Raw genomic sequence first — 113638 nt, forward strand, 5'->3', positions numbered from 1 at the left:
GGACGCGCCGGTCCGCGAGATCCACGACCGTCAGTCGTCGATCTTCGCCGCCGCGGGTGCGGTCGTCGCCGAGGACGCGCCGTCGATTCCCGACGCCGAGTGGGTGTTCCGCACCCTGCGGGCGTGGCGGTTCAAGATCGACCTCGGTGACCGCGCCGACGCCACCCCCGAACTGCTGAAGCCGTCGCTGCTCGACAACATCCGGCAGGCGGACCGGCTCTCCGCAGACGACATCGCGAAAGCCATGGTGGCCCAGGCGGAGATCCAGGCTCGCGCCGTCGAATTCTTCTCCCGCCACGACGTCTTGGTGATGCCCGTGTCCCAGGTGCTGCCGTTCGACGCCGAACTCGAGTACCCGGCGGCGGTCGACGGCCGCCGCTGCGACGACTACCTCGACTGGATGACGTCGGCGCTGACCGTGACGGTGCTGGGGTGCCCCGCGATCTCCGTCCCCGCCGGGTTCAGCGCCGAGGGTCTGCCGGTCGGCGTGCAGATCGTCGCCGCCCCGGGCAACGACCTGTTCCTGCTCGACGTTGCCCGGGCCTACGAGCAGCTCGGCCCGGTCGGAGCCGTTCGCCCGCACCTGCTCGAGACGGCAGCAGCGTCCATCCCGTCGTGAAGTCGTCGTCGCCGACCCGGTGGACGTGGATGAGGTTGGTGGATCCGACGGTGTGCGGGGGAGAGCCGGCCGCTCGGGAGAGTGGCCTGGCCGCAGGTGTCGGCGACCTCGACCACGGCCGTGTCGGGAGTCAGCCGAGGATCCGGATGAGAGAGGCGGCGGAGATGACCGTGGTGACACCGCCGAGCCGGGTCGAGATCTGGGCGAAGGGCATGAGGTTCATGCGTTGGGACGCAGACAGGATCGCAACGTCGCCGGTTCCGCCGAGGCCGCTGTGGCAGACGGTCACCAGGGACGCGTCGACCGGGTACATGCCGATCGCCTTGCCCACGTAGAACCCGACGAGCACCATCGAGAGCACCACGGCGGTGCAGGTGATCACGTATCCGATGGAGACGACATCGATGACATCGGCCAGCGGGACGTAGAGCATCCCGAGACCGATCATGACGGGGTAGATGAAGTATCCGGAGATGATCTTGTAGACGCCCCGGGCGCTGTCCTCGACGCTCTGCGGGAAGACGTTGAACAGCTTGCAGATCACCGAGATGAGGATGACGAGAACCGGTGCCGGCAGGTGGACGAAATGCTCGAGCAAGGTGCCCAGGACGAACAGACTGCAGATCGTCAGCACACCCATCGCGTAGTTGGGTGATGTGCTCGATTCGCGTTCGGCGGCCTCGTCCGAGGGGGCGAGCAGGTCGTCGGTGTCGCCGGTCTTGACCAGCTGGCCTCCGCCGTCGAGGTGGGGTTTGCGGTCACCGATCCGGCGTAGGACGCCGGCGCTGATGATGGCGACGATGTTGCCGATGATCGCGGCGGGGATGAGCTGCGAGATGTAGGTGGACGATTCGCCGCCCATCGCCGAGGCGTACGCCGCCGAGAGCGGGATGACTCCCTCGCCGATTCCGCCGCCGAGGATGGGGACGACGATGAAGAACAGCGCGCGGTGGAAGTCGTAGCCGAAGAGCATCGCAACGCCGATGCCGACCGAGATGGCGACGGCGGTGCCGACGAACAGCGGCGGGAAGATCTTGACGAGGCCGCCGATCATGACCTTGCGGCTCATGCCCAGGATGCTGCCGACCACCAGTGTGCAGATGACGAAATAGAGGAAGTTGGCTTCTTTCATCAATGAGTGCACGGCGTCGAGTGTGTTGTCGTTGAAGACCCCGAAGTAGACCAGGATGGACGGGGTCATCAGGCAGACGAGTGCGCCACCGCCGATCTTGGAGATGATCGGAAGTCGATTACCCAACGGTCCGAGCAGCATTCCCAATCCGACGATCACCGCGAGACCGCCGATCATGTTCTTGGGAATGGAGTTGAACAGGCCGGCGACCATCACAACGGCGGTCAGTGCGATGGGAATGATCAGCGGCACGCCGTCGAGCTTGGCTCGGCGGAAGGGTGAAGCAATCTCTGGTCGAGTCTCGATGCTCATGGGTTTTCCCCTCGGGGGGTGTGGCGGCCTCGCAAGCCGCAGGTGGAGGGAGCGGAGGTGGTCACGCTCGATGGGTGCGCAGGGCGCGGCCGGCGGGAATGCGTCAGGAACGGACCAGTCGGAGGCTGGTGTTGGTCTCGAACTGCCGGGTGACCGCTTCACCGAGCGAGACGGTGGTGGCGGAGCCGCCCATGTCGGGTGTGAGCGTGTTACCGCCGACCGCGAGGACGTCCTCGACAGCGGTCATGACGGCGGCGGCGGCCTCGGTCTCGCCGAGGTGCTCGAGCATCATGCTTGCGCTCCAGATCTGCCCGATCGGGTTGGCGATTCCCTTGCCCGCGATGTCGGGGGCCGACCCGTGGACCGGCTCGAACAGGCTCGGGAACTTGCGCTCGGGGTTGATGTTTCCGCTCGGGGCCACGCCGATGGTGCCGGTGCAGGCCGGGCCGAGGTCGGAGAGGATGTCCCCGAACAGGTTGCTGGCTACGACGACGTCGAACCAGTCCGGGTGCAGGACGAAGTTCGCGGTGAGGATGTCGATGTGGTACTTGTCCACCGCGACGTCCGCGAAGTTCTGGGCCATCGCTTCGACGCGCTGGTCCCAGTACGGCATCGAGATGGAGATGCCGTTGCTCTTCGTCGCGGAGGTCAGATGCTTCTTCGGCCGGGACTGGGCGAGATCGAAGGCGTACTTCAGGATTCGGTCCACACCGGTTCGCGTCATGACCGTTTCCTGGATGACGGTTTCGCGGTCGGTGCCTTCGAAGATCTTGCCGCCGATGCTCGAGTATTCGCCCTCGGTGTTTTCCCGCACGACGTAGAAGTCGACGTCACCGGGTTCGCGTCCGGCGAGCGGGCTGGTGATGCCGGGGAGGAGTTTGACCGGGCGCAGGCTCACGTACTGGTCGAAGTGGCGGCGGAACTGCAGCAGGCTTCCCCACAGGCTGATGTGGTCGGGGACGACGTCCGGCCAGCCGACGGCGCCGAAGAAGATCGAGTCGAAGCGGCTGAGCTGATCGAACCAGCCGTCGGGCAGCATCGTGCCCGTCGTGGTGTAGTAGTCGGCGCTCGCGTAGTCGAACTGCTCGTAGTCGAGTTGGAAGTCGAACGCCGACGCCGCGGCGTCGAGGACCCGCAGACCCTCGGGGACGACCTCCGTGCCGATTCCGTCGCCGGGAATGACTGCTATCCGATGCGTTGCGCCCATGATGCGTGTGCTCCTTACTGGGGTGAGAAAGTCTGGCACGCGGCGTATTCCGCGGAAAGCGGAGTGACCGGACTGCGCGATGCCAACTACTGTGGGACTGATCACAGCCTATTGGGCAACAATCGGATAGAAAAGCGGTGAATACGCAAGACAGTTTTTCCTCGAGGGAAAGAATGGACCTATGACAAGTGATGCATCGGCCGAGGACGTACTGTTCTTCGACGTCGTCGCGCGGTCGTCGAGCCTGACCGAAGCGGCCCGCGAGTTCGGCGTGTCGGTCTCGTCGGTGAGTAAGAGGCTGAGTCGGATCGAGAAGCGGCTAGGGGTCCGGTTGATCCAGCGAACGACTCGCCGGCTCACGCTCACCTCGGAGGGTGAGCGCTACGCGGCGGGGGCGGCGGTCATCGCCGCAGAAGTGACCGAACTCGAGGAATCGATCTCCGAGCAGCACGCCGAACTCGTCGGCCGCGTGCGGGTGCATGCCACTTTGGGCCTGGGCCGAGCGCACATAGCGCCGCTGGTCGGACAGTTCCTCGACGAGCATCCTCGTGTGCAGATCGAACTCGACCTCTCGCCGCTCCCGCTCAACATCGCCGGGACCACGTTCGACGTCGGCATCCGTGTCGGGTCGTTGCAGGACTCGAGGTTGACCGCCAAACGCCTGAGCCGGAACCGCCGCGTGGTGTGTGCCGCTCCGGGCTATCTCGAACGGCATGGAACGCCCACACAGCCCAAAGACCTCGAACACCACAACTGCATCGTGTTGCGTGAGAACGAAGGCGACTACGCACTGTGGCGGTTCGGGCCGGCGAACGACGAGATCGCCATTCGAGTGGCCGGAAACCTTCTGTGCAACGACGGGGACGTCACCACGCGCTGGTGCGTGGAAGGACACGGCTTGATCATGCGTTCCCTGTGGCACGTGGCTCCGCTTCTTCGTGAGGGGGCACTCGTGCAGGTGTTGTCCGACTTCCCCACGCCCTCCGCCGACATCAACGCGCTGTACTCCGCCACGTCGCACGTGCCCCGTCGTATCCGCGCTCTCGTCGACCATCTCGCCGCCGGACTGAGCGACCGGATCGAGCCGAGTCAGGAGTAGGTCTGGCCGATTTCGCGCCCGATGTGGCTGATCTCGATTCCGGACAGGTGCGCTGCGCGGGCGGAGTCGATCGTCGCGACGTCGGGAAGGGTTCGCCCGCACGCCCGCAGGGTCGTCCCGAGGTGTCGGAAAAGGTGAACCCGAGGGCGGCGAGCATCCCGAGAGGACGTTGCCTGCTCGTGATGCCCGCCGAGGCGAGTCCGGCCGAGAGATGTTCCGCGACATCGGCCGCGGAGAGCGAGCCCTGGAATTTGTCCGGGACAACCAGAACCCTCATCGGCCTTCCTCTCTCGTGTGCAGTGCGACTGCGGTTATCGCTGTGCGGAGTGCGCGGGCGCCGCCGCGGGATCGAGCCGTTCGTGGTCGATGCGTTCCGGTCGTGGTTCCTGTTCAAGCACCTCCAGGTCGAAGTCGTTCTCGACCTCACCCTCGGGTGCGGGAAGGACCTCGCCGGCGAAGACGCGGCGGGCGCGGTCGACGTCGAGTTCGTGGTTCCATTTGGCGACGAACAGGGTGGCGACGGCGTTGCCGATGAAGTTCACCAGGGCGCGGCATTCGGACATGAACTTGTCGATGCCGAAGATGAGCATGATGCCGGCCGCGGGGATGGTGCCGAGGGTGCTCAACGTGGCTGTCAGGGCGATGAATCCGCCGCCGGCGACACCTGCGGCGCCCTTCGAGGTCAGCAGCATGACCCCGAGCAGGCCGAGTTGCTGAGGGATCGACAGGTCGGTGTTGGTGGCCTGGGCGATGTACAGCGCGGCGAGGGAGAGATAGATGGCGGCGCCGTCGAGGTTGAAACTGTAGCCGGTGGGCACGACGAGACCCACTGTGGGCTTCTTGACTCCGGCGTACTCCAGTTTGCGCATCAAACCGGGCAGCGCGGGCTCGGCGGTGGAGGTGCCGAGAATGAGCAGCAGTTCTTCCTTGAAGAAGCCGAGCATGCGGAAGATGTTGAGCCGCAAATACGCCATGACGGATCCGAGGACCACGACGACGAAGAACGCGGAGGTGGCGTAGAACAGCAGGATCAGGCTGCCGAGGCTGGTGAGGGTGGAGACACCGTACTTGCCGATGGCGAAGGCCATGGCGCCGAACGCGCCGAGCGGTGCGAGTTTCATGATGAAACTCAGGACCTTGAACACCACTGCGGTGAGGCGTTCGACGGCGTCCCGGATCGGCGCGGCGATCTGTCCCACCGCGTTGATGGCCACACCGAAGATGACGGCGAGGAAGATGACCTGCAGGATGTCGCCCTCGACGAACGGTCCGAACACGCTGTCCGGGACCAGGTGGGTGATGAACTCCCACCACTCCTTCTCCTCGCCGGCCTTGATGAGTTTGCCGGCGGATTCGGTGGTTTCGAGGGCGGATGCGTCGGCATTCACCCCGTCCCCGAGGCGGAAGAGGTTGATCGCGACGAGTCCGGTCAGCAGCGCGAGGATCGTTCCGACCTGGAAGTAGGTCAGCGCCTTGATTCCGGTCAGCCCGACCTTCTTCAGATCCGCGACACTCGCGATCCCGCCGACGATCGTCAGGAACACGATCGGGCAGATCAGCATCTTCATCGCCGTGATGAAGGTGGTGCCGATCGGCTCCATCGCCTCGCCGGTGTCGGGCCAGAGCCACCCGACGAGGATGCCGAGCACGATCGCGATCAGGACCCAGAAGTACAGTTGCCTGTACCAGGGTTTCTTCACCGTCGCCGGCGGGTAACTCGCTGCGCTGCTGAGTGTTTCCATGACATTCACCTCGGGTGAGAGTGTTCAGGTATGAAGACGGGGTGGCCGAGAGTTACCGACCGTTCGAGCAGTGACGACCCGACCCGGCAGATCATGCCGAGTCGGGCCGGCGGTGTGTGGGTCGGTCAGGCAGGGGTCAGTGCGGTCTGCAGGGCGTGCACGATCGCTTCGGTGACGGCCGCGGTGTCCGACGAGCCGCCGATGTCGCGGGTCAGTGCGCCGCTCGCGGTGGCGGCCTCGATGGCGGCTTCGACGCGGCGGGCCTCGTCGTGCAGGCCGAAGTGGTCGAGCATCAGGGCGGCGCTGGCGATCGCGCCGATCGGGTTGCTGATGCCCTGGCCCGCGATGTCGGGGGCGGAACCGTGGACGGGTTCGAACATGCTGGGGAAGCGGCGCTCCGGGTTGAGGTTCGCGCTCGCCGCAACCCCGAGGCTTCCCGCGAGCGCGGAGCCGAGGTCGGAGAGGATGTCGGCGTTGAGGTTCGACGCCACCACCACGGACAGGTCCTCCGGGTGCAGGATGAACTTCGCGCTCATCGCGTCGACGAGGACGCTTTCGGTCGCGACGTCCGGGTAGTCGAGGGAAACGCGCTTGAAGACGTCGTCCCACAGGACCATGCCGTACTGCTGGGCGTTGGACTTGGTGACGCTGGAGACCTTCTTCACCGTGCGGGTGCGGGCCAGGTCGAACGCGAAGCGCATGATGCGCTCGCATCCCTTCTCGGTGAACAGCGCGGTCTGCAGGGCGACCTCGTTGCCCGGTCCGCGGCCGCTGAGGTTACGTCCGCCGAGGCCGGCGTATTCGCCTTCGCTGTTCTCCCGGACGACGACCCAGTCGAGTTCGGTGTCGTCCGCCTTGCGGAGCGGGGACTGCACGCCGGGGAGGAACTTCACCGGTCGCACGTTCGCCCACTGGTCGAAGTTCTGGGTGATGTTGAGCCGCAGCCCCCAGAGGCTGATGTGATCGGGGACGTTCTCCCAGCCGACCGCACCGAAGTAGATGGCGTCGAAGGCCTTCAGGGTGTCGAGGCCGTCGTCGGCCATCATCTTCCCGGTCTGCTCGTAGTACCCGCAGCCCCAGGGGAACTCTTCCCATTCGAAGGCGAAACGCCCACCGGACTGTTCTGCGAGGACGTCGAGCACGCGCCGTCCGGCAGCGACGACCTCCTTGCCGACGCCGTCGGCGGGGATCGATGCAATCTTGAACGTCTGCGGTGCCATGTCGTTGCCTCCATCGTGTTGTGCTCGTCACAGTGTGTGATGCATCCATTAACCCGTCACACTCGCGTAGCGTCCATGACCAAGAAGTGATTCGCCTTATAGGTTTCACCTAATCGGCGAGTGTTCCCGCAGGTAGAGTGAGTGGCTCGGACAGCGGTTCGGCGCGAGGTGAACGGAAACGAGGTGAGCCGGTGGACGCGCGGCAGTTGCGGTACTTCCTGGCGGTGGTCGATCAGGGTGGCATCAACCGCGCGGCGGAAACACTGCTGATCGCGCAGCCGTCGCTCTCGCAGTCGATATCCGCGCTCGAACGGGAACTGGGGGTGCCGCTCTTCCACCGCGTCGGACGCAGGCTGGTACTCAGCGACGCCGGCGAAACACTCGTCGGCCCGGCCCGTGTGGTGCTGCGCGACCTCGAGGACGCGAAGGCGTCCGTCGATGCGCTGAAGGGGCTGCGTGCCGGCCGCGTCGACCTGATCACGATGCCGTCACCCGGGATCGAACCCCTCACCACGATCCTCACCAGTTTCAGCCGCACCTATCCGTCGGTCACCGTCAACGCCCAGGCGGCGTTCACACCCGAGGAGGTTCTGCACGCCGTGCGCACCGGCGTCTGCGAGGTCGGGATCCTCGGTTCCCCCGCCGCGGTGCGTGCCCCCGAACTCGACGTCGTCGCGCTGGAAAGCCAGCCGCTGATCCTCATCTCCGGGCCGGGCGCCGAAACGCCGGAGCGCCCGGAGATTCGGAGATCGGAACTGTCCGGATTCCGGTTGATCGTGTCGCAGCGGGGGTCGTTGATGCGGACCCTCGTCGACGAGGTGCTCGCCAGCGGCGTCGCGGCCACCATCGTCGCCGAGGTCGCGCACCGCACGTCGATCCTGCCGATGGTGCTCAGCGGATTCGGCCAGGCCGTCATGCCGTCGTCCTGGGCGCCGTCGGCCCGGCAGGCGGGCGCCACCGTGCACCGCATCGTCCCCGAGTCCTACCTCCACGTCGCCGCCGTCTGCCGGCAGAGCCACCTCACGCCACCCGCGCGGACGCTCATGGACGAGGCGCGACAGTACGCGGAGCGAACACCCTCTGCGTGGGAAGTGCCCGCGACGGAGCGCACTCGTGATGGATACTGAAAGGGGACGCCCGGAAATGGCGAGGTGGTGGCGATGGCACTCCACGAGAGGGACTCGGCAGAATCTGCGGATCCTGCGAGCGGGCGCCGGCGTTGGCTGGCCCGGGCCGCCTACCTGGCGATCTTCGCCTCGGTTGCAGTGCTGCTGGTGTTCGCCGGATTGCACACCCTGACGCTGCTGATCGTGGCCGTCGGCGCTGCGGTGGTGGAGGTCGCGGCGCTGTTCTGGTTCCTCACGAGCCGCGGCGCGCTCCGCTGGGTATCGCTGGTCGTGCTCATTCTGACTCCGATCGTCGTGCTCTGGCTTCTGGTCAGCGCCCGTCTGTTGTGGGTGGTGTTGCTCGCCGCGGCGCTCGCCGCGCTCGCCGTCGTGTGCGCCCGCGCCGCCCTCGGCCGGGATCGCTCGGACTGGGTGATGCCCGAGCATCCGGCCGTGCCGCCGAAACGCGCCTTCCTGGTGATGAATCCGCACTCGGGTGGCGGGAAGGTCGGGAAGTTCGATCTGAAGAAACGAGCCGAGGCACTCGGCGCCGAGGTGGCCCTGCTCGAAGGACCGGGGACGGTGGACGTCGAAGCACTGGCCAGGGACGCGGTGGCACGCGGCGCCGACCTGCTCGGCGTGGCCGGCGGCGACGGCACACAGGCGCTGGTCGCCGGCATCGCCGCCGAGCACGACCTCCCGTTCCTGGTGATCAGCGCGGGCACCCGCAACCACTTCGCGTTGGATCTCGGATTGGACCGTGAGGATCCGTCCCGCTGCCTCGACGCGCTGACGGACGGGATCGAACTGCGCATCGACCTCGGCAAGGTCGGCGAACGAACCTTCGTCAACAATGCCTCGTTCGGCGCCTACGCCGAGGTGGTACAGAGCCCCGCCTATCGGGACGACAAGACCGGCACGACCCTGCGGATGCTTCCCGATCTGATCGAGGGGCAGCGCGGGGCACGCCTCCTCGCCCGGTTAGGGGACAGGAAGGTCGAGGGACCCCAGGCCGTTCTGGTGAGCAACGGGCCGTACGAGATCTACGATCTGGCCGGTCTCGGACGCCGCCCGCGACTCGACCGCGGCACCCTCGGCGTGGTGACGATCTCGGTGAGCAGCACCCGGCAGGCCGTGGCTCTGCTTCGTCGTGCGCGCCAGGAGGGGCTGATCCAGCATTCCGGTCGCGAGGTCGTCATCACCGCAGACGCGCCCTCGATTCCCGCCGGGATCGACGGCGAAGCCCTCGTGATCCCGACGCCCGTACGGTGCACCGTCACTCCCGGGGCGCTGCGGGTACGGGTTCCACGCAACCGTCCCGGTGTCCGCCCGCCGACCCGGCCGGTGGACTGGGTACGGCTCCGCCGACTGGCATTCGGGGGCTCGAATTCTGCGTGACCCGGTACCGGTCGGCGGCGGCCGTCAGTAACCCGCGTCGAAGTCGAACTCGTTGATCAGGGCGGCGTCACCCGACAGGTAGCGTCCGAGATTCTCGACGAACAGATCGGCGATCTTCCCGTTCTCCGACGGCACGTTGGATGCGCTGTGCGGGCTGAGGATGACGTTGTCGGCCGTCCACAGCGGCGAGTCCTCCCGCAGCGGTTCGGTGGACGTGACGTCCAGGACCGCCCCGCCGAGGCGCCCTGCCGACAGTGCTTCCGCGAGGGCGTCTTCGTCGATGATCGGCCCCCGGCCGAGGTTGACGACCAGTGCGCCCTCGGGGAGGGCGGCGAGTTCCAGCTGTCCGATCAGGCCGCGCGTGTGCTCGGTGAGGGCACAGGAGATCACGAGAATGTCTGCGGTGGGCAGATGCTCGGCGATCCGGTCGGTGGTGGTCATGACGTCGAAGGGTCCGCCGGCGGGTCGCGGCGTGCGGGCGACGCCGGTGGCGGTGACGGCGAAGCAGCGGAGCAGTTCCGCTGTGCGCGAGCCGATCTTGCCTGCGCCCACGATCAGCGCGTGACGTCCCGCGAGTTCTGTCGTCGCCTGTTTGCGCCACGTCCGGTCGCGCCGGTCGGCGATGAGCCGGGGGAGTCCGCGCGCGAAATGCAGAATGCCGGCGAGCGCGAACTCCGCCAGGGGATCGGCGTGGACGCCCGCGGCGGTCGTCACCGTCAGTGGGGCGTGCGACAGCCCGAATTTCTCGATGAGCTGTCCGGCGCCCGCGGACGTCGCCTGAATCCAGTGCAGATTCGGCGACTGTTCGAGCGTGCGTTCGGGGTGGCGCCAGTCGAAATCGAACATGATGTCGGCGGTCCGCAGCATCGACGTCCACCGGTCGTGCTCGCCGGCCGTCAGTTCGCGCGGCACCCCGACGTGATCGCTGTGCCACCGGGGCCGGGGGAGCAGTTCGGGGGCGTACGACACCCGGATCCGCGGGTCGCTGCCTGCGATCCTGTCGACCAGGTCCTGCTCGAGATACGACGCGATGAGCACGTCGACGCACGGGTCGGGCACGGTGTCTCCTTCAGTGCGGACGGTCGGACGTCGCTGCGTTCGGCTCGACCTCCGGTGCGGCGGCGGATTTCGGCATCGCCGCCGCGGCGACGACGAGCACGACGGCCGCGCCGAGAGCGGCCAGGAACACCAGGTGCAGGGCGCCGGCCAGATCGACCGGCGCCGGGTGGTCGTCGCCGCCCAGCCGCGCATTGACGAGGGCGCCGAACAGGGCGACCCCCACGGCGCTGCCGATGGACCGGGCGAACATGTTGGTCGACGTGACGACGCCGCGCTCCGACCAGTCGACGCTCGACTGCGCGGCGATGAGGGTGGGGCTCGCGACGAGACCCATGCCGCCGCCGATGACGAAGCAGCAGATCGCCACCTGCCACACCGCCGACTCGATGGACAGGGCCAGGGTGAGTGCGGTGCCCGCGACGACCAGCAGGCTGCCCGCGGTGGCCGTGACACGGAAGCCGAAGCGCAGGTACACCCGACCGGACTGCGATGCGGCGATCGGCCAGCCGATGGTCAGGGTGGCCAGCGCGAACCCGGCCACGAGTGCGCCCGTCCCGAGCACGCCCTGGGTGAACGTGGGGACGTAGGTGGTCAGGCCGAGGACGATGGCCCCGACCAGCAGGGAGACGAGATTGCTGGCCGCGAGAACCCTGCGGGTGAACACCCACAGCGGCAGGACCGGTTCGGCGGCGCGTCGTTCCACGAGGACGAACGCGATGAGGAACACGAATCCCGCGGCGAAGATTCCGAGGCTGACCGGTGAACTCCACGCCCAGGCCTGGCCGCCTTCCAGGAGTCCCAGGATGAGCAGCGTCGCCCCGACGGCCAGGATGCCGGCGCCTGCGTAGTCGACGGACCGCTGGGTGCGCACCCGCTTCTCGTCGAAGTTGCGGATCAGCATCACGGCCGCGAGCAGACACAGGGGAATGTTGACGAAGAAGATCCACCGCCACGACAGGTACTCGGAGAACAGGCCGCCGAGGGTCGGGCCGACCACCGCCGACATGCCCCACACGCTGGCGAGGTAGCCCTGGGCCTTGGCGCGTTCGGCGAGGGTGTAGATGTCTCCGGCGATGGTCATGCTCATCGGCTGAACCGCTCCGGCGCCGAGTCCCTGCACCGCGCGGAACGCGATGAGCGCGGGCATGCTCCACGCGATCCCGCACAGCACCGAGCCGACGCCGAACAGGGCAATGCCGAGGAGCATCACCGGTTTCCGGCCGAAGATGTCCGCCAGTTTGCCGTAGATCGGCACCGACACGGCCTGGGTGAGCAGGTAGATCGAGAACAGCCACGGGAACTGCGTGAACCCGCCGAGATCCCCGACGATGGTGAACACCGCGGTCGAGATGATGGTCGCGTCGAGCGCGACCAGTGACGTCGTGAGCATCAGCGACACGAGAATCGGTCCGCGTTCCGAACGGAATCCGACGTCCACCTGGGCCGTGTCCGTCGCCATTAGCCACCTTTCCCGTTACCGCGCTCACAAGAGTTCCTGAACAACGGTAACGACACCGGGCGGCGATGTGTTCCACGGCCGTGCCCGCGGGGCGGCTACGCGGTGGCGGAGGATCCGCGGAACGCCGCGCGGTAGGAGTGGGGGCTCGTCCCGACGACGCGCTTGAACCGCTCGCGGAACGCGGTCGGCGAACCGAACCCCACCTGCACGGCGATGCGGTCGACGGAGTGCGAGGTGGTCTCGAGCAGATACTGCGCCTGATGGATCCGGATGCGGTGGAGCCACTGCAACGGTGTGGTGCCGGTCTGCTCGCGGAACCTCCGGTTCAGGGTGCGGGCGCTCATCCCGGCCCGCCGGGCAAGTTCGTCGAGCGTCAGGTCTTCGCGGCTGTTCTCGTGCATCCACCGGAGCAGCGGGTCCAGGCTGGACAGTTCCGCGGACGGGGGACGGTCGTGGACGATGAACTGCGCCTGCCCGCCTTCGCGTTCCAGCGGCATCACCGACAGCCGGGCGGCGTCGGCGGCGACGGCGGATCCGTGATCGGAGCGGATCATGTGCAGGCACAGGTCGAGGCCCGCCGCCGCACCGGCCGACGTCAGGAACTGGCCGTTGTCGACGTAGAGCACGGCCGGGTCCACGTCGACGAGGGGGTGGCGCGCGGCGAGGAGGTCGGCCGCCGCCCAGTGCGTCGTCGCCCGGCGGCCGTCGAGCAGTCCGGTCGCCGCCAGGGTGAACGCTCCCACGCAGATCGACGCGATCCGGGTGCCGCTGCCGGCGGCCCGGCGCAGCGCCTCGAGCACGCCGGACGGAAGTGGGGCGGTCGGGTCGGCCAGTCCCGGCAGGATGATCGTGTCTGCCGTGTCCAGGGCGCGCAGATCCCAGGGCGCGCGGAGCGTGAACGCGCCGGCGTCCACATCCCCGTCCGGTGCGCACACCTTCACCCGGTAGGCGGCGCGTCCGTCCGGCAACCGGGTGCGGCCGAACACCTCGACCGGGGTGGCGAGGTCGAACGCGATCACCCCGTCGAGCGCCAGAACCGCCACGGTGTGCATGGCTACAACCTACGCAGTCGACGAGTTCTCGCCAACCGCATGTGAAGCGTGGGAAATTCAGGGCACGGCCCGTCGTAATCGCGAGATGTCGGCTGGCGAAAATCCGTTGCATCATGGCAGAAATGCCAGTTCTCCGGGATCGGCCGGCTGGCTAGCGTCATCACGGCCCCGGCATTCGGCCGGGGGCACGCCATGAAAGGTCCCACCGATGCATGTCCAGATCGCGCTGTTCGACGGCTTCGACCCGCTCGACGTCATCGCTCCCTTCGAGGTGCTCCACGCGGGTGGGCTGTTCGCCGCAGGCGCGGTGACCGTCGCATTGGCGTCGGTCGAGGGTGCACGCGACGTTCCCAGCGGAACGGGGTCGCTGAGCCTGCGCGCCACCGAGGTGCTCGACACGTCCCGGGCCGATGTGATCCTCGTGCCGGGCGCGTCGGGGCGCGTGGAGGAGCGCACCGAGGGCGACGACACCATCCCGAAAATTCTCGGGCGGACCCTCGAGACACGGCTCCCCGACGTGCTGCGGGAGGCCTGCACCGACCCGGAACTGATCGTCGCCACCGTCTGCGGCGGATCGCTGGTGCTCGCGATGGCCGGCTTGATCGAGGGCCGCCACGCCGTCACCCATCATCTGGGGATGGATCTGCTCGACGCCACCGGGGTGGTCGTCGTCGACGCCCGGGTCGTCGACGACGGCGACCTCGTCACCGCGGCCGGCGTCACCTCCGGGCTCGACCTCGGCCTGTATCTGCTCGAGCGGGAGCTGGGACCGCGCATCGCGCACGCCGTCGAGCAGATGTTCGCCCACGAACGCCGCGGCACCGTCTGGCGGCCCCGCGGGTTCGAACCCACCACCATCTGAGGAGCACAGCCATGTCTGTCGAAGGCACCTGGAACGTCGTGATCGCCACCCCCATCGGGAAGCAACGGGTCGAGCTGACCTTCTTCACCGAGGACGGCGAACTCCGCGGGATCGCCCGCGGCGACGCCGAAGAGGTGCCGCTCACCGATCCCGTCCTCGACGGGAACCGGCTCACCTGGACGCAGTCCATCACCAAGCCGCTGCGACTGCACCTGAAGTTCGACGTGCTCGTCGAGGACGACGAGATGACGGGGAAGTCGACCGCGGGGCGTCTCCCCAGCTCGAAGGTCAGCGGCCGGCGGTCGGTGCCCGACCGATAGGCTGGATCACCGTGCGCCCCTCACTCGATTCATACGCCCATCTGGCCGGTGGCAAGGTCCGCGACCTCTACACGATCGACGACGAGCACCTCCTGTTGGTCGCGAGCGACCGGATCTCCGCCTACGACCACGTCCTCAGCACCCCGATCCCGGACAAGGGGCGGGTGCTCACCGCGATGAGCGTCTTCTTCTTCGGCGTCCTCGGCGGCAACAACCACCTGGCCGGTGAACCCGACGACAGCCGGATCCCCGAAGAGGTCCTCGGCCGCGCGCTGGTGGTCCGGAAGCTGAAGATGGTTCCCGTCGAGTGCGTCGCCCGCGGGTACCTCACCGGATCCGGGCTGATCGACTACAACGAGACCGGCGCGGTGTGCGGAGTCGCACTGCCCGAGGGGCTGGTGGAGGCGAGTCAGCTTCCCGACCCGATCTTCACGCCCGCCAGCAAGGCCGAGCTGGGCGAGCACGACGAGAACATCAGCTTCGAGGCCGTGGTCGACAAGGTGGGTCAGGATCTGGCCGTGAAGCTGCGCGACGACACCCTCGACGTCTACGGCCGGGCGTCCAACTTCGCCGCCGACCGGGGCATCATCCTCGCCGACACCAAACTCGAATTCGGACTGGACCCGAAGGGCAACCTGATTCTCGCAGACGAGGTCCTCACCCCCGACTCGTCCCGGTACTGGCCGGCCGACGGCTACGAGGCCGGGAAGGTGCAGCCGAGCTTCGACAAGCAGTTCGTCCGCAACTGGCTCACCGGACCCGAATCGGGCTGGGACCGGGCATCAGACACTCCGCCGCCGCCGCTGCCCGCGGAGATCGTGGAGGCGACCCGTGAGCGGTACATCGAGGCGTACGAGCGGATCTCGGGTCTGTCGTTCGCGGACTGGGTGGGCTGAGACATGACCTCCGAAGGCGCGAAACTCACCCCGCCGGTCGCGAAGAAGGTCGCCACCGAACGCGTCCACCACGGTCACACATTCGTCGACGAGTACGAGTGGCTGCGGGCCAAGGAAGACGCCGAGGTCGTCGCGTACCTCGAGTCCGAGAACGCGTACACCGAGCAGCAGACCGCGCATCTCGCGCCGTTGCGGGACCAGATCTTCCAGGAGATCAAGTCCCGCACGCAGGAAACCGACATGTCGGTTCCCACCCGGATGGGCGACTGGTGGTACTACGCCCGCACCATCGAGGGCAAGCAGTACGGCGTCCAGTGCCGGGCCCCGATCGCGGGCGCCGACGACTGGACCCCGCCGGAACTGGCCCCGGGCGTCGAACTGCCCGGTGAGCAGGTTCTGCTCGACGGCAACGCCGAGGCCGAGGGCCACGACTTCTTCTCCGTCGGCGCCTTCTCCCTCAGCCACGACGGCACGCTCCTCGCGTACTCGGTCGACGTGGTCGGCGACGAGCGCTACACGCTGCGCTTCAAGAACCTCGAGACCGGGGAACTGCTGCCCGACGAGATCCCCGACACCGCGCCCGGCGTCACCTGGGCGATCGACCACAGTCACGTCTTCTATCTCACCGTCGACGACTCCTGGCGCCCCGATACCGTGTGGCGGCACAAGCTCGGCACCGACCGCGCGCAGGACGTCACCGTGTTCCACGAGCCGGACGAACGGTTCTGGGTGTCGGTCGGGTCCACCCGCAGCGAGAAGTACCTCGTGATCTGGGTGGGGTCGAAGATCACCAGCGAAGGCTGGGTGCTCGAATCGGAGAATCCGGAGGGCGAGTTCCGGGTGGTGCTGCCGCGGCGCGAGGGCGTCGAGTACGGCGTCGAACACGCCGTCGTCGCCGGCGAAGACCGCTTCCTGATCATGCACAACGACGTCGTCGACGGTGAGAAGGCCGAGAACTTCGTGCTCGCCGAGGCGCCGGTGTCCGACCCGACGTCGCTGACCATCCTCATTCCGCACCGCTCCGACGTGCGGTTGGAGGAGGTCGACGCGTTCGCCGATCACCTGGTGCTCGGGTACCGCAGGGAAGCGTTGACCCGGCTGGCCATCTGGCCGCTCGGCGAGGGCGGCTACGGCGAGTTCACCGAAATCGCATTCGACGAGGAACTCTTCAGCGTCGGGCTCGGGGCCAACCCGGAATGGCGGCAGCCGACATTGCGGATGGCGTTCACGTCGTTCATCACGCCCGGTCAGGTCTACGACTACGTGCTGTCGACGGGTGAACTCGCCCTGCGCAAGTCGCAACCCGTGCTCGGCGATTTCGACGCCGGCAACTACGAGCAGCAACGCGACTGGGCCGTCGCCGAGGACGGGACGCGCATCCCGCTCTCGATCGTCCGGCGGAAGACGAACGGCACCGACGACCCCGCCCCCACGCTCCTCTACGGGTACGGCTCGTACGAGGCCAGCATGGATCCCGCGTTCTCGGTCGCCCGGCTGTCGCTGCTCGATCGCGGCGTGGTGTTCGTGGTCGCGCACGTGCGCGGCGGCGGCGAGATGGGCAGGCACTGGTACGAGACCGGCAAGACGCTCACGAAGAAGAACACCTTCACCGATTTCGTCGCGAGCGCACGGCATTTGATCGACACCGGACGCACCACGCCGCAGCAGTTGGTCGCCGACGGCGGCAGCGCGGGCGGCCTGCTGATGGGTGCGGTGGCCAACCTGGCTCCCGAACTGTTCGCCGGCATCCTCGCCAACGTCCCCTTCGTGGACCCGCTGACGTCGATCCTCGACCCCTCGCTGCCGCTGACCGTCATCGAATGGGACGAGTGGGGCAACCCGCTGGAGAATGCCGAGGTCTACGAATACATGCGCTCGTACAGTCCGTACGAGAACGTCGAGGCCAAGGACTACCCGGCGATCCTCGCGATCACCAGCATCAACGACACCAGGGTGCTCTACGTCGAACCGGCGAAGTGGGTCGCCAAACTGCGCGCCACCAAGACGGGCGACTCGCCGCTGCTACTCAAGACGGAGATGAGCGCCGGGCACGGCGGCGTCAGCGGACGTTACGAGAAGTGGAAGGAAGTAGCGTTCGAATTCGCCTGGGTGCTCGACACGATCGGCAAGGTCTGATCAGATCTGGTCGCTCTGACCCTGCTCGACCACCCAGGCGGCGATCTGGGCGCGAGAGCTGAACCCGAGCTTGACGAGTATGTGCTCGACGTGGCCCTGCGCGGTGCGTTGCGAGATGACCAGAGTGGTCGCGATCGCCTTGTTGGTGAGTCCCTCTGCGACGAGTTCGGCGACCTGCCGCTCGCGTCGGCTCAGGGAAGGATTGTCGCTGTGTGACTGCGCGATCGGTCGTGGCCGCTCGTTCAAGGCGAACGCGACGGCGTCCCCGAAGCTGAGGCTCGATCCATGCCGGAAGGCGGTGTCGAATGCCTTTCCGCCCAGGTCACGGCGGGTTCGACGTTCGCGCTCGTCCTGGTGGCCTGCGAGCTGCGGAAAGACCTCTGCCGGGCTGCCCACACCCTGCCACAGCGCTTCGGCGGCACCCATGAGGGTCGCGGCGCGTTCCGGTGAGTGATCGTCGGCGGCGATCCAGGCCAGGATCTGCATGCACCACGCGGAGTTGATGCGGTCGTCCGCCCGACGTGTCTGGCGCAATCCGTCCTGCAGGAAATCGTTGGCCCGTTCGTGCTCGCCGCGTTGCCACATTGCCAGCGCCGCGGTCCACAGCGACCACCCGCGGTACACCGACTCGCCGTGTGCTTCGGTGATCTCCTGAATCTTCCGCTGGTAATCGACAGCTCGGGTCACGTCTCCGAGGTGCGCGCTCGCCAGGCCGAGTCCGAGGAGTGCCCAAATTTCTTGGAGTGAATCGCCTTCCGTGTGGAAGACTTCCCGAGCGCTCTCGAAGCACGCGAGCGCGTACGCGAGGTCGTCACCACGGAACAGGGATATGAATCCCTCGGCAGACGTGACGAGCGCCCGCATCGACGTGTCCCCGGACCGGTCGGCGAGGACTCGTCCCTCCTCCACGAACGCACGAGCAACCTCGAGATCCCCCTGAGCCCCGGCCAGCATACCGGCGGCGTGCAAGGCGGTGATCCTCTCGGCGGTGTCTGCCGTAGGCGCCGGAGTCAGCGCACGATCGAACCAGTGCCTACCTTCGTTCAGCAGACCGAACGAGCGCCAGAACAGATACAGGGCGTTGGCGATACGAAGGGCGGACTCGTTCTCGGTGGGCTGCCGCACGGAGAATTCGAGTGCCTCACGAAGATTCGGTTGTTCACGATTCAGCCGGGCAACCCACTCCAGCTGTCTCGGGCCGATCCATCCGGATCGAGCGTCCGACGCCAGACGCTCGAACCAGTCGCGGTGCTTTCGTCTCACGCTGTCGTATTCACCTGATTCGCGCAGTCTTTCCAGGCCGTAGTCGCGAAGTGTGTCGAGTAATCGAAAGCGGACGACATCACCGGCCTCTTCCCGTATCAGGATCGATTTGTCGACCAGCGACGCGACCACGTCGAGCACGTCGTCCGGGGCGAGATCGCCCGCGCAGATTCCTTCAGCCGAATCCAGCTCGAACCCACCGGCGAAGACCGCCAGCCGACCCCACAGTGCCCGTTCGTCCGGGGTGCACAGGTCATAACTCCAATCGACGCACAGACGTAGCGTTTGCTGGCGAGAGGGAGCGCCTCGGGTGCTCGAGGTGAGCAACGTGTACCGGTCGGTGAGCCGGTCGAGGATCTGTTGCGCAGTCATCGCCCGCAGCCGAGCTGTCGCCAACTCGATCGGCAGCGGCAGTCCGTCCAGACGCTCACAGATTCTGGCAATCGTCGAGCCGTTGTCGTCGGTGATGGCGAAGCCGGGTAAAGCCCTGGAAGCGCGTTCAGCGAAGAGGGCAACGGAGTCGTAACGGGCGAGCCCCGCGGGAGGGGACGGTCGACTCGAATCCGGAAACGGCAGCGGCGGGACCCGGAGGGTGGCCTCGCCGTCGATGCCGAGTGGCTCGCGGCTGGTCGCGAGGATCCGGAGCTTCGGGCACGTCTTCAGGAGTGACTCGGCCAGCGCCGCGACGGCATCCACCAGGTGCTCGCAGTTGTCCAGCACCAGCAGTAAGGGTCCGCGATGAATTAACTTCGTTTTCGAGTGTGGTGAGGCTATCGTTGTGCTGTGGCGGATGCGGTGGACACTCTGGGGCGGCGTTTCGAGGCGATGCGTGCGCATTTGACGGAGCGGCAGCGCCGGTTGTGGCTGGGGACCGAGGCGGCACAACTCGGCCCCGGCGGGGTGGCCATCGTGGCCGCCGCGACGGGCGTGGCCGCCGACACCGTGCGCCGGGGACGCACCGAAGCCGAATCGATATCCGATGTGCCGGTAGAACGTTCACGTAAACCCGGCGGCGGACGTAAACGCGCCGAAACGCACGAGCCCGAGATCGTGGCCGCGCTCGAGGCGCTGATCGATCCCGACACGCGAGGGGACCCGGAGTCGCCGCTGCGATGGACCTGTAAATCCACCCGCACACTCGCGCGCGCTTTGACCGAGAAGGGTTTTCAGGTCAGCGATTTCGTGGTCCGACGGCTACTGAAGGAACTCGGCTACAGTCTGCAGGCCAACGCCAAGACCGCCGAGGGTGGCCAGCACCCCGACCGCGATGCCCAGTTCCACTATCTACACGATCGGACCGAGGAGCACATGGCCTCATCGGATCCGGTAATCAGCGTGGACACCAAGAAGAAAGAGTTGGTCGGGCCTTACAAGAACGGTGGACGGGAATGGTCCCCGGCCGGGCTGCCCGAGAACGTCAAGGTCCACGACTTCATCGATCCCGCCCTCGGCAAAGCCAACCCGTACGGCGTCTACGACGTCGCCGCCGACGCCGGATGGGTCTCGGTGGGCACCGACCACGACACCGCGGCGTTCGCGGTGTCCACCATCGGCCGCTGGTGGGACGCGGTCGGGACCGACGCCTATCCGCAGGCCGGCCGACTGCTGATCTGCGCCGACGGCGGCGGATCGAATGGATACCGCACCCGGCAATGGAAGACCGAACTGGCCGCCCTCGCTTCGCGCACCGGGCTGACTATCACCGTCTGCCACCTGCCCCCGGGCACCAGCAAATGGAACAAGATCGAACACCGCTTGTTCTCCCACATCTCAATGAACTGGCGCGGACGCCCCCTGACCAGTCACGAAGTCATCGTCGAGACCATCGCCGCCACGACCACCCGCACCGGGTTATCCGTGCGCGCCGAACTCGACACCACCGAATACCCCACCGGCATCAAGATCCCCGACCGCGACATGGCATCCCTGGCCGACACCGGAATCCTCACCCGCCACGACTTCCACGGCGAATGGAACTACACCCTCCACCCACACCCCGACACGCCCGAACCCGACTAACTTATTTCATCGCGGACCCTAACTGCTGATCGTGAAGATGCCTCTGCAGGATCGACGAAGTTCCCGATGCCGACTGTTCCCGCACGCCGAGCGCGCTCGCAACGGCTTCTTCGACCAGTTCCGGAGCCTGCAGTTCACCGAACCCCACAAGCCACACTCCGTTGGCGAACGCGCGGCGAGCGTCGTCGGCGACCCGGAGCGCGAGTCGAGTCTTGCCTACACCGCCGATACCGGTCAGCGTCACCAGTCTCGACACGGACAGCAACCGTTTCGTCTCCGCCGCTTCACGGCGCCGACCGACGAAGCTGGTCAGCTCACACGGCACATTTCCCAACTTGCGTTGTGCGGCGGACATGACAACTGTCGCTTTCCTCTCACGGGATCTTCGAGTAACCGTACTCGCTCACCGGGATGTGCCGAGTCGAGACTGTGCGAGTAGTTTCGCCGCTCACCAGGCACTATGCTGACGCTACGGTGTGATCAGCCGATCCGGAAGTCGAGGCCGGCGATGGTCGAGTTCGATCCGCTAGCGACTCAGCGGGATGCTGCCGTGGATATCGCGGCCGAACTGGAGGCCGAGGGGTTCGACAATGCCCGGGTAGTGGGGCGAGGCGGGTTCGGCACGGTGTACCGGCTCGACCAGCGCAACCTGAACCGCGTCGTCGCGATCAAGGTCCTGCAGTCGGACGTCGATCGCGACAACCGCGAGCGCTTCCTTCGCGAGCAGCAGGCCATGGGGGCGTTGTCCGGGCATCCGAACATCGTCGCCATCCTCCACAGCGGGGTCACAAAATCCGGGCATCCCTACCTCGTGATGCCGTACCACGCGAGAGGTTCGCTCGATGCGCGGATTCGAGGTGAGGGGCCCCTCGACTGGCGAGCAGCGGTCAGCATCGCAGTCAGACTGGCGGGTGCTCTCGAAGTTGCCCACCGGTTCGGCATTCTCCACCGTGACATCAAACCGTCCAACATCCTGCTCACCGATTACGACGAGCCGGCGCTGACCGATTTCGGGATCGCGCGGATCGAGGGTGGGTTCGAGACGTCCGAAAGCATCATCACCGCCTCACCTGCGTTCACTGCTCCCGAGTTGCTCCAGGGGCAGGCGCCCACCGCTGCATCGGACGTCTACTCGCTCGGAGCGACACTGTTCTGCCTCCTCACCGGCCACGCCGCATTCGAACGCCGATCCGGCGAAAGTGTGGTTGCCCAATTCCTTCGCATTGTGCGCCAACCGGTCCCGGACCTGCGATACGACGACATTCCGGATGATCTCTGCGCTGCGATCGAGCACGCGATGGAGCAGGATCCGGCCGACCGCCCCGGAACCGCTGTCGAATTCGGCAACGAGCTCCGCCTCGTCCAGAGCAGGCACTCGCTCACCATCGACGACATGGCTCTGCCGGGTGAGCAGGGGAGCAGAGCAGAGCGCCCGCCACGGTCGACTCCGCCCACGCCGCGTACCAAGTACCGGCCGCCGACCGCCGTCCACCCGTTGGTCGACCGCAGCCGGTTGGTCGGGATTCTTCGCGCGGGCCAGGGGCGACGACTGACGGTGATCCACGGTCCCGCAGGATTCGGCAAGACCACGTTGGCCGCCCAATGGCGAAACCAGTTGATTGCGGAAGGAATCGCGGTCGCGTGGCTCGCGATCGACCACGACGACAACAACGTGGACTGGTTCCTCGCCCACCTGATCGAGGCGATCAGGCAGGTCCGGTCGAACGTCGCCGAAGAGTTGGTGCGAGTGCTGGAAGAACACGGTGACGATGTCGAACGGTTCGTCCTCGCGTCGTTGATCGACGAGATACACGAGGGGGGCGAGCGTCTGGCAATCGTGATCGATGACTGGCATCGAGTGACGGACACCGCCTCCGTTGCCGCAGTGGAATACCTGATCGACAACGGCTGCCACCATCTGCAGCTCATCGTGACGAGCAGGAACAAGTCCGGGCTCCCGATGAGTCGGGCCCGAGTTCGCGACGAGTTGGTCGAAATCGACTTCCATGACTTGAGATTCGATATCAGGGAGTCGACCGAGTTTCTCGTGGAGTCGAGAGGGCTGGCGCTCGGGAACGCACAGGTCGCCTCGATTGTGGGATCGACCGATGGATGGGTGGCCGCGCTTCAACTGGTGTCGCTCTCGTTACGCGGCCGTGGCGACCCAGCGACATTCATCGAGAAGCTGTCGGGGCGGCACCGCGCGCTCGGGGAATATCTCGTGGCGAATGTCCTGGATTCGCTCGAGCCGAAGACCGTGAACTTCCTACTGTCGATCTGTCTGCCCGAACGAATGTGCGGGGATCTCGCGTCGTCGCTCGTCCACAGCGACGATGGTCGCGCGATGTTGGAGGAGGTCGAGAGCAGGGACCTGTTCCTGTACCGGGTCGACGACGAGGGGGACTGGTACCGATTCAGTAGTGTCTTCGCGGAGTTTCTCCGTGCCCGGCTCGAACGGGACCGACCCGATCGGGTGAAAGGTCTTCACACGATCGCCTTCCGCTGGTTCGCCGGCCACGAATTGCTCAGCGAGGCGGTCGATCACGCCCTTGCCGCCGCCCAGGTCGACGAAGCGGTCGAACTCGTGGAGACCCATGGAATGTCCCTGGTCTCGCACGGACAGCTGGCCACGCTCCTCGGCCTGGTCGCGAAGCTTCCGCCGACCGCGGTCCTGGAACGCCCGCGATTGCAGATTGCCCTCGCTTGGGCCAACGTTTCCCTGCACCACTCCGAGGATGCGGAGTCGGCGTTGAATCGTGCCGAGTACTTACGCGCACAGAAATCGATTCCCATGCCTGACGACGACCCGGAGCTGGAATCCGATCTCGTCCGTGCGCTCCTCGACGTCACCGCCGATCGCGTCGACAGGGTGGACGAACTCGTGGCGGGTTGTCTGGCCGAGCCGGACACAATGAGTCCGTGGTGCGTATCGGTGGCGGCGAATCTGGCCTCTTTCGCGGGGATGTGCCGGTTCGAATTCGATGCGGCTCGAAATATCCAGGATTGGGCCGCCAGGTATCACGAACAATCCAGCGGCCCGTTCAGTGCGGTGTACGGATACTGCTACGCGGGCTTGGCCGCCAATGAGCAGTTGGATGTCGTGGCTGCCGAGGAAACCTATCGAAAGGCTGTGCAGGTTGCGCGTGAATCGATGGGGATCCACTCCCACGCTGCACGCATGGCCAGTGCCCTCCTCGGCGACATGATGTACGAGCAGAACAACCTCGACGAAGCCGAACGGCTTCTCGACGAGAGCCGGGCGCTCGGTTCGGAGATCGGTTTGGTCGACTTCATGATCGCGATCTATGCGACCGGGGCGCGCGTCAAAGTCCTGGCGGGTGACAGGGAATCTGCGACAACACTGTTGAACGAGGGCGACAGGATTGCGCAGGTAATGGCACTGCCGCGATTGGCGGCGCGGATCGACGACGAGAGGATCCGGTTCGGGCTCGTCGTGCCATCCGGCGTACGACAACCACGACGAGGCCTGGAGACGGGCGCGCCACCCTCGCCGGGGGCGATGGATCAGGCGCCTGCCAACGGTATCGAAACAATCACGGTGCAGCTGAGGGAGTCCGGCGCCATCCGGCGACTACTCGCCGAACGGTCGCCGGGTCAGGCCGGCTCTGCGTGCACCAGGGCTCACGACCTGGTGCACGCAGTTGCGGCTCAGAATCGACCGCGGGCGTTGTTGCACGCGAGACTTCTGCTGACCGCCTGCCTGTCTGCATCGGGCAGAAAGGCCGAAGCCATGGAAGAGCTCGTCCCCCTTGCTGCGACATGCGCCGAGTTGAATCTCATTCGACTCGTGTGTGATGCCGGACCGTCGGTTGTCGCGGTTGCCTCCGGACTTCGGGAGGAGCAACTAGCCGGCCGATGGCGGGCGGAATGGCCGGCTGTTCCGCGCGGGTTCCTGAACGCTGTCGTCACCGCCACGTGATGCGGGCCGGGGCGAACTACAGTTGCGGCGGCGTCCACAGCACGGGATCGTCCGATGGCGCCATCTTTGCGAGGATCACCTCGTCGAAGACGTTGGCAGTACCCCACTGATCCTGCTCCTCGAGGCTGGTGCCCCACACCTTCGGAGTCCAGCCGTGCTCTTCGTCGATGACTTGAAGGGCAGTCGTGTACTCCATGACGAAGCCACTCGACGGCTCCTGGAAATACGAGTACGTGTTGTCACCGGCGCCGTGGCGGCCGGGGCCCCACAGGGGCTGGTGTCCGGCCCGCATCATGCGGCCGGTGCCGCGCATGAACTCGTCGATTCCGTACAGTTCGAACGAGACGTGGTTCAGGCTGGTGTTCTTCGACTGGGCGAAGGCGATGATGTGGTGCCAGCGCCCGGTGCGCATGAAGCAGAAGAAGTCCTGGAGCCAGTCCGAGATCTTGAAGCCGAGGACCTCGCCGTACCATCTGATCGTCTTCTGCAGGTTGGCGGTGTTGAATACGACGTGGCTGATGAACTTCGGACGGGACTCTCCGGCTTCGACTTCGCGGAAGATTCGCTGGTCGATCTCGGCGGCGAGTTCGATGGCGCGCCCGTCGCAGTCGAAGAAGATGCATGAGTAGCCGCCGCCGAAGTCGCTGCGATCACCGGGTTCGCGGATGATCCGGGCTCCGCTGTCGGCGACCCGCTTGGCGAGGAAGTCGACGCCGGCGCGGTCGGTCACATCGAACGTGGTCAGTTCGATTCCGGCGACATCGTTTTCGCGGAGCTTGATGGCGTAGTTGTCGGCGCATCCGGTTCCGAAGTAGGCCTTGCCGTCATCTTTCGTGACGAGGTCGAGTTGCCACAGGTCGCGGTAGAAGTTGGTTGCGGTGGCGAGTTCTTCGACGGCGATGGTGACCGAGCGGACGTGGGTGATGGGATGGACTGAGGGAAAGGACATGTCTTCTCCTGGAGCTGAACTGGGAAATGAGCGGCGTCGTCACCAGTTGGTGGCGATGTACTTCGCTTCCATGAACTCGAGCAGACCCTCATGCGCGCCCTCGCGGCCGAGTCCGCTCTGCTTGACGCCGCCGAACGGTGCTGCGGGGTCGGACACCAAACCCCGATTGACGGCGACCATGCCGGCCTCCAACCGGCTCGCCACGGACAGAGCGCGCTGCAGATTGCCGCTGTAGACATAGGCCGCGAGCCCGAGGTCGGTGCTGTTGGCCGCGGCGACAGCCTCGTCGTCGGTGTCGAACGCGATCAACGATGCGACCGGTCCGAAGATCTCCTCGCGCACGATCGCAGATTGCGGGTCGACACCCACCAGGACGGTGGGAGAGTAGAAGGAGCCCCTCGAGATCGGCCGCTGGCCGCCGGTCAGCACCGACGCACCGTCGGCGACGGCGGCGTCGACGAGCTGCTCCACCTTGTCGACTGCCTTGTCGTTGATCAGTGGTCCGCACTCCGAACGCTCATTGGTGCCGGCGCCGACGCGCAGTGTGCCCATCCGTTGTCCGAGGAGCCCGGCCACGTCGTTGATGATCGACCTGTGAACGTAGATGCGGTTGGCCGCGGTGCACGCCTGGCCGCCGTTCCGCATTTTGGCGATCATGAGGCCGGTGACGGCCTCGTCGATGTCGGCATCCTCGAGAATGAGGAACGGCGCGTTGCCCCCGAGTTCCATGGCCGTCTTGAGAATCGAATCCGACGATTCGCGCAGCAGCGTGCGCCCGACTTCGGTGGAGCCGGTGAACGACAACGCCCGTACGCGTGAGTCGTGGAGCATGGCGGAGACGACCTGACCCGCGCGTGAGGTGGTCACCACATTGATCACGCCGTCCGGAACGCCTGCCTCACGGCAGATCTGGGCGATGAGCAGGCTGGTGAGAGGAGTCTCGGTCGCGGGTTTGAGTACTACGGTGCAACCGGCAGCGAGGGCGGGCGCGATCTTGCGTGTCGCCATCGCGGCCGGAAAGTTCCATGGGGTGACGAGCACGGCGACGCCGATCGGCTCGTACTCGACCAATATGCGGTTGGCACCGTTCGGAGAGGTGCTGAGTTGTCCCACCGCGCGGACCGCTTCCTCCGAGTACCACCGGAAGAATTCGGCCGCGTATGCGGTTTCGGCCCGCGAATCGGCGAGCGTCTTCCCGTTTTCGGTGGAGATCAGTTCGGCGATGCGCTCGGCGCGGTCGGTCATCAGTTCCCAGCACCGGCGGAGTATTTCCGCGCGTTCGCGCGGACTGGTGGCGCGCCAGGCGGGCAGCGCAGCCGCTGCGGCGCCGACCGCGTCCAGTCCGTCCTCGACGGTGCCGTCGGGAACCGTGGCGATCAGCGCACCGGTGGACGGATTCAGGACGTCGATCGACTCCCGGGTGCGTTCGATCGGGTGTGCGCCGATGACCAACTCCCGGGGCAGGGTGGCGGAGTTGAGCGACATGAAATTTCCTTCTTTTCTGGGTCCGGCCAGAGTCCGGTGGCTGTCGTGGGATGGATCGACGAGAATCAGGCCGGGTTGCGGCCCACCAGGAATTCCTCGTCGAGCGAGGTGGTGACGTCGAGGCCGGCCGCGACCGCCCCGGCCCGCAACTGCTTCATCTGCCCGTCGTTGATGCGCGCCTGAGGGGCTCGCAGCGGACCACCGTTGAATCCGTTGAGCCACCCCTGGTACTTCCACAGGTACCGCGGCACCATCGCGGTCCCTGCGAGTGCCTGCCCGACCACCACCGCGTCGGATTCCCGGATCGGGTGGAGTTTCCAGTAGATCTCCATGGCGTCCTCGAACTTGCCGTCGCGCATCAGGTCGAAGTAGCGGGCGACCCACGGGCCGTAGGCCTCGTAGTTCGACGTGCCCATCCACTGCATGCCGTACGCGGCGTGCCAGGCGGGCGAGTTCGACTCGATCGGGTCCATGACGATCACGTCATTTCGGTAGCGCTCGAAGATCTGCGCGATGCCGCCGACGCCGGGACCGCCGACCTCCGTCTTGACGGCCACGACGTTCGGAATCTCGTTGATCATCCGGCCGATGAGGTCCGGCGAGAAGTGGCTCGGGTGGAATCGGCGGAAGTTCCACAGGTGCATCGCGAACACGATGATGCCCAGATTGGTGCTCTCGGCGATCGCGCGGGTGTACTCGAAGACTTCCTCTTCGGACTTCGGGTAGTAGGTGAGCGGGTAGGAGACCAGGACGACGTCCGCGCCCAGACGCTCGGACTCGCGCACGAGTGCGATGTTGTCTTCGAGTGTCGGCAGGACAGCGTGCACCACGGTCTGGAGCCCGCCGGCGGCTTCGTCGACAGCGATTTCGGTGACCTGAAGTAGCTCGTCGAAAGTGGTTCCACATTCGGCGACGAGTAGTGCACCCGAGATCCCCAGCTCCTTCTCTCGGGCGATGTCGTGCCGGATTGCGCGCTCGTTGATTCCCTTCAGATCGCTGGTGAAGGTGGGCAGGAGGCATCCGCAGATGCCCTTCATGTTCGCCTGGGCCCAGGAGCGGGCGTCGGACCGGGAATAGCTCATGAATGGAACTCCGTTCGTCGGATTCTTGCGGTGCGCAGGCAGGGGCGGTTTCGGCCGGCCCGTACCCGGCCGGACTGTGATGTCGGCGCGCAGGTAGGTGATCAACCCTCTTACCGATATCCAAATAATGGATATGCAGACCGGTATGTGGATGTGTGGACGCTAACACCGGCTGTCGTCCGCCGTCAACGATTTCTCCGGTCGACGTTCTCGACTGGCCGCGAGTGAGGTGGATGGGGTGAGGCCGCGCAGCTCGGTCGACCCTTTGACATCTGCGGCAAAACGTTGTTACCGTCATCACATCCACCAGACGGACCCTGTATCCATTATTTGGACATACGGCCTGGTGTATCAATCCACTCCTGATAGGGGTCATCCAGATGACACGTGTTACCGCGGACGTCACTCGCGTGAGCCGCCGTTCCTACTGGGGCCGAGACGAATTCGATTCCGAGATGGAACGAGTCTTCGGCCGGTGCTGGCTGTTCGCCGCCCACGAGAGCGAAATTCCGTCGCCGGGCGATTACGTCACCAGGAAGCTGGGAGGCGAGGACGTCATCGTCGTCCGGGACGAGACCGGCGACGTCCGCATCCTCCTGAATTCGTGCACGCATCGAGGCAATCAATTGTGTCGTGCCGACATGGGCAACTCATCGCACTTTCGGTGCAGCTACCACGGCTGGACCTTCTCCAACAAGGGCACGTTGCGGGGAGTGCCCGAGCGCAAGCAGGTCTTCGACGCGGACTTCGACAAGAGCAAGTACAACCTCGTCGGGCCGCCGAACGTCGACGTCTTCCACGGGCTGATCTTTGCGAGCTGGGACCCCGAGGCTCCTTCGCTGCTCGACGAACTCGGCGACATGGCCTGGTATCTCGAAGCCGTGCTCGACAAGGCCGGTGACCTGCAGGTCGTCGGTCCGCCGGCGCGCGCCCTGGTGCGAACCAACTGGAAGCTGGGCGCGGAGAACTTCGCCGGCGACGGTTATCACCTGGGAACGACGCACAAGAGTCCGATAGACCTGGGCACGTATCTGAACACCGAGGCCTTTCCGCAGCTGGACGACGTCTCGATGGATGCGATGCGTGGGCGATGCATCGTCGCCGGCAACGGGCATACCCTCCGGGTCCAGCACTACGGCCTGGAAACCGATGAACCGGTGTTTCTCGGATACCCGGAGGAGCGTTGGGCCGACATCGCGAGTGGTCTCGACCCGAGACAGGCGGACCTGATGTCGAGAATCTCTGTCCTACACGGAAATGTCTTTCCCAACTTGTCCTTCATCGATGCCGCGGCCCTCTATTCCGGGGACGACACCCCGGCCGTGTCGTACGTCCAACTCCGGCAGTGGCAACCGGTCGACGAGATGCACTGCGAACTGATCATGTTCGCGTTGGTGCCGCGGTGGTACGACGAGGAGCAACGCGCGCACTCGCAGCGCGCGAACCTCCGCATGGTCGGTCTCGCCGGGATCTTCGACACCGACGACTTCCAGAACTGGACGAGCGTCGCCGACATGAGCCGCGGTCGGGTGTCGCAGTCCACCGATTTCGTCTACGCCGGCGGTGTCGGTATCAAACCGGCCGACGATGTCGGCTGGCCCGGCGCCGTCTACGACGTCGATCACTCGGAGGTCAACCAGCGGGAGATGTTCCGCAGGTGGTCCGAACTGCTCGACGACGACAGCATCTGCACACGCACGACCGGGACGGCCGACCAATGCTGAGCGCGGAACGGATCGATGTCGCCGCGGACGATGCGACGTTCGCCAATGTGAGCAGGTTCTACGGCCGTGAGACGGCGTTGCTCGACGCGCACGACTACGCGCGGTGGATTCCGCTGCTCGAACCCGAGTTCGTCTACCGGATCCCCGTCACCGTGACACGCGACGACCCGTCGCAGTCACCCTTCGTGGCGGGTGCGTACCTGCTCGACGAATCCCGCGACTCCCTGGCCAATCTCTGGGCGAGGCGCCTCGAACCCGACCACATCGACTTCTCCTGGGGGGAGGTCCCACTCCAGCGGGTGCGGCGATTCGTCTCGGTCCTGTCCGTCGCCGACACCGGGCGCGCCGACGAGGTGTCCGTCACGTCGAACGTGCTGGTGGCCGTTGTCCACCAATCGGATCCGGTGGTGATGACCGCGGCCGGACGGCATGACATCCTGCGTCGTCGCGGCGACGGCTGGGGTCTCGTGGAACGGACGGTCCATCTCGACGAGAGCGTCGTCAGACTGCCGCACCTGCGAATGGTGATCTGATGTCAACTCCCCGGACACGCCCGACGGACGACTCGCTCGCCCCGCACGGTGGCGACGGAACCGTCGATGCCGAGTTCACCGTCGTCAACGAGTTCACCGCCGTACGGGTGCGGAAGATCCTGACCCGCAACGGGCAACGGCTCGAGATCACCTCGCTCCGACTCGACCACCACATCCGCCTCGATGCCCTCGCGCTCGAAGGGCTGAGCTGGCAGAACGAAGAAACGATCTCCGCCTACCTCGACCAGCCGTTCGGCCCCGAGGATCCCCCGACCACCGAAATCGGAAGAGAGTAACGACCAATGCTGCTACTGACCGACGAGCATGTGCGAAGCCTCACGCAGATGTCCGACCTCGTCAGCGCCATCCGCGAGGGCTACCGCACGCAGGCCCGCGGCGGTGCGCAACTGCCGGATCGCATCAACCTGGAGTCGACGCCCGGATTCTTCCGGCTGATGCCGGGCGTATCGGCCGGCACCGGCTTGATGGGATTCAAGGTTTTCAACCAGGTCTCCGAAGGTGGGGTCCAGTACCTGATCGGCCTGTTCGACGAGCTGACCGGTGAGTTGCTCGCTCAACTGGACGGGGCATACCTCACCGCTGCCCGGACCGGCGCGACCACGGGCGTGGCCGCCGGTCTTCTCGCGCCGCGGACCGCCGTCGAGATCGGGGTCATCGGATCCGGGTTGGAGGCCGAGACGAACCTCGAGGGCGTGTTCGCCGCCCTCGAGGTGAAACGGGTACGGGTCTTCAGCCCGAACCCGCAGCGGCGGAATGCATTCGTCGAGCGGATGGCCGCACGCCTCGACGTGGAGGTCGTCCCGGTATCCGATCCGGCCGAGGCCGCCGCCGCACCGGTCGTCGTGGTCGCCACCAACACCGGTGCCGGAACAGGACGTATCGCCCTCGAGGGCAAGTGGCTCGCGCCCGGGACCACGGTGCTGTCGATCGGTTCCACCATGCCCTCGTTGCGGGAGATCGACACCGACGTCGTCGACCGGGCCGCACTCGTGGTCAGCGACGCTCCCGAACAGGCCCGTATGGAGTCCGGGGATCTGCTCGCGGCCGACGAGAAGGGGCTCCTCGACGGCAAGATCGTGACACTCGCGGACCTCGCCATCGGCAGAGTGCCCGCCCACGACGCAGACGCGATCACCGTGTTCAAGTCGGTCGGCACCGCCTTGCAGGACCTGGTCGCGGCCAAGGTGATCTACGACAGGGCCGTGCAGAACGGAATCGGGACGACGGTGGACCTGCTGCGCACCAAGAAGCCCGCGGGGGCGTGAGCACCGTGGCGAATTGGGCCGAGCGAGTGGCGGTCGTGACCGGTGGCGGCAGCGGAATCGGACGCGCTGTCGCCACCCGTCTGGCTGACGACGGATACGCGGTCGCGGTGATCGACGCCAACGACGTGGGCGCCAAGCGTACGGCCGAGATCGTCTCCGGGACGGGCGGGCGCAGCACCGCCTACGCGGCGGATATCACCGACGAGGAGCGTGTCCGCACGGTGGTCGGCGAGATCACGTCCGACCTGGGAGAGATCGACGTCCTGGTCAATGCCGCCGGCATCTTCGACCAGAACCTGGATTTCGACGAGCTCACCTCCGCCACCTGGGAACGGGTCCTGCGCGTCAACGTCCTGGGTACCGCGAATGTGATGCGGGAGGTCGGAACGCTCATGGTCGAACGCGGCCGCGGCGCGATCGTCAACATCGCCTCGTCGGCCGGGCTCGTGCCCCGCGGCGGCGGGTCCGCCTACATCGCCTCGAAATACGCGGTCGTCGGTCTGACCCTGAAAATCGCTGCGGAGTACGCCGGTCGCGGGGTGCGTGTCAATGCCGTCGCCCCCGGGTGGATTCCCACCGACCTGTTCACCACCAGCGCGGCAGCACTGCGGCGAGCCGGGGGATCCGTCCCCGACGACCCCTCACCCGTCGGGGGGAACATCCCGATGAACCGACCCGGAGATGCACAGGAGGTAGCGGCCGGAGTGTCGTTCCTCGCCTCCGCCGCAGCCGGCTACATCACCGGTGTCGTCCTGCCGATCGACGGCGGATACCTCGTCGGCTGACCGGCCGCTGTGCCGTGCCGGGCGCACCACTCGAGAAAGAACGAACAATGTTGTCACCAAACAATTTTCAACCGCGAGCAGTCGCGGACGACACCAACAGTGAGGTGTAGTCATGCATGTCACCGCAGATGCCGGCAGGTGCCGTGGTTACGGTAGCTGCATGCTCGAAGCCCCCGAGGTCTTCGATCTGGACGAAGACGAGAACAAGGTGATCCTGCTGCAGGAAAGCCCGCCCGAGTCCTTGCATACGAAGACCGACAGGGCGATTCGATCCTGCCCCGCCAAGGCGTTGGGAACCCGTGATGAGTAGGTTCGAGCGGATCGTCGTGGTCGGCGGTTCCCTCGCCGGCATGAACGTGATCCAGGAATTGCGGCGCCTGGGAAACTCCGGCGGCATCACCCTCATCGGCGAAGAGAAGGTGCGATCACCCTACGACCGCACCGAACTCTCGAAGAAGTTGCTCACCGGCTCGAGTGATCCGGACGATCTCTACTTGCTGACCGAGGAGGAGATCGACGAACTCGACCTCGATCTTCGCCTGGGCCGCCGGGCGACGTCGCTGTCGCTCGACCCGTCGCGGCACACTGTCACGCTCGACGACGGCACGGTTCTCGAATTCGACGCGCTGGTCGTGGCCACCGGCTCGCGGGCTCGGCGCCCCGCCTTCATGGGGCACCTCGCGGGTGTCCACGTTCTCCGGACGCTGCCGGACGCCCTCGCACTCAGAACCGAGTTGAACAGTGCCCGAGACGTTGTCGTCGTCGGTGCCGGGTTCATCGGTGCCGAGGTGGCGGCGAGCGTGCGCACCCGCGGACAGTCGGTGACCCTGGTCGATCCGCAACCGACCCCCTTGGGAACCGTCCTCGGGGCAATCGTCGGCTCTCACTTCGCGGATCTGCACACGAGTCACGGCACCGACCTCGAACTCGGGGTGGGCGTCCAGGAACTCATGGGAGACGGGCGGGTCAACGGGGTCAGGCTCACCGACGGACGAATTCTCCCCGCCGATCTGGTCGTGGTCGGGGTCGGCGGTGCTCCGGTGACCGAATGGCTCGACGGTTCAGGCGTGGAGGTCGACAACGGGGTTCTCTGCGACGACGGCGGGCACACCAACGTGCCCGGCATCTACGCTGTCGGTGACGCCGCCCGTTGGTACTCGGACTACTTCGGTGCGCAGGTGCGCAGCGAGCACTGGAACAACGCCACGCTGCAGGCGACGGTCGTCGCGGAGAATCTCATCGCCGGAACGAAACGGTCGACGCTGTCTGCTGTCCCCAGTTTCTGGTCCGACCAGTTTCGCAAGCGCACTCAGATGGTGGGCTGCCCTCTCCCCACGGATCAGGTGCGCTTCATGAGCGGTGCGCCGGGGGAGGAGAGGTTTGTCGCACTGTACGGCCGCGACGACCGGGTGACGGGTGTCGTGTCGTTCAACTCGCCTCGAGGCCTGAGCAAGTACCAGCACCTCGTCACCGCCCGAGCGTCGTGGTCCGAGGCAATCGGCTCGGCCTAGACCATCACTGAAAATGATAGTGGCCATCGGGACGCGTTGAACCCATCCATCTCCCCAATTGTCGTGGAGGCGGATAGATTCGGGATGCCGGCAGAGACCTGGGTCACAGGATCTGACTCTCGGGTCGCCGTAATTGCCGAACTATCACCAAGCGAGAGCTTCGTATCGTATTGCGCTCTCTCCCAATCTCACCCGCGGTTGCCTCGAAGGCAATGTGCCCGATGGAAGGAACCCCATTGTCGACTATTGACGGTAGAGACGGCGACGTCTACCAGGCCAGATGGCGAATGCTCGCTCTGCTCGTCCTCGGCTACGTCAGCCTGACGTTGAACTGGTTCAACATCGCGTCGGCCTTCACCCCCATCAGCGAGGACCTCGGCGTGAGCTTCGAGCAGCTCGCCATGCTGATCGCGCTGTTCGTGCTCGGCTACGGGGTCGCCCACGTCCCGGGCGGCATCATCGCGGCCCGACTCGGGATGAAGCGCACTCTCGTCCTCGGGATGGTGCTCCAAGGGGCCGGTGCGGCGCTGTCCGGCGTCGCGGTCGGCTTCCTCGACCTCGCCCTGTACCGAGTGATCGCCGGTGTCGGCGCGTCCATCTTCATCGCCGTCGCCGTCGCCGCGGTCAGTGTGTGGTTTCGTGATCACGAGATCAACCTCGCGCTGGGCATCGCGTGCGGTGCCGCATTCAGTACCGGTGTCGCGCTGGGTCTGTATGCGTGCATCTACGTGACCGACCTCGCGGGATGGCGTGGCATGCTCGCGATCTGCGGCATCGTCAATATCGTCTTGGCGGCGGCGGTGGCCGTGTGGTTCCACACCCCGCGCGGCGTCAGCGGACTCCACGGCGGCCGGATCAGCCGCGCCGGCCTGATCCGGGCTCTGGTCGACAAGCAGCTGTGGATCTACGGCATCGCCATGCTCGGTGTGTACGGCGCCTACTTCACCGCATCGCAGCTGTTCAGCGAGTACGCGGTCGCGCAACGCGGCTTCACACCCGGCCAGGGCGGTATGCTCGGCGCGATCCTGGCCCTCGCGGGAATCCCCGGCAGCCTGGTCGGTGGCAAGGTCGCGGACCTGGTCCGCAACTACCGATCCGTCATCGTCGTTCCCCTCCTGCTGATGGGGGCACTGATCGCCGCGATCCCCGTCGCCCCCGATGCCCTGCTGTGGTTCATCTCCTTCGCGATCGGATTCCTTTTCGTCTTCAGCTACCCGGCCTGGCTGGGTGTGCCCGCGGACCTGTCGAAGATCGATCCCGAACAGGTCGGCACCGCGGTCGGCGTGATGCTCACCCTCGCGGCGGTCGGCGGATTCATCGTCCCCGTGGTCTTCGGGCACATCGTCCCCGATCACGGTTTCGCGGCCGGTTGGATTGCTGTCGCGGCGATCTCGGTGCTCACCGCCCTCGTGGGTCTGCTGGGCAGGAAGCGAGCCGCCGAGCCGGTCGACGAAGACCGCAAACTCACAGTCGGCTGACTGTGCACCTACCACATCCCCTGTCGCGCTGTGAGATCCAGAGTGCGACCGACCGAAAGAAATGAGGAAGTAAGCAGATGAGCAGAATCATCGACATCTCCATGGTCACCGACGGTGACCCCACCCTCGAGGGCAAAGGCGTCATCTTCGAGCCGCACTCGCTCGGCGCCGAATGGAACCAGGAAAACTACGACATCGACCCGAATCACTGGCCCACGCCCGGTGCCGCGTTCGCGGTCGAACATATCGACATGAACTCGCACACCGGCACGCACATGGACGCACCGTGGCACTTCGGCCCGGTGATGGCGGACGGGTCGAAGCCGAAGACCATCGAAGAGTGGCCCATCGAGCGATGCATGGGTGACGGAGTCGTCATCGACATCAGTGATGCCGAAGACGGCGCGGAGGTCTCCCTCGAGGAAATTCAGCAGAAGCTGAAGGACATGAACTACACCATCAAGCCGGGCGACATCGTCCTCACGATGACCGGAAACGACAAGTACTGGGGGAAGCCGGAGTACACCACCCGTGGTGGCGGACCCAGCCGTGAGGCGCTCAAATGGATCCTCGAACAGGGCGTGACGGTCGTGGGAACGGACGCCTGGAGCTACGACCGTCCGTACGCCGCATGGGCCGCCGACTACCACAAGCACGGCAAAGACCCGAAGTACCTGTGGCCCTGCCACCTCCTCGGCCTCGAAATCGAATACGCGCACATCGAGAAGCTCGCCAACCTCGACCAGCTGCCTCCGCACGGTTTCAAGGTCATCGCGCTGCCCATCAAGATCGCCGGCGGCACAGCCGGATTCGTCCGGGCCGTCGCCATCGTCGACGAGGACTGACCAATGACCACTGTCGGCGAAGATGTGAAGTACGTGACCGTTCCCGGCCTGCAGGCCGATGCCGCCTGGCACTGGGCAGCGGAAGCCGGGAATCTGGTGTTCACCTCGGGAGCGGTGCCGCACGACGAGTCCGGTGACATCGGTGAGGACCTCTCGGCTGGGGCACAGGCGGACCGGGCGTTCGCGAACCTCGAGCGTGCCCTGCAGGCTGCGGGCAGTTCGATGGACCGCATCGTCAAGATCACCGGGTACCTGACCGACCCGGAGTCCCTCCCGGAGATTCGTACTGTCCGCGACAAGTGGATTCCGAACCGTCCGCCGTCGACGTTCGTGTACGTAGCCGGTCTCGTGGATCCCCGGATGCTGATCGAGTTCGAGGCGATTGCCGTCAAGAGCTAGAGGCTGCCGGTAGGTCTTCTCCTCGGCGCCGAGGAGAAGACCTACCGGTTTCGCCAGCCCATCAGCTGGGAAAGCGATTGGGCGAGTCCGAGCACCTCGTGAAGAACGAGATCCCGCGGCGGCATCTGTTCGCGGTAATTGGCGATCGACACCGACGCCGTCACCTCGCCTGCGGCGTTCCGGATCGGCGCTGCAATCCCACATGTGGCAGTGGTGACATCCCGGTCGCTGGTGGCGTAGCCATCGGCCACGATCTGCTTCAGCTTGGCCCGCAACTCGGCGGGTTCCGTGATCGTGTACTCGGTGAACGAACGCAGCGGCTCCTGGACATAGGTGTCGATGAACTCGTCGGGGCAGTATGCGAGCAGTACCAATCCGCGGGCTCCCGTGTGGAGGGGATAGGCGCGGTACGTATTCGCATAGGACAGGGTGGGAACGGGAATGCGGGGTTCGACGCTGGCAATGGCCACCGACGAATGCCCGTCCCGCTCGGCGATCTGAACGAATCCGTTGATCCGATCGGCGGCCGTCCGCATCAACGGTTCGCTCGTCGTGAAAAGGGGATGATCGCCGAGGTAGGCGGAGCCGATGGCGAACATCCGGCGACCGACGTAGTGCAGACCGGTTGTGTCGTCGCGCCTGACGAATCCCTTGTCACGAAGGTAGGTCAGTGTGCGGTGCGCAGTTGCCCATTTCGCTCCGGTGGCTTCGGCCAGTTCTTTCGCGCGCATCGGCTGTTCCGCGAGCAATTCGAGCATGTGCATTCCACGATCCATGCTCTGCATCGTGGAATTCTCGGACTTTTTCTCGGGCTCGTGCGCGCTGCTCACGCTCAAAATATACCATGGCTCGGTTTCGAAATGGATTCCGGTTCAACCAGACAGGGATTATTCGGCCTCGTGAATTATCCCCATGAAGCGCGGCGCTGTACGCGAGAAAAGGGGCGAAGAATTGAAGCCGGTAGTCCGTAAGGGGTCGACCAGGTCGTCGACCGGTTCGAGGGCGAGATCGTGTCGGGACGGTGGGCGGTCGGAAGTCGGATTCCGACCGGACTGAGCGCGGTGTCTCCGGAGGATATCGAATCCATCCGGAAAAGGAATATTGAATGGGCGGCGTCCACGGAGACCGCATATTCGGGGCCGGACGCCGACGATATACTTGTCCCGGACAAATGTCGTGAGTACCCGGAACCTGGCGGCCGGTAAGTTATTCGCTGCATTACCGTCACAGTTGCTCGGCCAGCCGGCGAATGCCGTGGCGAAGCCATCGGTGACCGGGATCGTCGGAATGGCGCGGATGCCAGTACATCATCTCGGTGATCGGGGCCAACGAAACCGGCGGCTCGAGCAGTCGAATGCCGGCGCTGCGGTGAAGTGCTCGCGCCAGGCGCTCGTACAGCACCGCCACCATCTCCGTTCCTTCCAGCAGGAATGGGGCGGCGACGTAACTGGTCGTCGACGCTTCGATGCGAAAGGGCAATGAGATTTCGTCGAACTGGGTCTCGGCGAAGGACGGCGGGATTCCGCCGGTGGCGGACAGGTGCGGAAACGCGCTGAACTGCTCCCGCGACATCGTCTCGCCCACAACGGGATGGTCCGCGGCGACCACACAGACGTGCCGGTCCGTGAAGAGGGGGGCGCTGGCGTAAGCGGTTCCGACGTGTCCCACGATCTCGCGTGGGATGATCACGAGATCAGCCCGCGCCTCGAGCAGCGGACCGAAGTAATTCGTTTGTGGCGGAGCGATATTGATCCGCACGTTCGGCGCTTCGCCGGCAGCCGCCCTGACGAACGAGCGGAGTAGGACGAGCGTGACATAGTCACTCGCGTGGATGGTGAACGTGCGGGTGTCACTCGCCGCGTCGAACGGTGCACGCACGGTCACCAGCGTCTCGATCGATCCGAGTATGTCGTGGACCAGGTATGTGAGGGACTCCGCGAGCGGTGTCAGCGTCATCGACGACCCGTCGCGGACGAGCAGGGGATCGTCGAAGAGTTTTCGCAATCGCGACAATGTGCCACTCATCGCCGGTTGCCCGACCGAGAGTTGCTTCGCAGCGCGAGAGACGCTCCTCTCCGACAGGAGGGCGTCCAGGCCGACGAGAAGGTTCAGATCAATTCGGTTCAGTTTCATTCGCATCTCTCGTCACCTCTCCGGACGTTCGCCGGCGGTCGATCATCAGTCGAAATGATACCTCTCATCGGCAAGATGTGACCAGCATGATCTCGCTAAATCGGCTGTGCCTCGGTATCTTTGGGATTGCCGAGCGGGCCGATCGGTACCTCTGCCCGCAACAATCCGGAGATGTCGTCCGTGGCCCGCTTCCAGCCGGCCGGACACGTCCTATCCGACTTTCGATGGAGTTGTCATGACTGTAAGGGATGGTTGGGCGGTACTGGACACCACGTCCGCGACCGCGGTCGGTGTCAGACGGGCGGGAGATGTCATCGACACGGTGGATCGCCGCTCGTACCTGCACGCCGGCCCGCAGGTGGAGCCCGGCGAGGTAGTGGGTCCGATGAGAGGTGCGATTCTCGGGGCGCTGGTGCTCGAGGGTGAGGCTCCCGATCTCGCGGCCGCCGGTGAACTGTTCGACGCGGGGAAGATCGATCTGCGGCCGTGTCACTCGGCATCCGCTGTCGGGGCGATGGCAGGCATCATTTCTCCCAGCACTCCGATGGTGGTGGTGGAGGGAGACGACGGGCACAACGCGTTCGCGCCGTTGAACGAAGGGCTCGGTCGAGCACTCCGGTTCGGTGCCAACGATGCCGCTGTGCTCGAGCGGCTGCGGTGGATGAGTACCGTCCTGACGCCGGTTCTCGACGACGCGTTGCGGGCGGTGGACGGTATCGATATCACCGCATTGCAGTCGGAAGGTCTTCGGCGCGGCGACGAATGCCACAATCGGAACGTGGCGTCGACGGCGGCGCTGACGATCAGGCTCGCGCCCGCCGTGGTCGAGCACGCCCCGGACTCGGGGACCGCCGCGGCCGTCCTCGATTTCCTCGCCGGCAATCCCCACACCTTTCTGTCTTTCTCGATGGCGGCAGCGAAGCTCGTCGCGGATGCCGCCCACCGCTGTGGAACCCGGGGGTTGGTGACAGCGATCGCGGGAAACGGCCGGCGGATGGGGATTCGCGTCAGTGGCCTCGACTCGTGGATCACGGCATCCGCGCCCGTAGGAGATCCGAAGCTGTTCGAGGGCTATACCGTCGACGATGCCTGCCCGATGATGGGTGATTCGCTCGTGACCGAGGTGATCGGGCTCGGCGCCTTCGCTCTGTCGGCGGCCCCCGCCATCAGTTCCTATATCGGGGGAAGCCCCAGCGTGCTCCAGGACTATGTGTCCGAGATGCGTCAGATCACCCGAGGGGGTAGTAGTCGGTTCCTGATTCCCGGCGAGGGTTTCCGGGGCACACCGATGGGAATCGACGTCGAAGCGGTAGCGCGTACGGGAATTTCCCCGGTGGTCAACAACGGATTCGCTCACCGAGATGCGGGGATCGGACAGGTCGGCGCGGGAATCACCAGGCTCCCCATAGAGCCGTTCGTAGCCGCGCACAACGCCTTGCTGGATCTGGGAGCAGGCGATTGGCTGACGTCAGCGGGAAGCCGGTGGGGTGAATGATCTGGGCGAGGCCTGCCAACGCCCTGCGCCACGTCGAGAAGCTCGACGCGCGAGTCACTCGCATCGTCGCGGGATTCGCTGCAAGCGACGTCTTCTGGTCGTCCGGTTGTGATCCGAGAAGGTTCCCCACCAATTCGGCGGGATCTCTGGTCGTGCCCCACATGTTGTGGGACATGAGCAATGGCGACGTCGTCGCGATCGACGACGTCGAGGTCGGATACGGCGGAGCGGCCCCGGGACGTGCCTTCTCCCTGCTCAGCGAGCTGGGTCTGAGCGATCCGGTGGCACGCGGGATTGCCTATTCACGAAGGTCGCTGACCCGGCTGGGATGCGACGGCCGCACGGTGCTGCAGTCGATCGCCCATTCGGATTGGCCAGGATTTCGATTGCACACTCCGACCAGGATCGGGACAGCGTGGGTTCTGCGTGTCACGGCGGACAATCTCGAGGACCGGCTGAGACCGGTTGGCGCAACAGCGGTGCGACCATCGACGGGCAGGATCGCCGCGATGATCGCGGACGAACTGGACCGCGACGATCTGCCCGGATGGGCTCGAGGTTCTCGGATCGCGCGGTACCTCCCCTCCCGCGATGCCGCGCGGAACGCAGGTTTCGTCGATCGGAGTGATCGGAATTCGCCTGCTCCGGATCGAAGCAGGGCGTATCAGTTGATCGTGGAGCAGGGAAGTCTGCAGTTGTGGTTCGAACTTCCGGACCAGCAGGGCGCCGGTGGGCAGCTGCCCCGGGACGCGTACGTCTTGATGCGGAATCTGCGGATTCCGAGGCCGAGTGGCGAGAGTGTCGTGGCAGACGATGATCGTCTTCGGTACGGCTACCGCTGACTCCGGGGCGGACGAACTCGCGGCTCCGTCCGGCCGATCGTCCCGATACTCACAACACCCGATGCATGTCCATTCACGAAGGAAGGTCGTCCATGGCGGAGCCGCTGTACTACCGCAGCGCGACGGAGCTGTCTCAGCTGATGCGTGCAGGAGAGCTCTCGGCGCGAGAAACCGTGTCGGCGCATCTCGAGCGCATCGATGAGGTCAACCCCGACGTCAACGCCATCGTGACGTACCTTCCGGAAGCTGCGATGGAGCAGGCGGCAGCCGCCGATCAACGGTTTGCATCCGGCGGGTGGGACGGCCCGCTCCACGGAATTCCCGTCGCCCACAAAGATAACCACCTCACCATGGGAGTCCGGACAACCTTCGGTTCCCGGATCCACGAGCACTACGTGCCCGAACTCGACGATCTCGTCGTGGAACGGATGAAGGCCGCGGGCGTCGTCACGCTGGGCAAGACCAATGTTCCCGAGTTCGTCGCAGGTGGTCATACCTTCAACGACCTTTTCGGTGCGACGCGCAATCCCTACGACCTCGCCGTGACCGCGGGCGGTTCATCGGGAGGTGCTGCCGCAGCTCTCGCCGCCGGCATGCACCCCATCGCGGACGGCAACGACATGGGCGGGTCTCTTCGACTCCCGGCTGGGTACTGCAATGTCGTCGGATTACGCCCGAGTGCCGGGCGGGTGCCCACCTACCCTGCGTCCGACGGCTGGTGCGGGCTGTCCGTTCAAGGGCCGATGGCACGCTGCGTCGACGACGTTGCGCTGCTGCTGTCGGTGATGGCCGGTCCGGACGGCCGGTCTCCCCTCAGCCTGGAGGAGCCCGGATCCCGATTTGCAACTGTCGCCGCAGACGGCCTTCGAGGTCGAAGAATCGCATTTTCCGTCGATCTTGGCGGAACCATTCCGGTGGACCCGGAGGTTCGCCGAGTCGTCGAACGCGCTGCGCACACGTGCCGGGAGGCAGGCGCGATCGTCGAGGAAGCATGCATCAGCTTCGACGGCGCGGGCGAGTGCTTCAGGACTCTGCGTGCGTGGCAGTTCGAAGCTGCGCTGGGTGATCTGTTCGACGCGAATCGGGAGTGGGTTCGGCCCAGTCTGTACGAGAACATGCTTGCCGGGCGACGACTCTCCGGTCGAGACGTCGGTCGCGCTGCGCGGCTCAGGACGGAACTCTTCCATCGCATGCGAGAGTTTCTGGAAACGTACGACGGTCTGCTTCTCCCGGTGTCGCCCCTCCCGGCGTTCGACGTCGACCTGCAGTTTCCCGCCTCGGTGTGTGGCGTACAGCAACCGGATTACCTCGGCTGGATGGAGTCCGCGTGCCACGTCACCGTGACCGGCCACCCGGTCATCTCTCTACCGGCGGGCTTCAGCGAAGCGGGGACACCACTGGGGATCCAGCTGGTCGGGCGACACCGCGCGGAGGACCAATTGCTCGATATGGCGAAGGATTTCGAGCAGCGGACGCGGCACGCGTGGACTCGCCCCCGATCGTGCGCGTCCGTCGATCACCGGCCCGGCGACGGACAGCGGGACTGACGATTCGAACGCAGGTTCGCACCGGTCTGGCGGGCCCAGGGCACGACGGCGTCGACGGACGCTACGAGACATGCACAGATGTAGCGTTCGAGTTCGCCCCCCGCACTGCTCAGATGCAGAAACTGATGCTGGCCGACCCCAGTGGCAGGTTGAGGCAGACGGCGATCGAACCGACTGCCGGGGTCGGTGACGGCGCGGCCGGCGCCGCGACAGCTGCGGGAGCAGCCAGAGTACCGAGCGACAGGGTCAATGCGATTGCGGCGAGTGTGGTGGCAATTCTGCTAGACATTGTGAAGGTCCTTGACTGAGTTACTGCGAGCCGGAGGTGACTCCTCTACAATCGTCCACCGATGTGACCTAGGTCACAACCCCGGTTCGTACTTCAGCGCAGCTCGTACCGGATCTGCGGACGGCCGGCCCTGCCGTACTCGGTGTGCCGGGTGAGCACCCCGTCGTCGGCGAGACGTTCGAGATACCGCCAGGCCGTCACCCGGGAGACCCCGATGCTGGCCGCCACCTCGGCCGCCGTCAGCGGTCCGGCAGCGTCACGGACGCACGCCGAAACGTGGTCGAGCGTCTGTGGTGCAACGCCTTTCGGGGATGCAGCGCGCTCGTCGGAGGTGCGTAGCGCGGACATCGCCCGATCGATGTCGTGCTGACTCAGTGCGTTGCTTCCGGCAGGCAGGGCGTCGCGGAATTCCCGGTACCGCTCGAGTTTGTCGCGGAACGCCGCGAACGTGAACGGCTTCAGGAGATACAACGCGATTCCGCGCGCCACGGCGGTGCGGACCATCTCCAGGTCGCGGGCCGAGGTCACGGCGATCACGTCGGGACTCGGTCGCACGCCGCTCAGTGCCGCCGCGACGTCGAGGCCGCTGGCATCCGGCAGGCCGATGTCGAGGAGGACGAGGTCGATGGGGTCGTCGCTGCCGTTCGCCGCGGCGACCGCCCGCATGGCGCCGTTGCCGTCGTGAACGACGGTGTGCACCGAAAAGCCCGGAATGCGTTCCACATACGCCCGATGGGCCTCGGCGATGAGTGGTTCGTCCTCGACGATCATCACGCGGATCACGAGGCGGCCCCCTCGATCGGGATCTCGACGACGACCATCGATCCGAGTGACGGCTCCGTGTGGATCGTCCCGCCGTGCCGGGCCACCACCTGGGCCACCAACGCCAGTCCGAGCCCGCGCTGACCCGACTTGGTGGAGTAGCCGCGCGTGACCGCCTTGTCGAGTTCGTCGGCGGGAATGCCGGGTCCGCTGTCGGCCACCCGCACCACCATCGTCGAATCCTCTTGACGGACGGTCACTTCCACCCACGCATCCTCTCCGGGGGATTCCATCGCGCCGCGGGCGGCGTCGATCGCGTTGTCCACGAGATTACCCACCAGCGTCACGAGTTCACGCGCACTGAGCGGCGCCACGGGCCCGAGAGCGGTGTCCTCGGTGACGGTCAGGTCGACTCCCCGCTCGGCGGCCACCCCAACCTTGCCGAGCAGCAGTGCGGCCAGGGCGGGTTCGTGCACCGCCGTCATCAAGCGGTCGATCAGTTCCTGCGACAACCGCAGATCCTCGGTGGCGAACGCGATCGCGTCGTCGTAGCGGCCCAGTTCGACCATCGTGATGATCGTGTGCAGTCGGTTTGCCGATTCGTGCGCCTGTGACCGCAGCGATTCCGCGAAGCCGCGCACGGAGTCGAGTTCGCCCATGATGCTTTGCAATTCCGTGCGATCACGCAGTGTCAGCACGGTCCCGAGACGCTGCCCCTCCCACGTCACGGGTTCCCGGCTGACGAGCAGCACGCGGTCGGGGGTCACGTGCACCTCGTCCCGGGAATCGTCGTCCTGCGACTGCCGCAGCGACTCCGGCAGCGCGGCCAGCGGGACGGGGCCCTCGGGGAGATCGAGGAGGCGGCGCGCTTCGTCGTTCACCACTTCGGCATTCGCGGTGTCACCGCTGTCGCGGCCGAGCACCACCAGGCCCTCACCGATCGAGTGCAGGACGGCGTCGTGATGCTCGTACATCTGCCGCAGCTCGTCCGGGGCCATCCCCAGCGTCTGACGGCGCAGGCGCCTGCTCAGCAGGAACGAACCTGCCGCCGACACCGCCAGACCGATCGCGGCGACCGCGAAGATGGTCGGCAGGCTCGCGGCGAACTGGTCGCCGATCTTCGCCCGGGTGACGCCGACGGACACCAGGCCCGCGATCCGGTCGCCGTCGTACACCGGTGTCACCGCCCGGATCGATGGTCCCAGCGAACCGGCGTACGTCTCCGTGAACGTCTCCCCGCGGAGCGCGCGCTCGATGTTCCCGGAGAACACGCCGCCGATCAGCTCCGGGTTGGTGTGAGTGAAGCGGATGCCCGCGGGCGTCATCACGACGATGAAATCGGTGCCGGTCGCGGCGCGGATCTGCTCGGTCTGGGGCTGGAGAACGGCCGTCGGGTCGGGGGACCGCAATGCCTCGACGGTGCCGTCCGACAGCGCGAGTGTGGTCGCGACGGCCGTGACGGCGCGCCGGGTGGTCTCGTCGCTGTCGCGACGCTGGTCGACGATGGCCAGCGCGGTCCCGGCGCCGATGACCAGCACCAACACGACGAGCTGCAGGAGGAAGAGCTGCCTCGCGACGCTCATGGGCCGTCTCGGCGGATGGTGCGGCAATGCATTTCTCCTGAACGTAATGAACACAAACTTCTCCAGCCAAGCGATCGCTTAGAAGATTCTTCCAAGACGTGATCGCGGTCACTCACCGGCCTCACCGATCAGCTTGCCACTCGAATTGGAGGACAATCCCATGAGTACTGCGACAGGGAAGACCAAGAAGCGCGACCGGACACACTGGTTGTACATGGGGGTCATCGTCGCCGTCGTCGCGGGCATCCTCGTCGGGTGGCTGGCTCCGGGAGTCGGCAAGTCGCTCGGCGTGCTCGGCACGATGTTCGTCGATCTGATCAAGATGATGATCAGCCCGGTCATCTTCTGCACGATCGTGCTCGGCATCGGATCGGTGAAGGCCGCCGCCAAGGTGGGCAAGGTCGGCGGACTCGCCCTCACCTACTTCATCGGCATGTCCACGGTCGCGCTCGGCATCGGTCTGCTGGTCGGCAACCTGCTCGACCCGGGCACCGGCCTGAACATCAGCGCCGACACCGCAAGCACGGGTGCGGCGCTCGCCGAGAAGGCCCACGGAGCCGGCGGCACCATGGACTTCCTCCAGTCGATCATCCCCACGTCGCTGATGTCCGCGCTGACCGAGGGAAGCGTCCTGCAGACCCTGTTCGTCGCGCTGCTCGTCGGCTTCGGACTGCAGGCCCTGGGCAAGCAGGGTGAGCCGATCCTGCGTGCAGTCGGCTCCGTCCAGAAGCTCGTCTTCAAGATCCTGTCGATGATCCTGTGGCTCGCCCCGATCGGTGCGTTCGGTGCCATCGCGAACGTCGTCGGCCAGACCGGCCTCGGCGCCGTCGTCCAGCTCGCCACGCTCATGCTCGGCTTCTACCTCACCTGCCTGATCTTCGTGTTCGGTGTCCTCGGATCCGTGCTCCGCGTCGTCGCAGGCGTCTCGATCTTCAAGCTGGTCCGGTACCTGGCCCGGGAGTACCTGCTGATCTTCGCCACGTCCTCCTCCGAGTCGGCCCTGCCCCGCCTGATCGCGAAGATGGAACACGTCGGCGTCGAGCGCACCACCGTCGGTGTCGTCGTCCCCACCGGCTACTCGTTCAACCTCGACGGCACGGCGATCTACCTGACCATGGCGTCGATCTTCATCGCCGACGCAATGGGCCAGCCGCTGTCCTTCCCCGAGCAGCTGTCGCTGCTGGTGTTCATGATCATCGCGTCCAAGGGTGCTGCCGGAGTCAGCGGCGCCGGGCTCGCCACCCTCGCCGGCGGCCTGCAGAGCCACCGTCCCGAACTGCTCGACGGCGTCGGCCTCATCGTCGGTATCGACCGGTTCATGTCCGAGGCCCGCGCGGTCACGAACTTCTCCGGCAACGCCGTCGCCACCCTGCTCGTCGGTTCCTGGACGAACACGATCGACAACGACCGCGTCCGCACCGTCCTCGACGGCAAGCTCCCCTTCGACGAGTCGACGATGGTCGACGATGGCCACGGCGAGGTCGTCGAAGAGCAGGCCACGGAGACCCCTGCCGCCGACGAGCCGAAGGTACTCGTGAAGAGCTGACACCCACTCCGAAGTAAACCTCTGTGCGCCCGGGCGATTCGAAGCCTGGGCGCACAGAGGTTTGTTGGCTACGTTGGTGCGCATGACGACACCTGTTCAGAACATCGGTATCAACACACTCGGCGGCACCCCGACCTCCCTCGGCGAATACGACGGTCGCGCCGTCCTCGTGGTGAACGTCGCCTCGAAGTGTGGACTGACCCCGCAGTACAAGGGCCTCGAGAAGCTCGCCACCGACTACGCCGACCGCGGCCTGACCGTGATCGGCGTCCCGTGCAACCAGTTCATGGGGCAAGAGCCCGGCACCGCCGAAGAGATCGAGACCTTCTGCTCCACCACCTACGGCGTCACGTTCCCGCTGCTCGAGAAGATCGAGGTGAACGGTGAGAACCGGCACCCGCTGTACGAGGAACTGACCAAGGCCGCCGACGCCGAGGGCGCCGCGGGCGACATCCAGTGGAACTTCGAGAAGTTCCTCGTCGCACCCGACGGCACCGTCGTCAAGCGGTTCCGTCCCCGCACCGAGCCCGAGGCGCCCGAGGTCGTCGAGGCCATCGAGGCGGTCCTGCCGAAGTAGGCGGCTTCGCCGCCCGTGCGCCTTTCTGGTAGCTCCGACTACCAGAAAGGCGCACGAGCTTTGCCCCTTGTTCACGTTCACCTGTCACGCTGGGGCCCATGACCGGACAGCTGATCGTGTCGGTGTCGGGGATCAAGGACGAGACGCGCGACTTCGCGGCCGCGTTCGCCGAGGAGATGGATGCGCGCGGCGTGCCGCTGTCGCTGCTCGTCGCCCCGCGCCTGAAGGACAAGTACCGCCTGGTCAACGATCCCGCGACGCAGGACTGGCTCCGTGTGCGCCGATCCCGCGGCGACGCCGTCGTCCTGCACGGATACGACCAGGCCGCCACCAAGCGCCGTCGGGCCGAGTTCGCCGCGCTGCCCGAGCACGAGGCGCGGCTGCGACTGCTCGCGGCCGACCGGGTGATGGAACAGACCGGGCTGCGCACCAGACTGTTCGCCCCGCCCCGCTGGCTGGCGTCGCAGGGCGCCGTCGCGGCACTGCCGTCCGCCGGGTTCCGGCTGCTCGCCGGGATGACCGCCATCCACGACCTCGAACGCGGGACGTCGGTGCGGTCGCGGGTGCTGGGAATCGGGGAGGGATTCCGCGCCGAACCGTGGTGGTGCCGGGCCCTCGTCCTCGGCTCCGGACGCACCGCCAAACGCGGGGGCGTGGTGCGCCTCGCCGTCACCGCCAAGCAGCTGGGCACGTCGGGCCCGCGGCAGGCGATGCTCGACGCCGTCGACCTCGCGCTCTTCCATGACGCGCGGCCCGGCGTGTACCGCTGGGAGCGGCGGATTTCGCAGATCGGTGCCGCCTGACCCGTGAGTACTTGTTAACCGCCCGCGGTTAACAAGTACTCACGGGGGCGTCAGGCCACCTCGACGCTCGACTCGCTCGGCATCGTGCGGAACTCGGTGCCCTCGGGCGCCATGTCCGAGTAGCGGCCGTAGAAGATGCCGGTGGCCTCGTTCGCGATGATCGCCTGGTGGATGGGCACCGCGACCCGCGGCGCGACGGCCCGCAGGTAGTCGATGGCCTCGGAGATCTTCAGCCACGGCGCCGCGGCGGGCAGCGCCAGCACGTCGACCTTCTGCTCGGGGACGAACAGGGAGTCGCCGGGGTGCATCAGCCGGGCCGGGTTGCCGGCGTCGCCGAGAAGGAACGCCGTGTTGTCGATCACGGGAATGTCGGGGTGGATCACCGCGTGCCTGCCGCCGGTGCCGGTGACGTGCACGTCGCCGATGTCGAACTCGTCGCCGGCGTGCACTCCCGTCCACGCGCCGCCGAGCTGGGCGGCGGTCTGCGGGTCGGAGTACAGCGCCGCGCCGGGGTTCGCCTCGACGAGGGCGGGCAGTCGCTGCTGGTCGACGTGGTCGGGGTGCTGGTGGGTCACGAGGATCGCGTCCAGTCCGGTGATGCCCTCGAATCCGTGCGAGAAGTTGCCCGGATCGAAGAGGATGGTGGAACCGTTCAACTCGACGAGGACGCAGCTGTGGCCGAAGTGAGTCAGTCGCATGAATTCGAGTATGCGCTTGCGTGCATGGCTCGTCCCTTCGTCCGATGCGAACCGCAGGCAGGTAGCCCGGTAAACTTCCGGGTGCCCGGTGTTCCACTCTGGGCTCGCGCACAACAACAAGGAGCAGCACGTGGCCCGTGTCGTCGTCGAAGTCATGCCCAAGGCCGAGATTCTCGACCCCCAGGGGCAGGCCATTGTCGGAGCGCTGCCGCGGCTCGGCTTCGCTGGAGTTTCCGATGTCCGTCAGGGCAAGCGGTTCGAGCTCGAGGTCGACGGCAGTGTCGACGACGCTCAGCTCGAGAAGATCGCCGAGGCCCTGCTGGCCAACACGGTGATCGAGGACTGGACCGTGAGGCGCGTCGAAGCATGAGCGCCCGCGTCGGAGTCATCACTTTCCCCGGCACCCTCGACGACGTCGACGCCGCCCGCGCGGTGACCCTCGCCGGCGGCGAGGCCGTGAGCCTGTGGCACGGCGACGCCGACCTCAAGGGTGTCGACGCCGTCATCGTCCCCGGTGGCTTCTCGTACGGCGACTACCTGCGGTGCGGCGCCATCGCCCGGTTCGCGCCCGTCATGGGCAAGGTCGTGCAGGCCGCGCAGGGCGGTATGCCCGTCCTCGGTATCTGCAACGGTTTCCAGGTGCTGTGTGAAGCGGGCCTCCTGCCCGGCGCGCTCACCCGGAACGAGGGCCTGCACTTCATCTGCCGCGACGAGTGGCTGAAGGTCGAGGCCACGTCGACGGCGTGGACGTCCCGCTACGAGACGGGTGCCGAGATTCTCGTCCCGCTCAAGTCCGGCGAGGGCCGCTACCAGGCGTCGGAGAACGTTCTCGACGAACTCGAGGGTGAGGGCCGCGTGGTGTTCCGCTACACCGGCGACAACCCGAACGGTTCGCAGCGCGGCATCGCGGGCATCTCCTCGGCCAACGGCCGCGTGGTGGGCCTCATGCCGCACCCCGAGCACGCCACCGAGGCCCTCACCGGCCCCAGTGACGACGGGCTCGGCATGTTCTACTCCGTGCTCGACAGCGTCATCTCCGCCTGATCCGACCGGCGCCGTGCGGGCCTCGGCCACGCACGGCGCCATCAGGCCATGTCTAGCTGACGGCGCGGATCACCACGATTTCCTCGAGGATCTGACCGACCTCGATGAGCCCTCGCCGCTCGAGCATCTCCCGCCGTTCGACGAGGACGGGTCCGAACGGGATCTCGGCCGTCGCGGCGACGTCGACCGTCATATTCTGCTCCTCGAGCATCGTCAGTGTCTTCTCGACTCCGCTCAGGCCGGACTGCGCCAGCAGCAGAACCCCGCCGTCGACGAGAAGGTCGGGGGCCTGGCAGCAGATCCGGTCGAGCAGTGCGCGACCGTTCTTTCCCGCATCCCAGGCGCGCGCCGGACCGCGGTCGGGCACGGTGTCGACGGATGCCGGGACGTACGGCGGATTGGAAACGACGAGCTCGAACCGCTCTTGGCGGACGTGTTCGGTGAGGTCTCCGTGGATCACCCGGATCCGGTGCCCGCGGGCGAGCGCATTGAGCCGAATGCTGATCGCCGCCCGCCTCGACACGTCCACCGCGGTCACCCGGCCCGCACCGGCGGCCGCGGCGGCCACGCTCAGCGCGCCCGTCCCGGCACACAGATCGAGTACCCGGGAGTGGGGACCGAGTCGCTCCGCCGCCAGGACACCGGCCAGCAACTGCGTATCGTGTTGCGGGCGATAGACTCCGGGAAGACGTAGCAGCATCGAAGACTCCTCGGTTGCCGGGCGCATCGGCGTACGCCAACCGAGTGCCACCGGGCGCTCGCCGTGGACGCCGTGCGTCTGATTACCGAACAGTTACCCCACTCGCCGCGGGGCCAATCACGCCGGCGGGTCCGACGGCCGTGGCGGCGATCCGGAAGACGCGCGGAACCCGAGGCGAACTGGCACGATCGACGGGTGACGTACACCGAGCAGTTGCGTGATCTCGCGGCCCGGCACGGGGTTGCGACGTCGTATCAGGGTTGGGACCAGCGGCGTCACGACGTGGGCGACGACACGCTCCGCAGCGTCCTCGCAGCGCTCGACGTCACCGCCGGAACGGAGGACGAGGTGCGGCGCGCCCTGTCGGAGTGCGACGTGGCGCCGTGGCGTCGGATGCTGCCGCCCGTCGTCGTCGGCAGGAACGGATCCGAGACCCGTTTCGTGGTCCACGTTCCGCACGGCGAGGCGGTGGACGTCACGATCGACACGGAGTCGGGCGCGACGGTCCCGGCACGCCAACTCCAGGTGTGGGTCGATCCGCGAGAGGTCGACGGTGTTCTCGTGGGGCGCGCGACGTTCGCCGTGCCCTCCGACGTTCCGTGCGGGTGGCACACGGTCCAGGCGTCCACCTCGGGCACCTCCTCGTCGTGCACGCTCGTGGTGACACCGGCGCGGTTGACCACTTCGGACGCACTGCGCGACCGCAGGCGCTGGGGTGTGCTCACGCAGTTGTACTCGATCCGGTCGCGTCGGTCCTGGGGTGTGGGGGATTTCGGCGACCTTGCGGATCTCGCGTCGATCTTCGGTTCCGTCCACGGCGCCGACTACGTTCTGGTCAATCCACTGCATGCCGCGCAGCCCCGACCGCCGATCGAGGCGTCGCCGTACCTGCCGACCACCCGCCGCTACGTCAACCCGCTGTACATCCGCGTCGAGAATATCCCGGAGACGGCGTACCTCTCGACGCGACGCCATGCGCGGATGCGCGACGCCGCAGCGCGATTCGAGAGGGCGAACGACCGGTCCGACCGGATCGACCGCAACCCGTCGTACCGGGCGAAACTCCGGGTGCTCGAACGGGTCTTCCGGATCGAGCGCAGCCCGAGCAGGCAGCACGCGTTCGAGGAGTTCTGCCGCGTCGAGGGGGACGGGCTGCGGGACTTCGCGACCTGGTGCGCGCTCACCGAGAAACTGCCGCCCGACGACCCGCGATGGACGACGAAGGCCGGTGCGCCGGACAGCGACTGGGTGCAGGCGCAGCGGCGCAAGCTGACGCCGCGAATCCAGTTCTACTCGTGGCTGCAATGGGTGTGCGACGAGCAGCTTTCCGACGCACAGGACGCTGCGCGCGCGGCGGGCATGGACATCGGGATCGTGCACGACCTGGCGGTCGGGGTCCAGCGCGGGGGCGCGGACGCGTGGTCGCTGGGAACGGCTCTGGCGGAGGGCATTACCGTCGGCGCTCCTCCCGACGACTTCAATCAGCAGGGCCAGCAGTGGAATCAGCCGCCGTGGCGGCCGGATCGGCTGGCGGAACTGGGGTACGCCCCGTACCGCGACATGCTGCGCACCGTCCTGAAGCACGCGGGCGGCCTGCGGGTCGACCACATTCTGGGACTGTTCCGGCTGTGGTGGATTCCCGCCGACGCGCAGACGCCTGCCGACGGAACGTACGTCACCTACGACCACGAGGCGCTCATCGGGATCCTCGCGCTCGAGGCCGAGCGGGCGGGCGCCGTGGTGATCGGCGAGGACCTCGGGGTGTTCGAGCCCGCGGTGCAGGACTACCTCGCCGAGCGCGGCATCCTGGGGACCTCGATCCTGTGGTTCGAGCACGACGGCGAGCGGCCGACACCGCCGGAGCAGTACCGGACCCTGTGCCTGACATCCGTGACCACGCATGATCTTCCGCCGACCGCCGGATACCTGGCCGGCGAACACATCGAATTGCGCTCGCGGCTCGGGCTCCTCGAACGCGACCTCGAACTCGAGAAGGAACACGACGCCCAGCAGCGCGAGGCCGTGCTCCAACTGGCGCGCGACCGCGGGTTGCTGGCGGACGACGCGTCGATACCCGACACCGTGAAGGCGCTGTACAGGCTGATCGCCCGGAGCCCGTCGCTGCTGTCGGGTGTCGCACTGGCCGACCTGGTGGGGGAGTACCGCATCCAGAATCAGCCGGGCACCGACGAGACCCAGTATTCGAACTGGAAGATTCCCCTCGCCGACGCGTCCGGGCGCGCGGTCCACGTCGAGGACCTCACGCACGGCGATTTCGGGTTCGTCGAGGACGCAACCCGCGCTTAGGGCGCGAGGGCGCGCATCGCCAGGTCGACGACGGCGTCCGCGTGCTCGTGGGTGAGGGGATGGGCTCCGGACTGCCAGCGGTAGAACATCGGCGCCATGAACAACTCGAACGCGAGAGCGAGGTCGACGTCGGGTCGCACCTGCCCGGCGTCCTGCGCCGAGCGGAACCGCGTGGCGACGAACTCGAACTGCGGCTGGTAGATCCGTTCGACGATCTGTTCCCTCAGGGCCGGGTCCTGCAGCGATTCGATGGACAGCGCCCGGAACAGCGGTTCGAAATCGGGGGACGTGAACTCGTCGACCGTGGCCCGCAGCACCAGCCTCATGTCGGCGGCGAGGTCGCCGGTGTCGGGCAGGGCCAGGGCCTCCTGGGCGCCGGCCGCGTTCTGTTCGTGCAGGGCGTCCACGACGAGTGCGCCCTTGGACCGCCACCAGCGGTAGATGGTCTGCTTCCCGACCTTGGCGCGTGCGGCAATGCCCTCGATGCTGATCTTCCCGTAGGGCTGTTCGCGGATCAGCTCCTGCGTGGCCTGCAGGATCGCGGCGCGGGACCGTTCGGATCGGCGGGGATTGTCGGCGGACGGCATGAACGGATCCTAGACCAGACCAGACGAGACGTATCGTCTTGACTCGTCTGCGGCCGGATGTCATCATGTATCGAGACGGACCGTTCCGTCTCGGAAAGGATGAAGATGACCCGCTCACACATCGCCATGGTCAGCATCCCGGCGCCCGGGCACGTCAACCCCAGCCTGGAGATTCTCCGAGAACTCGTCGCGCGCGGGCACCGCGTGACGTACGCCAACGACGCCGCAGTGAAGGACGTCGTCCAGAGCACCGGAGCGGAATTCAAGGAGTACGCCTCGACGTTGCCGCGCGTGAACACCGCAGGCGCGGCGGACGCGTCCGGGAAGTCCTGGGACGGCGACACCATCGATCACCTCACCCTGTTCCAGGCCGAGTACGAGTCGATGCTGCCGCAGTTGCGGAGGCTGTACGAGGACGACCGCCCCGACCTGTTCCTCTACGACATCGCGGGAGGTCCCGCCCGCGTCCTCGCCGAGGAATGGAACGTGCCGACTGTGCAACTGTCGCCGACGTACGTGGCCTGGGAGGGCTACGAGGACGACATGAAATCGTTCGTGGACACCATGCGTGCCGACCCGCGTGGCGCCGCACTGTACGAGCGGCAGGGGAAACTGCTGCGGGACAACGGTGTCGAGACCGACCCGGACGAGTTCTACGGGCGCCCGGCCCGGGCGGTGGTGCTGATCGCGAAATCGATGCAGCCCAACGCCGACCGCGTGAACGAGGACGTCTATACGTTCGTCGGACCTGCGCTGCCCACCCGGCGGCCCGCCGATGGCCGGTGGGAGCGTCCGGCAGCCGCGGGCAAGGTGCTGCTCGTCTCGCTCGGCACCGCGTTCACCGATCACGCCGACTTCTACCGCCGCTGCATCGAGGCATTCGGCGACCTCGACGGCTGGCACGTCGTCCTGCAGATCGGGCAGCACGTCGACGTCGACGAACTCGGCGCCGTGCCCGGCAACGTGGAGGTCTACCGCTGGGTGCCGCAGTTCGACATCCTGGGGCAGGCCGACGCGTTCCTCACCCACGCCGGCATGGGCGGGTCCAGCGAGGGCATGTTCACGGGGACCCCGATGATCGCCGCGCCGCAGGCCACCGACCAGTTCGAGAATGCCGACGCGCTCGTCGCCGCGGGAGTGGCGGTGCGCGTGGACAGTTCGGACGTGTCGGCAGCCGGACTGCGGGACGCGCTCACCTGGGTCGACGCCGAGCCGGTCCGTCGCCGCAGTGCGGAGCTCGCCGCCGAGTTGCGTTCTGCCGGTGGCGTGGACGCTGCCGTCCGGGTCATCGAGGAGTTCCTGCGAAGCTGCGAAACGTGTCGGTGGTCACGGCTACTGTGCGGGCATGGCACTCACACTCGGCATGATCACGTTCGACACCACCGATCCGGGGCCGCTCGCGAACTGGTGGGCGAAGCAGACGGCGGGCACGGTCGAGCAGGAGAACGACGGCTGGTTCTACGTCGTCGCCCTCCCTGATTCCGCGCAGAAGCTGGCGTTCCAGAAGGTCGACGATCCCACTCCGGGGAAGAACCGCATCCACCTCGACCTGGCCTCCGAAGACCTCGACGGCGAGGTCGGCAGGCTGAGTGCCGACGGCGCGACGGAGGTCGGGCGGCACGAGATGGGCGGTTTCCGATGGGTCACGCTCGCCGATCCGGACGGCAACCAGTTCTGTGTCTCGGGTCCCCACCCGTGACAGCGGGTCCTGCATGATTGACCCCATGCCTTCCACTACGTGGGCCGACGCCCAGGGACTCTGCACCTTCGTCGATGCCTCACCGTCGCCGTTCCATGTGTGCGCGACGGTGTCGATGTTGCTGACCGGCAACGGTTTCACCGAGTTGCACGAGACCGACTCGTGGCCCGGCGAGCCCGGCCGGTACTTCCTGGTGCGCGGCGGATCCCTCATCGCATGGAGCACCGAGGGGGTGGGCCGGACGGCGCCGTTCCGCATCGTCGGCGGGCACACCGACAGCCCGAACCTGCGCGTCAAGCAGCACCCCGACCTCTCGTCGGCGGGGTGGCAGCTGGTGGGTCTCGAACCGTACGGCGGCGCGTGGCTCAACTCCTGGCTCGACCGCGACCTGGGCATCTCCGGGCGGCTGAGTGTGCGGGTCGGCAACACGGTGGAGGAGAAGCTCGTCCGCGTCGACGAGCCGATCCTGCGCGTGCCGCAGCTGGCGATCCACCTGTCCGAGGACCGCAAGGGCGTGCACCTCGATCCGCAGCGCCACCTCAACGGCGTGTGGGGCGTGGGTACCGAACGCCGGTCGTTCATCGACTTCGTCGCCGAGCGGGCGGAGGTGCCCGCCGACGCGGTGCTCGGGTGGGAACTGATGACCCACGATCTCGCGCCCAGCGCCCTGGTCGGAACCGAACAGGACCTCGTCAGCGCGCCGCGGCTCGACAACCAGGGCACCTGCTACGCGGGCACCCAGGCGCTGCTGTCGGCGGCCGAACGTCCCGGGGATCAGGTGCCGGTGCTCGCGCTGTTCGACCACGAGGAGGTGGGGAGCATGTCCGATCGGGGCGCGTTCTCCGATCTCCTGAGCACCGTCCTCGAGCGCATCGTCCTCGGTCGCGGCGGCGGTCGCGAAGAATTCCTGCAGACGATGGCCGGGTCGATCTGCGCGTCCGGGGACATGGCGCACGCGACCCACCCCAATTACCCGGACCGGCACGAGCCCGCCCACCACATCGCCGTCAACGGGGGACCGGTGCTCAAGGTCAACCAGAACCTGCGCTACGCCACCGACGCGGCCGGGGCCGGTGCGTTCGCGCTCGCCTGCGACCAGGCCGGTGTGCCGCTGCAGCGGTACGTGCACCGGGCCGATCTGCCGTGCGGTTCGACCATCGGCCCGATCACCGCGTCCAGGACGGGGCTGAGCACCGTCGACGTCGGCGCCGCGCAGCTGGGAATGCATTCCTCGCGGGAGCTGATGGGTGCCCGTGACGTGCGCGCCTATTCCGACGCCCTTGCGGCCTTCCTCACACCGACGGCGTGACGGGGAGGGGCGAGGAGCGCCAGGTCGGTGCCGGAACGAGCCGCCGGATAGACTGACGTACGGCTCGTCGCCACCCGGCTTGCGCCGACCGTGACTCCCGGCTTGCCTCTCTTGACTCCCGTAGGGAAGGGACCCCACCTCCAGTGTCAGCACACCCGGTCGATACCGTCACCGCCGCCACCGCGACCCCCGACGTCGCACAGCCTTTCAAGGAGCTGGGTCTCAAGGACGACGAGTACGCCCGCATCAAGGAGATCCTGGGCCGGCGCCCCACCGAGGCCGAGCTCGCGATGTACTCGGTGATGTGGAGTGAGCACTGCTCCTACAAGTCGTCCAAGGTGCACCTGAGGTACTTCGGTGAGACCACGACCGACGAGATGCGGTCCTCGATGCTCGCGGGCATCGGCGAGAACGCCGGCGTCGTCGACATCGGCGACGGCTGGGCGGTCACGTTCAAGGTCGAGAGCCACAACCACCCCTCCTACGTGGAGCCCTACCAGGGCGCGGCCACCGGCGTCGGCGGCATCGTCCGCGACATCATGGCCATGGGCGCCCGTCCCATCGCGGTGATGGACCAGCTGCGTTTCGGTGCGGCGGACGCCCCCGACACCCGCCGCGTCGTCGACGGTGTGGTGCGCGGCGTCGGCGGCTACGGCAACTCGCTGGGCCTCCCCAACATCGGCGGCGAGACCGTCTTCGACGAGTCGTACGCCGGTAACCCCCTGGTCAACGCCCTCTGTGCCGGCACGATGCGGGTCGAGGACCTGCACCTGGCGTTCGCGTCCGGCGCCGGCAACAAGATCATCCTGTTCGGTGCGCGGACCGGCCTCGACGGCATCGGCGGCGTGTCCGTGCTGGCGTCCGAGACGTTCGACGGCGACGAATCAGGTACCGGCCGGAAGAAGCTACCGGCGGTGCAGGTGGGTGACCCGTTCACCGAGAAGGTGCTCATCGAGTGCTGTCTCGAGCTGTACGCCGCGAAGCTGGTGGTCGGTATCCAGGACCTCGGCGGCGCCGGGCTGTCCTGCGCGACGTCCGAGCTGGCCGCGGCCGGCGACGGCGGCATGCACATCAACCTCGAGCAGGTCCCGATGCGGGCCACCGGCATGACCGCCGCCGAGGTGCTCTCCAGCGAGTCGCAGGAACGCATGTGCGCGGTCGTCACCCCCGAGAACGTCGACGCGTTCATGGAGGTCTGCAAGAAGTGGGACGTCCTGGCCACCGTCATCGGTGAGGTCACCGACGGCGAGCGCCTGACCATCTCCTGGCACGGCGAGACCGTCGTCGACGTGCCGCCGCGCACCGTTGCCCACGAGGGCCCGGTGTACGAGCGCCCCGTGCAGCGTCCCGCGAGCCAGGACGCCCTGGTCGCCAACACCACCGCCGGCCTGACGCGCCCGGAGTCGGCCGACGAGCTGAAGGCGACCCTGCTGAAGATGCTCGCGTCCCCGGCGCTGTGCAGCCGCAAGTGGATCACCGAGCAGTACGACCGCTACGTGCGCGGCAACACCGTCCTGGCCGAGAACGCCGACTCCGGTGTGATCCGCGTCGACGAGAAGACGGGCCGCGGCATCGCGCTCGCCACCGACGCGTCCGGCCGCTACACCGCGCTGGACCCGTACACCGGTGCGCAGTTGGCACTCGCGGAGGCGTTCCGCAACGTCGCCGTCACCGGCGCCACCCCCAAGGCCGTCAGCAACTGCCTGAACTTCGGGTCCCCCGAGGATCCGGGCGTCATGTGGCAGTTCCAGCAGGCCGTCCGCGGCCTGGCGGACGGCTGCGCGAAGCTCGGCATCCCCGTCACCGGCGGCAACGTCAGCTTCTACAACCAGACCGGCTCGACCCCGATCCTGCCCACCCCGGTGGTGGCCGTGCTCGGTGTCATCGACGACGTGCACCGTCGCATCCCCACCGGTCTCGGACTGGAACCGGGCGAGACGCTGATCCTGCTCGGCGACACCCGCGACGAGTTCGACGGGTCCATCTGGTCACAGGTCGAGCACGGCCACCTCGGCGGCGTGCCGCCGAAGGTCGACCTCGAGCGGGAGCAGTTGCTGGCCGACATCCTCCTCGCGGCGTCCCGCGACGGACTGGTGTCGGCGGCGCACGACCTGTCCGAAGGTGGTCTCGCGCAGACCGTCGTCGAGGCCGCGCTGGCCGGGGAGACGGGCTGCCGCATCCTGCTTCCCGACGACGCCGATCCGTTCGTCACCCTGTTCTCCGAGTCGTCGGGCCGCGTGCTCGTCGCGGTCCCCCGCACCGAGGAAACTCGCTTTACCGGTATGTGCACGGCCCGTAACCTCCCGTGGGTGCGCATCGGTGTGGTGGACGAGGGCTCCGATTCCGTCGAGGTCCAGGGCCAGTTCTCGGTCTCGCTGGCCGAGCTGCGCACGACGTTCGAGGGAACTCTGCCGGCATTGTTCGGGTGATGAATGGTCGAATCGGGGGCATTGGAGAGGGTTGACAGGGGGCCGCGGGAACTCTCGCGGCTGGTTGATCCTGCACTCCTCCACGGTCCCCGACTCGACCGGACCTGGCGTTTCCTTCGGCTCGACTTCACCGGCATCGCGTTCGCGACGCTGTTCTTCTGCTGGTCGCTGACGCCGTCGCTGCTGCCCCGCGACTGGCTGTTCCAGGGGCTGATCGGCGGCATCAACGCCGCGATCGGCTACACGGTGGGAACGGCGATCGGCTGGCTGGTCCGCCGCTACTTCCTGCGGCACCGGTCGTGGTGGCCGCTGCCGGAACCGTGGTCCACCGGCCTGCGCGTGCTCGTGACGGTGACGTGCGTGTCGGTGAGTCTCGTGATGCTCGCGTACTCCGCGGCGTGGCAGCGTGAACTCGCCGCGCTGATGGGGGCGGAGGGCACCACCACCACCGGCTACATCCGCACCGGTGGCCTGAGCCTGCTCGTGGGTGCCGCGATCATCTCCGTGTGGCGGCTGCTGCGCGAACTGGTGCGGTGGATCGCGGCGCGACTCATCCGGCGGTGGCACCTCGCGATCCCGACGGCCACCACCGTCGGCATCCTCATCGTGACGGTGCTGTTCTTCCTGCTCGTCGACGGCGTTCTGATGCGCGGCGTCTACGCCACCACGAATGCGGCGTTCAGCCTGCAGAATTCGACCACCCGCGACGGCGTCGAGCAGCCGCTCGATCCCGAGAAGTCGGGCAGCCCGGAGTCGCTGGCGCCCTGGGACACCCTCGGGTACGAGGGCCGGAACTTCGTGTCCCGCGGCCTCGACGCCGACGAACTGACGGCGGCCAACGGCACCCCGGCCAAGGATCCGATCCGGGTCTACGCAGGACTCGAGACCGCCGAGGACCCCGACGAACGCATGGACATCGTCATCGACGAACTCGAGCGGACCGGCGCGTTCGCGCGCAAGGTCCTCGTCGTCATCCCCACCACCGGTACAGGCTGGGTCAATCCGACTGCGGCGCAGGCGATCGAGTTGGTCCACAACGGCGACACGGCGCTGGTCGCCGGCCAGTACTCGTTCCTGCCGAGCTGGATCTCGTTCCTCGCCGACCGGGAGAAGGCGGCCGAGGCGGGAAAGATGCTGATCGACCGGGTGCACGAACGGTGGTTGCAGGAACCCGAGGCGACCCGCCCCAAGCTGCTCGTCTACGGCGAAAGTCTCGGCACCCAGGCAGGGGAGGGCGCCTTCGACACGCTGAGCGACATCCGGCAGACCGTCGACGGTGTGCTGTGGGTCGGGCCGCCCAACTCGAACCGGCTGTGGGGGCAGCTGGTTCAGCGCCGCGACCCGGGCACTCCCGAGGTCGACCCCGAGTACTCGGCGGGTCTGGTGGTGCGGTTCGCCGACGACTCCGCCGACATGGTCGAGGACCCGGGGGAGTGGTTGTCGCCGCGCATCCTGTACGTCCAGCATCCGTCCGATCCCGTCGTGTGGTGGTCGCCCGACCTCGCGTTCACCCGGCCCGACTGGTTGAAGGAACCGCCGGGCGACGATCGCTCGCCGTCGATGAAATGGTTTCCGTTCGTGACGTTCTGGCAGGTGTCCGCCGACCTCACGAACGCCGCCGGGGTGCCCGACGGGCACGGCCACAATTACGGAACCCTCGTCCTCGACGGCTGGATCACCGTCGCGCAGCCCGAGGGGTGGACGCCCGCCGACACCGAACGTGTCCGGTCCACCCTCGAATCCCTCGCCGGGACAGAGGGTCCGGAGAAGTGACCAGGCTCGCCTCCGTGGCCGGTGCGGCGGCGGCCGTGCTGTGGAACAACGTGGTGCTGCCCGGTTCGGGCCTCGGCCCGTACGGGCGGGCCGTCGCGGGCGGCGCGCTCGGACTGTCGGTGGTGGGAGTCGCCCGCACCGCGGGGTACGGCGTCGACGAACTCGGGCTGTCCGCGTCGGCGCTCCGGTCCGGGCTGCGGTACGGCGCCGTGGCGTCGGTGATCCCGCTCGCCGGATACGCGATCGCGCTGAGCGTGCCCGCCGCGCGCAGGCGGGTTCCGACCGGCGACCGCGCCACCGATGTCGCCCGCTGGGTGGGGTTCCGGATCCCCGTGGGGACCGTCGCGCACGAGGAACTGCTGTTCCGCAGCGTCCTGTCCGCGATGCTGCGACGGGGCTGGACACCCACCACGGCGTACGCCCTGCACGCCGTGACGTTCGGGCTGTGGCACGTGCGCGCGGCCCGGATCGCCGGTGACCCGATCGGCGCGAGCGTGCTGCTCACCGGTTCCTCTGCAGTGCTGTTCGAGTGGTTGCGACGGTGCAGCGGCAGCGTCGTAGCCCCTGCTCTACTGCATCTTTCGGTCAACGTCGGCGGGGTGGTGGCCGCCGAAGCCGTGCGGGCCCGCACAGTAGATTGAGCCCATGCCGTCGCGTCGAGCCGTAGATCCCGCCGAACTGAGGACCGCCGTACTCGAGGTCGGTCCGTGGCTGCGCGGCGACACCGAGGAGAAGCCGTCCCGCACCCAGCTGGCCGCGGCGGTCCGGCTCAGCGCACGGACGCTCGAGCAGGTGGCACCCGGGTCGAGCGTGGAGGTGCGGGTTCCCCCGTTCGTCGCGGTCCAGTGCATCGAGGGTCCCCGGCACACCCGCGGCACCCCGCCCAACGTCGTGGAGACCGATCCGCGGACGTGGCTGCTGCTGGTGACGGGACTGCTGGATTTCGACGGCGCGACGTCCGGCGGCGAGGTGTCGGTGTCGGGGAGTCGTGCAGGGGAGATCGCCCACTGGCTGCCGCTGCTGCGCGTGTAGTCACCCCAGCCACAGCGCCAGGGTGCGCGGCCGGCCGCTCGATCCGGTGTCGGACGGGCGCACGGCGAGGACCTGATGGATCGTCAGGCGACCCTTCTCCTCGAACCCCAGGGCGCTGGCCGCGAGATACAGCAACCAGGTGCGGGCCCGCGCCCATTCGGCCTGTTCGTGGCTGAGGGTGATCCCGACGACGGACACGTCGTACTTCTCGGCGGCGTGGATCGCCATCGAACCCCACCCGCAGCCCACGCCCAGCAGTCGCATGCCCGACTGGAGTCCGAGCTTGCGGCAGACGTGTACGGGAAGGGGGATGCCCATCGCACCTTCGAAGGCGCTCAGCAGACGTTCTGCGGCGGTCGGAGCCGTGCTGCGGACGTTCATCGGAACAGCCCCCGCTCTGTGGTTCGAGGATGCTGATCGATACCGAAACCAATCTATTTTCGTCCCGTCGTCCGGGAGTCGGGCCGGTTCGATCGGCACCGTGGGAGAAGCGGCGGCGCGGGGCACGTAGACTGACCTTGCCCCTCACACGCCCATCCCCAGGGAGCACCCCGGTGACCAGAGCCGATCTGTCGGTCCACAGTCCTAATCTTCTCTCTTCGAACCCGTCCGACGAGGACGAGAACGAGCCCCGCGAAGAATGCGGAGTCTTCGGCGTCTGGGCGCCGGGAGAGGATGTGGCGAAACTCACCTACTACGGGCTTTATGCTCTGCAGCACCGTGGTCAGGAAGCGGCGGGCATCGCCGTCGCCGACGGTTCGCAGGTGCTGGTCTTCAAGGACCTCGGGTTGGTCAGCCAGGTGTTCGACGAGCAGACTCTGGCAGCGATGCCGGGCCACGTCGCCGTCGGTCACTGTCGCTACTCCACCACGGGCTCGACCACGTGGGAGAACGCGCAACCGATCTTCCGCACCACCGCGGCGGGCAGCGGCATCGCCCTCGGCCACAACGGCAACCTCGTCAACACGGCGGAACTGGCGCAGCGCGCCCGTGCGGCGGGCCTCGTCAACGACAAGCGCCCCGGCGGCGCCACGTCCGACTCGGACGTGGTCGGCGCCCTCCTCGCGCACGCCGCCGCGGACAGCACCATCGAGCAGGCGGCCATGACGCTGCTGCCGACGCTGCGCGGCGCGTTCTGCCTCACGTTCATGGACGAGCACACGCTCTACGCGGCGCGTGACCCGCACGGCATCCGCCCCCTGTGCCTCGGACGACTGGACCGCGGCTGGGTGGTGGCCAGTGAGACGGCCGCACTCGACATCGTCGGCGCGTCGTTCGTCCGCGACATCGAACCAGGCGAACTCCTCGCCATCGACGCCGACGGCGTCCGCTCCTCCCGCTTCGCGAACCCCGAGCCCAAGGGCTGCGTGTTCGAGTACGTGTACCTGGCTCGTCCGGACAGTGTCATCGGCGGACGTTCGGTGCACTCGACCCGCGTCGAGATCGGCCGTCGCCTCGCCACCGAGCACCCCGCCGAGGGCGACCTCGTCATCCCGGTCCCCGAATCGGGCACTCCCGCCGCGGTCGGGTACGCGCAGGGATCGGGCATTCCGTACGGCCAGGGTCTGATGAAGAACGCCTACGTGGGCCGCACCTTCATCCAGCCCTCGCAGACGATCCGCCAGCTCGGTATCCGCCTCAAACTCAACCCGCTGAAGGAAGTCATCCGCGGTAAGCGCCTCGTGGTGGTGGACGATTCGATCGTCCGCGGCAACACCCAGCGCGCGCTCATCCGGATGCTCCGCGAGGCAGGCGCCCTGGAGATCCACGTCCGGATCGCGTCGCCGCCGGTCAAGTGGCCCTGCTTCTACGGCATCGACTTCGCCTCCCCGGCCGAGTTGATCGCCAACGGTGCGGGTGGCGGCGGCGAGCCCGGCAGCTTCGACGAGATGCTCGAAGGGGTGCGCCGCTCCATCGGCGCCGACACCCTCGGCTACATCTCCACCGAAGGCATGATCGCGGCCACCGAGCAGCCGGCGTCGCGACTGTGCGCGGCCTGCTTCGACGGCACGTACCCCATCGCGCTCCCCACGGAGACGTCGATCGGAAAGAACGTTCTCGAGGGAATGCTCGAGAGCGCGGCAGGCGGTCCCGCGACGCGGGAGAACGACAACGCGAACGCCCTCAGTCGGCCGTAGGCCGGTACATCGGGAGCCGGCCGGAGAACGTACTCCGGTACCGTAAGGACGCAATCACAGCACTCGATTGCCCGACCGACACGATTTTGACGAGCAACAGAAGGCTGGAGTAACAACCACATGACCGAGGATCCGACAAGTCGCCCTGGCGCGTCCTACGCCGCCGCAGGAGTGGACATCGCCGCAGGCGATCGGGCGGTGGAACTCTTCGCTCCCTTGGCCAAGCGCGCCAGCCGTCCCGAGGTTCTCGGTGGTCTCGGTGGATTCGCGGGACTGTTCTCGCTCAAGGGTGACTACAAGGAGCCGCTGCTCGCGGCGTCCACGGACGGTGTGGGCACCAAGCTCGCCGTCGCCCAGGCGCTCGACAAGCACGACACCGTGGGTCTCGACCTGGTCGCGATGGTCGTCGACGACCTCGTCGTCTGCGGTGCCGAGCCGCTGTTCCTGCAGGACTACATCGCCGTCGGGCGCGTCGTCCCGGAGCGGGTCGCGGAACTCGTCAGCGGCATCGCCGAAGGCTGCATCCAGGCCGGTTGCGCGCTGCTCGGTGGCGAGACGGCCGAGCATCCCGGTGTGATGGCGGACGGCGACTACGACCTGTCCGCGACCGGTGTCGGCGTGGTCGAGGCCGATCAGGTGCTGGGCCCCGACCGGGTCCGTCCCGGCGACGTCGTGATCGCGATGGGTTCGTCCGGACTGCATTCCAACGGTTACTCGCTGGCCCGCAAGGTGCTGCTCGAGATCGATCACATGAGCCTGACGGCGCACGTCGACGAGTTCGGCCGCACGCTGGGCGAGGAGATGCTCGAGCCCACGAAGATCTACGCCAAGGACTGCCTGGCGCTCGCCGCCGAGACCGACGTGCGCACGTTCTGCCACGTCACCGGTGGTGGACTGGCCAACAACCTCGCGCGGGTCATGCCGAAGGGTCTGGTTGCCGAACTCGACCGCGGCACCTGGAGCCCCGCTCCGATCTTCGCGATGATCGCGCAGCGCGGACGCGTGGAGCGGGCCGAGATGGAGCAGACGTTCAACATGGGCGTCGGCATGGTCGCGATCGTGGCGCCCGAGGACGTCGATCGTGCGCTGGCCGTCCTGACGGCGCGGCACATCGACTGCTGGACGCTGGGCAGCATCAAGAAGTCGCACGACGTGTCCGCCGAGCGCGCGATTCTCGCCGGCGACCACCCGAGGTTCTAGGGTCGGACGCCGTCTGTCGGAACGGGGCGAGCTAGTGGCCCCGACCGGCTGAAGATGTGGAAATGAGGGGGAGCCGGTACCGGCTCCCCCTCATTTCTGTGTCTTCAGATCTCAGCGCCGCCAGTCGTCGTCGTCCTCCCGGGAGTGACCCTCCCTGTCGGCACGCTGGTCAGCGAAGACCTCGTCCCGATGCGAGTTGGACGACCCACCTGAGAGCTCTCTTTGCAGGCTGTCAAAATCCGTGGTCGGTACGCTGTACTTCAGCTCGCGTGCAACCTTGGTCTGCTTTGCCTTAGCCCGGCCGCGGCCCATGGCTGACCCCCTCGCGCTTTCGCGGGGCGGCCTGGGGAATTTGGCGGCCCCGTTTGAGTGTGTAAGTTCCTGCCCCACACTCTAGCGTGGAAAAGTCCCTCGCGCTTCCATCCACACCCCGAACCGGTGTCTGTTTAGTCTCATCGCGGTCGCGAGCTGCCCCGATGCGGGCATTTCGACTTCAGAAGACTCCCGGAATTGCCCGGACCGTCCCCACCCGGACACCGCCGCCGAGCACGGGCTGCGATGCGAGGGCGGCCAGGTCCTCGGTCCATTCGGCGCCCATCCGGTGGAGAAGCGCTGCGGCGAGGGGCAACCGGGCCCGTTCGTGACCGTCGTCGATCTTCAGCGCGAACGCCGAGCCGTCGGGGAGCGCGCCCGCGTAGACCCCGTCGGCGCCGGCCTTCGTCATCAGCCCGGGAACGACCGGCATCAGGCGCGCGTCGTCCTTGCCGGTACCCGAGACGAGATACGGGTGCTCGCGGACGGCGTCGGCGACGGCGAGCTCGGGGGAGCCGGGCTCGGCGGTGACGAGCCGCGCGAACGCTCGCGCCAGATGCGTCAGCGACAGCGGGACGATCGGCAGCCCGCATCCGTCGATGCCGAGTTCGGCGTCGACGTCGCCGCTGATCGAGCCGAGCGTCTCGACGACCGCGAGTTGCAGGGGATGCGTCGGCTCCAGGTAACTGTCCAGCGGCCAGTCGTTGGCCAGGCACGTCGCGAGCATCGCCGCGTGCTTGCCGGAGCAATTCATGTACACCGGGCGGGGGAGCTCCCCGGCGGCCAGCAATTCGGCCCGCGCGAGCTCGTTGGAGGGCAGATCCGCGGGGCAGCGGAGCTGATCCTCGTCGAGGCCGTACCGGGCGAGGAGCCGCTCGACGAGTTCGACGTGGTCCGACTCGCCCTCGTGGGATGCGGTCGCGATCGCGAGCTCTTCGGAACTGGTCGGTTCGAAGCCGTTCCGCAGCATCGTCACGGCCTGCCACGGCTTGTTCGACGATCGCGGATAGATCGGTGTGTGCACCTCGCCGAGGGCGAGCGCGATCTCGCCGTCCGCGCTGAGGATCACCGCGGAACCACGGTGGACGCACTCACGGAATCCGGAACGGACGACCTCGACCAGTTCGATGCTCAATACGTGACCTGCACTTCCAGTCCGGCGATCCGTCGGCGGGCCTTGTCCGCGACGGTCGGAGCGAGGTTGTCCTGCTGTTCGAGCAGCGCCACGAACCGTTCCGGGTCGCGGCCGGTGAACAGATCGCGCACGGTGACGCCGTGCCCGGGCACGTGGATGTGGTGGACGGCGTCGCCTGCGGTGATCGACCCCTCGGTCACCACCCGCAGGTACGCACCCGTGTCGCCGCGTTCGGAGAACCGCTTGACCCACCTCGGCTCGGCGGCCCACACGCCGAACGTGCCGCACGGCGTCCTCGGGCCTGCCACCTCCAGTTCGGTGGTGCCGATCCGCCAGCGCTCGCCGATCACGGCGTCGCTCGCGGCGATGCCGTCCAGGCGGAGGTTCTCGCCGAACCATCCCGGGGGCAGTGCGCGGCCGAGTTCCGTCGCCCAGCGCTGCGCCTCGTCCTCCTGGTACGCGTAGACGGCCTTGAACGGCCCGCCGTGGTATTCGGTGTCGCAGACGCGGTCGCCGGCCAGTCCGGCGGTCGTGACGGACACCGGGCCGTCGACGGGCCGCTTGTCGATCGCCGTGCGGGTCACCCGCCGGGTGCCGCTGTCGCGTTCGGTGTGCAGCACGCAGACGGCCAGCACCTCGCCGGCCGCCGCGGTGGCCCCGCTCATCGGCCCCGGAGCCGGTCGACGGCGGCGCGGCCGGCCTGGACCGCGTCGTCCGCGGGCACCGAGTCGGGGTCGATGGACGCGGCGCAGGAGCCGACCACCAATTCGGTGTCGGTGGGGATGGACCGTTTGACGAGGGCCAGCGCGATGGGGCCGAGTTCGTGATGGTCGATCACAGTGCCGATCCGTCCGACCGCGCGGCCGCCCGCCGTCACCGGGTCACCGGGTTCCGGCCTGCCCTCGGCGCTGCCGTCGAGGTGCAGCAGGACCAGGTGTCGCGGCGGCTTGCCGAGGTTGTGGACGCGGGCGACCGTCTCCTGACCGCGGTAGCAGCCCTTCTCGAGGTGGACGGCGCCGTGCTCGGCGGGACCGCCGATCCAGCGGACCTCGTGCGGGATGGTGCGGTCGTCGGTGTCGAGCCCGATCCGGGGACGCACGGCGGCCACCCGGAGGGCCTCGAACGCCCACGTTCCGGCGGGGGCGGCGCCGGCGGCGGTGAGCCGGCCCCACCACGTCGCGAGTCCTTCCCGCGGGACCAGCAGGTCGAAGGAGTCGGCGGTCGGCCACGGCATGCGGCGGACGAAACCGCCCCCGGCCACCACGGCCGCGGCGTACGGCTCGGTGGGCACGGCGACCCCGGCGGCGTCGAGGACCGCCGCGGCGTCGGGGCCGATCACACTGAGGACGGCGAGTTCGTTGCCGTCGCGGGGCTCGGCCTTGGACCAGAACACCATCTTGGTGAGGAACGAGAGAAGGTCGGATCCGCGGTCGGCTTCGGTGTCGATCCAGGTGACGCCGTCGAGGTCGGTCTGGACGAAGTGGTGTTCGACGCGGCCGTTGACGTCGAGGCTGAGGTTCTCGGCACTCGAGCCGTCGGGGAGTGCGGCGACGTGCTGGCTGGAGATGGTGTGCAGCCAGGTGAGTCGTTCGGGTCCGCTGATCGCGATGACGAACCGGTGGGAGCGGTCGACGACCACCGCGGAACGCTCGGCGCTGCGTTGTTCGCCGAGCGGATCGCCGTGGTGCCAGGCGACGCCGGCGTCGGGGGAGCCTTCGGGCGCAGGGACCGCGCCCGGGGCCGTGACGAGTGGACTGGGTGAGACGGGCAGTTTGTCGACCACGGACCCAGTCTAGGGACCATGGACCTCGGGTGGCGGTCAGCAGGGTCGATAGGCTGGGTCTCATGTCTGATCGAGTGCTGGTGACGCTGGACCACGAGGTGCGCGACGCGGATGCCCCGCTGCTGCACGCGGACGATCTGGCGGTGGTGCGTGGCGACGGTGTCTTCGAGACGCTGTTGGTGCGCGGCGGTCGCGCACTGAAGGTGGAGCCGCACCTCACTCGACTGGTCGCGTCGGCGCGGGCCCTCGGTCTGCCGGTGCAGGACCTGGACGACTGGCGGCTGGCGCTGGAGTTGGCCGTCGAGGAGTGGGGGTCCGAGCGGGAGGGCGCGATGCGCCTCGTGCTCAGCCGCGGCCGGGAGTCCGGTGGCGACGCGACTGCATTCGTCACCGTCGGGCCGGTCTCCGATCGGATCCTGGACGCGCGCCGCGACGGGGTGTCGGTGCTCACACTGGCCCGGGGCTATTCGGTGGATCTGTCGGCGAGCGCGCCGTGGCAGCTGCTCGGGGCGAAGACCTTGTCGTATGCCACGAACATGGCCGCCCTGCGGTACGCGGCCACGTTCGGGGCCGACGATGTGATCTTCGTCAGTAGTGAGGGCAATGTGTTGGAAGGGCCACGTTCCACGGTGGTCATCGCCCGCGAGAAGACGCTCCTCACGCCGCCGCCGGAGCACGGAATTCTGCCGGGCACCACGCAGCAGGCCCTCTACGAGGTGGCGTCCGGCAAGGGGTTCCGCTGCGAGTACGCGGCACTGCGCCCGGCGGATCTCATTACGGCGGAAGGTGTTTGGCTCATCTCCAGCATCACCATGGCCGCGCGGGTGTGCAAGATCGACGGCCTCGCCCTGCCGGACGCGCCCCTCGCCGACGAGATCGTGGAGCTGGTCGACCTCGCGGTCGAGACGTCGGGTGCCGAGTCCGCGGAGGCTTGACAGGTCTACTACATTTCGTAGTAGCAAAGTCCTGCGGGGGAAACGACCCCGCAGTACGTTGTTTTCAAGGGTCGGGCGGAAGCCCACGCTCCGGCCCTGAAGCCTGTCCTACGGGCCCAGTTTCGGAGTAGCCATGGATGCCTTGGATGTCTCCCGGTGGCAGTTCGGCATAACCACCGTCTATCACTTCATCCTCGTACCGCTGACGATCGGGCTCGCCCCGCTGATCGCCGTCATGCAGACGATGTGGGTGGTCACCGGAAAGGACCACTGGTATCGGCTCACCAAGTTCTTCGGGAAACTCTTCCTGATCAACTTCGCGCTCGGCGTCGCCACCGGCATCGTGCAGGAGTTCCAGTTCGGCATGAACTGGAGCGAGTACTCACGCTTCGTCGGCGACGTGTTCGGCGCGCCCCTCGCCCTCGAGGGACTGGTGGCGTTCTTCCTCGAGTCGACGTTCCTCGGACTCTGGATCTTCGGCTGGGGCAGGCTGCCCAAGCTCGTCCACCTGGCCACCATCTGGCTCGTCGCGATCGGTGTCAACGCGTCCGCGTACTTCATCATCACCGCGAACTCGTTCATGCAGCACCCGGTGGGGGCCGTCTACAACCCCGAGACCGGGCGCGCGGAACTCACCAGCATCTGGGAACTGCTCACCAACAACACCGCCCTCGCGGCCTTCCCTCACGTCGTCGCCGGAGCATTCCTCACGGCGGGCACATTCGTGGCAGGCGTCGGCGGCTGGTGGATGGTGCGCAGCATGCGCAAGTCGAAGGAAGCCACCGAACCGGAGGTCGCGAAGAAGCACGAGGAGACCGCCAGGACGATGTTCCGTCCGGTCACGATCCTCGCGCTGTGGGTGATGGTCGCCGCGGGTGTCGGACTCGCGATCACCGGCGACATCCAGGGCAAGCTGATGTTCGAACAGCAACCCATGAAGATGGCGTCGGCCGAATCGCTGTGCCACACCGAAACCGGCGCCGACTTCTCGATCCTCACCGTCGGCACCCAGAACAACTGCGACAGCATCACCCAGCTCATCAAGATCCCCGGGCTCACCTCGTTCCTCGCGGACGGCAGCTTCGACTCCACCGTCGAGGGCGTCACCGAGATCCAGGCCCGCTACGAGGAGATGTACGGGCCGGGCAACTACAAGCCCAACCTGTTCGTCACCTACTGGACGTTCCGCGCGATGATCGGCTGGGCGGCCGGGTCGGCGCTGCTCGCCGTCGTCGGCCTGTGGATGACCCGCGGCGGCCGCGTCCCGGACAAGAAGTGGTTCGGCTGGCTGTCGATCGCGGTCATCCCGACGCCGTTCCTCGGCAACAGCGCGGGCTGGGTGTTCACCGAGATGGGCCGCCAACCGTGGGTCGTGGCACCCAACCCGACCGGTGTCGACATGATCAGACTGACTGTCGACCAAGGCGTCTCGAATCACTCCCCGTGGACCGTCTGGGTCTCGCTCATCACGTTCACCGTGGTCTACGGGTCGCTGGCGGTCGTGTGGTTCACGCTGATCCGCCGATACACGGTGGAGGGACCGCTCGAACACGACGCGCACCCACCGGGTGACGACCACGACGAGCCCGAAGAACCGGGCCGGCCCGAGCAACTCTCGTTCGCGTACTAGGGGAGACGGTCATGGGACTTCAAGAAGTGTGGTTCATCCTGATCGCGGTGCTCTTCATCGGGTACTTCGTCCTCGAGGGATTCGATTTCGGTGTCGGCATGCTGATGCCGGTGCTCGGCAGGCGCAAGGACCCGAACGGGGACACCCGACGGCGGGTGGTGCTCAACACGATCGGCCCCGTGTGGGACGGCAACGAGGTGTGGCTGATCACCGGCGGCGGCGCGTTGTTCGCGGCGTTTCCCGAGTGGTATGCCACCTTGTTCTCCGGTTTCTATCTGCCGCTGCTGATCATCCTCGTCGCGCTGATCGTCCGGATCTGCGCCATCGAGTACCGCGGCAAGATCGACGACGACACCTGGCGCCGACGGTGCGACTGGGGCATCGTCTTCGGATCCTGGGTTCCTGCCGTGCTGTGGGGTGTCGCGTTCGCGAACATCGTGCGCGGCGTCGACATCGACGCCGACAAGCAGGTCACCTCGAACCTCTTCGATCTGCTCAATCCGTATGCGCTGCTGGGCGGTCTGACGACCGCGCTCGTGTTCGCCCTGCACGGCGCGGTGTTCCTCGCCCTGAAGACGGCCGACGAGGTCCGCACGGACGCCGTCGAACTGGCGTCGCGGCTGGCAATCCCGGCCGTTCCGGTGGCAGGCGCGTTCGTGCTGTGGACGCAGTTGGCGCACGGCAAGGGCTGGACGTGGATCCTCGTCGCGATCGCCGCCGCCGCACTCCTGGGCGTGGTCGCGCTCACCCGCGCCGAACGTGAGGGCTGGGCGTTCGCGCTCACGTCGATCGCGGTGATCGCCACCGTGGCCCTGCTGTTCGGCTCGCTGTTCCCCAACGTCATGCCGTCCACACTGGACGCCGCGTACAGCCTCACCATCGACAACGCGTCGTCGAGTCCGTACACGCTGAAGGTGATGACGTGGGCCGCCGCGTTCCTCACCCCGGTGGTGCTGATCTACCAGGGCTGGACGTACTGGGTGTTCCGTCAACGGATCTCGACCAAGCACATCCCGCCGTCGATCGGTCTCCCGCTCGAGCGCAGATGAGCACAGCGGTCGGCGACGCACCCCGCCCCGCCGGGGAGCGGGGTTCCCGGCGCCCCGTCGATCCCCGCCTGTGGCGGTACTCCGCGGCAGCCCGCGGGTATCTCGTCCTCACGGTCGGGCTGTCGATCGTCAACGTCGCGATGGTCATCGTGTCGGCGCTCATGATCGGCCGTGTGCTCGGTGGCGTCATCGTCGACGACGCCACCGACCTCGGGCGGTGGTCCACCGAACTGACGGTCCTCGCGGCCGCGGTGGGGATCCGCGTCCTCGGCACCTGGATCCAGTCCCGGTTCGCGCACCGGTCCGCGTCGCGGGTCGTGGCGGAACTGAAGGGCGAGGTGCTCGGCGTCGCCACACGCCTGCGGCCGCGCGCACTCGATCCGCGGCGGGACGAGATCGCGACCGTGCTCACCCGCGGCATCGACGGACTTGTGCCGTACCTCACCGGGTACCTCCCCGCCCTGGTCCTCGCGGGAACGCTCACGCCGGCGACGTTGGCGGTCATCGCATTCCAGGATCTGACGTCGGCGGCCATCATCTTCGTGACGCTGCCGCTCATCCCGGTCTTCATGATCCTCATCGGCCTGCTCACCAGGGGCAAGGCCGCCAAGACGCTGACCGCGATGACCACACTGTCCTCGCAACTGCTCGACCTCCTCGCCGGACTGCCCACACTCCGCGCGCTGGGCCGCGAACAGGGGCCCGCGACGCGGGTGCGCGAACTCGGCGACGCCCACCGCCGCACCACGATGTCGGCGCTGCGGGTGGCGTTCCTCTCGTCGATGGTGCTGGAACTGCTGGCCACTCTCTGCGTCGCACTCGTCGCCGTGAGCATCGGACTGCGGCTGGTCTACGGGGGCATGGGACTCGAGGCGGGGATCGTCGCACTGATCCTCGCCCCCGAGGTGTACCTCCCGCTGCGGATGGTCGGCACCCAGTTCCACGCCGCCGAGGACGGGATGGCCGCCGCGAGTAGCGCCTTCGCCGTCATCGATGCCGACGAGCCGGTCGATTCGGACGAGCCGGTCGATTCTGACGGTGGGGTGGTGGACGCCACCGGGGCGCGTCTCGAATTCGACGACGTGGACGTCGCATCGCGCCGCGGCCGGGCGCCGCGCGGACTGTCCGGGACCCTCGAACCCGGCGCGGTGACCGTGCTGACCGGACCCAACGGCGCCGGGAAATCGACTGCGGTGCACGCACTCCTCGGCCTCGTCGCACCCGAGGGCGGACAGGTGCGGGTGGCGGGCGTCCCCGTGAGTTCGCTCGACCGGTCCGCGTGGTGGGCGCAGGTGGCGTGGCTGCCGCAGCACCCCGTCCTCGTTCCCGGCACCCTGGACGAGAACCTCCGGCTCATCGGCGACGTCGTCGACCTCGAACAGGCCTGCACGGCTACGGGTTTCGATCAGGTCCTCGCCGAACTCCCCGACGGCTGGAACACACGCGTCGGGTCCGGGGGAACGGGACTGTCGCTCGGACAGCGGCAGCGGCTCGCGCTGACCCGGGTGCTGGCCACCCGGCGTCCGGTCCTGGTGCTCGACGAACCCACCGCACACCTCGACGACGCATCGGAGCGGACCGTGCTCGATTCCCTGCGCGGCCTGGCCGCCGCCGGCCGGACGGTCGTGGTGGTGGGGCACCGGCCGACCGTGCTCGCGGCCGCCGACCGGGTGATCGAGGTGAGCGCCGATGTCGCGTGACCCGCTGCTCCGGGCGCTGCCGCTTCTCGACCTGAAACCGGGACGGGTGGCGCGGGCCGTCGCCGCCGGAGTCGCCACCCTGGGCAGTGCCCTCGCGCTGGCGGCGCTGTCGGCCTGGTTGATCACGAGGGCATGGCAGATGCCGCCCGTCCTGGACCTCAGCGTGGCCGTCGTGGCGGTGCGGGCCCTGGGCATCTCCCGCGGCGTCTTCCGCTACCTCGAGCGGCTGGCCACCCACGACACCGCCCTGCGTGGCACCACGTCCGCCCGCACCCGGCTGTACCAGCGGCTCTCCGACGGTAACCCCGCGGCCGCGGCCGGACTGCGCCGTGGCGAACTCCTCGCGCGCACCGGTGCCGACGTCGACACCCTCGGTGACGTCGTGGTCCGCGCGCTCGTTCCGATCGCCGTGGCCGTCGTCCTGGCCGTGGCCGCCGTCGGCATCCTCGCGGTGATCTCGCCGGTCGCGGCGCTCGTGCTCGCAGTGGCGCTCGCGGTGTCGGGGGTCGCGGCGCCCTGGTTGTCCGCGCGGGCCGCCCGCCTCGCCGAGACGTCCGGAGCGCAGGCGCGCGCCCGGTTCAGCGCGGACGCCGTCACCGCCCTCGATCACGCCGCGGAACTGCGCGTCGCGGGTCGCCTCGACCGCGCCGTGTCGCGGGCCGTCGACGCCGAGCACGCCGCGGTCTCGGCCACCGACCGCGCCGCCGCACCCAGCGCGTTCGCGGACGCCGCCACACCGCTGGCAGTGGGGGTGAGCGTGATCGCGTCGCTGCTCATCGGCATGGACCTGTACTCGTCGGGGACCATGAGCCCGATGGCGATGGGCATCCTCGTGCTCCTGCCGCTGTCCGCGTTCGAGGCCACCGCGGCACTGCCCGCCGCAGCGGTCGCGCTGACCCGCGCCCGCATCGCGTCCCGCCGCATCCTCGCCGTGCTCGACGCCGCAGTCGCGGATCCGCACCCCGGAGACCGGGACCTCGACGGACCCACGGAAGTGGTCGCGAAGGACCTGCGGTGCGGCTGGCCCGGCGGGCAGATCACCGCCCCGCTCGACCTCGACCTGCGGCCGGGTGCCCGGGTCGCGATCGTCGGGGGCAGCGGGTCGGGGAAGACGACCACCCTGATGACTCTCGCCGGGTTGCTCCCCCCCGTCTCGGGGACGGTCCGGATCGACGGGATCGACCTCCACCAAATCAAGTCCGAGGCGGTGCGCCGGAACGTCGGGTTCTTCGCGGAGGACGCGCACCTCTTCGATACGTCGGTGCTCGAGAATCTGCGCGTCGCGCGCGGCGAACTGGATGCCGAGGCGGCGGTGACCGTCCTGGAGTCCGTCGGGCTCGGGGGATGGGTGGCGGGGCTTCCAGAGGGAGTGCACACGACCCTCGCCGGCGGTGCCAGAGCGGTGTCCGGCGGGCAGCGTCGCCGGCTGCTCCTCGCCAGGGCGTTGCTGTCGCCCGACCGGGTGCTGTTGCTGGACGAACCGACCGAACACCTCGACGCCGACGCGGGCGCCGACCTGCTGCGGAGACTGCTCGCACGCGACGGCGGATTGGTGTCTGCGCAGCGCACAGTCGTGGTGGTCACCCATCAGCTTCCGCAGGATACGAGCGCTGACCTGGTGATACGGGTGGAGAAAGCTGAGAGCGAAAATGCGTTGCCGACTCCGTGAGTGCGGCGTACGTTCTTGTGTACACGAGGAAGGAGGTGGTCTGAAATTGAATGACAGACGGACACGTGAGGTGGCTGCCAGCTAGCCGCTACCGCTGACGGAATTCACTGACCGCGCGAGCGGCGAGCGAATCCCAGGCAGCTACCCGGCCCCCGAGCCCCCGGTCTGGTCCAAGATCGGGACCGGTGCACAAGCACCGGAAGGCTCGGGGGCCGTTGTGCGCTTCGCGCCCGTGAGTACTTGTTAACCCCCCGACGTTAATAAGTACTCACGGCAGCGCGGGCACGGGTTCGACCCACTCCAGCCGCCCCGCTCGAGCACCGTGCGCACCTCGGCCGCGACCTCACACGAGCGTTGCGTCACCTCCTCCCAGCCGTACACCAGCGCCGCCTTCCCCGCGAGTTCCGCCGCGTTGCCGCGACGCCGGTCGCGCAGCGCCACCGACCGCGACGAGTGGTACCGCAGCCCGTCCAGCCGCACAAGGAGCGGAACACCGCTGTCCGAGTAGTCCACGTCCTCGTACAAAGTCTTCCCGTCGACGAGCACAGGCGACTGTCGCCGGGCGGCCGGCAGTCCGTGGGCGAGTTCGACGTCGACGGCGTACCGGTGCTCCAGAATCGACTGGACTCCGCTGGAGACGAATGTCAGCGCGTCGGTCAGTGCCCTGCGGTATCTGCGCGGCGGACGCTGCTCGATCCGTCGAAGGAGCGTGTGGACCGACACACTGGTGCCGGTGACCGCCGACACGACGACCCGCGCGGCCGCCGGCGCCGACGGCTCCTCGACGGCCAGATCGACGACGGTGTCGGCCAGGGACGTTCGCGGCAGGAGCGTCGGGACGAGGATGTGGGCGTGCGCCCGGGAGCGGTGCACCACGACCCCCGGGTGGAGAAGATCGCCCTCGCGCGGAACGGGACGGTCGGATCGCCGGCCGACCTTGCGATACGTCGGCCCCTGGTGCTCCGCAGACAATCCGTAGGGCACGGTGACGTGGATCGGACCCTCGGGATCGACACGCACCAGCGACCACTCCTCGGCCGCGGTCCGGTGGCTGAGAATCGCGCGGGGACCACCGAACAGCAGCGCCGCCCACAGCATCATCGGCCGATCGAGGGGACCGTTGGTGACGGCGTAGACGCCGTGCAGAACCGCCGACCATTGGCCGGACTCCACCATGTGCTGGATCTGCCGGGTCGAGATGCCCAGTCCGCGCAGTTGCCGGGCCGTGACGAGGCCGTGCTGGTGGTCGAGGACTGTTTGGAATTCGGGCTTGAAGTCGATCGTCGCAGGTGTCATGGACGCGACGGTGCGGAACCCGGCCGACAGGAATGGCCCGAGAAGGGCCGATTTCAACTGGCCTGTGGATGAACCTGAGGTTGTGGATAACCCGAGCCGTGAGTACTTATTAACCGCCCGCGGTTAACAAGTACTCACGGGGCGTCAGCCAACGTAGCGGGACAGCCGCGCGGAGAGGTGGGGGCGCAGTTCCCCGTCCGCGATGATGCGTTCCTCGACGTACGCGAGGTCGCCGCCCTCGACGATGCCGTAGAGACGCTTGGCGCCGCCGACGAGAACACCGGAGGTGCTGCGAATCACGACGTCGGTCGCGAGTTCCCACGACGACTGGGTGAGGGCCCGGCCGTAGAACAGTTCGACGATGCCGGAGCTGTGGGCGAGGAGAAGTTCGACGACTTCCTCGTTGGTGCTGCCGGGAATGCCGTCTCCGCTGATCCGCCAGAAGCCGGTCTCGTGGAGATCGGGGCGCACGTACTCGCCGTCGGTGCCCAGAACCCAGGTCTGGGATCTCCACTCGAGGTAGTTGCCCCCGTTGTGGGAGACGATGATCTGCTGCCCGAAGCGGTAGTCGCCGGTGGCGGGGTCGTGGCCTTCCCCTTCACCGCGCCAGACGCCCACGAGCGGCAGTACCGCGAGAAGTTCGTTGTTCAGATCCGGGCCGAGGCGCAGATTCGCGGTGTCCTCGGGCAGCGGAAGGTCCGGAAGCTGCGGGATGTTCCGCGACGCCGTCGTCTTGGAACGCTCGATGGCGTCCGCGACGGCTGCGTCACCGCTACCACGACGCACGGTGGGGGAGTCCTCAGCGGGCGCGCTCGTAGTCGGGTGCTCGGAAGGCGGATCTGCGCCTGCGTCCGGAGTTTGACTCACGACTCGTCGGTGACCAGGCGGTAGATCGTGTAGAGGGAGAACCACGTGATCAACACGGCGGCAAGGACAAGAAGTACCTCGAAGAAGATAACCACGGTGACATCCTAAACCGAACCCGTCGAACGGTCGAAACGGGAGGCGGCTTACCGTCACTGCGGCTACGGTTTTTCGAAGGCGACCACCCGGTCGGTTCCGGATATCCTCATGCCGTCGTCTCGTCTCCCGCTCCTCCCGGAGGTCCCATGCTTCGATCCAGCCCCGCCCTCCCCGGCCTGGCGCGAGCCGCGATCACGGCGACGGTTCTGCTGCTCACCGTGTCCGCGTTCGGCGCTCCCGGCCTGGCCGTCGCGGCCCCGGACTCCGGCAGTGCAGGGTCGGGAAGCGCCGGTTCGGGGAGCGACGACACCGACCGCGTCGATCCGAACAACTACGCCGCCGACTGCCCGGACATTCTCATCGTCGCGGTCTCGGGCGCGACGGATTCGGAAGAAGACCGCAACCCCCTCGCGGAGAGTGGCGAGGTGTGGTCGAACTGGGTGGGCAACGTGACGGTGCCGACCGGCGAGGCGAACAAGGACGAGCCGGGAACGGTGGGGTGGATGTACGTGCCGTACCCGTCCACGTACGGCCTGAGTCTGCTGCAACCTGTTCCGACATACCAGGATTCGATGGCCGCCGGTGTCGCGTCGACGAACAGGATCCTCGACGAGAACAAGGCGAAGTGTGGCGACGGCACCAAGTACGTGCTGCTTGGATACAGCGTCGGCGCCGAGGTCGTCGAACGGGTGGCGCGCGAACTCGGCCACCGCGACAGCAACGCTCTGGTTACCGCCGACGACATCGCCGGCGTCGCATTGATCGGCGACCCGTACCGTCCGGCGGGCACCCCCTCGATGGGCGAACCCGGCCCACCCGGAGGCGGATTCATGTCTTCCGAGCCGGCCGACTACGGCGCTCTCGACGGCAAGATCACCTACGCGTGCCGCCCCTACGACATCGCGTGCGACGCGCCGCAGGAGATCGCCGTCCTCGAGCTGGCGCTCGGGGTGCTGGGACAGCTGCACTTCACCCTGCTGAACCCCGGCCAGACTGTCTCCGACTTCGCGAATGCGGTGACGAACATGGCGGCACGGTCGATCGTGCACATCGTCACCCACGACGACTGGTTCGCCTCCGACGAGTCCTTCCTCGACGTCCTGCGCAAGGTGGCCGACCGGACCTACGACCCCGACGGACCGGACCGGAACACGCAGGTGTCGCAGGAGCAGATGGTCGAGGCGCTGAACTGGGCGATGGGCCCCGGTTCCGAGGTCGTGAAGGCGAAGCTCGCGAAAGAGGGCCCCGGGTTCGTCGAGGACAACCGGGACGTCTTCGAACTCGTGATCAAGCCGTACATCTTCCTCGGCTTCATCCAGCACCTGTTCTACTGGAACAACAACCCGAACGACCCCTGGTACTGGGAGAGCGAGAAGATCGTCGACTGGATCACCGCGCTCGCGCAGAAGCAGTAGCGCGGAGCCGCACGAAGAAGGCCCCGCTCCGAATGCCGGAGCGGGGCCTTCCTGCGTTGGTGCTGAGTCTTACTCGCCGACCGTGACGTCGACGTTGTGCACGCCTGCGCTCGTCGGGCTCACCGTGGCGGTGCCGTTGCCGGAGCTGGACAGTGCACGCACGGTCCAGTCGCCGGGAGCGGCGAAGAAGCGGAAGTCTCCGGTGCCCGAGGCGACGACCTCGGCGGTGAACTCTCCGCCGCCGTCGAGGAGACGCACGAACGCTCCACCGATCGGCTGGCCGTCAGCGGCGAGAACGCGGCCGGTGATGACCGTTTCCTTCTCGACGTCGACGCCCGCGGGCAGGGTCTGGGTCTGTACAGGTGCTCCACACATGGCTCAGTGAACCTCCAACTCGATGGGTGCGCCGACGAGTGAGCCGTATTCGACCCAGCTGCCGTCGTAGTTCTTGACATCGGACTTGCCGAGGATCTCCTTGAGCACGAACCAGGTGTGGCTGGAGCGCTCGCCGATACGGCAGTACGCGATGGTGGGCTTCGACTCGTCGTAGCCCTTCTCCGAGTACAGCTTCTCCAGGTCGTCGTCCGACTTGAAGGTGCCGTCCTCGTTTGCGGTGGTGCTCCACGGGATGTTGATGGCCGTGGGGACGTGTCCACGCTGCTGCGCCTGCTCCTGCGGCAGGTGCGCGGGGGCGAGGATCTTGCCGGAGAACTCGTCGGGCGAACGCACGTCGACGAGGTTCTTGTTGCCGATGGCGTCGATGACCTCGTCGCGGAACGCGCGGATCGTCAGGTCGGGTGCGTCGGCCTTGTACTGGGTGGCCTCGCGGGAGACGGTCTCCTTGGAGAGGGGGCGTCCGTCGAGCTCCCACTTCTTGCGGCCGCCGTCGATAAGCTTGACGTCCTGGTGGCCGTACAGCTTGAAGTACCAGTACGCGTACGCCGCGAACCAGTTGTTGTTGCCACCGTAGAGAACGATGGTGTCGTCGTTGGCGACACCCTTGGCGGACAGGAGGTCGGAGAACTGCTGCTGGTTCAGGAAGTCACGACGGACCCCGTCCTGCAGGTCCTTCCGCCAGTCGAGGCGGATGGCGCCTTCGATGTGGCCGCCGTCGTATGCGCTGGTGTCCTCATCCACCTCGACGAAAACGGTCTTGGGGGCGTTGAGGTTCTGCTCAGCCCAGTCGGCGGAGACTAGGACATCGGAGCGAGCCATGGTGTTCCTTTCGATGTGTTCTTACTTGTGTCGGGTGGATCGTGCAGTGGTTCTCGATGTGAAACTTTCAGGCCGCGGGCCGGAGGCGTGCGACGAGTGGATAGATCTGGCAGCCGAGACAGAACCCGAATGCGGCGTTGAGGAACGCCGCGAACAGGGCGAATGCGGTGGCCACGGCGCCGACGAGGCCGGAGCCGGCGAAGAAGCCGACGGTGCCGACGGCGGCGAAGACGAAGCCGACGAGCTGCGCGAACCGCAGCGGTGCGGCGGGTTCGCGTTCGCTCACCGGAGTGAGTCGCGGCGCGACGAGGCTGCCGAAGATCCGGCCGTACGGGCTGCGCCGCGGCCCGGAGGCCGCGCCTGCCGCGAAGACGACCGCCTGCAGTGCCAGCAGAATTCCTGCTGCGACCAGCGAGAACGTCGACACGACGAGGATGGCGACGAGGACTGCGGTGGTGACCCAGGCGGCGAACCGGGGGCCACGAACGTCGACCTGCTCGACCTCGAGTGTTGTGGACATGAGAAGTGCTCCTGCGTTGAGTCCTGAATGCTTGCCTGGCGCCGAGCAACGACGGACGACGTCGTCATCGGGTTTCGATCACGTGCGCGGAGTCCGCGGTGTCAGCAGAAAGCGACAGCCCTGGTGATCAGCAACAGGTACAGCAACAAGCCCCGAGGCGGCACAGGTCTACCGTGCGGCGTCGGGTGAGCATGAGCTCGTGGCTGGATTGCACGACGACGAGTTTACCCGGTTCTTCAGGAATTTGAAGCCGGGGGCCGGGTGAGGGGTCCGAGCGCCGCCCTCAGGTCGGCCGCTGAGGGCACCCCGGACACCCGGAAGCATTGCTGCAGGTCGGCGTCGAGAATGAACGTCGTCGGCAACGACAGAACGCCGAGTTCCTTGGCGAGAGCGGGATACTCGTCGATGTCGACTTCCACCTCGACGGGAGGTTCCGGCTCGCCGGTGAGGTCCGCGACGACCTGTCCGACGACCCTGCGCACCGCTGCGCAGGGTCCGCACCAGTCGGCGGAGAAGTGGAGAACGGTGGCCGGTCGCCCGTGCCCCGAACCCGACCCGACGCCCGCCGCCTCGAGCAGCAGGCGTCGCTCGTCGGTCACTGCCGCGGTCGTCTCGCCGGTGGTCCGGACCTTCCCCTGGCGGCGCTGCCAGACGAGCCCGAACGCGAGGGCCGCGAACAGTGCGATCAGTAACAGTGTGATTCCGGTCATCGGCTCTGCAGTTCGTTCAGGTCGATCGTGACGTTGTCGCCGACACCCTCGATGACGATCTGCGAGCCCTCCGCGTACACCTCCGTCGGCTGGACGCCGAACGGCAGTTCCCGGGGGTCGATGGTCCGGGTGAAGAGGCCGAGGATCGCGGGGGCGAGCGGCTCGGGGATGGTGAAGTCGGCGTGGCCCTCGGGCCCGAAGTAGAAGTCGCTGGCGACGATCTTCACCTGATCGCCGTCGAGGACCAGGTCGGCCTGCACGCTGACGGTGGTCTCGAGCGGGCCGACGGGGACGGTGCCGGTGAGGACGACGCCGCCCGCGGTCGTCATTCCGGAGCCGCCGGAGCCGCCGGTCCCGTCCGACTTGCTGGCCGGCGGGGCCGAAACCTGCAGGTCGGGGATGTCGAGGAAGCGGCCGAGGTCGGTGGCGTCGATGAGCATGCGGCCGGAGAGGTGGTCGACCGGAAGGCTCGTGACGGAGCCGTCGACGAGGTCGGACAGCGGCGCGGACACGCCCAGGAGGGTGGACTCGATCGTCACCTCACCGACCACGTCGCTCTGTACTCCCTGGGCGCGGATCTCGATGTTCTCGTACTTCCCGGCCCACGCCTGGGTGAGGAAGGGGAAGCCGTGCACCGTCACCTCGGGATCCGCGGTGAGGGACGCGCCCGCCCGCAGTTCCCGCGACACCCGGTATTCCGCGTACGCCGCCGAACCGAAGTCGACGACGAGACCGAGTGCCACGAGGAAGATGATTCCGATGATGAGTTTCCGCACGGCCCCATTGTGACGGACACGGTGCCGGTGCAACCTTCGCGCCGGTTGCCGGGGTTCGGTGCGACGGACCTTGACGGCGGCGCGCTACTCTGTCACCGACAAAAGTGTCGATACCTTCAGTGTCGATCTACCTGGACCGGCGGACGAACCATCCGTCGGCCGGCCGGGTACGACGGCGACGAGATGGGAGGCTGTGTGGAGCTACTGCTTCTTACCTCCGACCCGAACCCCGAGGCAGTTCTGCCTGCCCTCGCCCTGCTGGCGCATTCGGTGCGGCCTGCCCCGACGGAGGTGTCCTCTCTCCTGGAAGCGAGCTCCGCCGACATCGCCCTGGTGGATGCGCGCACCGATCTCGCGGCGGCCCGCGGCCTCTGCCGGCTGCTGGGCAGCACGGGTTCCGCGGTCCCCGTGGTGGCGGTGCTCACCGAGGGTGGCCTGGTGGCGGTCAATTCCGACTGGGGTCTCGACGACATCCTGCTCCCGGGCACCGGGCCGGCCGAGGTGGACGCCCGCCTCCGACTGCTGGTCGGACGTGCCGGCGGCGTCGCCAGCCCGGAGGCGTCGGGCAAGATCACGCTCGGCGAACTGGTCATCGACGAGGGCACGTACACGGCCCGGCTGCGTGGCCGCCCCCTCGACCTCACCTACAAGGAGTTCGAACTCCTCAAGTACCTGGCGCAGCACGCGGGTCGCGTCTTCACCCGCGCGCAGTTGCTGCAGGAGGTGTGGGGATACGACTTCTTCGGTGGTACCCGCACGGTGGACGTCCACGTGCGTCGTCTGCGCGCCAAGCTGGGCAGCGAGTACGAATCCTTGATCGGTACAGTCCGCAACGTCGGATACAAGGCCGTCCGTCCCACCCGCAGCAAGTCGGGTGCGCCGGTGCCGCCGGTCGACGACCTCGATGCCGAAGATGCAGACTTCGAATCCGCGGAAGGACCTGTGATCCAGTGAGCGCTTCGGTGCAGTCCTGGACCGATCGACTCGACGGCAAGCAGGCCGCGGACGTGTCCGCACTGCTCGACCGCGCGACGGCAGCGGACGGAACCGCGCCCGTGTCGGAGCAGGGCGTGCACGCCGTGTCCGGGGCCGGCGGCGACGGTGTCCGTCATCTCGTGGAGACCGACGCCCATCGGATCGTCGGGTACGCGCAGCTGCAGCCGGGTCACGGCGAGCACCCCGCGATGGCCGAACTCGCGGTCGATCCCGAGGCGCGCGGCCGGGGGATCGGTAGCCGGCTGGTTACCGAGGTCCTGTCCGAGGGTGGTCCGGACACCCGGGTGTGGGCGCACGGCAACCTGCCCGCGGCGCAGGCGGTGGCGCACCGCCTCGGGCTGAGCGGTGCACGCGAACTGCTGCAGCTCCGGCGTCCACTCGAGGGTGCCGAGCTTCCGGAAATCGTTGTGCCGGAGGATATTTCACTCCGCTTGTACCGCGGAGTCGAGGATGATCCCGAGGTGCTGCGGGTCAACGCCGCCGCCTTCGCCTGGCACCCCGAGCAGGGGTCGTGGACCGAACGGGAAATGGCCGAACGCCGCGCGGAGGCCTGGTTCGATCCGGCCGGGCTGTTCATGGCGTACGGCACGGCGGACGAGAAGCGGCTGCTCGGATTCCACTGGACCAAGGTGCACCCGCAGCAGGGCGACGAGCCGGCCATCGGTGAGGTCTACGTGGTGGCCATCGGACCCGACGCCCAGGGGCGCGGTCTCGGCCGGTTGCTCACACTCGCCGGACTGCACTACCTGCGTGACCGCGGGCTCGGTGCGGTGCTGCTCTACGTCGAGGGCGACAACACGTCGGCGCTGCACACCTACGACCGGCTCGGGTTCGAGCGGTTCCACACCGACGTCGCGTACGCGCGAGCCTGAGGCGCTCCTCTTACTTCGGCACCCGTCGTTCGTCTCGGAAATATGGGCAAATGCTCGGTCTGTTCACTTTCCGTTCACCGATCGTGGTCCAACTGGACATTAGCTACCCCTAGGTTTCTCCGTGGGCAGCGCCGTGCTGCCTGGTGCAGGATCCTCCCGGTCCGCGCCTCATGTCGCCGCCCGATCCAGGGCGAGACGGTATTTCCGGAGGACTAGGTGAATCTCAAGCGCAATGGCGCCCTGCTCGGTGCAGTGGCCCTGGGTGCCATGACCTTGGCCGCGTGTGGCAGCGACAACAACGCCGCGTCGAGCGGCGTCGACGTAGCCGCCTCGAGCGCGACGTGCGAGGGCAAGGCCAACCTCTCCTCGGCCGGTTCCTCGGCGCAGAAGAACGCCATGGACCAGTTCGTCTCCACCTACATCTCCGTGTGCCAGGAGAAGGGCAAGACCGTCAACCTGGCGTACAACCCCAGCGGTTCCGGTGACGGACGTACCCAGTTCATCGCGGGTCAGGTCGACTTCGCCGGTTCCGACTCGGCGATCAAGACCGAGCAGGCCGAGCAGGCCAAGGCGCGTTGCGTCGGCGGCGAGGCGTGGAACCTTCCCCTCGTCTTCGGGCCCGTCGCGGTCGCCTACAACCTCGACGGTGTCGAGGACCTGGTGCTGAACGGTGAAGTGACCGCCAAGATCTTCAACGGCACCATCAAGAAGTGGAACGACCCGGCCATCGCCGCCCTCAACCCGGGCGCCACCCTGCCGGACCAGGACATCACCGCGATCATCCGCTCGGACTCCTCGGGAACCACCGACAACTTCCAGCAGTACCTCACCGCCGCCTCGAACGGCGCCTGGACCACCGGTGCCGGCTCCGACTTCACCGGCGGCATCGGTGAGGGCGCCAAGGGGTCGGCCGGTGTCGCGCAGGCAGTGGCCTCCGCCCCCGGCTCGATCACCTACGTCGAGAAGTCGTACGCAGACCAGAACAAGCTGTCGGCAGCGCAGATCGACACCGGCTCGGGCCCCGTCGCGCTGTCCGACGAGTCCGCGGCGAAGGCCATCGAGGGTGCGCAGTTCAAGGGTGCGGGCGAGGGCGACCTGACCCTCGACCTCGCCTCGATCTTCGGCACCAAGGAAGCCGGCGCGTACCCGCTGGTGCTCGCCACCTACGAGATCGTGTGCTCGAAGGGCTACGACGCCGACACCTCCGCAGCGGTCAAGTCGTTCCTGACCAGCGCCGCCAACGAGGGCCAGGACAACCTGGCCGCGCAGGGCTACGTGCCGCTGCCCGACTCCATGAAGGAGAAGCTGAACGCGTCGGTCGCCGCAATCGGCTGATTCACACGGTAAGTCGTTCGGACCCGCCCATGACTCGATATTCTGACGATGAAAGATTGGGAGCGCAGATGAGTGAAGCGCACACCGAATCAGCACCTCGCGCCTCCGGCTCCGCTTCCGGCGGGGCCGGGGTGGGCGGTCCGAACGGCACTCCGGAGGCCGAGTTGAGTTCCACCAAGGCCGAAACCCCGACCCCGACCGATACACCTCGCGGCAAGGCCGTCGCGAGGCCGGGAGACCGGATCTTCAAGTCCCTCACGACCACGTCGGCGATCGTCATCTCCATCCTCATCGCCGCGATCGGCATCTTCCTCGTCTGGCGTGCCGTTCCCGCGCTGAGCCGGAACCAGGTCAACTTCCTCACCAGCCGCGAGTGGGTCACCCAGGACATCAACGCGATGGCGTTCGGTGTGCTCGACCTCTTCCAGGTGACGGTTCTGGTGTCGCTGTTCGCGCTCGTGCTCGCGATGCCGGTTGCGCTGGGTATCGCGATCTTCCTCACCGAATATTCGCCGAGCTGGCTCAAGCGTCCGCTGGCGTACGTCATCGACCTGCTGGCCGCGGTGCCGTCGATCGTCTACGGCCTCTGGGGTCTGCTGGTGTTCGCGCCGGCAATCAGGCCGCTTGCGGTGTGGCTCAATGAGACCCTCGGCTGGTTCCCGCTGTTCGCGACGGGCAGCGGTTCGATCACCGGCGGCGGCACCATCTTCACGGCCGGCATCGTCCTCGCCGTGATGATCCTTCCCGTCATCACCGCCGTGACCCGCGAAGTGTTCGTCCAGACACCGACGTCCCATATCGAGGCGGCGCTCGCCCTGGGCGCCACCCGGTGGGAAGTGGTGCGTACCACGATCATTCCGTTCGGTAAGTCCGGCTACATCAGTGGTTCGATGCTGGGCCTCGGTCGCGCCCTCGGTGAGACCATGGCGCTGTACCTGATCCTGCGCACCACGTCGCAGCCCTTCGGATGGTCGCTGTTCGACGGCGGCGCCACCATCGCGTCCAAGATCGCCCTCGGCTACGCGGAGTTCAACAACAACATCCAGGCCGGCGCGTACATCGCCGCAGGTCTGGTGCTCTTCGTGCTCACGTTCGTCGTGAACGCCGCGGCCCGCGCCGTGATCGCAGGAAAGAAGGACTGACCCATGACCGCGACACTCGACAAGCCGGTCAAGGCACCCACCTTCCGGGGTGTCGGTACCCGGCGGCGCATCACCGATATCACCGCCACCGTTCTCGTGACGCTGGCAGTGCTCGTCGCCCTGGTTCCGCTGGTGTGGGTCCTGATCACCGCCGTCGTCAAGGGTATTCCCGCCCTGACGTCGGCCACCTGGTTCACCCACTCGCTCAGCGGACTCACGTCGTCGGCCGAGGGCGGCGGTATCTACCACGCGCTGATCGGCACGATCCTGCAGGGACTCGTCTGCGCGGTGCTGTCCATCCCGCTCGGACTGTTCGTCGCGATCTACCTCGTCGAGTACGCCGACCGGAAGTCGCGGCTGGCGAAGCTGACCACGTTCATGGTCGACATCCTCAGCGGTGTCCCGTCGATCGTGGCCGCCCTGTTCATCTATGCCCTGTGGATCGCGACGTTCGGCTTCCCGAAGTCCGGGTTCGCGGTGGCGCTCGCCCTGGTCCTGCTGATGGTGCCCGTCGTCGTCCGCAGCACGGAGGAGATGCTCCGCATCGTGCCACAGGACCTGCGCGAGGCGTCGTACGCGCTGGGCGTTCCGAAGTGGAAGACGATCGCCAAGATCGTGCTGCCCACCGCGCTGCCGGGCATCATCACCGGCGTCATGCTGGCGCTGGCCCGCGTGATGGGCGAGACTGCTCCGCTGCTGATCCTGGTGGGGTACGCACCGTTCATCAACTTCAACCTGTTCGGCGGCGAGATGGGCACCCTGCCCGGCGTCATGGTCGCCGAGATGAACAACCCGACCGATGCCGGTACCAACCGCATCTGGGGCGCGGCGCTGACGCTGATCCTCCTGATCGCCGTCCTCAACATCGCGGCCAAGGTCGTCGGCCACTTCTCACAGGTCCGCAGCAAGTGACACATACACTCGAGTTCGTACATCAATCAGTAGGGAGCCGGTAATGGCCAAGCGTCTGGATCTCAAGGACGTCAACATCTACTACGGCAAGTTCCACGCCGTCGCCGATGTCGGGCTGTCGGTCCCCCCGCGGAACGTGACCGCGTTCATCGGTCCGTCCGGTTGCGGCAAGTCGACCGTGCTGCGTTCGCTGAACCGCATGCACGAGGTGACTCCCGGTGCGCGCGTGGAGGGTTCGATCCTCCTCGACGGTGAGGACATCTACGGTTCCGGCATCGACCCGGTCGGCGTCCGCAAGACGATCGGTATGGTGTTCCAGCGTCCCAACCCGTTCCCGACGATGTCCATCAAGGACAACGTGGTGGCCGGCCTCAAGTTGCAGGGCGAGCGCAGCAAGAAGCGTCTCGACGAGGTGGCCGAGCGGTCGCTGCGCGGCGCGAACCTGTGGAACGAGGTCAAGGACCGTCTCGACAAGCCCGGTGGCGGACTCTCCGGCGGTCAGCAGCAGCGTCTGTGCATCGCCCGGGCCATCGCCGTCTCGCCCGATGTCCTGCTGATGGACGAGCCCTGCTCGGCGCTCGACCCCATTTCGACCCTCGCGATCGAGGACCTCATCACGGAGCTGAAGAAGGACTTCACCATCGTGATCGTCACCCACAACATGCAGCAGGCCGCGCGTGTGAGTGACCAGACCGCGTTCTTCAACCTCGAGGCCACCGGCAAGCCGGGACGTCTCGTCGAGATCGACGACACCGAGAAGATCTTCTCCAACCCGACGCAGAAGGCCACCGAGGACTACATCTCGGGCCGCTTCGGATAACGCACACCGAGGAGAACGCCCCGGCCGGATCTTCGGCCGGGGCGTTCTTATCGTATGGACGACTTCCAGCGAACGAACGGGACGCTCGCACGGTCAGACCGTACGAGCGTCCCGTTCGTTCGAAAAGTGTTGGGGGAGTTCTACAGTTCCGGGTAGGACGTGAGGTTGTCGGCGTCTTTCACGGCGGTCTCGGTGTCGTCGGGCAGCTTGCCGGTGACCAGGAAGATCACCCGGCGGCCCACCTCGACGGCGTGGTCGGCAAAACGCTCGTAGAAGCGGCCGAGCAGGGTGACGTCGACGGCGGCGGCCACGCCGTGTTTCCACTCGCGGTCCATGAGCACGGTGAACAGGTGCCGGTGGAGGTCGTCCATCGCCTCGTCCTCTTCGCGCAGGCGCGCGGCACGCTCGGGGTCGCGCGTCTCGAGGACTTCGCGGGCGGCGGCGCCGATGGAGACGGCGATGCGCCCCATCTCGGCGAAGTAGCCGTTGACCTCTTCGGGGAGCACGTGGTTGGGATGTCGGCGGCGCGCGATCTTGGCGACGTGGAGCGCCAGCGCACCCATCCGGTCGATGTCGGCGACGATCTGGATTCCGCTGACGACGGAGCGGAGGTCGCCGGCGACCGGTGCCTGCAGGGCGAGGAGGGCGAACGCCCGCTCCTCGCAGATGGTGCTGAGCTCGGTGATCTTGTCGTGCTCGCCGATGACCTGCTCGGCGAGCGAGAGGTCTGCCTGGAGCAGCGACTGGGTGGCTCGCTCCATGGCGACCCCCGCAAGCCCCGCCATCTCACCGAGAAGGTCGGCAAGCTCGGTCATCTGTTCGTTGTAAGCCACGCGCATGAGGTCACAGCCTACGGTGCACGGGAAACCAAGTCACGATCACACGGTGAACGCAGGGTGAACGACGCTGCTGAGCGTGCGCTCAATCGCAGGACGTGTCGCCTGCGTTCACAACCGCCAGGTCCGCGGGGATTTCCGCGTCCTCCGGCTGGCCGATTCGCACGTCCGACACGTTCAGCGGAGTGTCGATCGGACTCGGTGTCTGCACGGTCCCGGAGAAGCTCGAACCGAGCGCGACCTCCACGACCGTTCCGAGTCCGGTGGTCGCCTCGAGCACCGCACCCGGGAACGACGACGCCAGGGTCGCCGCCTCGGCCTCGTGGCCCGGCGAGAACCGGATGACGGTCTCGCTGCTGGTGCCCGTGTAGTTGCCGACGTTGTAGATCTGGAAGCCCTCGGCGGCGAGATTGTCGGCGACGGTCGCGGCCAGCCCCGACTCACCCGATGCGTTCGACACCTGCACGGTCACGCTGGACGGGTCGACGGCCTGGACCGTCTCCGGGGCGGGCGGCGCGGCCTGCGGTTCGGGGGCGTTCGAGGGCAACGGTTCCGCCCGCTTCTCGCCGGGCAGCGCCTCGTCGTCGATGATGGCCCGGAAGATGGCCTTGATGTCGTCGGTGCGGGGAATCTCGTTGCCCCACTCGGTGGTGCCCGCGGTGGGCACGGTCAGGAAGGTGACCGCGCCCGCGTCGACGTTCTGCAGTGAGCGCCCGAGCGTGACCAGCGACTTCGTGTCGATGTTCTCCACGAACGTGTCGCGGGTGAACGCGTTGATGAAACCGTTCAGTTTGCCGGGATTGAGCAGCACCTGACTGGACAGGGCGCCCCTCAGCAGGGCGGAGAGGAATCTCTGCTGCCGGTTGATGCGCCCGTAGTCGCCGTTGCCCTCCGCCTCGACGTGTCTGGCGCGGACGAAGTTCAGTGCCGTCTTGCCGTCGAGCATCTGGGTGCCCGCCTGCGGCAGAACGGTGCCGAGTACGTCGTCCTCGAGTGGCTGGGTGGTACAGACCTTGACCCCGCCGATCTCGTTGACCATCGACTCGAAGCCGGCGAAGTCCATGCCGACGAAGTGGCCGATTTTCAGGCCCGACATCTTCTGGATCACCTTCACCAGGCATTTCGGTCCGCCGAGAGCGTACGTGGCGTTGAGTTTGTCGCCGTCGGCGGCGGGGAAGGTCTCGCCGGTGTAGCTGCCGCTGTCGTTGTCCCAGCCCTGGCAGACGGGTCGCTCGACGTCGAGGTCGCGGGGGAACGACACCGCGACCACCCGGCTCCGGTCGGCGGGGATGTTGACGAGCATCACCGTGTCGGCGCGGGAGCCCTCGGCGTCGTCGATGGTTCCGGCGCCGACCTCGCCGCTCGCGCCGGCGCGGGTGTCGGTGCCGACGATGAGGTAGGTCTCGTCACCGGTCTGCCCGACGGCGTCGACGATGTCGGTCGACTCGGTGTCGAGTGCCGCGATCTGGTCGAACTTGCCCTCGGTGGAGCGCAGGTAGCCCCAGACGATGCCGGTTCCGGCGAGTGCGACCACCGCGACGAGCGCGACGACGGCGCGTCCCGCTGCGCGCAGACGCTTGCGTTTGCGGGTCTTGTTGAGGGCCAGGCGTGTGGTGCCCGGGTTGCCGACCACCTGCGGTACCGCGGTGGTCTCGGCGGAATCTGCGACCCGTTCGGGTTCGGGCGTGCTCTGCGGCGGCTCCGACGGCGGGGCTGCCGGCGGCGCTGCCGGTGGGGTCTTGCGCGGCGGAACCCCGGGAGGCGGCGGCTGCCGCTCGTCGATCGGGGGAATCGTCTCCGTCTTCTCCGGATCGCTCGCGTCGTCCTCGGCGACCTTCTTCACCAGGTCGGCGACGGAGAGCGCCTCGGTGGGTCCGCCCGCGGCCCGGCGGCCGATCCGGCCGCTGTCGTGGCGCGACGGTTCGGTGCGTTCCACCGGTGCACGGTGCTCGGGGGCTGCGGGCGGTTCGGGAGGCCGCCGTTCGGGAGGTGGCTGTCGCGGTGGGAGTCGCCGCGGCCGCCCCGACTGGGCTTCCCGGTAGCTGGGATCCGCTAGAGGACGCTCCCAGGGGGCGCGGGATTCGGGAGTCGGTGAGTCCGCACTGTGATCATCACCCACCGATGCAACCTGACCTCTCCGCCGACTCGGACCTCCGTCGGCCCCGACGGATTCCAGCCATAGTACTTATCGAACGTCGAGGCTCCCCACAAGTAGCGAGGTGACGCGCGTTCGCGCTGCTAACCACCGGAATGCATGAGGTCGGCGCCGGCGGGCACCAGGCAGTCGTCGGGGTCGTCGAGCCACCCCTCAGGGAGGGCGACCGTGCCGGGCGATCCCTGCCGCCCGCGCGGACCCTCGGCGTCCTTGGGGAACGGGATGGTCGGATCGAGCTGGACGAGGAGGTCGTCGAGTTCGGTGAGTTTGCTCACGAGGGCCATCGCGACCCGCAGTTCGGACCCGGCGGGGAAGCCCCGCAGGTACCAGGACACGTGCTTGCGCAGTTCGCGCAGGCCCTTGTCCTCGCCGTGGTGATCGGCGAGGAGTTCCGCGTGCCTGCGGATGATCGTGGCCACCTCGCCGAGGTTGGGCGGAGTGGGCTGCGGCTTTCCGTTCAGTGCCGCGCTCAGCTCCGCGAACAGCCACGGCCTGCCGAGGCACCCGCGTCCGACGACGACGCCGTCGCACCCGGTCTGCTCCATCATGCGGGCCGCGTCCTCGGCCGCGAAGATGTCGCCGTTCCCGAGGACGGGCACGTCCGTGACGTGTTCCTTGAGCCGGGCGATCTCGTTCCAGTCGGCCGTGCCGGAGTACCGCTGCGAGGCGGTACGCGCGTGCAGCGCGACGGCGGCGGCGCCCTCCCCGGCGGCGATCCGGCCGGCGTCGAGATGCGTGTGATGCTCGGCGTCGATGCCGACGCGGAACTTGACGGTCACCGGGACGTCGGTGCCCTCGGTCGCCTTCACGGCCGCCGCGACGATCCGGCCGAACAGCGTGCGCTTGTACGGCAGCGCCGCACCGCCACCCTTGCGGGTCACCTTGGGGACGGGGCAGCCGAAGTTCATGTCGATGTGGTCGGCCATGTTCTCGTCCACGATCATCTTGGCCGCCGCGTACGTGGTGTCCGGGTCGACGGTGTACAGCTGCAGGGACCGTGGCGTCTCGGTCGGGCCGAACGTCGTCATGTGCAGGGTCGCGGGCTGCCGCTCGACCAGCGCACGCGCGGTCACCATCTCGCAGACGTACAGGCCGGACGTGCTGCCCGCGCGTTCCGTCTCGAGCTCACGGCACAGCGTGCGGAAGGCGACGTTGGTGATCCCGGCCATGGGGGCCAGAACCACCGGACTGCGCAGCTCGAGCGATCCGATACGAAGGGATGACATTGACGACCTCTGGGAAAGTGCTGGAAAAAACTGTGCCCGGTACCGAATCCGGTACCGGGCACAGGATAACTGTTTAGGTCAGGAAGCCTTCTGCTCGCGCTTCTTGGCCTCGCGGGCCAGCATGCGGTCGCGCTGCTCCTCGAACTTGGTGGCCTGGCCCTCGAGGTTCTCGAGGAACTTGCCGAGGCTCTCGCGGATCTCCTCGCCGCGGGCGGTGAAATCGTTCCGCTCGAAGATGTTCCACTTGCGCAGGACGGGCATCACGACCTCTTCGAGGTGCTGACGCAAGTCGTAGATGCCGTGCTTGGCCATGAGCACACCGTTGCGCCGGAAGTTCGGCATACCGGCGCCCGGCATCTGGAAGTTCTGGACGATCATGTTGACGGCCTCGAGCGCCTGGTCGGGCGCGAGGTCGAGGGCCGCACCACACATGTTGCGGTAGAAGATCATGTGCAGATTCTCGTCGGCCGCGATGCGCTGCAGCATCTTGTCGGCGATCGGGTCCTTGCACGCCTTGCCGGTGTTGCGGTGGCTCACACGGGTGGCGAGTTCCTGGAACGTGACGTACGCGACGGAGTGGAGGAAGCCTGCGTCGACGTCGGCGGGGGAGGCGAAGCCGTTCGTCATGTGCTCCATGCGGAACTGCTCGAGCTGGACGGGGTCGACGGCGCGGGTCACGACGAGGTAATCGCGCATCACGATCCCGTGACGGTTCTCCTCGGCGGTCCAGCGACCGACCCATGTTCCCCATGCGCCGTCCTGGGAAAAGTTCTCCGCGATCTCGCGGTGGTACGACGGCAGGTTGTCCTCGGTGAGGAGGTTCGTGATCATCGCGGCCTTGGCGACCTCGTCGAGCTGCGACTGCTCGGGGTCCCAATCGGTGCCGCCCATCGCGGCGAAGTTGCGCCCCTCGTCCCACGGAACATAGTCGTGGGGGTGCCATTCCTTGGCCATGGAGAGGTGGCGGTTGACGTTCTCTTCTGCAACCGGCGACAACTCCTGCAGCAGTTCGAGTTGGGTCAGGTCCCTCGCCATGTGTAATGCCTCCAGTAGCTCAAATTTGACTTTGTTCAGCCTACGGCACCGTAAGTAGGTTGGTAAACGCCGTCGGCGGCCCGGGAACCGTCGAAGTTACCGATCCGTAATGGACCTTCCGGGATGTGTCGCCGCCACGCGGCGAACCGTTACATGACAGTGTACTGATGAGGTTGCGTGTGCGGTGACCAGCGTAATCATCCCAGGGAGAGATCATCACAGCGACGCGCGGGCAGTTGTGGACGATCACAGATTTGTGGGTCTCCACAGATTCCCCGCCCTAACTCGAGCCGTGTCGACGGTTGCGTAGGAGGCGCTTCGTCCGGCTCCGAGTCTCCTGGGAATTCGATCCACCCCAGGTGTGAATATCGACACCCTGCGGGGCGGCGGTGACCCGCCGCCCCGTCTCGCTACTTCTTTCCGCCGCCGAGCAGTCCGGCGAGCATGTCGCCCAGTCCGCCGCCCGCACCCTTCCCGAGCAGGCCACCGAGAACCCCGCCGAGCCCGCCGGAACCGCCGCCGCCTCCGAGGAGTCCGCCCAGTACGTCCCCGAGACCTCCGCCTGCCTGGCCCGCATCTTGCGGCTGCGCCTGCGGAGCGGAACCGCCGCCCGTCACCTGCTTGGCGATGTACGCCAGCACGATCGGCGCGAGGATCGGCAGCAACTGCTTCATGAGGTCGCTGCCCACTCCGCTGCCGCCGCCGACCCCGCCGAGTGTGCTCGCCACCTGGTCACGTTCGCCGCCGAAGATGTTGGACACGATCTTGTCGCCGTCGTCCGTGTCGACCTGGTCGATGTCGATTCCGCCGTCCAGCAGCGTCGTGCCGCGGTGATCGTGCAGCGCGCTCTGCAGGGACGCGGCGCCGTCCGGGTCCTCGGCGTTGGCGCCGAGCCCGCCGACGAGCGTCGGCAGCGCCGACTTCACTGCGGTCTCGGCGGTGGCCTCGTCGACGCCGAGTTGCCGGGCGATCTGGTTGATCGGAATCTGGGACAGAAGGTCGTCGATCGATGCCATGGATGCCTGCCTCGTCATGGGGCTCTTCGTCGAAACCCCCGGACTTCCGACATTAGTGAATCCCGTATGTCCGATATGCCTGTTGCGGTCGGTCGGGGTGCTGCCGACAATCGTCACATGGGCAACAACATGAGCCGCCTCGAACAGATCGCCGCCGAATTGCCCGAAGCCGTACGGGTGGACATCGCCCAGTGGGACGGGCACCCGACGTTCCGGGTGCGGGGCAAGAACTTCGTGTTCAGCGACGTGGACGCCACCCGGTTGACGGTGAAGCTCACCGTCGACGAGGCAGAAGCGGTGGTCGCGACGGAACCGGGGGCTGAGCCCGCGGGATACGGTCTCGGTAGACACGGCTGGATCGCAGTGGACGTCGCGGACGCGGACGGGCCCCGGTGGGAACAGCTGCGTGAGTGGATCAGGACGTCGTACACGCTCGTCGCGCCGAAGCGACTGGCGAAGCAGGTGCTGGACGAAGAACCGTTGCCGACGCAGGGAGACCAGTCATGACGACCGACAACAGCGCATCCACCACCACGCCGGCGAAGTCGGGACTGCCGTCGTGGGCCAAGAAGGCCATCGGGATCGCCGTCCTCCTGGTGGTGCTGGTCATCGCGTATTTCATCCTCGCGGCGTACCTCCCGCGGGCGTGGGCGCAGAACGTGGGCGGGATGGCGGATGGCAGCTTCGGCGGCGGCATCCTGTGGGGACTCTTGTTCGGCACCCTGTGCACGCTGCTGCCCCTGCTGCTGTTCCGCGGGGCGTGGCGGTTGTTCCGCAAGCGCCGGTTCAAGCCCGTGCAGATCGTGTTGCTGATCCTCGGAGTCCTTGTGGTGCTGCCCAATCTGCTGACGCTCAGCGTGGTGCTCGGCGGCAACAGCGCGGCGCACGCCGGCGAACGGATCATGGACGTCGACGCGCCCGGATTCCGCGGTGCGTCGCTCGCCGGCGCCATCATCGGGGTGGTGCTGTTCCTCGGCGTCGCCGGAGTCAGCTTCACGTACCGCAAGCGCGGTGAGGATCTCGCCGAGATGCGCGGGGACACGAAAGCGAAAGACGGGCAGGTCGGCGACGGGCCGTCACCCGCCGCGCCCTGACAATTCACCACACGAGCACGGGTTTGATCACCGTCCCCGCAGCCTGATCGGCGACGGCGCGGTTGATGTCCTCGAACCGGTACTCGGTGACGAGACGGTCGAACGGGAACCTCCCCTCGGCGTGCAACGCCAGCAACTGCGGAATGAACTGCTGCACGGACGAATCGCCCTCGACGCAGCCGCGGAGGGTCTTGCCGTTCAGCATCAGGTCCTGAATGTTCACCGCCACTTCGGGTGTGCCCAGTCCGACGACCACCGCGCTGCCTCGCGCCCGCAGCGACGACAGCGCCTGACCGATGACGGCGGGGATCCCCGTCGTGTCCAGGGTGTGGGTGGCGCCGCCGCCGGTCCCCGCGCGGATCGCCGCGACGACGTCCTGCGTCCCGGGATCGAGCGCGACCGCACCGAACTCCGCCGCGAGCGCACGCCGCGCGGGCACTGGATCGACCGCGAAAATTGTTGCGACACCTTTTGATCGGGCGGCGAGCAGCGCAGCGAACCCGACGCTGCCCGCGCCGAAGACGACCACACTCGAATCGCTGCCGGGCCGGAGCACGTTCAGTACCGCACCGGCACCCGTCTGGAACCCGCAGCCGAGCGGCGCCGCGGCGGCCAGGTCGACGGACTCGTCGACGACGACGATGTTGTCGGCCGTCGCGAGAACGTGGTCGGCGAAGCTGGACTGGCCGAAGAAGGCGGCGCGCACCGGTTCGCCGTTCCGGGTGACGGTGGCCGAACCGTCCACACGCCTGCCCGAACTGTTCAGGCGGTGCGCGTCGACGCAGTACGCCGGACCCGCACTTCGGCATTGGTCGCAGTCACCGCAGTGGCGGTAGCTGAGAATCACATGATCGCCGGGCGCTATCCCGCTCACGCGTGCCCCGACGTCGACCACGATCCCGGCACCTTCGTGCCCGAGGACGGCCGGACCGGCGGCGGTGGGGAGTGCCGCCTTGGTGACGAGGTCCGTGTGGCACAGGCCGGTGGCGACGACCCGCACCAGAACCTCGTCCGCGCGGGGCTCGTCGAGTTCGACCGTCTCCAGCGTGAACGGAGACTCGGGACCGAGGGAGAGCGCTGCGGTGACCTGCATTGGGGCTCAGTCTCTTTCGAGCAGGAAGTAGTAGTGCCTGCCGCCGTCGAGGACCAGTGCGGACTTGCCGTTCATGATGCCCATGAGGGTCGAGTCGTCGACCTTCTTGAAGTGATCGAAGATGGGGGCGCCGTCGTACACCATGGTGGCGGTGACCTCGCCCCGGAACTCGATGTTCCACAGACTGGCCTCGCCGTTGCCGCCCTCGACGTCGGAATAGAGGTTCCCGTCTGCGTCCCGGCAGATCAACGGTTTCGCGTCCTCGAGGGAGTGGAACGTCTTTCCGTGCCAGCGGCTCGCGACCAGCTTGTCGTGCAGGCGGTGCCCGGTGGCGAAGTCGTCGCCCTTCCAGCTGCCGAGGATGTCCTCGGCCCGCACGGTGTCGAGTGCCGCCCACACGGCGTCGAGTTCGTCGGGGGAGACGCCGGCGTCGCGCTGTCGAAGCTCGTGGAACGTGCTGCGGGCCTGATCGATGTTCATGGTCGTACCTCGGGTTCTCGTGCGGACGGGAAGGTCGAAGAGTTTCCGAACCAGATTGTTCGTCAACTGCGCAGGCTACGCCGAACCAAATGGTTCGGCAACGGGCAATTTAGGATGTCGGCATGCGATCAGCGGGAGAAGCCACGCGCGACCGGATCCTCGCCGCGGCCAAGGACGAATTCGCCCGCTACGGAGTCGCCGGGGCCCGGATCAACCGCATCGCGGAGGCGGCCCGGGCGAGCAAGGACCGCCTGTACGCGTACTTCGACAGCAAGGAAGCGCTGTTCGACGCCGTCATCCAGCAATGGATCGTGGAGACGACGGAGCAGACGGCACTGCGGGGCGACGATCTGCCGGGGTATGCGGGCCGCTTGTTCGACGACTACGTGGCGCACCCCGAGAACGCACGGCTGCAGGAGTGGGCCGACCTCGAGATGCGGGAACAGATCGCGGACAGCGACGCGCGGATCGTCACCCTGCGGCCCAAGGCCGCCGAGATTCGCCGAGGGCAGCAGGAGGGGTTCGTCGATCCGTCGTGGAACGCAGGCGAACTACTGCTCGTGATCACCGACGTCGTCCGATCGCTGGCCACCGCGCCGGGCGGCAAGAAGTCAGGGGAACGCACGGTGGCGCAGCGGCGGCAGACCGCCGTCGAGGCCGTTCGGCGGTTGATCCGGGTGTCCTCGGTGGAGGACGCGCCGCGCCGCGGGTGAGTGCCGCTCAGCTCCGCAGTAGCGCGTTGAGTCGGGCGGCCTGACGCGTGAGGTGGTCTCGTTCGGGGAGATTGGGCGCCTTGTCGGCCGCCTCCGCGTAGAGCCGTGCCGCCGTTGCCAGGTCGCCGTCCCGCTCGCGGAGATACGCCGCGACCGCGGTGTGACGGGGCAGTGCGTCGTCCAGCGCCGCGAGTGCGGCCAGCCCGGCGCGCGGGCCGTCGGCCTCGCCGACCGCGACGGCCCGATTGAGGCGGGCCACCGGGCTGTCGGTGAGGTGCACCAGTTCGTCGTACCACTCGACGATCTGCACCCAATCGGTCTCCTCGGCCGTCCGGGCGTCGGCGTGGAGCGCGGCGATGGCGGCCTGGGCCTGGAATTCGCCCAGGCGGTCGCGGGCCAGGGCCGCCTGGAGGATGTCGACGCCCTCGGCGATCAGACGGGTGTCCCACAGGCTGCGGTCCTGCTCGGCGAGGGGTACGAGGCTGCCGTCGGGGCCGGTCCGTGCCGGGCGCCGCGCGTGGTGAAGCAGCATGAGCGCGAGCAGACCCGCGACCTCCGGATGGTCGATCGCGGCCGCGAGCTGACGGGTGAGCCGGATCGCCTCGGCGGCGAGGTCGACCTCGCCGGAATACCCCTCGTTGAACACCAGGTAGAGCACCCGCAGCACCGTGGCGACATCGCCGGGCTGGTTGAACCGGACGCCCGAGACGGTCCGCTTGGCCCGGCTGATGCGCTGGGCCATCGTCGCCTCCGGAACCAGGTAGGCCTGCGCGATCTGACGCGTCGTCAGGCCGCCGACCGCGCGCAGCGTGAGCGCGACGGACGATGCCGGTGTCAGGGACGGGTGCGCGCACAGGAAGTACAGCTGGAGCGTGTCGTCGACCGCCTCGGCCGGTCCGGGCACCGGCTCGGCCTCGATGCGTTCCTCGCGCTGCCTGCGGGAGGAGTGGGCGCGGGCGGTGTCGAGGAACTTCCGCCAGGCCACGGTGACCAGCCAGCCCTTGGGATCCCGCGGCGGGTCGTCCGGCCACACGCGCACGGCCTCGACCAGGGCGTCCTGCACGGCATCCTCGGCCTCCGCGAAGTCGGCTCCGCGGCGGACGAGGATCCCGATCACAGCGGGGGTGAGGGTGCGCAGTGCCGCCTCGTCCACTGGCGAACCTCCTTGGTGAGGTACGGCCCATTGTGGCCGTGTTCACTGCGGGGACGGAGCCGGCCGCGGATTCTCGACATCCCGCGACCAAGGTGAGCACGTCGCCGGGTCGACGGGTGGTCACATGGTGACCACTCCGCCGCTCCGAACGCGTCTATCGCACTACCTGACCAGGATGAACCGGTCAGGACGGTGCCCCCAGTAGGGCTCGAACCTACGACCTGCGGATTAAAAGTCCGTAGCTCTACCAACTGAGCTATAGGGGCGCGGGGCCAGAGTCTAGTGCGCAGACGGTGACCGAGAGAACAGCACCCCCGGCACGGCGCGCCGTGCCGGGGGATGGAAGTGGTCGGCTCGGGTGCGCACCCCCTGCAGCGCACCCGAGCCGACCCAAATTATACCACTTGGTGTGTTTTCGGCGGCGGTCCGATTTCGGGTGAATAACGGGTGCAAGGTTTGTTTTATGGAAGTTTTCATGATCTAAAGACTGCTCTGTTGGTTCTTTCAAAACGGGGATACTGTTATGTATGGCTCCAAGCTCGCCCCTGCAGGGCGAAAAGCGGGGGTTACTACATTTGGGAGAGGGATTCACCGTCATGGCACGTCAGCAGGAGCGTGCGCGACGCACTCGCGCTGCACTGGTGGAGTCGGCCGCGATCGAGTTCGCGAAGCGCGGCTATGCGGCGGCGTCGGTCAACACGATCCTCGAGGGCTCGAACGCCACCAAGGGGGCGATGTACTTCCACTTCCAATCGAAGGAAGAACTCGCCCGCGCCGTCCTCCAGTCCGGGGTGGAGCAATTCACCGCCCTGACCGACAGGTGGACGAGTCGCACGGACATCGGGCCCTTCGAGGCGCTGCACGGTTTCGTGATCGACCTGGCGAAGCTGTTTCATTCGAGCGTCATCGTGCGGGCCGAGTTCCGGCTGATCGTCGAACCCGAGTTCTACCCGGACGTGCAGTCCGGTGGCTCGCAGGTGTGGGGGCGCACCGCGCACGCGTTCGCGATCCGCGCCCAGCGGGACGGGTCGCTGCGCGCCGATGCCGACCCGGAGAAGTTCACCCGGGTCCTGGCGGCCTCTCTCGCCGGCCAGCGGTACATGTCCGACATGACCGCGCTGGAGGGCGACCTCGGTACACGGTTCGTCGAATCGCTCGAAGTGATCCTCGCGGCGATGGCTTCACCCGAATGGCTGGAGAAGTTTGCGCGGGACGGATGGCCGGATTCCGGGTCAGAACTGCCCGATTCGTAGTCTGACCTGGCGATTTGGGAAATTCTCGATCCGTGTCCTAAGCTATCCAAGCTCCCAACGGAACGCCGTTGAGGTACTGGTTCGGAGAAATCCGACGGGCCCCCTTCGTCTAGCGGCCTAGGACGCCGCCCTTTCAAGGCGGTAGCGCGGGTTCGAATCCCGTAGGGGGTACGTTTGACCGGTGTCGAGCATGCGGTATGGTTCGACGGCAGTAAAAGTGACACGCAGTAACGCTCTACACTTGTAGAGCACAGCAGGACAAGCAAGGCCCTGTGGCGCAGTTGGTTAGCGCGCCGCCCTGTCACGGCGGAGGTCGCGGGTTCGAGTCCCGTCAGGGTCGCAAGTGTGTTGCCGATACACGGTATCGGCAACACAATGCGATAGGCATTCGGTTCGGGTGCCGTCCGGCCAGGTAGCTCAGTTGGTACGAGCGTCCGCCTGAAAAGCGGAAGGTCGCCGGTTCGATCCCGGCCCTGGCCACCACGATTCACAGAAACTCCGTTGTCGAGAACGTCGACAGCGGAGTTTTTTCGTTCCCACCCCACGTGAGTGCCAAAGTGTGGGGGAACACACTTTGGCACTCACGTGGGGCTACCGTCGCGCGACGCCGGCGAAGTGACTGTCGCTAGGCTGACGTCCATGAGCACTGCTGAAGAGCCGCTGACGGCGGGCCGCGACGGGCTGTTGTCGTTGCTCCGCAACGGGCAGCTGCCCTCGCGCGGGGCCAAGGCCCCGCAGCGGGAGCGTTACCAGCGGATCGTCGCCGCGGCGATGGAACTCGCCTCCGAGGGCGGGTACGACGCCGTGCAGATGCGCGCCATCGCGGATCGGGCGGGCGTCGCGCTGGGCACCGTGTACCGGTACTTCCCGTCGAAGAACCACATGCTGGTGATGGGCCTCCTGATGGTGTTCGAGGGCATGCGGTCCCGGTTCGAGAACGTCACCATCCCCGGCGACACCCCGTCGGAGCGGATCCTGTTCGTGCTCCGGAAGAACACCGAGGTCCTCGAGAAGGACCGGCCGCGGTACGAGGCCCTGGTGCGTGCGTTCATGTTCGCGGACGCGTCGGCCTCGGCCGAACTGGATGCGTTCGGCGCCCTGATGACGGAGATGTTCGCCAAGACCATCGGTGTCGAGCAGATCTCCGACGACCAGTTGAACGCCATCCGCGTGATCGGCGACGTCTGGATGTCGAGCCTGGTGTCCTGGGTGGCAGGCCGCATCTCGGTGGACGAGGTGATGGCGCACCTGGGGCTCGCGGTTCGTCTCGTGTTCCGCCGCCTCGGCGGCTAGTCGTCAGCCGACGCGCCCGAAGTAGGCGTCCCGGATCACCGCCCTGTCGTCGATCTCGCCCGCATCCGCGTCCATGACGACGCGTCCGACGTCGAGGACGGTGACGTGATCGGCCACGCTCATCGCGGCGTCGACGGCCTGCTCGACGAGGAGCACCGCCAGCCCGGCCTCCTTGAGAATGTTCACGCGTTCCATGACCTCGCCGACGATTACGGGCGCCAGCCCGCCGGACGGCTCGTCGAGCAGTAGCAGGGTGGGTTTCGCCATCAGCGCCTGCCCGATCGCCAGCATCTGCTGCTGCCCGCCGGACATCGCACCGGCGAGCAGGCCGCGTTTCGCGCCGAGGACGGGGAACAGGTCGTAGATCCGCTCCACCTCCTCGCGGACGGCGGACCGTCTCATCCTGCGGACGTACCCGCCGAGAATCAGGTTCTGTTCCACGGTCTGCCGGTGGAAGACCCGCTTCCCCTCCTGCACGTAGGCCATTCCCTGGCGGACCCGCCGGTGCGGCGCCACCTTCGCGATATCGCGGCCGTCGAACTCGATCGTCCCGGCGGACACCCTGTTCAGCCCCGAGATGGCACGCAGGGTGCTGGTCTTCCCAGCACCGTTCCGGCCGAGCAGTGCGGTGACCTTGCCGGGCCACACGTCGAGCGAGACGTCCCACACCACCCGCAGGTCGCCGTATCCGGATTGCACGTTCCGCAGGCTCAGCAGCGGTGTTGCAGTCTGATCGCTCATGAGGTCGCCTCTCCGGCCAGTTCCGTGTCCTCGGCGACGACGCCGAGGTATTCGCTGAGTACGCGAGGGTTGTGTTCGATCTCGGAGGGTGGACCTTCGGCGATCACGCGGCCCTGAGCGAGCACGACGATGGTGTCGGCGAGTGCCAATACCAGGCGGAAGTTGTGCTCGACCAGCACGATCGTGCAGCCGGCGTCGCTGAGTTGACGGATCAGGCCGGCAAGGCGCTCCACCTCGTCCTCGTCGAGGCCGGACGCCACCTCGTCGAGCAGCAGGACCCGCGGTGCGGCGACCACCGACCGGGCGACCTCGAGCAGCCTCCGCATTCCCAGGGGGAGTGCGGTTGCGGTCTCGTCGCGTAGATGCGACAGCCCCACGACGTCGAGTGCGCGTTCCGCCTCGGCGATGTCGGCGGCGCGGACCCTGTGATGACGGGGAAGCCGCAGGACGGTCGAGAGCATCGAAACCCGGTCGGTGCTGTACCGACCGGAGGCCACCGCCTCGAGGACGGTGACGCCGTCGGGGATGTCGGGTGTCTGGAACGTTCGGGCCACGCCGCATCCGGCGACCCGTTCCGGCGCCTTGCCCTGGACCTCGGTGTCACCGATCAGGATTCGACCGCTGTCGGGGCGGTAGAACCCGCAGATCATGTTCAGCATCGTGGTCTTGCCCGAGCCGTTCGGTCCGATCAGCGCGGTGATGCTGCCCGGTTCCGCTCGCAGCGATGCGTCGTCGAGTGCCTGGTTGCCGCCGAATGCCTTCGAGATGCCGTCGACCACGAGCACCCGACCCGGCATCGGGTCCATCGCCGATCGATCCGTGCCTCCGGGGCGGGCGTGTGTTCCACGGCCGGTCAGGCCCGCCGCGCGGTCCAACCGTGCCGTCGCCTGCTTGGCGACCTTCGCGAGGCCACCACTGAGGAGGACGCCGCCGAGGATCAGGAATCCGCCGTAGAAGACGAGGGCGTACTGCTGGAACTCGGACGACTGGTTCGGGCCGAGTTGCATGATCGCCGCCCCGACCGCCGCGCCGTAGACGCTCGTCGCGCCCCCGAGGATGCACGCCGCGAGAACTGCTGTCGCGAACGTGAATCCGAACGCTTCGGGGGAGACGTACATGTCGATGTTCGCGAACAGGGCGCCCGCGAGGCCGGCGGGGAACGCGCCGATCGCATAGCCGAGAAGCTTCATCCGGAACACCGAGATGCCCACCGAGGACGCGAGGACGGGGCTCTGTTTGAGGGTGCGGAACGCAATGCCGTGCCGGGAGGCCACCAGGTTGCGCAGGACCGCGAACCAGAGGATCGCGACGATGACGACCACCATGTAGAACCGGTCGGCGTCGATCGCCTCACCGAACAGGGTGGCCGGTTCGATCCCGCTGAGTCCGTTGCGGCCGCCGGTGGTGTCGCCGAAGACGGCGATGATGTCCGGCACGAGGAGGACGAGGAAGAACGACGTCATCGCCAATGACCAACTGCCGAGCCGCAATCCCGGGATTCCGGTGACGATGCCCACCGCGAGCGCCACCAGCCCCGAGGCGGCCAACTGCAGCACGATGTCCGTGTATCCGGCGATCGACATGAGCCCGGCGGTGTACGCCCCGGCCGCGTACATCGCGGCCTGGCCGAGCGCGAGTTCCCCCGCGTAGCCGAGGCTGAGATTGAGGCCGCTGACGACCAGCGCGAGGATGCAGGCGAGTTGCACCTGCCGGGACAGCGCGAAGCCCAGACCGAACTCCGGCAGGAACAGCACGAGGAGGCCGACGGCGAGCGGGAAGAGCCAACCGGGGGCCGATCGAATCAGGCGCCACAGAGCCATTGTTCACACCACCCGTTCCCGCGTCCGGCCGAACAGTCCGGCCGGACGCACCATGAGGATCGCGATGAGGACGACGAAGACCGCGATGTTGCTGTACTGGCTGCCCAGGTCGAGAGCGGCGAACGACTCGGCGAGTCCGACGGTCAGGCCGCCGACCAATGCGCCGGGGAGCGAGCCGAATCCGCCGATCGCCAGGGCGACGAAGCCCTTGATCGCCAGCGCCGAACCCAGGGTGGCCACCGCGAACGTCTTGGGACCCACGAAGAGCCCGAGGAAACCGGCGAGCGCTCCGGAGAAGGCGAACGCACCGAGGGCCAGCGCCCGGACGTTGACACCGCGCAACAGGGCGGCTTCGCGGTCCTCGGAGATGCCCAGGAGGGCGAGACCGGTCATGGTCCGGGTGCCGACCCGTCCGAGGACGACCACCAGCACGACCGCCAGAATCAGCAGCACGATCTCGACCGGATATGTGCGGCCGCCGAGGACCGTGATCGGGTCGTTCGAGCCGAAGAACGGGACGGTGAGCGGTTCGCTTCCCCAGATCAGCTGCGTCGCACCGTTGATCAGTGTCGCGGCGCCGAGCGTGGTGACGAGCTGATTCTGGTGATCGCGGACCGGCCGGACCGCGACGATCTCCTCGATCCCGGCCAGGATCATCACGGCGACCGTGGCCGTCACCGCGACGACGAGGATGGGCAACTTCAGGGTGACCAGGCCGGTGTAGGCGACGAAGGTGCCGACCATCATCAGCTGGGCCTGAGCGAAGTTGAACGTGTGGGACGAGATGAAGACGATGTTGTAGCCGATCGCGACGAGCGTGTAGACCGCCCCGAGCGCGAGGCCAGACCAGACTATGGTCACCGATATCTCCTGTGGGTGGGTGTCACGCGCTCGGGTTTCCGTACTGGCCGTTCAGGAGTGGGCTCGGCGGCACGAACTTGTACGCTTCGTCTCCCGGTTTCGACGCGTGCGAGTCTGCCGAGAAGTGATAGGACGGCGAAAACGCGGTCTCGGCGCCGTCGAGGACTTCCTGGTTCTCGAGCGCCTCGGCGAGGGCTTCGGGATCGGACGAGGAGCCGGCCATGTTCGCGGCGGCCACGACGAGGGGCAGTGCGTCGTAATTGTCGGCGAGGATCAGCGTCGACGGGATGTCGCCCATCGCCTTCATGTTGTCGACCATCGTGTTGACGGCGGTGTCGTTCGCGTCGTAGACCGTGCTCGACAGCACGTGCATGACCAGGTTCGCCGTGGCCGGAGTGCCGAGCACGCCTTCCGGTGCAGCCTTCGAGACCAGCGACGTTCCCGCGACCGACGTGTTTCCGACGAGCGGGATGTTCCAGTCGAGCCGCTGAAGGCTCGCGAGGAGGTATCCGAGTGGTGCCCCGTAGGCGTCCACGACGAGCGCCTGCGTGCCCCGGTTCTTGAGCGATTGCAGTTGTGCCGTCATGTCGAGTGCCGCGGTGTCGTACTCCTCGGATCCGGTGCTGCTCACCCCTGCTTCGCTCAGCGCGTCTTCCATCGCCTGTCCGAACACTTCGCCGTAGGCACTACTCCCGTGGACGACGCCGACGGACTGGTATCCCTTGCCCTTGATGTATCGCGCGATGGTCTCGGCGTTCTCGGCCGGTCCCGAGGCGAGGTCGAAGTTGAGCGGGTACTTCTCCGGATTCGCCGAATCCTCGGTGGGTCCGATGTTGAACGAGAGGATCTTGTTCTGCGCGAGGATCGGCAGTGTCGCGGTGGTGATGGTCGACGGACCGGAATTGAGGAAGAGGTCGGGCTTCTTTCCCGACGCGATGGCCTCCCGCAGTTTGGACACGGCCGTGGTGGCGTCGCCGGCGTCATCGACGACGGTGATCTCCACTTGGCGTCCGCCGACGCCGCCTGCTCGGTTCACGGCCTCGGCGCTCGCCTTCGCCGCGAGCACGGACGTCTGCGCGTTCGCGGCGAGCGCGCCCTGCCCGCTGATTCCGCCGGTCACGAGCACCCGATACGGTCCGCCGGCGGCGTCGGCGTCGTCTGCGCCCGCCCCGGAACACCCGGTGAGCGCGAGTGTGGTCGCGGCGAGCGCCGCTGTGAGAGCTGAGGATCGAATTCGCATGGGCGCCCCTTTAGCGTAAGCAAGCAAGTGCTTGGTTCGGAAAAAGGTAGCAGAACTAACGGTCGATGTCCGCGGAATGTCTCACTCGGCGGGAGGATTTCGCCCGGAACGTGCCGAACTCAGCGAAACGACTGCCGGATCACCGGTTCTCGCCGTTCGAGGATGGTGGCGGTGTGCTGCCGGACCATCGTGTCGAGGTGCTCACCCTGCGGTGCGAGCCAGAAGTCGCCGCGGTCGATGCCCGCGAAGACCAACTCCGCGAACGTGTCTGCGTCGAGTCCGTCGGTGTCGAGCAATTCGCGCATCTGCGTGACCATCCGATCGACGGCCGGATGGGAGACGGCCCCGAACGGGTTGTCGAACACGGATGTGACGACGGGCCCGGGTGCGAGCACGCTCGCGGACACCGCGGCGTCGATCATGCTCAACTCCATCTGCAGGCATTCGGTGATCGCGACGACCGCGAATTTCGATGCGCTGTACGGCGACATCATCGGACCGGGCGCGAAACCGCCGACCGACGCCGTGTTGACGACGCGGCCGGCGCCGCCCTGATCGAGCATCCGTGGAACGAACGCGCGGATTCCGTTGACGACGCCCGTGATGTTGACGCCGAGTGCGGCGTCCCAGTCGGATTCGCCGAGTTGCCAGAGGAATCCGGCCCGCATGATGCCGGCGTTGTTGAAGAGCAGGTCCACCCGGCCGAACGAGTCGAACGCGAGTTCGGCCAGGGCGTGGACGGATCGGGAGTCGGACACGTCGGTGACGCAGGTGAGGGCGCCGCCCAGGTCCGCGGACGCACGGTCCAGTGCGGCCGCGTCGATGTCGGCGAGCACCACGGCCATGCCGCGGGCGTGCGCATGCCGGGCGATCCCCGCGCCGATTCCCGAGGCCGCGCCGGTGACGACGACAACCTGCTTCTCATCTGATTCCGGTTCCGTCACGGCTCGACGGTAGGACCGTCGACGGCGGCCTCGGCCCGGCGCTCTCGCTCAGCGGGAGGGATTCACGTGCCGCGACCCCACAGTGGTTCGAGGTCGGGGCCCTCCTCGCCCTGCTGCGCACCCCGGAAGCGCACCGCGAAGACGATCCAGCCGATGGCGGCCATCAGCAGGAAGCTGACCAGCCGGTAGACGACGATCGCGGACACCGCTTCGGAGCCGGCCATTCCGCTGGCGGTCAGGGCGGGCACCAGCACGGCGTCCATGACACCGAGCCCGGCGGGCAGGAGTGGGATGGCCGAACCCGCGGCGTTGCCCGCCGCGTACGCGACGGCGAGCCCGGCGAATCCGGGATGGGCGCCGACCGCGTAGCACGCGAACGCGAGGCACGAGGCGTCTGCGATCCAGTTGAACAGCGACCACCCGAACGCGCGGGCCGTGTCGCGGCGATCCATCCGGACGGCGCTCATCTGGTCGACGATGTGCTTCCACTGGCGAACCCCGGTCAGCGGAGGCTTCTTTCGCAGCGCGTTGACGCCGCGCAGCGCGGTGATGCCCACGCCCTCGAGTGCGTCGGGTCGTGACGCGGCGTACTGGGCCACGACGAGGAAGGCGCACAGGCCGCCGAACGTGAAGATCAGCGAGAACGGGTTGGTCTTGGCTCCGACGAGCAGTGCGCCCGCGAGTCCGACGAGCGCCAGGCCGATCGCCTGAAGGACGCCGGCCATCACCAGTTGCCACGTCGCGATCACCGGCGACGCACCCCAGAGCCGCGTCTGCCGGTACGTGAACGTCGTCGCGAGAACCGGGCCGCCCGGCAGCGTCACGCTCATCGAGTTGGACGCGAACGTCACCGCCAGCGACTGCCGCTGCCTGATGTGCACACCCGCGACCCCCAGCAGGCAGCGTTGCACCCGGGCGAAGCTCGACATCGACGCCAGCGACGCCACGACGGCCGCGGCCACCCAACCCCATTTCAGGTCGCCGAGGTTCTGGACGCTCTCGGACAGGTCCGGCCAGATCAGGACGATCTCCACCGCGAGCACCACGACGAGCAGGCCGCCGATCACCCATTCGACACGACGCCTGCGGGGCGTCGGGCGGGTGTCTTCGGCGTCAGTCATACGCGTCCATTACACATGGCGGGTGATCAGACCGTGTATCCGCCGTCGACGTCGAGCTTCTGCCCGGTGACGAAACCGGCCCGGTCGCCCGCGAGGAAGCAGACGGCCTCGGCGACGTCGGCGGCGGTGCCGAACCGGCGTAGCGGTATCCGGCTCATCGCGGCGTCGAGTGCGCGTTGATCGAGTTCTTCGGAGGTGATCAGCCGCTCGGCCATGCCGTCGGTGAGCATCCCCGGGCCCACCGAGTTGAAGCGGACGCCGTAGCGGCCCTCCTCGGCGGCGAATCCCTTGACCAGTTGTTCGATCGCGCCCTTGGTTCCCGGGGAAAGGCCGTCGCGCACCGGGAAGCGGCTGGTGGCCGCGGTCGTGACGGCGACGACGGAACCGGAGGCGTCCCGCAGCGCGGGCAGGGCGGCCTTGACGACGGTGAAGAACGCGACCGCCTCCTGCTCGAGGTGTTCGGCGTAGTCCCGGGGAGCGACCTCGGACAGGTGGATCATCGGGACGTGCGGTCCGGCGGCGTGTACCAGGATGCCGAGGCCGCCGAAGTGTTCGACGGTCTGCTTCACGACGCTCGCGACGCGCGGCTGGTCCGTGAGGTCGGCGGAGAACGCCTGCGCGGCGACGCCGCTGCCTTCCAGTTCGCCGACGAGGTCCGCGGCGACGTCGGCATTGGACCGGTAGGTGATGGCCACGTCGTGGCCGAGGGTCGCGAGTTGCCGTGCGATGGCGGAGCCGATGCCGCCGGTGCCGCCCGTGACCAGTGCGGCGCAGCGATTTCGAGGGGTGCTGGTGGCGGGTGTCGCCATGAGGAACTCCAAGCGTGTGAGGGAATCGCGTCCCTAACCTAGCAACTGCTTGGTTTCGGTGTGCTGGGAACCGTGCACCGAAGCCCAGCGCAGCCTTGCCTGGCTATCCGACCAGGCCTTTTCGTCTTAGCCTGAACGCATGTCAGCGCAGAACGCCGAGCGGGCCGAGCCCTCGCGGCACCCCGACGAGCCGCATGCACCCAGTCTGGCGAGCCGCCTCAACTGGTTGCGGGCCGGTGTCCTCGGCGCCAACGACGGCATCGTGTCGACGGCCGGTCTGGTGGTCGGGGTGGCGGCGGCCACCACCGAGCGATCGGCGATCTTCACCGCCGGATTCGCCGGTCTCGCGGCCGGGGCGGTGTCGATGGCGCTCGGCGAGTACGTCTCGGTGAGCACCCAGCGTGACACCGAACGTGCGCTGCTGTCGAAGGAGCGTCGCGAACTCGCCGAGACCCCCGACGCCGAGTTCGAGGAACTCGTCGAGATGTACGAGGACAAGGGGCTGCGGGACGAGACCGCCCGGACGGTCGCCCGCGAACTCACCGATCACGATGCGTTCGCCGCCCACGTGGACGTCGAACTGGGCATCGATCCGAACGATCTGACCAACCCCTGGCAGGCCGCGGGATCCTCGGCGCTCTCGTTCACGCTCGGCGCATTCGTCCCGCTGCTGGCGATCCTCTTACCGCCTGTGCACCTGCGGATTCCGGTGGCGTTCGTCGCGGTGCTGGTCGCGCTCGTCCTCACGGGCACCGTCAGTGCGGCCCTCGGCGGCGCCCGGCGCACCCGGGCGGTACTCCGCGTCGTGCTGGGCGGGGCGCTCGCGATGATCGTCACCTACGGGATCGGTCAGCTGGTGGGGACGAGCATCTCCTAGCCTCGGCGACCGTCACTCGTTCCGGCAGATCATGACCGGGCAGGTGGCGTGGTGGAGCAGATTCTGACTCGTCGAGCCCATCAGCGCGCCGAGCAGCGGTCCCCGGCCGTGGCTGCCGACGACGATCAGCTGGGCGTCGGCCGAGTGCCGCAGGATGACGTCCGCGGCGGCGCCCTGCTCGGCCACCCTGGTCACGGACACGTCCGGGTATCGTTCCGCCTCGCCCGCGAGGCCCTCGGAGAGCAGGGCCTGCTCCTCCTGCTGCACGGCATCCCAGTCGACGAGCAGGCCGGTGCCGCCCGCACCGGGGGAGCCCTGCCAGGTGTGGACGGCGCTCAGGGGCGCCTCGAAGAACGACGCGAACTCGAAAGCGTGGGCCACCGCGTCACCGCTGAGGTCGCTTCCGTCGACCCCGACCACCACCGGACGCTGGTCCGGCGCGGTGACCTCGCCCCGGAGGACGGTCACCGGGCAGGGCGCGCGGTTGACCACGTGCAGCGCCGTCGAACCGACCAGCACCGAACGGAACGCGCCCGCTCCCGTGGACCCGAGCACGATCAACCGCGCCCAGTCGGCGGCCTCGAGCAGCGCGGTGCCTGCCGGACCGGGACTGATGGTCGTCTCGATCTCGAGACCGGGGAACTTCGGCCCCAGCAGCCTCTTCGCCGTCCCGATGATGGCTTCGCCGTCCTCGCGCAGCTGACTGAGGAACTGCGATTCCAGCATGATCGCCGCCGGGCTGTACAGCGGACCGTCCTGCGGCAGCGCGTGCACGAGCGACAGCGTGGCACCCCACTTCGACGCGACTGAGGCACCCCACAGGGCGGCGGCGGTGGAGGCGTCGGATCCGTCCAGGCCGACGACGACGGAATGACTGGCGGGTGTGCTCACGTCCGGATCCCTTCGCTCACGCTGGTGGGTACTCCCCGACTGTGCCCTACTTCCAGACTTTTCGGGCCACCTTCTTCGCGCTCTTCCACTCCGGTTTCAGATCGGCTGCCAGTGCGTCGCCGCGGTCGAGTTCACGCTGCAGCAGCATTCCGAGGCCCAGGCTCGACTCGGCGGAGTGCTGATCCTCCGCCACGGCCGCGAGGATGTGCTCCCGTGCGACGACGGCGTCCTGGTAGTCGCCGAGTACGTCCTGAAAGCCTTTGAACTTCTTCTGCGCGCGGGCGGACGCCTTCGGTGTCAGTGACCGCGTCGACTCGATCGCATAGCGCAATCGTTTGGCGCGCTTACGCGCTCGGTGCGTCAGTTCGTCGCGCTCGGCCCGGGTGGTCGCGGCCGCCGCCTTCCCCACGCGCCCGTGGACGGACTTCGACAACGTGCGCAGGGTTTTCGCGGCGGTCTTCTTCGACGGACCCGAGCCCGCCGACGACTCGACGGCGGCGAGGAACGTGTCGAGCCCGGCGAGCAGGTCGAGGTAACGCTGGGAGTTCAGGGCGGCCAGCGCCCCGGGCCGGGCCGCCGCGGCGAGTCCCGAGAAGTATTCGTCGAGACGCGCCCGCACGACCTCGCGGTCGGGTATCTCCTCGGCGTCACCCAGCCGATCCACGAGCCGGCTCCACTGCACCTCGGTGTCCCGCGCCGGGCCGAGGGCCTGGCCGACCCAGCGGAGTTCGGCGATCAACTCGTCGACCGTCTCCTGGTCGCGCAGGCTGGACCCGTACACCTGGAGGACACTCCGGATCCGCCGGGCCGAGACGCGGAGGTCGTGGACGGACTCCTCGAGGTCGCGCCGCACGCCGAGGTCGGCCGTCACGAGAGAATCCTTCTGCTCGGCCAGATACTCCAGCAGCAGCGTCCGCGGCGCGGACCGCTTCTTCCCGCGCACGGGGGCCGGGGTGCCGCCCACCGCGTCGCCGAGTGCCCGCCGCAACTTGGACGGCGCGTCCGAGCGGGTGATTCCGGCATCGGTCAGCCGGGAGTCTATGGCGTCGAACAGCTTTCGGTCACCGGCCGCGAGTTCGACTTCGATCTCCCGCCACACCCGCTCGTCGGTTCCGGTGCCCGTCTCGGGTACGGCGGCGATCACGACATCCGACACGACCTCGGCGAGCGTCGTGCCCGCCGCGTCCACGAGCCGTTGCCGCTCGCGGTCGGTGCTGATGAGCGCGACCGGGTTCAGGGCGGCGCCCCGGGTGAAGGCCGTGAGCAGTTCCGCGAACTCGCCGGGCACCTCCGTTTCGGGGTGCTCGGGGTCGGGTGCCAGCTGCAGCTCGGTCCGCTCGTCCGCGCCTGCCGGGATCTTCAGATGCCAGCCGGCGTCGTCGCCGCCTTCCCGGCGGCGGAGCGTGATTCCGGAGCGGAGCAACAGCAGTTCACCCGTGTCGTAGTACAGGGCGGACAGCTGGACGGTATCGCGCCGGGGTTCACCGTCGACGCCCGGAAGCCCCGACAGCGCCGGGAGCTGCTGCTCGGATGTCGCTTCGTACTTGCGTTCCACTTCGGAGACGGACGTCGCGGTACTCATGTCACCATCCTTCCGGCTGAGCGGGCCGGGCGAAAGAAGCCGAGGTCATAGCGGCCAGTCGAGGCTCCGGAGGCTCGCGAAGCGTCGTGTGACGCCGGAGCAGGGGTCGACGAACTCGACGGAACGGGACAGCAGCCGCAGCGGCGTCGAATAGTCGTCGGCGGCAACGTCGTAGAAATCGGGATAGAAGTTGTCGCCGTGGATCGGGATGCCGAGCGAACTCATGTGCACCCGCAACTGGTGCGTCTTGCCGGTGTGCGGAAGCAGCCGGTACCGGGCCGCGTCGCCGTGGACCTCGAGCAGTTCGATCCGGCTCTCGCTGTTGGCGGGACCGTCCACCTCGTACGCCTTCAGGACCCCGCGTTCCTTGACGATTCGACTGCGGACCGTGGCGGGCAGCGGGAGATCGGGGTCGTAGCGGGCGACGGCCTCGTACTCCTTGGTCACCCGGCGCTGATCGAACAGCGACTGGTAGTCGCGCCGGACCTCGCGCCGCACCGTGAAGATGAGCACTCCGGCGGTCAACCGGTCGAGCCGGTGCGCGGGTGTCAGTTCCGGGAGGTCGAGGTCTCGACGCAACCGGACCAGCGCCGACTCGGCGACGTACGCGCCGCGCGGGGTGCTGGCCAGGAAGTGGGGTTTGTCCACGACGAGGAGATTCTCGTCGCGGTGGAGGATCTCGATCTCGAACGGCACCCGCTTCTCGACCGGCGGATCCCGGTACAGGTACACGAATCGGCGGGGCGCGAACGGCGTGGACTCGGTGATCGGCTGCCCGCGCTCGTCGACGACTTCGGCCGTGTCGACCT

General features: G+C 67.4%; 104 protein-coding genes, 4 tRNA genes and 2 pseudogenes (2 of these 110 running past the window's edge). 59 read left to right on the forward strand and 51 right to left on the reverse strand.

The genetic code is table 11. The features are described from left to right. A protein-coding gene (locus tag CJ179_RS25750) for an amidase family protein (protein WP_095863286.1) crosses the window boundary here: on the forward strand, positions 1-619 show its end. 818 nt of this gene lie to the left of the window's left edge; only the last 619 of its 1437 coding nucleotides appear in the window; the start codon falls outside the window, past its left edge; the stop codon is at positions 617-619. A 130-nt stretch (positions 620-749) separates the two neighbouring features. Here the strand turns inward: CJ179_RS25750 and CJ179_RS25755 are convergent, their stop codons facing one another. Continuing rightward, a complete protein-coding gene (locus tag CJ179_RS25755) occupies positions 750-2063 on the reverse strand; it encodes a 2-hydroxycarboxylate transporter family protein (protein ID WP_095863287.1) in 1314 nt (437 codons plus the stop codon). 103 nt (positions 2064-2166) lie between these two features. After that, complete coding sequence (locus CJ179_RS25760) at positions 2167-3270, reverse strand: tartrate dehydrogenase (protein WP_095863288.1); 1104 nt, start codon at positions 3268-3270, stop codon at positions 2167-2169. A 181-nt stretch (positions 3271-3451) separates the two neighbouring features. Between CJ179_RS25760 and CJ179_RS25765 the strand changes: the two genes are divergently transcribed. Continuing rightward, a complete protein-coding gene (locus CJ179_RS25765) occupies positions 3452-4369 on the forward strand; it encodes a LysR family transcriptional regulator (RefSeq protein WP_072942964.1) in 918 nt (305 codons plus the stop codon). Positions 4370-4680: 311 nt separating this feature from the next. Here the strand turns inward: CJ179_RS25765 and dctA are convergent, their stop codons facing one another. After that, positions 4681-6111 carry a C4-dicarboxylate transporter DctA gene (gene dctA / locus CJ179_RS25775; RefSeq protein WP_095863289.1) on the reverse strand — a complete coding sequence of 477 codons (1431 nt, stop codon included), beginning with the start codon at positions 6109-6111 and terminating at the stop codon, positions 4681-4683. A gap of 125 nt (positions 6112-6236) precedes the next feature. Next, complete coding sequence (locus CJ179_RS25780; protein WP_072942967.1) at positions 6237-7331, reverse strand: tartrate dehydrogenase; 1095 nt, start codon at positions 7329-7331, stop codon at positions 6237-6239. 191 nt (positions 7332-7522) lie between these two features. Between CJ179_RS25780 and CJ179_RS25785 the strand changes: the two genes are divergently transcribed. Then, positions 7523-8458 carry a LysR family transcriptional regulator gene (locus tag CJ179_RS25785; protein ID WP_095863290.1) on the forward strand — a complete coding sequence of 312 codons (936 nt, stop codon included), beginning with the start codon at positions 7523-7525 and terminating at the stop codon, positions 8456-8458. 33 nt (positions 8459-8491) lie between these two features. Next, positions 8492-9835, forward strand: a complete 1344-nt coding sequence (locus CJ179_RS25790) for a diacylglycerol kinase family protein (protein WP_072943159.1) — start codon at positions 8492-8494, stop codon at positions 9833-9835. Between the two features lie 24 nt (positions 9836-9859). On the opposite strand, the gene CJ179_RS25795 is transcribed toward CJ179_RS25790, so the two are convergent. From CJ179_RS25795 to CJ179_RS25805, 3 genes are all read right to left on the reverse strand, one after another. Next, entirely contained in the window at positions 9860-10894 is a 1035-nt protein-coding gene (locus tag CJ179_RS25795; RefSeq protein WP_095863291.1) for a D-2-hydroxyacid dehydrogenase, read from the reverse strand. 10 nt (positions 10895-10904) lie between these two features. Then, positions 10905-12353 (reverse strand): MDR family MFS transporter, encoded by a 1449-nt coding sequence (locus CJ179_RS25800; RefSeq protein ID WP_095863292.1) that lies wholly within the window; start codon positions 12351-12353, stop codon positions 10905-10907. Between the two features lie 95 nt (positions 12354-12448). Beyond that, the gene (locus CJ179_RS25805; RefSeq protein WP_072942973.1) at positions 12449-13405 is read right to left on the reverse strand and encodes a GlxA family transcriptional regulator; all 957 of its coding nucleotides are present in this window, start codon (positions 13403-13405) and stop codon (positions 12449-12451) included. A gap of 208 nt (positions 13406-13613) precedes the next feature. On the opposite strand from CJ179_RS25805, the gene CJ179_RS25810 reads away from it, so the two are divergent. The 4 genes from CJ179_RS25810 to CJ179_RS25825 are packed head-to-tail and all read left to right on the forward strand — an operon-like array spanning position 13614 to position 17619. Next, positions 13614-14267 (forward strand): DJ-1/PfpI family protein, encoded by a 654-nt coding sequence (locus tag CJ179_RS25810; RefSeq protein WP_095863293.1) that lies wholly within the window; start codon positions 13614-13616, stop codon positions 14265-14267. Between the two features lie 11 nt (positions 14268-14278). Beyond that, positions 14279-14587: a hypothetical protein gene (locus tag CJ179_RS25815; RefSeq protein WP_095863294.1), complete on the forward strand. Its 309-nt coding sequence runs from the start codon at positions 14279-14281 to the stop codon at positions 14585-14587. Between the two features lie 11 nt (positions 14588-14598). After that, positions 14599-15483 (forward strand): phosphoribosylaminoimidazolesuccinocarboxamide synthase, encoded by an 885-nt coding sequence (locus tag CJ179_RS25820; protein WP_072942978.1) that lies wholly within the window; start codon positions 14599-14601, stop codon positions 15481-15483. Positions 15484-15486: 3 nt separating this feature from the next. After that, on the forward strand, positions 15487-17619 hold the full coding sequence (locus CJ179_RS25825) for a S9 family peptidase (RefSeq protein ID WP_095863295.1): 2133 nt from the start codon (positions 15487-15489) through the stop codon (positions 17617-17619). Here CJ179_RS25825 and CJ179_RS25830 read toward each other — a convergent pair whose 3' ends face one another. Then, positions 17620-19602, reverse strand: coding sequence for a LuxR C-terminal-related transcriptional regulator (locus CJ179_RS25830; RefSeq protein WP_095863296.1), 1983 nt, complete (start codon positions 19600-19602; stop codon positions 17620-17622). A 105-nt stretch (positions 19603-19707) separates the two neighbouring features. Here CJ179_RS25830 and CJ179_RS25835 point away from each other — a divergent pair. Further along, positions 19708-20883: pseudogene (locus CJ179_RS25835) on the forward strand (ISAzo13 family transposase); the annotation flags it as partial. Positions 20884-20902: 19 nt separating this feature from the next. On the opposite strand, the gene CJ179_RS25840 reads toward CJ179_RS25835, so the two are convergent. Next, complete coding sequence (locus tag CJ179_RS25840; RefSeq protein ID WP_373560155.1) at positions 20903-21256, reverse strand: hypothetical protein; 354 nt, start codon at positions 21254-21256, stop codon at positions 20903-20905. A gap of 153 nt (positions 21257-21409) precedes the next feature. On the opposite strand from CJ179_RS25840, the gene CJ179_RS25845 reads away from it, so the two are divergent. Continuing rightward, positions 21410-24841 (forward strand): serine/threonine-protein kinase, encoded by a 3432-nt coding sequence (locus CJ179_RS25845; protein ID WP_095863297.1) that lies wholly within the window; start codon positions 21410-21412, stop codon positions 24839-24841. 16 nt (positions 24842-24857) lie between these two features. Here the strand turns inward: CJ179_RS25845 and CJ179_RS25850 are convergent, their stop codons facing one another. From CJ179_RS25850 to CJ179_RS25860, 3 genes are all read right to left on the reverse strand, one after another. Continuing rightward, positions 24858-25790 (reverse strand): VOC family protein, encoded by a 933-nt coding sequence (locus CJ179_RS25850; RefSeq protein WP_072942982.1) that lies wholly within the window; start codon positions 25788-25790, stop codon positions 24858-24860. 39 nt (positions 25791-25829) lie between these two features. Further along, on the reverse strand, positions 25830-27275 hold the full coding sequence (locus tag CJ179_RS25855) for an NAD-dependent succinate-semialdehyde dehydrogenase (protein ID WP_095863298.1): 1446 nt from the start codon (positions 27273-27275) through the stop codon (positions 25830-25832). Positions 27276-27340: 65 nt separating this feature from the next. Beyond that, positions 27341-28357 carry a dihydrodipicolinate synthase family protein gene (locus CJ179_RS25860; protein WP_072943161.1) on the reverse strand — a complete coding sequence of 339 codons (1017 nt, stop codon included), beginning with the start codon at positions 28355-28357 and terminating at the stop codon, positions 27341-27343. Positions 28358-28812: 455 nt separating this feature from the next. Here CJ179_RS25860 and CJ179_RS25865 point away from each other — a divergent pair, with 455 nt between their 5' ends. The 10 genes from CJ179_RS25865 (at position 28813) to CJ179_RS25910 (ending at position 36918) form a co-directional block, all read left to right on the forward strand. Further along, positions 28813-30081, forward strand: a complete 1269-nt coding sequence (locus CJ179_RS25865) for a Rieske 2Fe-2S domain-containing protein (protein ID WP_072942984.1) — start codon at positions 28813-28815, stop codon at positions 30079-30081. Continuing rightward, complete coding sequence (locus CJ179_RS25870; RefSeq protein WP_072942985.1) at positions 30075-30614, forward strand: aromatic-ring-hydroxylating dioxygenase subunit beta; 540 nt, start codon at positions 30075-30077, stop codon at positions 30612-30614. The genes CJ179_RS25865 and CJ179_RS25870 overlap by 7 nt, the downstream gene beginning before the upstream one ends. Then, positions 30614-30910, forward strand: coding sequence for a dihydrodiol dehydrogenase (locus CJ179_RS52820; RefSeq protein WP_241031472.1), 297 nt, complete (start codon positions 30614-30616; stop codon positions 30908-30910). Before CJ179_RS25870 ends, CJ179_RS52820 begins: the two co-directional genes overlap by 1 nt. 6 nt (positions 30911-30916) lie before the next feature. Beyond that, positions 30917-31900: an ornithine cyclodeaminase family protein gene (locus tag CJ179_RS25880; protein ID WP_072942986.1), complete on the forward strand. Its 984-nt coding sequence runs from the start codon at positions 30917-30919 to the stop codon at positions 31898-31900. Then, positions 31897-32685, forward strand: coding sequence for an SDR family NAD(P)-dependent oxidoreductase (locus tag CJ179_RS25885; protein WP_095863299.1), 789 nt, complete (start codon positions 31897-31899; stop codon positions 32683-32685). Before CJ179_RS25880 ends, CJ179_RS25885 begins: the two co-directional genes overlap by 4 nt. 112 nt (positions 32686-32797) lie before the next feature. Continuing rightward, the gene (locus CJ179_RS25890) at positions 32798-32995 is read left to right on the forward strand and encodes a ferredoxin (protein WP_072942987.1); all 198 of its coding nucleotides are present in this window, start codon (positions 32798-32800) and stop codon (positions 32993-32995) included. Further along, the gene (locus CJ179_RS25895) at positions 32988-34196 is read left to right on the forward strand and encodes an NAD(P)/FAD-dependent oxidoreductase (RefSeq protein ID WP_072942989.1); all 1209 of its coding nucleotides are present in this window, start codon (positions 32988-32990) and stop codon (positions 34194-34196) included. Before CJ179_RS25890 ends, CJ179_RS25895 begins: the two co-directional genes overlap by 8 nt. A gap of 236 nt (positions 34197-34432) precedes the next feature. Beyond that, positions 34433-35674, forward strand: coding sequence for a nitrate/nitrite transporter (locus CJ179_RS25900; RefSeq protein ID WP_167372174.1), 1242 nt, complete (start codon positions 34433-34435; stop codon positions 35672-35674). 77 nt (positions 35675-35751) lie between these two features. Then, positions 35752-36519, forward strand: a complete 768-nt coding sequence (locus tag CJ179_RS25905) for a cyclase family protein (protein ID WP_095863300.1) — start codon at positions 35752-35754, stop codon at positions 36517-36519. Positions 36520-36522: 3 nt separating this feature from the next. Further along, the gene (locus CJ179_RS25910) at positions 36523-36918 is read left to right on the forward strand and encodes a RidA family protein (RefSeq protein WP_072942993.1); all 396 of its coding nucleotides are present in this window, start codon (positions 36523-36525) and stop codon (positions 36916-36918) included. A 41-nt stretch (positions 36919-36959) separates the two neighbouring features. On the opposite strand, the gene CJ179_RS25915 is transcribed toward CJ179_RS25910, so the two are convergent. Further along, positions 36960-37748: an IclR family transcriptional regulator gene (locus CJ179_RS25915; protein ID WP_095863301.1), complete on the reverse strand. Its 789-nt coding sequence runs from the start codon at positions 37746-37748 to the stop codon at positions 36960-36962. Positions 37749-38142: 394 nt separating this feature from the next. After that, a complete protein-coding gene (locus CJ179_RS25920) occupies positions 38143-39057 on the reverse strand; it encodes a LysR family transcriptional regulator (RefSeq protein ID WP_095863302.1) in 915 nt (304 codons plus the stop codon). Between the two features lie 229 nt (positions 39058-39286). On the opposite strand from CJ179_RS25920, the gene CJ179_RS25925 reads away from it, so the two are divergent. The 3 genes from CJ179_RS25925 (at position 39287) to CJ179_RS25935 (ending at position 42935) form a co-directional block, all read left to right on the forward strand. Further along, a complete protein-coding gene (locus CJ179_RS25925) occupies positions 39287-40546 on the forward strand; it encodes a DUF1116 domain-containing protein (protein WP_095863303.1) in 1260 nt (419 codons plus the stop codon). Then, positions 40543-41388: a hypothetical protein gene (locus CJ179_RS25930; protein WP_095863304.1), complete on the forward strand. Its 846-nt coding sequence runs from the start codon at positions 40543-40545 to the stop codon at positions 41386-41388. Before CJ179_RS25925 ends, CJ179_RS25930 begins: the two co-directional genes overlap by 4 nt. 92 nt (positions 41389-41480) lie before the next feature. After that, on the forward strand, positions 41481-42935 hold the full coding sequence (locus CJ179_RS25935; RefSeq protein ID WP_095863305.1) for an amidase: 1455 nt from the start codon (positions 41481-41483) through the stop codon (positions 42933-42935). Between the two features lie 109 nt (positions 42936-43044). On the opposite strand, the gene CJ179_RS25940 is transcribed toward CJ179_RS25935, so the two are convergent. From CJ179_RS25940 to CJ179_RS25950, 3 genes are all read right to left on the reverse strand, one after another. Beyond that, complete coding sequence (locus CJ179_RS25940) at positions 43045-43224, reverse strand: hypothetical protein (RefSeq protein WP_015888663.1); 180 nt, start codon at positions 43222-43224, stop codon at positions 43045-43047. A gap of 93 nt (positions 43225-43317) precedes the next feature. Next, positions 43318-44007 (reverse strand): response regulator, encoded by a 690-nt coding sequence (locus CJ179_RS25945; protein ID WP_095863306.1) that lies wholly within the window; start codon positions 44005-44007, stop codon positions 43318-43320. After that, on the reverse strand, positions 44004-45569 hold the full coding sequence (locus CJ179_RS25950; protein WP_095863307.1) for a sensor histidine kinase: 1566 nt from the start codon (positions 45567-45569) through the stop codon (positions 44004-44006). Before CJ179_RS25950 ends, CJ179_RS25945 begins: the two co-directional genes overlap by 4 nt. A gap of 160 nt (positions 45570-45729) precedes the next feature. Between CJ179_RS25950 and CJ179_RS25955 the strand changes: the two genes are divergently transcribed. From CJ179_RS25955 to CJ179_RS25965, 3 genes are all read left to right on the forward strand, one after another. Beyond that, complete coding sequence (locus tag CJ179_RS25955; protein ID WP_072943006.1) at positions 45730-47115, forward strand: cation:dicarboxylate symporter family transporter; 1386 nt, start codon at positions 45730-45732, stop codon at positions 47113-47115. Positions 47116-47197: 82 nt separating this feature from the next. Next, positions 47198-47692 carry a glutathione peroxidase gene (locus tag CJ179_RS25960; RefSeq protein ID WP_072943166.1) on the forward strand — a complete coding sequence of 165 codons (495 nt, stop codon included), beginning with the start codon at positions 47198-47200 and terminating at the stop codon, positions 47690-47692. Between the two features lie 98 nt (positions 47693-47790). Continuing rightward, positions 47791-48495 (forward strand): DUF2334 domain-containing protein, encoded by a 705-nt coding sequence (locus tag CJ179_RS25965; RefSeq protein WP_072943007.1) that lies wholly within the window; start codon positions 47791-47793, stop codon positions 48493-48495. Between the two features lie 50 nt (positions 48496-48545). Here the strand turns inward: CJ179_RS25965 and CJ179_RS25970 are convergent, their stop codons facing one another. Beyond that, complete coding sequence (locus CJ179_RS25970) at positions 48546-49193, reverse strand: MBL fold metallo-hydrolase (RefSeq protein ID WP_005244410.1); 648 nt, start codon at positions 49191-49193, stop codon at positions 48546-48548. A 130-nt stretch (positions 49194-49323) separates the two neighbouring features. Here CJ179_RS25970 and purS point away from each other — a divergent pair, with 130 nt between their 5' ends. Further along, positions 49324-49563, forward strand: a complete 240-nt coding sequence (gene purS, locus CJ179_RS25975; RefSeq protein ID WP_005244409.1) for a phosphoribosylformylglycinamidine synthase subunit PurS — start codon at positions 49324-49326, stop codon at positions 49561-49563. Then, positions 49560-50237 (forward strand): phosphoribosylformylglycinamidine synthase subunit PurQ, encoded by a 678-nt coding sequence (purQ, locus tag CJ179_RS25980; RefSeq protein ID WP_095863308.1) that lies wholly within the window; start codon positions 49560-49562, stop codon positions 50235-50237. The genes purS and purQ overlap by 4 nt, the downstream gene beginning before the upstream one ends. Before the next feature lie 52 nt (positions 50238-50289). Here the strand turns inward: purQ and CJ179_RS25985 are convergent, their stop codons facing one another. Beyond that, complete coding sequence (locus CJ179_RS25985; RefSeq protein WP_095863309.1) at positions 50290-50937, reverse strand: HemK2/MTQ2 family protein methyltransferase; 648 nt, start codon at positions 50935-50937, stop codon at positions 50290-50292. A gap of 195 nt (positions 50938-51132) precedes the next feature. On the opposite strand from CJ179_RS25985, the gene malQ reads away from it, so the two are divergent. Further along, positions 51133-53244 carry a 4-alpha-glucanotransferase gene (malQ, locus tag CJ179_RS25990; protein ID WP_095863310.1) on the forward strand — a complete coding sequence of 704 codons (2112 nt, stop codon included), beginning with the start codon at positions 51133-51135 and terminating at the stop codon, positions 53242-53244. On the opposite strand, the gene CJ179_RS25995 is transcribed toward malQ, so the two are convergent. Continuing rightward, positions 53241-53831 carry a TetR/AcrR family transcriptional regulator gene (locus CJ179_RS25995; RefSeq protein WP_095863311.1) on the reverse strand — a complete coding sequence of 197 codons (591 nt, stop codon included), beginning with the start codon at positions 53829-53831 and terminating at the stop codon, positions 53241-53243. The two genes, malQ and CJ179_RS25995, sit on opposite strands and share 4 nt — an antisense overlap. A 57-nt stretch (positions 53832-53888) precedes the next feature. Here CJ179_RS25995 and CJ179_RS26000 point away from each other — a divergent pair. From CJ179_RS26000 to CJ179_RS26030, 7 genes and pseudogenes are all read left to right on the forward strand, one after another. Next, positions 53889-55124, forward strand: a pseudogene (locus tag CJ179_RS26000) (macrolide family glycosyltransferase); the annotation flags it as partial. A 52-nt stretch (positions 55125-55176) separates the two neighbouring features. Then, positions 55177-55530, forward strand: a complete 354-nt coding sequence (locus CJ179_RS26005; protein ID WP_095863618.1) for a VOC family protein — start codon at positions 55177-55179, stop codon at positions 55528-55530. Positions 55531-55555: 25 nt separating this feature from the next. Beyond that, entirely contained in the window at positions 55556-56839 is a 1284-nt protein-coding gene (locus CJ179_RS26010) for a M18 family aminopeptidase (RefSeq protein WP_095863312.1), read from the forward strand. A gap of 143 nt (positions 56840-56982) precedes the next feature. Further along, positions 56983-59268: a phosphoribosylformylglycinamidine synthase subunit PurL gene (purL, locus tag CJ179_RS26015; RefSeq protein ID WP_072943018.1), complete on the forward strand. Its 2286-nt coding sequence runs from the start codon at positions 56983-56985 to the stop codon at positions 59266-59268. A 3-nt stretch (positions 59269-59271) separates the two neighbouring features. Next, a complete protein-coding gene (locus CJ179_RS26020) occupies positions 59272-61041 on the forward strand; it encodes an alpha/beta-hydrolase family protein (protein WP_095863313.1) in 1770 nt (589 codons plus the stop codon). Further along, positions 61038-61682, forward strand: coding sequence for a CPBP family intramembrane glutamic endopeptidase (locus CJ179_RS26025; RefSeq protein WP_095863314.1), 645 nt, complete (start codon positions 61038-61040; stop codon positions 61680-61682). The genes CJ179_RS26020 and CJ179_RS26025 overlap by 4 nt, the downstream gene beginning before the upstream one ends. A 4-nt stretch (positions 61683-61686) precedes the next feature. Beyond that, positions 61687-62073, forward strand: a complete 387-nt coding sequence (locus CJ179_RS26030) for a sterol carrier family protein (protein WP_095863315.1) — start codon at positions 61687-61689, stop codon at positions 62071-62073. Here the strand turns inward: CJ179_RS26030 and CJ179_RS53795 are convergent, their stop codons facing one another. Then, positions 62074-62454 (reverse strand): class I SAM-dependent methyltransferase, encoded by a 381-nt coding sequence (locus CJ179_RS53795; RefSeq protein ID WP_275957895.1) that lies wholly within the window; start codon positions 62452-62454, stop codon positions 62074-62076. Positions 62455-62627: 173 nt separating this feature from the next. Here CJ179_RS53795 and purF point away from each other — a divergent pair, with 173 nt between their 5' ends. Further along, positions 62628-64211 carry an amidophosphoribosyltransferase gene (purF, locus tag CJ179_RS26040; protein WP_072943026.1) on the forward strand — a complete coding sequence of 528 codons (1584 nt, stop codon included), beginning with the start codon at positions 62628-62630 and terminating at the stop codon, positions 64209-64211. Positions 64212-64331: 120 nt separating this feature from the next. After that, complete coding sequence (gene purM / locus CJ179_RS26045; protein WP_005244377.1) at positions 64332-65411, forward strand: phosphoribosylformylglycinamidine cyclo-ligase; 1080 nt, start codon at positions 64332-64334, stop codon at positions 65409-65411. Positions 65412-65522: 111 nt separating this feature from the next. On the opposite strand, the gene CJ179_RS26050 is transcribed toward purM, so the two are convergent. The 4 genes from CJ179_RS26050 to CJ179_RS26065 all read right to left on the reverse strand — a co-directional run bounded on the left by CJ179_RS26050 (position 65523) and on the right by CJ179_RS26065 (position 68641). After that, positions 65523-65723, reverse strand: coding sequence for a DUF3073 domain-containing protein (locus tag CJ179_RS26050; RefSeq protein ID WP_005244376.1), 201 nt, complete (start codon positions 65721-65723; stop codon positions 65523-65525). A gap of 181 nt (positions 65724-65904) precedes the next feature. Beyond that, complete coding sequence (locus CJ179_RS26055; RefSeq protein WP_072943028.1) at positions 65905-66858, reverse strand: asparaginase; 954 nt, start codon at positions 66856-66858, stop codon at positions 65905-65907. Then, positions 66855-67523: an MOSC domain-containing protein gene (locus CJ179_RS26060; protein WP_095863316.1), complete on the reverse strand. Its 669-nt coding sequence runs from the start codon at positions 67521-67523 to the stop codon at positions 66855-66857. Before CJ179_RS26060 ends, CJ179_RS26055 begins: the two co-directional genes overlap by 4 nt. Next, positions 67520-68641: a folate-binding protein YgfZ gene (locus CJ179_RS26065; RefSeq protein WP_095863317.1), complete on the reverse strand. Its 1122-nt coding sequence runs from the start codon at positions 68639-68641 to the stop codon at positions 67520-67522. Before CJ179_RS26065 ends, CJ179_RS26060 begins: the two co-directional genes overlap by 4 nt. Positions 68642-68703: 62 nt before the next feature. Here CJ179_RS26065 and CJ179_RS26070 point away from each other — a divergent pair, with 62 nt between their 5' ends. The 5 genes from CJ179_RS26070 to cydC all read left to right on the forward strand — a co-directional run bounded on the left by CJ179_RS26070 (position 68704) and on the right by cydC (position 75624). Further along, positions 68704-69576, forward strand: a complete 873-nt coding sequence (locus tag CJ179_RS26070; protein ID WP_095863318.1) for an aminodeoxychorismate lyase — start codon at positions 68704-68706, stop codon at positions 69574-69576. 133 nt (positions 69577-69709) lie between these two features. After that, entirely contained in the window at positions 69710-71206 is a 1497-nt protein-coding gene (locus CJ179_RS26075) for a cytochrome ubiquinol oxidase subunit I (RefSeq protein ID WP_095863319.1), read from the forward strand. A gap of 11 nt (positions 71207-71217) precedes the next feature. Then, the gene (gene cydB / locus CJ179_RS26080) at positions 71218-72255 is read left to right on the forward strand and encodes a cytochrome d ubiquinol oxidase subunit II (RefSeq protein WP_095863320.1); all 1038 of its coding nucleotides are present in this window, start codon (positions 71218-71220) and stop codon (positions 72253-72255) included. Beyond that, positions 72252-73955: a thiol reductant ABC exporter subunit CydD gene (gene cydD / locus CJ179_RS26085; RefSeq protein WP_095863321.1), complete on the forward strand. Its 1704-nt coding sequence runs from the start codon at positions 72252-72254 to the stop codon at positions 73953-73955. Before cydB ends, cydD begins: the two co-directional genes overlap by 4 nt. Beyond that, entirely contained in the window at positions 73945-75624 is a 1680-nt protein-coding gene (gene cydC, locus CJ179_RS26090; RefSeq protein ID WP_095863322.1) for a thiol reductant ABC exporter subunit CydC, read from the forward strand. The genes cydD and cydC overlap by 11 nt, the downstream gene beginning before the upstream one ends. Before the next feature lie 243 nt (positions 75625-75867). On the opposite strand, the gene CJ179_RS26095 is transcribed toward cydC, so the two are convergent. Beyond that, a complete protein-coding gene (locus CJ179_RS26095; RefSeq protein WP_373560156.1) occupies positions 75868-76977 on the reverse strand; it encodes a type IV toxin-antitoxin system AbiEi family antitoxin domain-containing protein in 1110 nt (369 codons plus the stop codon). 87 nt (positions 76978-77064) lie between these two features. Then, positions 77065-77787 (reverse strand): FABP family protein, encoded by a 723-nt coding sequence (locus tag CJ179_RS26100; protein WP_373560157.1) that lies wholly within the window; start codon positions 77785-77787, stop codon positions 77065-77067. A gap of 242 nt (positions 77788-78029) precedes the next feature. On the opposite strand from CJ179_RS26100, the gene CJ179_RS26110 reads away from it, so the two are divergent. Further along, positions 78030-79298 carry a cutinase family protein gene (locus CJ179_RS26110; protein WP_095863323.1) on the forward strand — a complete coding sequence of 423 codons (1269 nt, stop codon included), beginning with the start codon at positions 78030-78032 and terminating at the stop codon, positions 79296-79298. Positions 79299-79367: 69 nt separating this feature from the next. Here CJ179_RS26110 and CJ179_RS26115 read toward each other — a convergent pair whose 3' ends face one another. The 5 genes from CJ179_RS26115 to CJ179_RS26135 all read right to left on the reverse strand — a co-directional run bounded on the left by CJ179_RS26115 (position 79368) and on the right by CJ179_RS26135 (position 82519). Continuing rightward, entirely contained in the window at positions 79368-79673 is a 306-nt protein-coding gene (locus tag CJ179_RS26115) for a DUF1416 domain-containing protein (protein ID WP_072943045.1), read from the reverse strand. Between the two features lie 3 nt (positions 79674-79676). Continuing rightward, complete coding sequence (locus CJ179_RS26120) at positions 79677-80513, reverse strand: sulfurtransferase (protein WP_015888694.1); 837 nt, start codon at positions 80511-80513, stop codon at positions 79677-79679. Between the two features lie 67 nt (positions 80514-80580). Then, on the reverse strand, positions 80581-81033 hold the full coding sequence (locus CJ179_RS26125) for a DUF4395 domain-containing protein (protein ID WP_095863324.1): 453 nt from the start codon (positions 81031-81033) through the stop codon (positions 80581-80583). Positions 81034-81269: 236 nt separating this feature from the next. Then, positions 81270-81743, reverse strand: coding sequence for a co-chaperone YbbN (locus tag CJ179_RS26130; protein WP_095863325.1), 474 nt, complete (start codon positions 81741-81743; stop codon positions 81270-81272). Further along, a complete protein-coding gene (locus CJ179_RS26135; RefSeq protein WP_072943048.1) occupies positions 81740-82519 on the reverse strand; it encodes an LmeA family phospholipid-binding protein in 780 nt (259 codons plus the stop codon). The genes CJ179_RS26130 and CJ179_RS26135 overlap by 4 nt, the downstream gene beginning before the upstream one ends. A gap of 195 nt (positions 82520-82714) precedes the next feature. Between CJ179_RS26135 and CJ179_RS26140 the strand changes: the two genes are divergently transcribed. The 6 genes from CJ179_RS26140 (at position 82715) to pstB (ending at position 88596) form a co-directional block, all read left to right on the forward strand. Beyond that, a complete protein-coding gene (locus CJ179_RS26140) occupies positions 82715-83473 on the forward strand; it encodes a response regulator transcription factor (RefSeq protein ID WP_072943049.1) in 759 nt (252 codons plus the stop codon). Next, the gene (gene mshD, locus CJ179_RS26145) at positions 83470-84387 is read left to right on the forward strand and encodes a mycothiol synthase (RefSeq protein ID WP_072943050.1); all 918 of its coding nucleotides are present in this window, start codon (positions 83470-83472) and stop codon (positions 84385-84387) included. Before CJ179_RS26140 ends, mshD begins: the two co-directional genes overlap by 4 nt. 216 nt (positions 84388-84603) lie before the next feature. Further along, complete coding sequence (gene pstS, locus CJ179_RS26150) at positions 84604-85722, forward strand: phosphate ABC transporter substrate-binding protein PstS (RefSeq protein WP_072943051.1); 1119 nt, start codon at positions 84604-84606, stop codon at positions 85720-85722. 68 nt (positions 85723-85790) lie between these two features. Then, positions 85791-86864, forward strand: a complete 1074-nt coding sequence (pstC, locus tag CJ179_RS26155) for a phosphate ABC transporter permease subunit PstC (protein WP_095863326.1) — start codon at positions 85791-85793, stop codon at positions 86862-86864. A gap of 3 nt (positions 86865-86867) precedes the next feature. After that, the gene (gene pstA / locus CJ179_RS26160; protein ID WP_072943053.1) at positions 86868-87776 is read left to right on the forward strand and encodes a phosphate ABC transporter permease PstA; all 909 of its coding nucleotides are present in this window, start codon (positions 86868-86870) and stop codon (positions 87774-87776) included. A gap of 43 nt (positions 87777-87819) precedes the next feature. Then, a complete protein-coding gene (gene pstB / locus CJ179_RS26165) occupies positions 87820-88596 on the forward strand; it encodes a phosphate ABC transporter ATP-binding protein PstB (RefSeq protein WP_015888703.1) in 777 nt (258 codons plus the stop codon). 140 nt (positions 88597-88736) lie between these two features. Here pstB and phoU read toward each other — a convergent pair whose 3' ends face one another. From phoU to CJ179_RS26190, 5 genes are all read right to left on the reverse strand, one after another. Continuing rightward, on the reverse strand, positions 88737-89435 hold the full coding sequence (gene phoU / locus CJ179_RS26170) for a phosphate signaling complex protein PhoU (protein ID WP_015888704.1): 699 nt from the start codon (positions 89433-89435) through the stop codon (positions 88737-88739). A gap of 82 nt (positions 89436-89517) precedes the next feature. Next, positions 89518-91551, reverse strand: coding sequence for an LCP family protein (locus tag CJ179_RS26175; RefSeq protein WP_095863327.1), 2034 nt, complete (start codon positions 91549-91551; stop codon positions 89518-89520). 119 nt (positions 91552-91670) lie between these two features. Beyond that, positions 91671-92813 carry a tRNA dihydrouridine synthase DusB gene (dusB, locus tag CJ179_RS26180; RefSeq protein ID WP_072943055.1) on the reverse strand — a complete coding sequence of 381 codons (1143 nt, stop codon included), beginning with the start codon at positions 92811-92813 and terminating at the stop codon, positions 91671-91673. 78 nt (positions 92814-92891) lie between these two features. Continuing rightward, entirely contained in the window at positions 92892-93848 is a 957-nt protein-coding gene (locus CJ179_RS26185) for an acyl-ACP desaturase (RefSeq protein WP_072943056.1), read from the reverse strand. Between the two features lie 410 nt (positions 93849-94258). Then, entirely contained in the window at positions 94259-94864 is a 606-nt protein-coding gene (locus CJ179_RS26190) for a DUF937 domain-containing protein (protein WP_095863328.1), read from the reverse strand. Positions 94865-94930: 66 nt separating this feature from the next. On the opposite strand from CJ179_RS26190, the gene CJ179_RS26195 reads away from it, so the two are divergent. Together CJ179_RS26195 and CJ179_RS26200 are read left to right on the forward strand one after the other, a co-directional pair. Continuing rightward, positions 94931-95371 (forward strand): MmcQ/YjbR family DNA-binding protein, encoded by a 441-nt coding sequence (locus tag CJ179_RS26195; RefSeq protein WP_083395621.1) that lies wholly within the window; start codon positions 94931-94933, stop codon positions 95369-95371. Next, a complete protein-coding gene (locus CJ179_RS26200; protein WP_072943059.1) occupies positions 95368-95958 on the forward strand; it encodes a hypothetical protein in 591 nt (196 codons plus the stop codon). The genes CJ179_RS26195 and CJ179_RS26200 overlap by 4 nt, the downstream gene beginning before the upstream one ends. A gap of 4 nt (positions 95959-95962) precedes the next feature. Here CJ179_RS26200 and CJ179_RS26205 read toward each other — a convergent pair whose 3' ends face one another. Continuing rightward, complete coding sequence (locus CJ179_RS26205) at positions 95963-97051, reverse strand: NAD(P)-dependent alcohol dehydrogenase (protein ID WP_072943061.1); 1089 nt, start codon at positions 97049-97051, stop codon at positions 95963-95965. Positions 97052-97057: 6 nt separating this feature from the next. After that, the gene (locus CJ179_RS26210; RefSeq protein WP_095863329.1) at positions 97058-97531 is read right to left on the reverse strand and encodes a DUF4334 domain-containing protein; all 474 of its coding nucleotides are present in this window, start codon (positions 97529-97531) and stop codon (positions 97058-97060) included. 122 nt (positions 97532-97653) lie between these two features. Between CJ179_RS26210 and CJ179_RS26215 the strand changes: the two genes are divergently transcribed. Beyond that, positions 97654-98244 (forward strand): TetR family transcriptional regulator, encoded by a 591-nt coding sequence (locus CJ179_RS26215; protein ID WP_095863330.1) that lies wholly within the window; start codon positions 97654-97656, stop codon positions 98242-98244. A gap of 7 nt (positions 98245-98251) precedes the next feature. On the opposite strand, the gene CJ179_RS26220 is transcribed toward CJ179_RS26215, so the two are convergent. Both CJ179_RS26220 and CJ179_RS26225 read right to left on the reverse strand, forming a co-directional pair. Next, complete coding sequence (locus tag CJ179_RS26220) at positions 98252-99397, reverse strand: RNA polymerase sigma factor (protein WP_072943067.1); 1146 nt, start codon at positions 99395-99397, stop codon at positions 98252-98254. A 193-nt stretch (positions 99398-99590) separates the two neighbouring features. Then, a tRNA-Lys gene (locus CJ179_RS26225) sits at positions 99591-99663 on the reverse strand. A gap of 330 nt (positions 99664-99993) precedes the next feature. Here CJ179_RS26225 and CJ179_RS26230 point away from each other — a divergent pair. The 5 genes from CJ179_RS26230 (at position 99994) to CJ179_RS26250 (ending at position 101943) form a co-directional block, all read left to right on the forward strand. After that, positions 99994-100650, forward strand: a complete 657-nt coding sequence (locus CJ179_RS26230; protein ID WP_095863331.1) for a TetR/AcrR family transcriptional regulator — start codon at positions 99994-99996, stop codon at positions 100648-100650. Between the two features lie 98 nt (positions 100651-100748). Beyond that, positions 100749-100821, forward strand: a tRNA-Glu gene (locus tag CJ179_RS26235). Between the two features lie 95 nt (positions 100822-100916). Next, positions 100917-100990, forward strand: a tRNA-Asp gene (locus CJ179_RS26240). Positions 100991-101056: 66 nt separating this feature from the next. Beyond that, positions 101057-101133, forward strand: a tRNA-Phe gene (locus tag CJ179_RS26245). 156 nt (positions 101134-101289) lie between these two features. After that, positions 101290-101943: a TetR family transcriptional regulator gene (locus CJ179_RS26250; protein ID WP_072943071.1), complete on the forward strand. Its 654-nt coding sequence runs from the start codon at positions 101290-101292 to the stop codon at positions 101941-101943. A gap of 3 nt (positions 101944-101946) precedes the next feature. Here the strand turns inward: CJ179_RS26250 and CJ179_RS26255 are convergent, their stop codons facing one another. The 7 genes from CJ179_RS26255 to CJ179_RS26285 all read right to left on the reverse strand — a co-directional run bounded on the left by CJ179_RS26255 (position 101947) and on the right by CJ179_RS26285 (position 109479). After that, complete coding sequence (locus CJ179_RS26255) at positions 101947-102684, reverse strand: ABC transporter ATP-binding protein (protein WP_095863332.1); 738 nt, start codon at positions 102682-102684, stop codon at positions 101947-101949. Next, positions 102681-104504 (reverse strand): ATP-binding cassette domain-containing protein, encoded by a 1824-nt coding sequence (locus CJ179_RS26260; protein ID WP_095863333.1) that lies wholly within the window; start codon positions 104502-104504, stop codon positions 102681-102683. Before CJ179_RS26260 ends, CJ179_RS26255 begins: the two co-directional genes overlap by 4 nt. Positions 104505-104507: 3 nt before the next feature. After that, positions 104508-105365 (reverse strand): branched-chain amino acid ABC transporter permease, encoded by an 858-nt coding sequence (locus tag CJ179_RS26265; RefSeq protein ID WP_095863334.1) that lies wholly within the window; start codon positions 105363-105365, stop codon positions 104508-104510. 22 nt (positions 105366-105387) lie between these two features. Further along, positions 105388-106605, reverse strand: a complete 1218-nt coding sequence (locus CJ179_RS26270) for an ABC transporter substrate-binding protein (RefSeq protein WP_095863335.1) — start codon at positions 106603-106605, stop codon at positions 105388-105390. Positions 106606-106724: 119 nt separating this feature from the next. After that, positions 106725-107549 (reverse strand): SDR family NAD(P)-dependent oxidoreductase, encoded by an 825-nt coding sequence (locus CJ179_RS26275; protein WP_095863336.1) that lies wholly within the window; start codon positions 107547-107549, stop codon positions 106725-106727. A 62-nt stretch (positions 107550-107611) separates the two neighbouring features. Beyond that, positions 107612-108670, reverse strand: coding sequence for a YbhN family protein (locus CJ179_RS26280; RefSeq protein WP_095863337.1), 1059 nt, complete (start codon positions 108668-108670; stop codon positions 107612-107614). Positions 108671-108696: 26 nt separating this feature from the next. Next, positions 108697-109479, reverse strand: coding sequence for an SDR family NAD(P)-dependent oxidoreductase (locus CJ179_RS26285; protein WP_095863338.1), 783 nt, complete (start codon positions 109477-109479; stop codon positions 108697-108699). A 139-nt stretch (positions 109480-109618) separates the two neighbouring features. Between CJ179_RS26285 and CJ179_RS26290 the strand changes: the two genes are divergently transcribed. Further along, positions 109619-110356, forward strand: a complete 738-nt coding sequence (locus CJ179_RS26290) for a VIT family protein (RefSeq protein ID WP_072943083.1) — start codon at positions 109619-109621, stop codon at positions 110354-110356. A 12-nt stretch (positions 110357-110368) separates the two neighbouring features. Here CJ179_RS26290 and CJ179_RS26295 read toward each other — a convergent pair whose 3' ends face one another. The 3 genes in view from CJ179_RS26295 to CJ179_RS26305 are tightly spaced (at most 46 nt apart) and all read right to left on the reverse strand, a layout consistent with a single transcriptional unit that may run on beyond the window. Next, the gene (locus CJ179_RS26295) at positions 110369-111247 is read right to left on the reverse strand and encodes a universal stress protein (RefSeq protein WP_072943085.1); all 879 of its coding nucleotides are present in this window, start codon (positions 111245-111247) and stop codon (positions 110369-110371) included. Positions 111248-111293: 46 nt separating this feature from the next. Then, on the reverse strand, positions 111294-112829 hold the full coding sequence (locus tag CJ179_RS26300; RefSeq protein ID WP_095863339.1) for a CYTH and CHAD domain-containing protein: 1536 nt from the start codon (positions 112827-112829) through the stop codon (positions 111294-111296). 45 nt (positions 112830-112874) lie between these two features. Then, positions 112875-113638: the 3' portion of a pseudouridine synthase gene (locus CJ179_RS26305; RefSeq protein ID WP_072943167.1), read on the reverse strand. 136 nt of this gene lie beyond the right edge of the window; 764 of the gene's 900 nt are visible here — the last part of the coding sequence; its start codon lies off the right edge, out of view — the gene reads right to left on this strand; the stop codon is at positions 112875-112877.

The sequence above is a fragment of the Rhodococcus sp. ACS1 genome (assembly GCF_002300155.1).
GTDB lineage: Bacteria > Actinomycetota > Actinomycetes > Mycobacteriales > Mycobacteriaceae > Rhodococcus_F > Rhodococcus_F koreensis.

Excerpts from the sequence above, each read along its gene's own strand:
- CJ179_RS26050 (WP_005244376.1), bottom strand. The coding sequence starts at position 65,723 with ATGGGCCGCGGCCGGGCTAAGGCAAAGCAGACCAAGGTTGCACGCGAG.
- CJ179_RS25955 (WP_072943006.1), top strand. The coding sequence starts at position 45,730 with ATGAGTACTGCGACAGGGAAGACCAAGAAGCGCGACCGGACACACTGG.
- CJ179_RS26290 (WP_072943083.1), top strand. The coding sequence starts at position 109,619 with ATGTCAGCGCAGAACGCCGAGCGGGCCGAGCCCTCGCGGCACCCCGAC.
- CJ179_RS26230 (WP_095863331.1), top strand. The coding sequence starts at position 99,994 with ATGGCACGTCAGCAGGAGCGTGCGCGACGCACTCGCGCTGCACTGGTG.
- CJ179_RS26020 (WP_095863313.1), top strand. The coding sequence starts at position 59,272 with ATGGTCGAATCGGGGGCATTGGAGAGGGTTGACAGGGGGCCGCGGGAA.
- CJ179_RS25995 (WP_095863311.1), bottom strand. The coding sequence starts at position 53,831 with ATGCCGTCCGCCGACAATCCCCGCCGATCCGAACGGTCCCGCGCCGCG.
- CJ179_RS25930 (WP_095863304.1), top strand. The coding sequence starts at position 40,543 with ATGATCTGGGCGAGGCCTGCCAACGCCCTGCGCCACGTCGAGAAGCTC.
- CJ179_RS25960 (WP_072943166.1), top strand. The coding sequence starts at position 47,198 with ATGACGACACCTGTTCAGAACATCGGTATCAACACACTCGGCGGCACC.
- CJ179_RS25905 (WP_095863300.1), top strand. The coding sequence starts at position 35,752 with ATGAGCAGAATCATCGACATCTCCATGGTCACCGACGGTGACCCCACC.
- CJ179_RS26300 (WP_095863339.1), bottom strand. The coding sequence starts at position 112,829 with ATGAGTACCGCGACGTCCGTCTCCGAAGTGGAACGCAAGTACGAAGCG.
- CJ179_RS26195 (WP_083395621.1), top strand. The coding sequence starts at position 94,931 with ATGTCCGATATGCCTGTTGCGGTCGGTCGGGGTGCTGCCGACAATCGT.
- CJ179_RS26255 (WP_095863332.1), bottom strand. The coding sequence starts at position 102,684 with ATGAGCGATCAGACTGCAACACCGCTGCTGAGCCTGCGGAACGTGCAA.
- CJ179_RS25850 (WP_072942982.1), bottom strand. The coding sequence starts at position 25,790 with ATGTCCTTTCCCTCAGTCCATCCCATCACCCACGTCCGCTCGGTCACC.
- CJ179_RS26060 (WP_095863316.1), bottom strand. The coding sequence starts at position 67,523 with ATGAGCGGGGCCACCGCGGCGGCCGGCGAGGTGCTGGCCGTCTGCGTG.
- CJ179_RS25780 (WP_072942967.1), bottom strand. The coding sequence starts at position 7,331 with ATGGCACCGCAGACGTTCAAGATTGCATCGATCCCCGCCGACGGCGTC.
- CJ179_RS25935 (WP_095863305.1), top strand. The coding sequence starts at position 41,481 with ATGGCGGAGCCGCTGTACTACCGCAGCGCGACGGAGCTGTCTCAGCTG.
- pstC (WP_095863326.1), top strand. The coding sequence starts at position 85,791 with ATGAGTGAAGCGCACACCGAATCAGCACCTCGCGCCTCCGGCTCCGCT.
- CJ179_RS26250 (WP_072943071.1), top strand. The coding sequence starts at position 101,290 with ATGAGCACTGCTGAAGAGCCGCTGACGGCGGGCCGCGACGGGCTGTTG.
- CJ179_RS26200 (WP_072943059.1), top strand. The coding sequence starts at position 95,368 with ATGACGACCGACAACAGCGCATCCACCACCACGCCGGCGAAGTCGGGA.
- CJ179_RS26280 (WP_095863337.1), bottom strand. The coding sequence starts at position 108,670 with ATGACTGACGCCGAAGACACCCGCCCGACGCCCCGCAGGCGTCGTGTC.
- CJ179_RS26185 (WP_072943056.1), bottom strand. The coding sequence starts at position 93,848 with ATGGCGAGGGACCTGACCCAACTCGAACTGCTGCAGGAGTTGTCGCCG.
- CJ179_RS25965 (WP_072943007.1), top strand. The coding sequence starts at position 47,791 with ATGACCGGACAGCTGATCGTGTCGGTGTCGGGGATCAAGGACGAGACG.
- CJ179_RS26120 (WP_015888694.1), bottom strand. The coding sequence starts at position 80,513 with ATGGCTCGCTCCGATGTCCTAGTCTCCGCCGACTGGGCTGAGCAGAAC.
- CJ179_RS26010 (WP_095863312.1), top strand. The coding sequence starts at position 55,556 with ATGCCTTCCACTACGTGGGCCGACGCCCAGGGACTCTGCACCTTCGTC.
- CJ179_RS25870 (WP_072942985.1), top strand. The coding sequence starts at position 30,075 with ATGCTGAGCGCGGAACGGATCGATGTCGCCGCGGACGATGCGACGTTC.
- cydB (WP_095863320.1), top strand. The coding sequence starts at position 71,218 with ATGGGACTTCAAGAAGTGTGGTTCATCCTGATCGCGGTGCTCTTCATC.
- CJ179_RS25760 (WP_095863288.1), bottom strand. The coding sequence starts at position 3,270 with ATGGGCGCAACGCATCGGATAGCAGTCATTCCCGGCGACGGAATCGGC.
- CJ179_RS26215 (WP_095863330.1), top strand. The coding sequence starts at position 97,654 with ATGCGATCAGCGGGAGAAGCCACGCGCGACCGGATCCTCGCCGCGGCC.
- CJ179_RS26070 (WP_095863318.1), top strand. The coding sequence starts at position 68,704 with ATGTCTGATCGAGTGCTGGTGACGCTGGACCACGAGGTGCGCGACGCG.
- CJ179_RS25860 (WP_072943161.1), bottom strand. The coding sequence starts at position 28,357 with ATGAGCTATTCCCGGTCCGACGCCCGCTCCTGGGCCCAGGCGAACATG.
- CJ179_RS25940 (WP_015888663.1), bottom strand. The coding sequence starts at position 43,224 with ATGTCTAGCAGAATTGCCACCACACTCGCCGCAATCGCATTGACCCTG.
- purQ (WP_095863308.1), top strand. The coding sequence starts at position 49,560 with ATGAGCGCCCGCGTCGGAGTCATCACTTTCCCCGGCACCCTCGACGAC.
- dctA (WP_095863289.1), bottom strand. The coding sequence starts at position 6,111 with ATGGAAACACTCAGCAGCGCAGCGAGTTACCCGCCGGCGACGGTGAAG.
- CJ179_RS25865 (WP_072942984.1), top strand. The coding sequence starts at position 28,813 with ATGGAACGAGTCTTCGGCCGGTGCTGGCTGTTCGCCGCCCACGAGAGC.
- cydC (WP_095863322.1), top strand. The coding sequence starts at position 73,945 with ATGTCGCGTGACCCGCTGCTCCGGGCGCTGCCGCTTCTCGACCTGAAA.
- CJ179_RS25825 (WP_095863295.1), top strand. The coding sequence starts at position 15,487 with ATGACCTCCGAAGGCGCGAAACTCACCCCGCCGGTCGCGAAGAAGGTC.
- phoU (WP_015888704.1), bottom strand. The coding sequence starts at position 89,435 with ATGCGCGTGGCTTACAACGAACAGATGACCGAGCTTGCCGACCTTCTC.
- pstA (WP_072943053.1), top strand. The coding sequence starts at position 86,868 with ATGACCGCGACACTCGACAAGCCGGTCAAGGCACCCACCTTCCGGGGT.
- CJ179_RS25810 (WP_095863293.1), top strand. The coding sequence starts at position 13,614 with ATGCATGTCCAGATCGCGCTGTTCGACGGCTTCGACCCGCTCGACGTC.
- CJ179_RS25755 (WP_095863287.1), bottom strand. The coding sequence starts at position 2,063 with ATGAGCATCGAGACTCGACCAGAGATTGCTTCACCCTTCCGCCGAGCC.
- CJ179_RS52820 (WP_241031472.1), top strand. The coding sequence starts at position 30,614 with ATGTCAACTCCCCGGACACGCCCGACGGACGACTCGCTCGCCCCGCAC.
- CJ179_RS25790 (WP_072943159.1), top strand. The coding sequence starts at position 8,492 with ATGGCACTCCACGAGAGGGACTCGGCAGAATCTGCGGATCCTGCGAGC.
- CJ179_RS25970 (WP_005244410.1), bottom strand. The coding sequence starts at position 49,193 with ATGCGACTGACTCACTTCGGCCACAGCTGCGTCCTCGTCGAGTTGAAC.
- CJ179_RS25880 (WP_072942986.1), top strand. The coding sequence starts at position 30,917 with ATGCTGCTACTGACCGACGAGCATGTGCGAAGCCTCACGCAGATGTCC.
- CJ179_RS26210 (WP_095863329.1), bottom strand. The coding sequence starts at position 97,531 with ATGAACATCGATCAGGCCCGCAGCACGTTCCACGAGCTTCGACAGCGC.
- CJ179_RS25765 (WP_072942964.1), top strand. The coding sequence starts at position 3,452 with ATGACAAGTGATGCATCGGCCGAGGACGTACTGTTCTTCGACGTCGTC.
- CJ179_RS26130 (WP_095863325.1), bottom strand. The coding sequence starts at position 81,743 with ATGACCGGAATCACACTGTTACTGATCGCACTGTTCGCGGCCCTCGCG.
- CJ179_RS25950 (WP_095863307.1), bottom strand. The coding sequence starts at position 45,569 with ATGAGCGTCGCGAGGCAGCTCTTCCTCCTGCAGCTCGTCGTGTTGGTG.
- CJ179_RS25840 (WP_373560155.1), bottom strand. The coding sequence starts at position 21,256 with ATGTCCGCCGCACAACGCAAGTTGGGAAATGTGCCGTGTGAGCTGACC.
- CJ179_RS26005 (WP_095863618.1), top strand. The coding sequence starts at position 55,177 with ATGGCACTCACACTCGGCATGATCACGTTCGACACCACCGATCCGGGG.
- CJ179_RS25815 (WP_095863294.1), top strand. The coding sequence starts at position 14,279 with ATGTCTGTCGAAGGCACCTGGAACGTCGTGATCGCCACCCCCATCGGG.
- purM (WP_005244377.1), top strand. The coding sequence starts at position 64,332 with ATGACCGAGGATCCGACAAGTCGCCCTGGCGCGTCCTACGCCGCCGCA.
- CJ179_RS25985 (WP_095863309.1), bottom strand. The coding sequence starts at position 50,937 with ATGCTGCTACGTCTTCCCGGAGTCTATCGCCCGCAACACGATACGCAG.
- CJ179_RS25920 (WP_095863302.1), bottom strand. The coding sequence starts at position 39,057 with ATGCGAATGAAACTGAACCGAATTGATCTGAACCTTCTCGTCGGCCTG.
- CJ179_RS25925 (WP_095863303.1), top strand. The coding sequence starts at position 39,287 with ATGACTGTAAGGGATGGTTGGGCGGTACTGGACACCACGTCCGCGACC.
- CJ179_RS25855 (WP_095863298.1), bottom strand. The coding sequence starts at position 27,275 with ATGTCGCTCAACTCCGCCACCCTGCCCCGGGAGTTGGTCATCGGCGCA.
- CJ179_RS26125 (WP_095863324.1), bottom strand. The coding sequence starts at position 81,033 with ATGTCCACAACACTCGAGGTCGAGCAGGTCGACGTTCGTGGCCCCCGG.
- CJ179_RS26115 (WP_072943045.1), bottom strand. The coding sequence starts at position 79,673 with ATGTGTGGAGCACCTGTACAGACCCAGACCCTGCCCGCGGGCGTCGAC.
- CJ179_RS25890 (WP_072942987.1), top strand. The coding sequence starts at position 32,798 with ATGCATGTCACCGCAGATGCCGGCAGGTGCCGTGGTTACGGTAGCTGC.
- pstB (WP_015888703.1), top strand. The coding sequence starts at position 87,820 with ATGGCCAAGCGTCTGGATCTCAAGGACGTCAACATCTACTACGGCAAG.
- CJ179_RS26075 (WP_095863319.1), top strand. The coding sequence starts at position 69,710 with ATGGATGCCTTGGATGTCTCCCGGTGGCAGTTCGGCATAACCACCGTC.
- CJ179_RS26190 (WP_095863328.1), bottom strand. The coding sequence starts at position 94,864 with ATGGCATCGATCGACGACCTTCTGTCCCAGATTCCGATCAACCAGATC.
- CJ179_RS26285 (WP_095863338.1), bottom strand. The coding sequence starts at position 109,479 with ATGGCGACACCCGCCACCAGCACCCCTCGAAATCGCTGCGCCGCACTG.
- CJ179_RS25800 (WP_095863292.1), bottom strand. The coding sequence starts at position 12,353 with ATGGCGACGGACACGGCCCAGGTGGACGTCGGATTCCGTTCGGAACGC.
- CJ179_RS25910 (WP_072942993.1), top strand. The coding sequence starts at position 36,523 with ATGACCACTGTCGGCGAAGATGTGAAGTACGTGACCGTTCCCGGCCTG.
- CJ179_RS26270 (WP_095863335.1), bottom strand. The coding sequence starts at position 106,605 with ATGCGAATTCGATCCTCAGCTCTCACAGCGGCGCTCGCCGCGACCACA.
- CJ179_RS26110 (WP_095863323.1), top strand. The coding sequence starts at position 78,030 with ATGCTTCGATCCAGCCCCGCCCTCCCCGGCCTGGCGCGAGCCGCGATC.
- CJ179_RS25895 (WP_072942989.1), top strand. The coding sequence starts at position 32,988 with ATGAGTAGGTTCGAGCGGATCGTCGTGGTCGGCGGTTCCCTCGCCGGC.
- CJ179_RS26030 (WP_095863315.1), top strand. The coding sequence starts at position 61,687 with ATGCCGTCGCGTCGAGCCGTAGATCCCGCCGAACTGAGGACCGCCGTA.
- cydD (WP_095863321.1), top strand. The coding sequence starts at position 72,252 with ATGAGCACAGCGGTCGGCGACGCACCCCGCCCCGCCGGGGAGCGGGGT.
- CJ179_RS26205 (WP_072943061.1), bottom strand. The coding sequence starts at position 97,051 with ATGCAGGTCACCGCAGCGCTCTCCCTCGGTCCCGAGTCTCCGTTCACG.
- dusB (WP_072943055.1), bottom strand. The coding sequence starts at position 92,813 with ATGTCATCCCTTCGTATCGGATCGCTCGAGCTGCGCAGTCCGGTGGTT.
- CJ179_RS53795 (WP_275957895.1), bottom strand. The coding sequence starts at position 62,454 with ATGAACGTCCGCAGCACGGCTCCGACCGCCGCAGAACGTCTGCTGAGC.
- CJ179_RS25805 (WP_072942973.1), bottom strand. The coding sequence starts at position 13,405 with ATGCACACCGTGGCGGTTCTGGCGCTCGACGGGGTGATCGCGTTCGAC.
- CJ179_RS25845 (WP_095863297.1), top strand. The coding sequence starts at position 21,410 with ATGGTCGAGTTCGATCCGCTAGCGACTCAGCGGGATGCTGCCGTGGAT.
- CJ179_RS26260 (WP_095863333.1), bottom strand. The coding sequence starts at position 104,504 with ATGGCTCTGTGGCGCCTGATTCGATCGGCCCCCGGTTGGCTCTTCCCG.